Consider the following 113,285-nt stretch of genomic DNA (forward strand, 5'->3'; position numbering starts at 1 on the left):
TGGGGATCAGCGCGGCCGCGATGGAAAAGGCGGCGAGGGCGGTCAGGACGCGACGCATCAGGAGCTTTCCGGCAGTCGATGAAGGCGGGCCGATCAGACGCCCGATCGGGCCACGCTGGGTGGTGATAGCGGCTAAAGCGAGGCGCGGCAAACGGCGCGCGGACTTCCGGTGGCGATCCGGCGCGCAAAGCCCTAAGTTCAGCGCCATGAACGCGCCTGTCCCGCCCTCACAGTTTCAACGCCGCCCCCTGTCCGTCCGCATGGCGACGCCGCGCGGCTTCTGCGCCGGGGTGGACCGCGCCATCCAGATCGTCGAGCGCGCGATCGAGAAATACGGCGCCCCCGTCTATGTGCGCCATGAGATCGTCCACAACCGCCACGTCGTCGATCGGCTGAAGGGGCTGGGCGCCGTCTTCGTTAAGGAGCTGGACGAGTGCCCGGACGACCGGCCGGTGGTCTTCTCGGCGCACGGGGTGCCCAAGTCGGTGCCCGCCACGGCCCGCTCGCGCGAGATGCTGTTCCTGGACGCGACCTGTCCGCTGGTGTCCAAGGTCCACGTCGAGGCCGAGCGCAACTTCGCCGCGGGCCGCCACGTCATCCTGATCGGCCATGCGGGCCACCCCGAGGTCGTCGGCACCATGGGCCAACTGCCGCCCGACGCCATCAGCCTGGTCGAGACGGTCGAGGACGCGGAAAACTTCCAGCGTCCGGGCGATCAGCCGCTGGCCTACGCCACCCAGACGACGCTGTCGGTGGACGATACGGCCGAGATTCTCGCGGCGCTGAAGCGGCGCTTCCCCGAACTGCCCGACCCGCACAAGGAAGACATCTGCTACGCCACCACCAACCGTCAGGAGGCGGTCAAGCGGCTGGGCGAGGGCTGCGGCCTGGTGCTGGTGGTGGGGTCGAAGAACTCATCCAACTCGGCGCGGCTGGTCGATGTGGCGCTGAAGGCGGGGGCAGGCGACGCGCGTCTGGTCGATGACGCAGGCGATCTGAACTGGAGCTGGTTCGACGGGGTCGAGACGGTCGGCCTGACCGCGGGGGCCTCGGCGCCTGAGCCGCTGGTGCAGGGGGTGATCGAGGCGCTGCGCACCCGCTTCGACGTCACCGTGACCGAGGACGACGGCGCCCGCGAGACGGTGACCTTCAAACTGCCCCGCGCCCTGACGGCCTGAAACGTCGGCCGGGGAGGGCCGCGACATGAGCGCACTGGACGCCATCGACCGCCGCCTTCTGGCCATACTGCAGGAAGACGCCACCGTGCCCATCGCCGAACTGGCCGAGAGGGTGGGTCTGACCCAGACGCCGTGCTGGAAACGGGTGAAGCGGCTTCAGGACAGCGGCGTCATCGCCGCGCGCGTGGCCCTGCTGGACCGCGAGGCGCTGGACCTGCCGCTGGTGGTCTTCGTTTCGGTGAAGACGCGACGCCATGACGCCGAATGGCTGGAGGCCTTTCGTGAGGCGGCCGCCCTGCCTGAGGTGGTCGAGTTCTACCGGATGAGCGGCGAGGTCGACTATCTGCTCAAGGTGCTGGTCAAGGACATCGCCGCCTATGACCGTTTTTACCGCCGCCTGATCGCCATCACGCCTCTGGACGACGTGTCCTCCAGCTTTGCGATGGAGCAGATCAAATGCACCACGGCCTTGCCGCTGTAAGACGTGGATTGGGAGAAAAATATTCTCCTTCAAGCCGTGTTTTTAAGTCTGAACAGCAATGATTCTTTCCGACGATCAGAATATCATCCGCCTTCTGTAGCGGAGGGTTCATGTTCAAGCGTCTGTTCGTCGATCACCCGGCCTCGGTCGGAGAAACCTATACCGAGCACATGGGGGCCGCGGCCTCGTTCGGTGCGGCCATGTTCGTCGGCTCGTTGGCGTGTTTCGTTCATGCGGTGTTTCCGGGCCTGTGCGTCAAGACGGGCAGCGGGATCATCAATACCCTGCACCGCCGAATGGTGACGCACCGCGTCGATCCGGCCCGGATGCCGCAGGTCGGGCAGTAGAAGGGGCTGTCCTGATCCAGGGCGGACAAAGGTCGCATTGACGTGGTCTTTCCACAGGCGTCAGATCGAACGGTCCGAAGCCGTGGAGATCCGCCATGGGCGATCGCACCAGGAACGACCAAACGAGAAGCGACCATGCCAGCCTGATCCGTCAGGCGCTGAATGATGAAGGCGCTGGCGCCCGCTCCGCGCTGGCGGCCTCGTGGCGTCGGTCGATGACGCTTTACGGTCTGGACCCGGTGGAGCACGGGCGGGTCGAGACCATCACCGAGCAGCAGCTGCGCGAGGCGCGGCAGGCGATGGAGCCGATGACGCGCGCGGCCGAAGGCGTGCTGGACCGGCTGTTCCTGGCCGTCGGCGGGGTGGGGTGCTGCGTCCTGCTGACCAATGCCGAGGGCGTGCCGATGGAGCGGCGCGGAGCGGTGGCCGACGACGACACCTTTCACCGCTGGGGCCTGTGGCCCGGCGCTGTCTGGTCCGAGGCTGTCGAGGGCACCAATGGCATCGGCACGGCTTTGGCCGAGCATCGCGCCGTGACCATTCATCGCGAACAGCATTTCCACGCCCGCAATACGGGGCTGAGCTGCATCACCCACCCCATCCATGACCATATGGGGCGGCTGGCCGGGGCGCTGGACGTCTCGTCGTGCCGCGCTGATGCGACCGAAGCGATCTTGGGCTTGATCTCGGCGGCCGTGGCCGATGCCGCGCGGGCGATCGAGGCTCAGACCTTCCGCCAGGCTTTCGCCGATGCTCGCATCGTGCTGGCGGGCGGGGCCAGCGAGCGCAATGCGGCGGCGCTGCTGGCCGTCGATCGCGACGACCTGGTCATCGGCGCCACGCGGGCGGCGCGGCTGTCCCTGTCGATCACCGACGAGCGGATCGCGGCCCAGTTGCCGGCCTCGGACCTGCTGACACCGGGCGGGGCCGAGATCGATCTGCTGGAGGCCGAGCGGGGGGCGGTGCGCCGCGCCCTGGCCCGCACCGGAGGCAATGTCTCGGCGGCGGCGCGGGCGCTGGGCGTCAGCCGCGCCACCCTGCACCGCAAGCTGCACCGTCTGGGCCTGATCGACCTGAACTGACCGATCTCGACGCAAACTGTCGCAAGTCTGCGACAGGTGTGCGCCGCACCATCCGGGCGGCGTCTGGAACAGGCCGCCGGGCCGACCGACCTTGCTTCAAACGACGCCGACAATCGGCGCCCAAGGAAACCGCAAGGAGGCCGTTCCCATGACCAAACCCGAATTCGTCCGCGCCGCGACCCCGAAATACAAGGCGCGCTATGACAACTTCATCGGCGGCCAGTGGGTCGCGCCGGTCAACGGTCGCTATTTCGAGAACATCTCCCCGGTGAACGGCCGCGTCCTGTGCGAGGTGGCTCGCTCGGACGCGGCAGACGTCGAGCTGGCGCTGGACGCCGCCCATGCGGCCAGGGACGGCTGGGGCAAGACCAGCGTCGCCCAGCGCGCCCTGATCCTGAACCGCGTCGCCGACCGCATGGAGCAGAACCTTCAGGCCATCGCCGAGGCCGAGACCTGGGACAACGGCAAGCCGGTGCGCGAGACGATGGCCGCCGACATCCCGCTGGCCATCGACCATTTCCGCTATTTCGCCGGCTGCATCCGGGCGCAGGAAGGCGGCATTTCGGAACTGGACAACGACACGGTCGCCTATCACTTCCACGAGCCGCTGGGCGTGGTCGGCCAGATCATTCCGTGGAACTTCCCCATCCTGATGGCGGCGTGGAAGATCGCGCCGGCTCTGGCGGCGGGCAACTGCATCGTGCTGAAGCCGGCCGAGCAGACCCCGGCCTCCATCCTGCTGCTTATTGAGCTGATTCAGGACATCCTGCCGCCGGGCGTGCTGAATATCGTTTCGGGCACGGGGATCGAGGTCGGCGAGCCGCTGGCCACCAATCCGCGCATCGCCAAGATCGCCTTCACCGGTTCGACCGCCGTTGGTCAGAAGATCATGGAGTACGCCACCCAGAACATCATCCCGGTGACGCTGGAACTGGGCGGCAAGTCGCCGAACATCTTCTTCAAGGACGTGATGGACGCCGACGACGCCTTCCTCGACAAGGCGCTGGAAGGCTTCGCCATGTTCGCGCTGAACCAGGGCGAGGTCTGCACCTGCCCCAGCCGCGCCCTGATCCATGAAGACATCTATGAGGCCTTCATCGAGAAGGCGATCGCCCGCGTCGAGGCCATCAAACAGGGCGACCCGCTGGACCTGAATACTCAGGTCGGCGCTCAGGCCTCGGAACAGCAGCTGAAGAAGATCCTGTCCTATTTGAAGATCGGCAAGGACGAGGGCGCAGAGGTGCTGACCGGCGGCGATTAGGCGGTGCTGAAGGACGATCTGGCGGGCGGCTATTACGTCAAGCCGACGGTGTTCAAGGGCACCAATGACATGCGCATCTTCCAGGAGGAGATATTCGGCCCCGTCCTGGCCGTGACCACCTTCAAGACGCTGGAAGAAGCCATCGCCATCGCCAACGACACTGACTACGGCCTGGGCGCCGGGGTGTGGTCGCGCGACATGAACACCGCCTATCGCGCGGGCCGGGCCGTTCAGGCGGGCCGCGTCTGGACCAACTGCTACCACCAGTATCCGGCGCATGCGGCGTTCGGCGGCTACAAGAAGTCAGGCATCGGGCGTGAGAACCACCGGATGATGCTGGACCACTATCAGCAGACCAAGAATCTGCTGGTCAGCTACAGCCCCGACAAGCTGGGCTTCTTCTGATTTCCATCAAGGCGCGGGCTTGGGTCCGCGCCTTTTCTGTTCGCGAACCAAACGAGGAGTAGTGACCATGGCTAAAACCATGAAGGCCGCCGTCGTGCGAGAGTTCGGCAAGCCGCTGGTGATTGAGGACGCGCCGATCCCGACGCCCGGCCCCGGCATGATTCAGGTGAAGATCGAGGCCACCGGCGTCTGCCACACCGACCTGCACGCGGCCGAGGGCGACTGGCCGGTCAAGCCGAACCCGCCCTTCATTCCGGGCCACGAAGGCGTCGGCTACGTCTCGGGCGTCGGCGCCGGGGTCAAACACGTCAAGGAAGGCGACCGCGTCGGCGTGCCGTGGCTCTACACCGCCTGCGGCCACTGCAAACACTGTCTGGGCGGCTGGGAGACCCTGTGCCACGACCAGCAGAACACCGGCTATTCGGTCAACGGCAGCTTCGCCGAATATGTGGTGGCCGATCCGAACTTCGTCGGCCATCTGCCGGACAACATCGCCTTTGAAGAGATCGCGCCGGTCCTGTGCGCCGGGGTCACAGTCTATAAGGGGCTGAAGATGACCGAAACCAAGCCGGGCGACTGGATGGTGATCTCGGGCGTCGGCGGTCTGGGCCATCTGGCGGTGCAGTACGCCAAGGCCATGGGGCTGAACGTGGCGGCGGTCGATATCGACGACGCCAAGCTGGATCTGGCCCGGCGGCTGGGCGCGACGGTGACGGTCAACGCCAAGACCTCCAACGACCCGGCCGCCGAGATCAAGCGTCAGACCAACGGCGGCGCCCAGGGCGTGCTGGTCACCGCCGTCTCGCCCAAGGCGTTCGAGCAGGCGCTGGGCATGACGGCGCGCGGGGCGACTGTTGCTCTGAACGGTCTGCCGGCGGGGGATTTTCCGCTGTCGATCTTCGACATGGTGCTGAACGGGACGACCGTGCGCGGCTCGATCGTCGGCACGCGGCTCGACCTCCAGGAGGCGCTGGACTTCGCCGCCGACGGCAAGGTGAAGTCGATCAATACGGTCGAGCCGCTGGACAACATCAACGACATCTTCGCCCGAATGCACAAGGGGCAGATCGAGGGCCGCGTGGTCATGTCCATCGGCGGATGAGAAGGTCGAGAGGCCGCCGTTCGCGCGGCGGTCTCTTCGCCTATCCGATCAGGTTCAGCGCCACTGCGCTCTGATACAGCATATAGATCGCTACGACGAAGATCAGGCCCGCGAAGACGGTGTTCAGCAGGCCCTTGCGGCTGGACAGGGTCTTGGCCAGCCGGGCGCCCGCCAACCCGCCCAGAACGCCGCCGCCGATGAAGACCGCGGCCAGCGGCCAGTCGACCCATCCCGCCAGCGCATAGTTGAAGGCGGTGGTCAGGCCGAAGGCGGTGACGCCGACCAGCGACGAGCCGACGGCGTAATAGATGGGCATGCCGGTCGCGCCCATCAGGCTGGGCACGATCAGGAAGCCGCCGCCGATGCCAAAGAAGCCCGACAGCATCCCCGTCGCCGTTCCTGTGCCGACCAGCTTGGGCGCATTGCGCGCGGTCAGGGTCACGTCCGGGTCGCCCGCCGCCGAGCGGCCGCGCAGCATCAGGGCGCCGACGATCAGCATCAGCACGGCGAACAGGGCCAGCAACTTCTGCCCGTCCACCGCCTTGCCCAGGCTGGAGCCCAGCGCCGCCCCGACCACGCCCGCCGCCGCGAACAGCACGGCGATCTTCCACTTCACCGCCCCGTGCCGGGCGTGGTTCAGCAGGTTGGCGAAGGCGTTGGCGGCCACGGCGAAGGCGCTGGTGCCGATGGCCAGGTGGGGGTCCTTCACCCCCACCAGATAGACGATCAGCGGCACGGCCAGGATCGAGCCGCCCCCGCCCACCAGGCCCAGGGTGAAGCCGACCAGCGACCCCGCCCCGGCGCCCAGTCCGTATTGCAGCAGGCTGAGCGGCTCGCCCATCAGGCGGCGCTCTTGGCGCGGGGGGCGACGCCCGGCTCGACGCAGTCGGGGGCGCACAGCCATTCGCGGCCCTTCAGCATCCCGACCCAGTAGATTTCCGGCAGGGCCTGCGCCTTCAGGTGCCAGGCGCGGCGGGTCGGCTGGCGACCGTCCAGCATCCACGCCGGGAAGCTGGGCAGCAGCTTGCCGCCATAGCCGAACTCGGCCAGCACGATCTTGCCGCGCTCGACCGTCAGGGGGCAGGAGCCATAGCCGTCGTAAACGGCCTTCAGCGCCTTGCCGTCCAGCATGGAGATGACGTTTTCGGCCACGACCGGGGCCTGTTTGCGGGCGGCGGCGGCGGTCTTGGCGTTGGGCGCCGAGCAGGCGTCGCCCAGGCCGAAGACGTTGTCGAGACGGTTGTGATGCAGGGTGGCCTGATCGACGTCGATCCAGCCGCTGTCGGCCGCCAGCGGGCTGTTACGGATGAAGTCGGGCGCGGTCTGTGGCGGGCAGACGTGGATCATGTCGAAGTCGCGGACGACTTCGCTGACGGCCCCATCGGCGTCGGTGACGGCGAAGGTCGCCTTGCGCGCCTCTCCGTCGATGGCGGTCAGGCGCGAGTTGAAGCGCAGGTCGACACCGTAACGCTCGATGTATTTCATCAGGGCGGGGACGTAGTCCTTGACCCCGAACAGCACGGCCCCGGCGTTGTGGAATTCGATGTCCACGTTCTTGAGGGCGCCGGTGCGCTGCCAGTGGTCGGCCGACAGATAGAGGGCCTTCTGCGGGGCGCCCGCGCATTTGATCGGCATGGGCGGCTGGGTGAACAGGGCGCGGCCGCCCTTAAGCTCCTGCACCAGCTTCCACGTATAGGGCGCCAGATCGAAGCGGTAGTTGGAGGTCACGCCGTTGCGGCCCAGCGTCTCGTTCAGGCCGGGGATGGCGTCCCAGTCCAGCTTGATGCCCGGCGCGGCGACCAGGGCGCGATAGCCGATGCGGCGGCCGTCCGACAGGCGCACCTGATCGGCCTCGGGGGCGAAGTCGACGACGCTGTCCTTGATCCAGCGAGCGCCGGTGGGGATCAGGCGGCAGGTCTCGCGCATGGTGCGCTCGGGCGTGAAGACGCCTGCGCCGACCAGCGTCCAGCCGGGCTGGTAATAATGGCGCTCGGACGGCTCGACGATCACCACGTCAAGCCCGGGGCGGCGGCGCAGCAGGCTGGCCGCCGTGGCGATGCCAGCGGCGCCCCCGCCGACGATCAGGACGTCACAGGTGTCGGAAGCTTGCGCATGGGCCATGCCTCAGCCCTCCAGACGCGGGCCGAGCGGCGAGACGTCGTAACCGGCGGCGGCGGCCAGGGCGACGATCTCTTCGGCCGGGCGCTCGCCCGCCTGCGACAGGGCCCACAGGAAGGTGGTGCGGGTGCCCGAGCGGCAATAGCCGAGGATGGGCTGGGGCAGTTCGGCCAGCGCCGCCTTGAAGCGGGCGATGTCGTCGGGCGTCATGGCCCCGCCGCGCACCGGGATGTGGACGAAGGGCAGGCCGGCGGCTTCGGCGGCGGCGCGGATGTCCTCGGTCATCGGCTGGCCCGGCTCTTCGGCGTCGGGGCGGTTGGAGATGATGGCGCGATAGCCCTGGGCGGCCGCCGTCGGGACCTCCTCGGGCAGGATCTGCGGCGAGACGTGCAGGCGGTCTTCCAGCGGGCGGATATCCATGAGGCGGTTCTCTGGCTTGAGGAAAAGGGATGCGCGTCAGAGCGCGTTGATGGGCACTTTCAGGTAGCGGACGCCGTTGTCTTCCGGTTCGGGCATGCGGCCCCCGTTCATGTTGACCTGAACCGAAGGCAGGATCAGGCGCGGCATGGACAGGGTGGCGTCGCGGGCGGTGCGCATGGCGACGAACTCGTCCTCGGTCACGCCGTCGCGGACGTGGATGTTGCCCTCGCGCTGGGCGCCGATCGACGTTTCCCACGCGAACTCGATGCGGGCGGGCGGCGCCTTGTAGTCGTGGCACAGGAAGACGCGCGCCGCCGGGGGCAGGGACAGCAGCCGCTGGATCGAGCGATACAGCGTCCGCGCATCGCCGCCGGGGAAGTCGCAGCGCGCCGTGCCGTAGTCGGGCATGAACAGGGTGTCGCCGGGGAAGACGGCGTCGCCGATCACATAGGCCAGACAGGCCGGGGTGTGGCCGGGCACGTGCAGGGCCGTGGCCTGAAGCCCGCCGATGGCGAAGCGGTCGCCGTCGTCGAACAACTGGTCGAACTGGCTGCCGTCGCGGCGGAACTCGGTGCCTTCGTTGAAGACTTTGCCGAAGACGTCCTGCACCTTGATGATGTCGCGGCCGATGGCCAGACGGCCGCCGAGGCGTTCCTGAAGCAAGGGGGCGGCCGACAGGTGGTCGGCGTGGGCGTGCGTCTCCAGCAGCCACTGGACCTCAAGGTCTTCGGCCTCGACATGGGCGATCAGGGCCTCGGCCGAGGCGGTCGAGGTGCGGCCCGCCGCCTGATCGTAATCCAGCACGCTGTCGATGATGGCGCAGGCGTTCGAGCCGGGATCGCGCACCACATGGCTGACGGTGAAGGTGGCGGGGTCGAAGAAGGATCTGACCACGGGGCGCTGGCCCGCGTTGGTCAGGGCGGCCTCGATCAATTCCCTGGCGTGATCACGGGGATGATCGCGGGCGGGGTCGATGGGGGCGTCGGTCACGGCGTCTCTCCGCATTGATCTGCATCAAGCAATTAGATATTTACATATTATATGCAAGTAATTGTTTTCGAGGTGCGCTGCGCCTCGGCTACGCGTAGCCCTATGGCATGGAAACCGACTCGATGACGGACACGCCTTTGCTGCGGCCTCTGCGGATCAATGAGGCGGCGCCGGATTTCGCCGCCCGCACGACGCGCGGCCAGCGTCGGCTGAGCGACTATCGCGGGCGCTGGCTGGCCTTCTTCTCTCATCCGGCGGACTTCACCCCGGTCTGCACCAGCGAGTTCATCGCCATGGCCCGGCGTCAGGCGGACTTCACCGCCATCGGCTGCGAGCTGCTGGGCCTGTCGGTCGACAGCCTCTATTCCCATCTGGCCTGGCTGAAGGACATCCGCGACCGTTTCGGCGTGACGGTGGAGTTTCCGATCATCGAAGACCCCTCCATGGCCATCGCCCAGGCCTATGGAATGATCGATCCGGCGGCGCCAGACAGCGCCTCGGTGCGCGCCACCTTCGTCATCGACCCGAACGGCGTGGTGCGGGCGATCAGCTGGTATCCGATGAACGTCGGCCGCTCGGTCGAGGAGTTGCTGCGGCTGATCACGGCCCTGCAGGCGGCGGACCGGGAAGGGGCCTCGGCGCCCGAAGGCTGGACGCCGGGCGCGCCCATGCTTTCGGCGGCGCCGACCGACTTCGCCGATGTGCTGGCGGGCGATGACGCCTGGTATTATCAGCCGGGGCCGCGATGAAACCCGCCGACGCCGATCTGGAGCAGTTGAAGGCCGCCGCGCCCGAGGCGGCTGAACTGCTGCGCCAGCTGGCCAACGCCAACCGCCTGCTGATCCTGTGCCACATCGCCGGACAGGAGCGCTCGGTCGGCCAGCTGGAACAGGATCTGGGCCTGCGCCAGCCGGGTCTGTCGCAACAGCTGGCTGAACTGCGCCAGTCGGGGCTGGTGAAGACCCGGCGCGAGTCGCGCTCCATCTATTATTCGCTGGCCGACGAGCGGGCCGAGGCCGTCATGGCCATGCTGCACCGCATCTTCTGCGACGACCCCAGGGCCCTGACCGAGGCCGTGCGTCAGGAACAGACGACGCCGGCCCTGAGCCGCCCCGCCGGCGATGCGGCCCGCTTCGCCCGGATTCTGCCTGCCCGCTGAAGCGGCGGATGCGGACGTTGTTGCGCGGCGCCGCAAAACATCGATTGAAGATGACACTGATTATCATTAAACGACAGCGGGCATCCTCTTTCCTGCACGAAAGACATTCCTGTGACGCGCGCTGTTTCCTTCGCGGCCCTGCTGGCCGCCGCCGGCGGATGGTTGTCCGCTTCGCCCGTTTCCGCTCAGAACGTACCGTCGCAGCGTCCGCAGGTCACCGCGGTCGATGAGGTCGTGGTCACGGCCTCGACCCGCGCCCAGCGCATCGAACAGGCGCCCGCCACCATCACCGTCGTCTCGGCCGAACAACTGGAAAGCCGCGCCTATGTCGACCTGTTCGACGCGGTGCGCGATGTCGAGGGCGTGTCGGTCAGCGGCGGTTCGAATTTTCAGGACATCTTCATCCGGGGCCTGCCGGGCGCCTATACGCTGACGCTGGTGGACGGACGGCGCCAGTCGACCCGCGACGCCCGCGTCAACGGCAACGGCGGTCTGGAGCAGAGCTTCACTCCGCCCGTCTCGGCCATCGAGCGGATCGAGGTGGTGCGCGGCCCGATGTCGTCCCTCTATGGCTCGGACGCCATCGGCGGCGTCATCAACATCATCACCCGCAAGGTGCCGGACCGCTGGGGCGGCACGATCTCGGCCGACCATGTGTTCCAGGAAAGCGGAAAAAGCGGCGACTGGAGCCAGGGGCAATTCTATCTGGCCGGGCCGATCGTCGGCGGCAAGCTGGGCGCCCAGATCTGGGGCCGGGCCTATGACCGCGCCGAGGACAGCATCTTCAACGCCCCCAGCAGCACTGGCGTCATGGGGTCTGAGGAATACAGCCTGACCGGCCGTCTGGCCTGGACGCCCATGCCCGATCACGAAGTCCTGCTTCAGGCCGACACGACGCGGATCGAACGGTCCAGCACGGCGGGCAAGACCCTGGCCGCCAACGACCGCAGCACCCGCAACGACCACAATCGCGACAGCGCCTCACTGTCGTGGAACGGCAACTGGAGCTGGGGGACCAGCGCCCTGTCGTTGATGCGCGAAGAGGCCTCGCGCGAGATTTTCACCGCCGACGCCGCGGGGGCGATGGTGCGCAATCCGCGTGCGCCGGAACTGACCAATACGGTGCTGGACGCCCTGTTCAACCTGCCGCTGCAGGGTTCGCGTCTGGGGGATCACAACCTGGTCTTCGGCGGCCAGTGGATCGAGAACAGCCTGAAGGACATCAATCCCGGCGCCCGCGACGATGTGGCCAAGACCTTCGACGTCTGGCAGCGCGCCCTGTTCGTCGAGGACGAGTGGACGCTGACGCCGGAACTGGCGCTGACGCTGGGCCTGCGGGTCGATGACCACAAACGCTATGGCGATCACTGGAGCCCGCGCGCCTATGCCGTCTGGACGCCCAGCGAGACGCTGACGATCAAGGGCGGCGTCTCGACCGGTTTCCGCGCCCCGGAAATCCGCGCCGTGGCCGACGGCTACGCCTATGAGACGGGCGGCGCCAACTGCAACTACGGGGCGGGTCTGTGCGGCGTCATCATCGGCGACCCGAACCTGAAGCCGGAAAGCAGCGTCAACTATGAGGTCAGCGCCCTGTGGCGGCCGACCCCGACGCTGGAGCTGAACGCCACCGTCTTCCGCACCGACTTCAAGGACAAGATCGCCGACGACCGCGTCTGCGGCCCGGACGTCAACAACAACGGCGTCTGCGACGTGCCCGCTGAAGTCATGCGCTGGGATCAGGATCCGCTGTATCAGCTATATTACTGGTACAACATCAACGACGCCCGCATTCAGGGCGTCGAACTGGGCGGGCGCTGGCAGGCGACGGATCAGCTGATGCTGAAGGCGGGCTATACCTATACGGACTCGGCCCAGAAGGGCGGGCTGTATGACGGCCTGCCGCTGTCGCGCACGCCCGAGCACATGGCCAATCTGCGCGCCGACTACGCCGCGACCGACCGGCTGAACCTGTGGGCGGCGGCCGCCTATCACGGCGAAGAGGTCAATGCGGGCCTGCGCGTCGGCGTGAACGGCAAGCCGGTCATGGACGGACCGCGTCAGGTCGGGCGTCGCTATCCAGACTATACGCTGGCCGACATCGGGGCGAACTGGCGGGTGCGCGACGACGTGACGCTGAAGTTCGGCATCTACAACCTGACGGACAAGGTGCTGGATGTCGCGACCTATGACTTCCAGGGCGACGGGCGTCGCTACTGGGTCGGGGCGAGCTGGGATTTCTGAGGATGGGGCAGATGGTCGATGTGAAGCTGGGGCGTCGGGCCCTTCTGATGGGCGCTGCGGCGCTGATGGCGGCCGGGGCCGCCGGCTGTTCGCGGCGTGAGGAGGCGGGCGCCGCCTCGGGCCTTGTCGACCTGCGCGACCGGCCGCTGGCGATCACCCCGCCGGTGACGAAGCTGTCGATCGACGACAGCCGCTTCCTGATCGCCCTGTCGCTGATCCACCCCGATCCGGTCAGTCTGCTGGCCGCATGGGCGGGCGATGTGAACCGCCTCAGCCCGGAAATCTACGCCGCCTATCTGGAGAAGTCCCCGGCGCTGGCGACCCTGCCCAAGACGCCCAGTTCGGCCGCCGCCTTCAACGTCGAGGCGGTGCTGGGCGCCCAGCCCAACGTGGCGCTGGTGTCGCTGGATTCCGGCCCCACCGACGCCCAGACGGCCCAGCTGGAGCAGGCGGGCGTGCGCGTCGCCTATATCGACTTCTTCCAGCACCCGTTTGAAAATCAGGCGCGCAGCCTGACCCTGCTGGGCGCCATGACCGGGCGGGGCGAACAGGCGGAACGCTACAACGCCTTCCGCGCCGCAAGGCTGAAGACCATCTCGGACCGCGTCGCCGGGTTGAAGGACGAGCAGAAGCCGACCGTCTTCCTTGAGGCCCATGCGGGCAATGGACCCGACTGCTGCAACTCGGTCGGCGCGGGGAACATCGGCGACTATCTGACCTTCGTCGGCGCCCGCAACATCGGCGCCGAGGTGCTGAAACAGCCGTCCGGCAAGCTGAACCTGGAGTTCGTGGTCGAGCGCGATCCCGACATCTACATCGCCACCGGCGGCCCGCACCTTGAGAAGACCGGCGGCTTCGTCGTCGGCCCGAAATACGACGCTGAGACCTCGCGCGCCTCGCTGCGCCGCGTGGCCGGGCGGCGCGGCCTGTCGACCCTGAAGGCGGTGCGCGAGGGCAAGGTGCACGGCCTGTCGCACCAGCTGATCAACTCGCCCATCGACATCGTCGCCACCGAGGTGCTGGCCAAGTGGATCCAGCCCGAACTGTTCGCCGATCTGGACCCGCGCGCCACGCTGGACACGATCAACAGGGACTTCCTGGCCGTGCCCTATCGCGGGGATTATTGGACCGATCTGGTCCCGGCCGCCTGATGTCCCGCCCCCTGATTCATCCCCGGAGAACCGCCATGACCATCCTGCGTAACGGCATGCTGACCGCCGCCGCCTTCGCCGCCCTGGCGATGGCCTCGACCGCCTCGGCCCAGACGATCGAAAAGACCGTCAAGGTCGCTCCCGGCGGCCTGTATGAGATCGTCTTCAACCCGGCTGACAACGACCTCTATGTCGCCGCCGTCGGCCCGCGCGGCGCCAATAACGCTCAGGTCGTGCGCCTGAACGGCCGGACGCTGGCGCCGGAATCCTCGGTCGATGTGTCGGCCAATCCGCTGTTCGGCCTGAACCTGAACACCCGCACCCAGGTCCTGTACGGCACGGACACGCGCGCGGGCGCGGTCACGGCCATCGACGCCCGCACCGGCCGTCTGATCGCCACCATCCGCAACGAGGGGCAGGACGGCGCCCACGTCCGTCAGGTCGTGGTCGATGAGGCCCGCAACAAGGCCTATGTCACCCTGGTCGGCGGCGATGCGGGCGACGCGGCCCAGCCGAACATGGTCTGGGTCATCGACGGCGCCACGAACAAGGTGGAGCGCACCATCATGACGCCGGTGGGCAGCCTGACCGGCGCCGCGCTGGATGGCCCGAACAACCGCCTCTACGTCGTCGGCATGGGCAGCGACGACGTGGCCGCCATCGACCTGGCGACTGGCGAGGCCGTGGGCCAGTGGCCGACGCAGGGCGACACCCCGATCAACGTCACGGTCGATTCCGAAGGCCGCCGCCTGTTCATCGCCAACCAGAAGTCCGGCGAGCTGACGGTGCTGAACGCGGACACCGGCACCCTGCTGGGCCGTGCGGCGACGGGCGCGGGCGCGCTCAGCGTCGCCTATAACGGCGCGGTCAAACAGGTCTATGTCGCCAACCGCGACGCGGGCACGGTGACGGTGGTGGATTCCGACACCTATGCGGTGAAGGCCAACCTGCAGACGGGCACCTTCCCCCAGACTATCGCCATCGATCGCGCGACCAACGCCGTCTACGTCTCGAACAAGGCGCGCGGCCTGCCCCGCAACGCCCCGGCCGGCACGCCGGTCCCGGTCGACCCCACCGGCGACGTGGTGACGCTGATCCGTCCGTAGGAGCGCCAGCAGCCCTCTCCCGGTGGGAGAGGGCTTGAGCGCGCGGCGGCGTAGCCGTCGCCCTTGCGCGAAAGGGTGAGGGTTCTGTCCTTACCTTCGGCGCAAGCCGCCGCGTAAGCGTCAGCACAACGGCCATTTGGCCGACTTCTCCCGCGAACCCTCACCCTTTGGCTGCTACGCGCCGCCCTTCGGGTCGCCTTAGCCAATCGCCTCCGGCTCTTGGAGGCTCAAGCCCTCTCCCGATGGGAGAGGGAAACCCTAGCCCAGCACGTCGTCGATCATGACCTGCAGCGCGCCGCGGCCGCAGCGCTGGACGCGGGCGGAGACGCGATAGACCTCGGCCAGAATATCCGGCGTGATCGCCTCGTCCGGGGCGCCGAAGGCGACCAGTTTTCCCTTGGCCATGACGGCGATCCGGTCGGACACCCGCGCCGCCGCCTGCAGGTCGTGCAGGACGATCATCACTGTCATGCCCCGTTCGGCCGCCGCTTCGCGCGCCAGATCCAGCACGCGCAGCTGATAGTGCAGGTCCAGGGCGCTGGTCGGCTCGTCCAGCAGCAGCAGGCGCGGCTCGCGCGCCAGAGCCTGCGCCAGTCCCGCCAGCTGTTTCTGGCCGCCCGACAGCCTGTCCAGACGCTGACCGGCCAGAGCCTCGGCATTGATGCGTTGCAGCACCTCATAGGCGCGCTCGGCCGCCTGGGCGTCGGTGTAGACGGCGCCGCGCAGGGGCGTGGCGCGGATCGAGGCGACCACCGTCTCCAGCACCGTCAGGGCCACGCCCTGCGGCAGGGTCTGCGGCATGTAGGTGACGCGCTTGGCCCGGTCGGCCAGCGACAGCCGGGTCAGTTCGGCCTCGTCCAGCCGGATCGAACCGTGCGCCGGGATCAGGCCAGCCAGACTGCGCAGCAGGGTGCTCTTGCCCGCGCCGTTGGGGCCGACGACGGAAACGACTTCGCCCGCGGTCAGGGGCGGCAGGCTGAAGCCGCTGATGATGGGCTGGCCGCCGTAACCGGCGTCGAGACCGTTGATCGACAGTTCGCTCATGCCCGGCCTCCATTGCGGAAGATCAGCAGCAGGAAGACCGGCACCCCGATCACGGCGGTGACGATGCCGACGGGCATCAGCACGCCCGGCACGATGATCTTGGACGCCGCCGAGGCCAGCGACATGATGACCGCCCCGGCCAGCACGCTGGCGGGCAGGAAGTAGCGGTGATCCTCTCCCACCAGCAGGCGGGCGATGTGCGGCCCGACCAGTCCGATGAAGCCGATGGCGCCGACGAAGGCCACAGCCGTCGCCGACAGAAGGCTGACCCGCAGCAGCGACAGGAAGCGCAGCCGCTTCACATCGACGCCGAAGCTCATGGCCCGGTCCTCGCCCAGCCGCAGCGCCGTCAGGGCGCGCGACGACAGCAGCGAGAAGGGCGTCACCACGACCAGCACCACCGCCAGCGCGGCGACATTGCTCCAGGTCGCGCGCGACAGCGACCCCATGGTCCAGAACACCAGTTGCTGCAGCGCCTCGGCCGAGGACAGGAACTGCACCAGCGCCGTCAGGGCGTTGAAGGCGAAGACAAGCGCGATGCCGAACAGGACGATGCTCTCGATGCCCGACCCCTTCATCCGCGCCAGCGTCTGCAAGGCCAGCACCGACCCGAAGGCGAAGATGAAGGCGTTCAGCGGCACCAGCCAGTCCGCTCCGATGAAGGACGATCCCAGACCCAGCACAATGGCCAGCGACGCCCCGAACGACGCCGCCGAGGAGACGCCCAGCGTAAAGGGGCTGGCCAGCGGATTGTTCAGCACGGTCTGCATCTCGGCGCCCGCCAGGGCCAGCGCAGCCCCGACCATCATCGCCATCAGGGCGTAGGGCAGGCGCACCTGCCAGACGATGGCCTGCTGGGCTGTGGTCAGGCTGGACGGGTCGAACACCCCCTGCAGCACCGTCATGGGCGACAGGGACGAGGGGCCGGTGGCGATGTCCAGCAGCAGGGCCGCCACAGCCATGACGGCCAGAACAGCGATGGCGAACAGCTTGGTCCGCACGCTTTTCGAATAGGCGACGACCGCCTCGGGCAGGGCGTTTTCAGCGTTCGCCAAAGCACGAACTCCACTCAGAGAATGCGTCGCAATACATGTCCGCGACGAGATGGGCTAGGGTGGGCGTATGACGTTGACCACGCACCCTCTCTCCGACACGCCGAAAACAGGCCAGAATATCGACCCGGCCGCCGATACGGCCAAGCCTTATGCCATCCGCCTGCCTGCTGTCGATGGCGCGCCCGCCATCGACGTGCGGGTGGCGACGCCCCGCAGCGAGCCGCCGGAAGGCGGCTGGCCTGTGCTGGTCCTGCTGGAGGGGGAGGCCTTCTTCGACGCCGCCGCACAGGTCGCGGGGCGATTGTTGCGGCGCTCGGCCAAGACGCGGGTGGATGCGATGATGGTGGCGGGCGTCACCCTGTCGGGCGTGACCGACCGCGTCGCCGCCTATGCCTTCACGCCGGGACCGCAGGGCCAGACGCCCCAGCCGCGCGGCGCGGCCCTGCTGGCGCAACTGACGGGGCAGGTGCTGCCCCGGCTGGCCGGGATGGGCGCCGATCCGGCGCAGGCGGTGCTGATGGGTCATTCCATGTCGGGCCTGTTTGTTCTGGAGGCGCGGGCGGCGCGGGCGGGTTTCGCGCGCCATGTCGCCGTCAGCCCCTCGATCTGGTGGAACCCGGCGGTGATCGCCGCCCAGCCAGAGCCGGGCGCGCAGGACGATGTGCTGATCGCCGTCGGCGCGCGCGAGGAGATGGAGGGCCTGCCGCCCGCCCATCTGGGCCGCCGCATGATCTCCAACGCCCGCGATCTGGCGGCGCGCGGCGGGGTCAGCCTGCGGGTGTTCGAGGATGAGGACCACGGCTCGACCCCCTACGCCGCCCTGCCGTCCATCCTGCGCTTCGCCGCGCCTTACAGAGGCTGAGGCCCTGCTTCCTTGCGGTGGCCGCCTGCGCCCGCCCATGCCATCCTCCCGGCTTCGCTTCAGTCAGGAGGCCCGCCCATGTCCGCCTTTCGTCCGGTCGAGCGTCTCGACACCCATGAAGTGGCCAATCAGGTTCCGCCGCTGGAGGACGTCGACCTGTTCACCGGCGACAGGGCCTTGCACGACGCCGTGCAGCGCTGGGGCGGGGCGGATCATGTCGGGCGGCTGACCGATCTGGGGCGCCGCTGCGGCTCGGCCGAGGTGATCGACTGGGGCGTGCAGGCCAATCGGGTGACGCCGGTGCTGGATACGCACGACCGTTACGGCCGCCGCATCGACGAGGTGACGTTTCATCCGGCCTATCATCAGCTGATGGATCTGGGGCTGGGCGCGGGTCTGGCGTCGAGCGCCTGGGACGGGACGCCGAACGGGCATCTGCTGCACGCGGCCAGCCTGTTTCTGACCGGGCAGGCGGATTCGGGGACCAGCTGTCCCATGACGATGACCTACGCCTCGGTCGCGGCGTTTCAGGCCGATCCGGCGACGGGCGATCCGTGGATCAGGGGCGTGGTGTCTGGCCGCTATGACCCGGCTGTGCGTCCGGCGATCGAGAAGGCGGGCGTGACGATCGGCATGGCCATGACCGAGAAGCAGGGCGGATCGGACGTGCGCGCCAACACCACCCGCGCCGAGCCGGTCGGAGAGGCCGGCTGGTATAGTCTGACCGGGCACAAATGGTTCTGTTCGGCGCCGATGTGCGACGCGTTTCTGACGCTGGCTTATGCGCCGGGCGGGCTGACCTGTTTCATCCTGCCGCGCTGGCTGCCGGACGGGACGCGCAATGCGGGCTTCCGCGTCATGCGGCTGAAGGACAAGATGGGCGACCGCTCCAACGCCTCGTCCGAGGTCGAGTATCACGGCGCCCTGGCGCAAAGGCTGGGCGAGGAGGGACGGGGGGTCGCCACCATCATCCGCATGGTCCAGCACACGCGGCTGGACTGCGTGGTCGGCTCGGCCCTGCAGATGCGCGGGGCCCTGGCGCAGGCGGTGTGGCACGCGGCGCACCGCACCGCCTTCCAGAAGCGGCTGATCGACCAGCCGATGATGGCCGCCGTCCTGACGGATCTGGCGGTCGAGAGCGAAGCGGCGACGGCGCTGTCGATGCGGCTGGCGGCGACCTTTGACGCGGATGACGCCGTGGGGCGTCTGCTGACGCCGGTGGCCAAATACTGGGTCTGCAAGCGCGCGCCGAACATGGTCTATGAGGCGATGGAGGCGCTGGGCGGCGCGGGCTATGTCGAGACGGGGCCGATGCCGCGCCTGTTCCGCCAGTCGCCGCTGAACGCCATCTGGGAAGGCTCGGGCAATGTCATCGCCCTGGACGTGCTGCGCGCGGCGGGGCGAGAGCCGGATGCCGTCGAGGCCCTGCGCGGGTGGCTGGCGTCGCAGGTTGGGAAGTCGTCCGACTATGACCGTTTCATCGCCGGGCTGGATCTGACGGCGAACGAGGCCGGGGCGCGGCTGGCGGTCGAGCGGCTGGCGCTGGCCGCGCAGGCGGCGGCCCTGCTGGAGATGGAGAGTTCCTCGGCTGAGGCCTTCATCGCGCTGCGACTGCGGCCGCGGGGCATCGCCTATGGGGCGTATGAGGTCGAGGTGGATCAGCGTGCGGTGCTGGACCGGGCGATGCCGGTTTGAAGTCCCTCTCCCGGTGGGAGAGGGCTTGAGCCTCCAAGAGCCGAAGGCGATTGGCTAAGGCGACCCGCAGGGCGGCGCGTAGCAGCCAAAGGGTGAGGGGTTTGTCCTGTCAGTCGGCGTGAGCCGTCGCACTACGGCCTTCGGCCGACTTCATCCGCGAACCCTCACCCTTTCGCGCAAGAACGATCGCTGCGCTCTCGTGCGCTCAAGCCCTCTCCCAACAGGAGAGGGATGTCATGTCCAGAAAGGACGAAGGCCTCGCGGGGGGCTCCGCGAGGCCTTCGGTGGTGGAGCTTAGCGGAGTCGAACCGCTGACCTCTTGCATGCCATGCAAGCGCTCTACCAACTGAGCTAAAGCCCCAGGCCGTATCGGCTGGGTCATGTCGTCGACCGGATCAGACGGAAGCGTCTGGAAAGGACGAAGGCCCCGCGGGCGTTCCGCGAGGCCTTCGATGGTGGAGCTTAGCGGAGTCGAACCGCTGACCTCTTGCATGCCATGCAAGCGCTCTACCAACTGAGCTAAAGCCCCGAACCTTTCGGTCGGTCCCGCCGGGGAGAGAATGTCGCCCCCCGGCGAGGCGCGGAAACTAGGTCAGGCCGTTTTGAAGATCAAGCGGGTCTGACACATTTTTTTCCGCTTATTTTTCCGAACCTTGCTGCTTAGTCGTCGTCACGCGACGGCTTGGCCAGCTCTTCTTCGAGGTCGTCGTCGTCTTCGTCTTCGATGAAGGGCACGGAATCATCGTCGTCGTCGAGGACGTCGTCGTCATCGTCGCCGTCGGAGGAACCCATGCCGGCGTCGTCGCCGCCCGGCTCGCCGTCGTCGTCGTCCGGCGTCAGGATCGGCTCATGGCCTTCCTGATCGATTTCGGGGGTGGAGCCTTCGGCGTCCTCTTCTTCTTCGTCGCCGTCGGAGGACTTGTCGGCGACCTGATCTTCGGCCTCCTCGTCGTCAGCGGCGAAGCCGGCGCCGCGACGCGCGCGACGGCTGCGGACGGCTTCTTCCATCGGGTCGAACTCGGTGTCGCACTTGGGGCAGTGGGCCGGGCGACGGTTCAGATCGTAGAATTTGGCCTGGCAGTTCGGGCAGACCTGCTTTTGGCCCAGTTCGGGATTGGCCACGTGATTAGACCTTCGGCGGGTTTAAGGGAGAAATCGGAAATAGGGCGGCTCCCTTGCCACCGGCGGGAGCCGCTGTCAAAAGCCTTCTTTTCCGCGCCTGCGCGGCCTTCCTGACATCCGGAGCCTGCACCAGGGTGAGCACTCCCCAGACCTTCACCGCGTCCCGCGCTTCCGAACTGAAAGGCGTGGTCCGCGCGCCGGGCGACAAGTCGATGTCGCACCGCGCCCTGATCTTCGGCGGAATGGCCGAAGGAACCACGGAAATCGAAGGCCTGCTGGAGGGCGACGACATCCTGGCCACCGGCCGCGCCATGCAGGCGCTGGGCGCCCATGTCGAGCGGATCGGCGAGGGGCGCTGGCGGGTCGAGGGACGCGGGCCGCTGCGCTCGCCTGACAGCGTCATCGACTGCGGCAACGCCGGGACGGGCGTGCGCCTGCTGATGGGGGCGGTCGCGGGCTATGCGTTGACGGCGACCTTCGACGGCGATTCTTCGCTGCGTAAACGGCCAATGAAGCGCGTCACCGGGCCGCTGGCCGACATGGGCGCGCGCTTCGACTGGAACGCGGCCGAGGACCGGGTGCCGCTGACCCTGCGCGGGGGCGGGCTGAAGGGCGTTACCTTCGTCCAGAGCGTCGCCTCGGCCCAGATCAAGTCGGCCATACTGCTGGCCGGTCTGAATGCGGACGGCGAGACTGTCGTGGTCGAGCCCGAGAAGAGCCGCGACCACACCGAGCGGATGCTGCGCGCCTTCGGGGCCGAGGTCGAGGTGATCGAAGAGGGCGCCGGCTGGCGTATCCGCCTGCCGGGCGGCCAGAAGCTCAAGGGAACCCACGTCGCCGTGCCGGGCGATCCGTCCTCGGCGGCTTTTCCGCTGGCGGCGGGGCTGGTGGTTCCGGGGGCGCAGGTGACGGTCGAGGGGGTGATGCTGAATCCCTTACGCACCGGCCTGTTCCAGACCTGGATCGACATGGGCGCAGACCTGACCATCGCCAACCGCCGCATGGCCGGGGGCGAAGAGGTCGGCGACATCACCGCCCGTCATTCGGCGCTGAAGGGGATCGTGGTCCCGGAAGACCGCGCGGCCTCCATGATCGACGAATACCCGATCCTGGCGGTGACGGCGGCCTTTGCGGACGGCGCGACCGTCATGCGCGGCATCGGCGAGATGCGCGTCAAGGAAAGCGACCGCATCGCCCTGATGGCGGCGGGCCTGTCGGCCTGCGGCGTTCAGGTCGAGGAGGAGCCGGAGGGCTTCATCGTCACCGGCGCGCCCGGTCCGGTGAAGGGCGGCGCGACCGTTGAAACCGGCCACGACCACCGCATCGCCATGAGCCATCTGGTGCTGGGTCTGGCGGCGGAACAGCCCGTCTCGGTCCGCGACCCCGAGATGATCGCCACCAGCTTCCCCGGCTTTGTCGAGATGATGAACGGGCTGGGCGGCGCGGTTTCGGACGATCGTGCCTGAAACCGCCGAACCCGAGTCCGCCGGGCGGTCGGGTTTCTGGACCGGCGTGCAGATGCTGGCGATCGCCATCGCGCTCGGCTGGGGCTGTTACATGGGCGGGTCCGAGGTGTGGCGGGCGCTTCACACCGGCCTGCTGCGTCACGGCAAGGGGCCGGATGTCGCCCTGAGCGAGAGGCCGCTTGTGTTCTGGGCGCTGAACGGCTTCTACGGGGTCGTCGTCCTTGTGACGACGGGGGTGGCGATCCTCTGTCTGCTGATCGCCATTCGTGAACTGACGCAGGAGAGAAAAGCCTGACCCAAGCGCTCGTCATCGCCGTCGACGGCCCCGCCGCATCCGGCAAGGGCACCATCGCCGCGCGTCTGGCCGCCCATTACGGCCTGCCGTATCTGGACACGGGCCTGCTGTATCGCGCCGTGGGGCTGGCGGTGCTGGATGCGGGCGGCGATCTGGGCGACGCAGAGGCTGCGACGCAGGCGGCGCAGGCGCTCGATCTGACCCGCTTGAGCGACAACGCGCGCCTGACTGATCGCGGCGCGGGCGAGGCGGCCAGCCGCGTGGCCAGCTATCCCGGCGTGCGCGCGGCCCTGTTGAAGCTGCAGCAGGACTTCGCCGCCCAGGCGGGCGGGGCGGTGCTGGACGGTCGCGACATCGGCACGGTGATCGCGCCGGACGCCCCGGCCAAACTCTATATCGCCGCCAGCCCTGAAGTGCGGGCCGAGCGTCGCTGGAAGCAGCTGACCGCGCGCGGCGAGGTCATCGCCTTCGACGACATGCTGGAGGATATCCGCCGCCGGGACGCCCGCGACGCCGGTCGCGACGACGCCCCGATGGTCCAGGCGGACGACGCCGTCTTGCTGGATACGACCGATATGGGTATAGAGGCCGCCTTCGATGCGGCCCGCCGTATCGTCGAGGCGGCGCGAGCCACGGCCGGGATCTGATCCCGCCGGGCGAATCCAACGCTCCGGTTTCCTCGACGGCCGCGGGCGTTCTGGCTTTTGTTTCGCGCTTTTCGAGCGCGTGCCGCCTCGTCTCGTGACGACCTGACTTCCTCTTTTTACACCCCATTCGCGCAGGTCCCCCCGGTCGTGCGCGTTTCGCCTTTCATCAACCTCAAGAGTTTCCATGACTGAAACCCTCAACCCCACCCGCGACGATTTCGCCGCGCTCCTCGACGAACAACTGCAGGGCCGCGACCTTGGCGAAGGCCAGGTCGTTCACGGCCGCGTCGTCGGCATTGAAAAAGACATCGTCATCATCGACGTCGGTCTGAAGACCGAAGGCCGCATCGCCATGCGCGAGTTCGGCCAGGGCGAAGGCGCCGTCCTGCCCAAGGTCGGCGACAACGTCGAAGTCTACCTGGAGCGCGTCGAGAACGCGATGGGCGAGGCCGTCATCAGCCGCGACAAGGCTCGCCGCGAAGAAGCCTGGACCCGTCTGGAAGCCGTGTTCGCCGAAGGCCACCCGGTCAACGGCGCCATCGTCGGCCGCGTCAAGGGCGGCTTCACCGTCGATCTGGGCGGCGCCTCGGCCTTCCTGCCGGGCTCGCAGGTCGACATCCGTCCGGTCCGCGACGTCGGCCCGCTGATGGGCAAGGAACAGCCTTTCGCCATCCTGAAGATGGACCGTCCGCGCGGCAACATCGTCGTCTCGCGTCGCGCCATCCTGGAAGAAGCCCGCGCTGAACAGCGCACGGAGCTGGTCGGCCAGCTGCAGGAAGGCGAAATCCGCGAAGGCGTCGTCAAGAACATCACCGACTACGGCGCGTTCGTCGACCTGGGCGGCATCGACGGCCTGCTGCACGTCACGGACATGTCGTGGAAGCGCGTGTCGCACCCGTCGCAGGTCCTGGCCGTCGGCGACACCGTCAAGGTCCAGATCGTCAAGATCAACCCGGACACCCAGCGCATCAGCCTCGGCATGAAGCAGCTGCAGTCGGATCCGTGGGACGGCGTCGAAGCCAAATACCCGGTCAACGCCAAGTACACCGGCCGCGTCACCAACATCACCGACTACGGCGCCTTTGTTGAGCTGGAAGCCGGCGTTGAAGGCCTGGTCCACGTCTCGGAAATGTCCTGGACCAAGAAGAACGTCCACCCGGGCAAGATCGTCTCCACCTCGCAGGAAGTGGACGTCATCGTCCTGGACGTCGACAGCGCCAAGCGTCGTATCTCGCTGGGCCTGAAGCAGGCTCAGAACAACCCGTGGGAGGCCTTCCTGGAGGCTCACCCGGTCGGTTCGACCGTCGAGGGCGAAGTCAAGAACGCCACCGAGTTCGGCCTGTTCGTCGGCCTGGACAACGACATCGACGGCATGGTCCACCTGTCGGACCTGGACTGGAACGTGTCGGGCGAAGAAGCCATCCAGCGCTACCGCAAGGGCGAGATGATCAAGGCCAAGGTCCTGGACGTCGACGTCGAGAAGGAGCGCGTCTCCCTGGGCGTCAAGCAACTGGGCGGCGATCCGATGGAAGGCGACACCTACAAGCGCGGCCAGCAGATCACCGTCACCGTGACGGCGATCGAAACCGGCGGCATCGAGGTGAAGTTCGGTGAAGACGACGCGCCGGTCACGGCCTTCGTCCGCAAGTCGGACCTGTCGCGCGACCGCAACGAGCAGCGCACCGAGCGCTTCGCCGTGGGCGATCGCGTCGACGCCATGATCACCGCCGTCGACAAGGCCACGCGCCGCGTCTCGGTCTCGATCAAGGCTCTGGAGATGAAGGACGAACAGGAAGCCATCGAACAGTTCGGGTCGTCTGACTCGGGCGCCTCGCTGGGCGACATCCTGGGCGCCGCGCTCAAGAACGCGTCGAAGGAATAGGTTTTCCTATCCCAAGGGAACGGGGGCGGCCGGAGCGATCCGGCCGCCCTTTTTCTTTGCCGCCTTATCCGAGACAGGGGCTCTGCGATGACCCATTTCGGGAATTGCTCTCAATGCGGATCGTGTTTTTCTCCCGCATGGAGGGGCCTGGGCGACGAAACCTGTCCGCATCGAAAGCAAGAAACCTTCACGACGATACGTTTTGCCTCTTTCTTCCTGTGGCGACAGACGGTTAGGGTGTGGTCCCGGACGGTGAAACCATGGCGGGGGGCCTGAATGATCAAGTCTGAACTGATCGAGAAGCTGGCGGCTGAGAACCTGCACCTCACCCATGCGGAGGTGGAGCGGGTCGTGAATGTGATCCTGGACCGCATGACAGAGGCGCTTTCCGACGGCGGTCGGGTCGAGCTTCGCGGATTCGGCGCCTTTTCGGTGCGCAGCCGCCCGGCCAGGACGGGGCGCAATCCCCGGACCGGCGAAACGGTGGAGGTGCCGGCCAAGGCCGTGCCCTTCTTCAAGAGCGGCAAGGAATTACGCGAACGTCTGAACGCTTCCGACGACGCCTGATCCTCGCGACAACCTGACCTCAGCAATCAAAAGAAAGAACAGTCATGAGCCTGTTGACCGAGTTTCGGGAATTCGCCGCGCGCGGCAACGTCGTCGACCTGGCGGTCGGCGTCATCATCGGCGCTTCGTTCGGCAAGATCGTCACCAGCCTGGTCGATCAGGTGGTGATGCCGCCGATCGGACTGCTGCTGGGCCAGGTGGACTTTTCCCAGCTGGAATGGGTGCTGAAGCCCGAGAACGCGGCCGAGGGCATCGAGAAGGTCGCGATCCAGTACGGCGCCTTCATCAACACCGTGATCCAGTTCGTCATCGTGGCCTTCGTGGTCTTCATGATGGTCAAGATGATCAACAAGATGCGCCGCGAGCAGGCGGCCGAGCCGGAGGCGCCCGCCGCCCCGACCGCGACCGAGGCCCTGCTGGCCGAAATCCGCGACGAACTGAAGGCGCGGGGCTGATTTGACGACGGGGCGAGGGCCTGATCAGGCCTTCGCCTCGATCTTCTGACCGCGCGCTGGCGCAGGGGCCAGCCGCAGGGCGGCGCTGGCGCGATGCGGCAAAGGCCGCAGGCAGAAGGAATAGTCGCCGTCATAAGGGGTGGGGCGCCAGCCTGCGTCCTGCATCCCGTCATCGAAGGCGACATGACAGTGGCCCCAGCCGCCTTCGCGCCGCGACCGTTCGGCCAGGGGACCAAGGGCGTGCTGTAACTCCGGCGAGGCCACCTGCAGCCGCATCTTGGCGGCGCCCAGGGCGGGCGCCAGACGGCGCAGGCTTTCGCAAAGGGCGCGGATCGCGCTGGAATCATTCTTCAGGGCGATCAGGTCGATGATCTCCAGAATCGGCGGCTCCAGAGGCGTCTGCTTGTTCAGCATGGCGACGGCGAAGCCGGTGATGCTTCCCCCCTGCCGATAGGCCAGCGTCAGGGGCGGCACCGTCAGGTCGGGGTCGCTGAGACGCCAGCGCATGACGGCGGGGCTGCGATCCGCCGTCAGCCGTCCTTCCTCACGCAGCGACGTCCAGAAACGGGCGTAGTCCGAGCGATCTGACAGGTCGGGCGACAGGCTGACGCCGGGCGGCAGATGCGCCTGTGCCCGGCGCAGCCCGCGTCCGTTCAGCAGGCGGGGCAGGGGCGACAGCTGTTCGCCCAGCAGACGCGCCAGTCTCGGCGCGCGGTCCACCACTTCGCGCAGGCCCCGACCGTACAGACAGGCGACCGGATCGATCATCCATGACAGCTTCAGCGCATGGGCCTGCGGCGGCCAGGGGAGCATGCCGTGGCGTTTGTAGAGCGGGCTGGAGCGGGCGTTCGCGTTCAGCGTGTATCGGGCGAAACAGGCGGGCTGGTCGACGAAGGCGTTGATCAGGGCGCGGCTGCGGCCCCTCTGCGCCGGGGGCACCACGATGGAATAGCCCGTCGCGCCATACAGCGGCCGGCCGTCCAGCCAGAAGCGCTGCACGAAGTTGCCCAGACAGGCCTGAGGCCCCTCGCCGTGGTCGATGACCCAGCCGTGGGGCGCGTCGATTTCGGCGGCTGCGGGGTTGTTCATCAGCCAGCGCCAGCCCGCCGCCGAGCGCTCGGGCCACCAGACGCTGCGGTGCAGCCGGTTGACGGCGTCCAGATCGGATGCGTGCAGCGGGCGAAGCGACATCAAGGCTCTCCATCGGCCGAAAATCAGCCTGAAGAGCATTCTCGTAAAAAGTGTATAATGGTATAATCGCTATCTACGCGCGCAAAATAGCGGCCTGCGTGCGACGAACTGACGGCCGGATTTCGTCGTTAACGCTTGTTTGCAGTTCGTGACCGTGCTGTTCCTGAACGCTTCCGCGCCCGTCGGGGGCGCAAGAGATGGAGCTTGCCGTTGAGCACGACGGACGCAGGGGGCGCGCTCGAGGCGCCACGCAAGACCTTCCTGGGTCACCCGCGGGGGCTGGTGGTCCTGTTCTTTACCGAGATGTGGGAGCGCTTCTCCTACTATGGAATGCGGGCGCTGCTGGTCATGTACCTGACCCAGCACTTCCTGTTCGGACCCGCCGAGGCGCAGGGCATCTACGCCGCCTATGCCGCGCTGGTCTATCTGATGCCGGTGCTGGGCGGCATGATCGCCGACCGCTATCTGGGCGCGCGCAAGGCGGTGATCATCGGCGCGGTCCTGCTGGTGGCCGGTCACTTCACCATGGCGTTCGAGGGATCGGGCGGCAAGGAAAGCCTGACCATCGGCGAGCGCACCTATCAGATCGAGGTCGACGGCCGCGACCAGAACCGCACCATGTTCGCCGTCAGCGGCGACGAGCGGGTCCAGATCACCATCAACCCGAAGGGCGTGTCGCGCGTCGGCGCTGAACCGGCGGCCGCGATGGCGGCGGACGCTGCGGCCGTCGCCGCCGTCAGCGAAGGCTTCCCCGCCTTCACCCCCGCAGGCGGCTATAAGGTCGAGACGAAGCGCGACACCGCCTTTGGCGAGCCGGTCCTGTTCCTGGCCCTGTCGCTGATCATCATGGGCGTGGGCTTTCTGAAGGCCAATATCTCGACCGTCGTGGGCGCTCTGTATGAGCAGAACGACCCGCGTCGCGACGGCGGTTTCACCATCTTCTACGTCGGCATCAACCTGGGCTCTCTGCTGGCGACGGCGGCGTGTTCCTATCTGGGCTTCACCTATGGCTGGGCCTACGGCTTTGGTCTGGCGGGTTTCGGCATGCTGTTGGGGCTGCTGACCTTCCTGGTCGGAACGCCGTGGCTGGAAGGTCGAGGCGGACCGCCGGTTCCGCTGAAGGGCCGCTCGATCGTCGGCGTGCCGGTCGAGGCCTTCTTCTGGATCGCGGGCATCGTCGCGGTCTTCCCCATCTGGATGCTGATGCAGCGCCACGAGATCGTGCAGACCATCCTGATCCCGGTCGCCATGATCACCTTCGTCTCGGTGGTCGGCTACACCGTCTTCCGGCTGAACGGCGCCGAGCGGTCGCGGATGCTGGTGGCTCAGGTGCTGATCTTCTTCTCGGTGCTGTTCTGGGCCCTGTTCGAACAGGCGGGTTCGTCCCTGACCCTGTTCGCGGACCAGTCGACGCAGATGCCGGGCTGGTTCAACGCCGGCTATACGCAGATGTTCAACCCTGGCGTCATCGTGATCGGCGGGCCGATCATGGCGGCCCTGTGGGTGTGGCTGGGCAAGCGCAACCGCGAACCGTCGACCCCGGTGAAGTTCTCGGTGGCCCTGATGCTGGTCGGCGCGGGCTTCCTGCTGCTGTCGTGGGCGGCGGCGAACAACTTCAACGAACAGTTCCGCGTACCGTTGATGATCCTGTTCCTGACCTACGCCTTCCACACCATCGGCGAGCTGTGCCTGTCGCCGGTCGGCCTGTCGATGATCACCAAACTGTCGGTGGCGCGCGTGGTCGGCCTGATGATGGGGGTGTGGTTCCTGTCGTCGTCGGTGGCCCACATCGTCGCCGGCTGGATCGCCGCCGCGACGGCCACGGATACGGTGGCGGGCGTCGTCACCAATCCGGAACTGGCGCTGCAGACCTATGGCTCCATCTTCGGGACCATCGGCATGACGGGCGTCGGCGTGGGCGTGGTCCTGCTGCTGCTGTCGCCGCTGCTGAAGAAGGGCATGGCGGGCGTTCACTGATCGCTTGGTCGGCTGAGGCCATAAGGAAAGGGCGGCGTCTCGCAGGAGGTGCCGCCCTTTTCAGTCTGTCTGTCGCGCCCGTCTGTCCCGACCTCGATGTTGGGGGGCCGAAGCCGGGATGCAGGGTTCTGTTCTGTCCGATCAGAAGGTCTTGCGCAGACGGATCTGATAGAAGGTGCGCGGGTCCACGAAGCGGTTCTCGACAAAGGCGACCGGCCGGGTCTGGCGATCGGCGAAGACGGTGCGTTCGACGTTGAAGTCGTCCCACAGGTTGACCTGGGCGCGGATGGCCAGGGTCGGCGTGGGTTTGTACTCGCCCCACAGCTCGTAATAGTCGTGGCCGCGCCAGCCCGAGATCTCGTCCGGACGATAGTTCTTCTGGCCCAGCAGCGGGATCCAGTTCGCGCCCCATTGCAGTTTCCAACGCGTGATGTCCTGCTGGAAGGCGATGTTGGCCTGACTGGCGCGAATGCCGGAGATGGGGCGGATTTCGCCGGTGGTCGGATCGGTGACCTCGGTGTGGTTCCAGGTGTTCTTGAAGCTGAACTTGCCGCCAGAAACGCCCAGTCTGTCGGTCGGCACGGTGACGTTCAGCACCAGTTGATCCAGCGTCCCGTCGCCGATGTTGCCGATGGCGGCGTAACCGCCTTCCAGCGGGATGACGTCGATGGCGTCGCTGATCTCGTCATGGCGCAGGCCGATGCTGACGATGCCCTCGCCCCAGAAGCGCTTCTCATAGGTCGCTTCGACGACCCAGCGCGTTTCGGGATGCAGGTTCACATTGCCGCCCAGGACGTTTTCGTTCGCGAGTTCGGTCGAGGCGGCGAAGTCGCTGAAGTCCAGCTGGCCCACGGTGCGCTCCAGCCGCAGCCGCAGCTGGTTGTTCGGCGCCGGCGTCCAGGTGGCCAGGATGCGCGGCTTGGCGAAGAAGAAGCTCTTTTCCTGATTGGCGTCGCCCGACTGGCTGATGGTCGAGGATTCCAGCCGCAGGCCGCTTTCCAGCGTCCATTTGGGATTGATGCGCCAGGTGGCCTTGCCGAACAGTTCGCCGCGCGTCTCCTCGACCTTGACCGAGGCCGAGGGGAGGAGTTCTTCCACGCCGTCGATGAAATAGGCCTGATCGCGCTGCATCATGTTGTAGGCGATCTCGCCGCCCGCCTCGACGTCGATCGACGCCGAGCGCTCATGGCGCACCAGACCGCGCAGGATGGTTTCCGATGACTTGCCGTCGGAATTGAACAGCTGTTCCGGGCCTTTGACCCCGGCGACCTGACCACGCGAGGTCGAGACGGAGTCATAGTCGCTGAACTCATGGATGAAGCGCGTCTCCAGCTTCATCTTTTCGGACAGGGGGCGGGTGTAGACGACGCCGAACTCGCCGCTGTGGCTGTCTTCGTCATACAGGCTCTCGCGCAGGACGTCGGGCGCGGTCTGGCGGTTGATGTTGTGCCAGTCGTTGATGCCCAGACGGGCGGTCAGATCGACCTTGCCGCCCATGAAGGGGCTGGAGAAGTTGCCCCGGATCGAGTTTCCGCCGCCGTAACCGTCGTTGTAATAGTCCTCGTTGCGCAGCAGCTCGCCGTTCGGGCCGACGCGGACGACGGGCCCGGCGCCGTTGGAATCGCTGTTGGAGATGCCGTCACTCAGCGTCACGCCCCAGGTGCGGTCGCCCCGGCGCTCGGTGAACTGATAGGAGCCGCCGAACAGGTCCTGTCCGCCCTCGAACAGGAAGGCGTTGCCGGTCAGGATGTGTTCGCGGCTGACCGTATTCTTCAGGATGACGTTGGCGACGACGGAATAGCCCTGCATCTCGATGCCGGGCGCCCCGCCGCGGATCAGTTCGATGCGCTCGACCTGGGCGGCCACGGTGCGGCCCAGCACATTGGAGCCGGTGTCGTTCTTGGACGCCGGGCGGGCGCCGTTGATCAGGACGTTGCCGACCGCGCCCTCAAAACCGCGCGCGTCGCTGCCGTCGTTGACCGAGAAGCCGGGCACGCGGTTGACCATGTCCAGCGCCGTGTTCGGGCGCGCATGGGCGAAGAAGTCGGGAGGGAAGACCAGCACGGCCTGATCGCCCGGAACGGCGCTCTGACGGGCGGGCGCGGGCGGCGTCTCGGCCGCGACGGCGACGGCCGGCGCCGTGATCAGCAACAGGGCGGTGGTCGCCAGCAGGGCGCTCTTGGGTGTCATCTGGTCCTCTCCCTCGGTGTCGGCAGAGGTGTGACGGCCGGAGCGCCTGATCTCCAGTTACAAGCGGGACAGGTGGATTAAATCGCTGACAGCATTACGGAATGTTCATATCGGACGTCCGTTCGGCGCCTTAGAATAGGGGGCATGAAAACCCGTCTTCTTCCGGCCGCCCTGTCGGCCCTGCTGCTTGCATCGGCCGCGGCGTCGGCCGTCGGGGCCTTCGCCTTCCAGGACCAGAGCGACGCGGCCGTCCGCGTGGACGAAGTTGTCGTCACCGCCCGCCGGGCAGGCGCCCCCATGTGGACGGTGCGGCGCGACGGCGAAGGGGTGATGATTCTGGTGGGCTCCATCGAAGAGGCGCCGCGGGGCTTTGAATGGCGGGCGCAGGCGCTGGAAGACGCCGCCGGACGCGCCGACCGCATTCTGTTCCCGCAACGTGGACGCGCCTCGCCCGCCGATGTGCTGCGGCTGATGTGGCGTATCCGCACCATCGGATGGCTGCCCGAAGGCACGACGACCGCCGACTATCTGAGCGTTGAGGATCAGGCGCGGCTGGACGCCCTGATGGCCGATGCGAAGAACGACCGCTGGCGGCGTGAGAGCCTGCTGCTGCTGGCCATCGACCTGATTCAGGATCAGGCGGGCGAGAAGGGATCGCGCCCTGTCGGCACCACGGACGCTGTGCGCCGCGCGGCCCGCAAGGCGCGCGTGCCGATCAGTCCGGTCGGCGTGGTGCGCGGCGCCGATCTGGTGGACAGCCTGATCGCCGCCCCGCCGCAGAGCCATCGCGAATGCCTGCGCGCGGCCCTGTCGGCGGCCGAGCTGGGGCCTGAGGCCGTGCGTCTGCGCGCCGAGGCGTGGAGCGGGCTGAGGGTGGCCGAGGTGCTGGCCTCGCCGGTCGATCAGGCGGTGGACCGCTGCTGGCCGTGGGGCGATCCGCAGGTCGGGCCGCAACTGCGCGCGGACTGGACCGACGCCATCGCGGGCGCCCTGACCCAGCCGGGCGTGACGCTGGCGGTGGCGCCCCTGCGCACCCTGGCCGAACCGGGCGGGGTTCTGGAGGGGCTGGAGGCGCAGGGCTATGAGGTCGACGGGCCGGAGTGGCGGCCCGCCGCGCGCTAGAGGGCGCCTAGACCGCCGTGCCGCCGACGGTCAGGCCGCCGATCTTGAGGCTGGGCTGGCCGATGCCGACGGGGACGCCTTGCCCGGCCTTGCCGCAGGTGCCGACGCCGGGGTCGAAGGCGAAGTCGTCGCCGATCATCTGGATCTGCGTCAGGGCCGTGGCCCCGTCGCCGATCAGGGTGGCGCCGCGCACTGGCGCGGTGATCTTCCCGTCCTCGATCAGATAGGCCTCGGTGCACTGGAAGACGAACTTGCCGTTGGTGATGTCCACCTGACCGCCGCCGAAGTTGGCGGCGTAGAGGCCGCGTTTGGTCGAGGCGATCATGTCTCCTTGCGAATCCTTGCCGCCTTCCATGAAGGTGTTGGTCATGCGCGGCATGGGCGTGTGGGCGAAGGACTGGCGCCGTCCGTTGCCGGTGGCGTTCGCCCCCAGCTGACGCGCCGACAGCCGGTCGTGCATCAGGCCGACCATGATGCCGTCCTCGATCAGCACGGTGCGCGAGGTCGGGGTGCCTTCGTCATCGAACGACAGGGAGCCGCGTCGCCCGGCGATGGAGCCGTCGTCCACGACCGTCACGCCCGGCGCGGCCACCCGCTTGCCCATCATGCCGGTGAAGACCGACGAGCCCTTGCGGTGGAAGTCGCCCTCGAAGCCGTGGCCGACCGCTTCGTGCAGCAGGACGCCGGGCCAGCCCGCGCCCAGCACCACGTCCATCTCGCCCGCCGGGCAGTCGACGGCCTCCAGATTGACCAGGGCCTGACGCAGGGCCTCGTCCACCTGGGCCTGCCAGCGTTCGGGGGCGACCCATTGCTCAAAGCCCGCGCGGCCGCCCGCGCCGGACGAGGCGCTCTCGCGCTTGCCGTCCTTCTCGACGGTGACGGAGACGTTCAGCCGGACCAGCGGGCGCAGGTCGCTGAGCAGCCGCCCGTCGCCGCGCAGGATGTCGATGGCGCGGCGCTCGCCGACCAGAGAGGCCGAGACCTGCACCACGCGCGGATCGCGGGCGCGCGCCCAGGCGTCGATCTCGGCCAGCAGGGCGATCTTGTCCGAGAAGGCCGGGGCCAGCAGCGGATCGACCGGATCATAGAGACGCTGGTTGGTGTCGCGCGGCGCCTCGGCGGCGGTTCCGTCATAGCCGCGCTTGGCCAGAGCCGCGCTGTCGGCGGCGCGGCGGATGGCGGCGGCGGAGATTTCATTGGCGTGGGCGTAACCGGCCATTTCGCCCGCCACGACGCGCAGGCCGAAGCCTTCCACGGCGTCATAGGAGGCGCCCTTCAGCCGCCCGTCGTCGAAGACCAGGGATTCGCTCTCGGTCTTTTCGAGAAACAGCTCCCCGTCGTCGGCGCCCGACAGCGCGGTCTGCAGGATCGACAGGGCCTCGTCCGGGGCTACGCCCGCGGCGTCGAGGATAGGGGAGGGGGAGGCGACAGTGCTCATGCACGCTAGATAGGGGCTGAGGGCCGCCGCGTCACGGGGGAAGCCAAAACCCTCTCCTGTTGGGAGAGGGCTTGAGCCTCCAAGAGCGTAGCGATTGGCTAAGGCGAAAGGGTGAGGGTTCGCGGTTGATGAGGTCGCGTGACGGCTTACGCCGACGGACGGGACAAGCCCCTCACCCTTTCGGCTGGCGGATCGCCTTCGGCTCTCCGAGCCTCAAGCCCTCTCCCGCCGGGAGAGGGCGGGGATCAGTCCTGCCTCACCTCTCCCGTGCCGCTGACGGACTGGCGCAGTTCGGCGGGGCGGCGGGTCAGGCGGACTTCGCCGCTGCCGGAGACATCGACGTCGGCCTTGCCTTTGGGGCCGACGCGGACATCGCCCGAGCCGCTGACGCGCACCTTGGCGTCCTCGACGATCAGTTCATCGAGGCGGGCGTCGCTGGAGCCGGAGGCGTCGACGTTGACGGCGTCGGTGCGCCCCTGAACCCGCACGTCCGACGAGCCGGTCAGGGTCAGATCCAGCGACGGCTGGTCATAGCCGCGGATCTTCAGTTCGGTCGGGCCGGACAGGTCGAAGGTCTTCACCGAGGGGGCCTTGATGATGATCTTCAGGGCGTCGGTCTCGCTCCAGCCGCGAATGCCGGTGCGGGTCCAGCGGACATAGCTGCGGTCGCCGCGCGGGGCTTCGTCCAGCGTCAGTCGGCCGTTGGAGAAGCGGACGCGGTTCACGACAGTCTCGGCGCCGGTGACGGTGATGCCCGGCGCATCGGCCTGCTGGTCATAGACGACGTCGGCGGGGACGTTGATGGCCAGACGGTCGTCGCCGGTCCATTCGATGGTGCGCGTGGCGTCGGGCGACACCTGGCCGCGCTCGACGGTGAAGCCGCTGTCGGGACCGTCGTCGTCGGTGATGACCCAGGTCCAGTCGTGGCGGGCCAGGTCGCGGCCGCCCACGGCGAAGGCGCCGCCGATGCCGACGATGGCCAGGATCAGACCTGCGCCGGAGATGATGAGCAGATTGCGGATCATGACTTTATACTCCTCTCTGACGCTCAGGCCTGGGGGTCCAGGGCGGGTTTGATGACGCGGTAGTGCAGGCGGGCGTACCAGACGGTGGCGTCGATCAGCCACTTGGTCAGCAGGGCCATGGTCCCGATCATGAAGATGCCCAGACCCATCAGGCCGACGCCCAGCAGCGCGGCGGCCAGCGCCCCGCCCGGCAGGCCGGTGAAGGCGCCCGCCACCATGACGAAGCCGCCGGCGATGAAGACGCCGACCCCGCCCAGCAGCAGGGACAGCACCGTGCCGAACACCGGCAGGGCGATGGGCAGCAGGATCAGGATGTCGATCGCCCCCAGACCCAGGATGCCGAACACGGCTCCGGCGCCGGATGCGGCCGACGGTTCCTGACGCCAGCGTTGGGCGCTGGCCTCGGCCTTCAGTTCACGGGCCAGACGATCCGGGTCGCCGAGCGCTTCGGCCACCTCGGCCTCGCTGCGTCCAGCGGCGGCGCCGTCGGCGAAGTGGGCTTCATAGTCGGCCACGATCTCATTGGCGGCGGCGGCGGGCAGGCCCACCAGGCCGCGTCGCATGCGCGCCAGGAATTCCGCGCGGTTCATTTCTCTTCTCCGCTGTCTTGAGCAGTCGATTCGGGTTGCGCGCTCTGGTCGGGCAGGGCGGGCGTTGCAGCAGGCGCGCCCGCCGCGACGACAGCGTCGTCGTTTCCGGCGATCAGGGCCTCGACGGCGCGGGCGAAGGCGCGCCATTCGCGGGTCTGGCCGTCTAGGGCGCGGCGGCCCGCATCGGTCAGGCGATAGTATTTGCGCGACGGGCCGCTGGATGATTCGACCAGATAGGTCTCGACCAGGCCGTCGGTCTGCATCCGCCGCATCAGCGGATAGATGGTGCCTTCGCCCATGCCGATGGCGCCGGACAGGCGACTGGCGATCTCATAGGCGTAGCTGTCGCGTCGCGCGAGCAGCGCCAGGACGCATAGTCCCAGCACGCCTTTCTTCAGTTGGATGTCGATGGTGTCGGACATGGCGTCCCCTTGCTTCGATGCTCAAGGGGTATCGCAAGGTATCTTGCGATACAAGGTAGCTGTCGAAACATGACACCGATTTAATTGAGGGCTTTTTCGCGTCCAGCGCCGCTTGAGGCGCTTGATCGCTTGGCAAGCACGGTTCGAGCCGATAAGGACCGGCACAGAACACGCCGGGGTCCGACTGGGCCCGGCGACGCTTGCGAATTGCTCGCAAACGTCTGCTGTAGAACGGTTTATAAGGACTTCTCGAATGGGGATGGGCATGCGAGCTTTGGGAAGGTTGGGGGGCGGTGTCGCCGCGACCGCCCTTGCCGCCTTTGTCGCCGCGCCGGCGATGGCGCAGGACGTCTTGGGTCAGCCGACGCCGGCGGGTATCGGTTTCCAGCAGGCCGGCGCGCCCCTGGCGCATGAGGCTCACTTCTTCCACAACATCGTGCTGATGCCGGTCATCACCCTGATCTGCGTCCTGGTCGCCGTGCTGCTGGTGTGGATCACGGTCCGCTACAACAAGCGCGCCAACCCGGTCGCGGCGCGTTGGAGCCACAACACGGTCATCGAGGTGATCTGGACCGTGGTGCCGGTGCTGATCCTGGTCGGCATCTCCCTGTTCTCGTTCCGCCTGCTGTTCGCCTATCACGATTATCCGGATGCGGACGTCACGGTGAAGATCACCGGCAACCAGTGGAACTGGGGCTATGAATATCCGGATCAGGGCGTGGCCGAGTACATCTCGAGCATCCTGCCGGAAGACAAGGCGCCCAAGCATCTGTACCGCCTGGCCGCGGATGAGCCGATGGTGGTGCCGGTCGGCGAGAACGTCCGTCTGCTGATCACCGCTTCGGACGTGATCCACGCCGTCGCCGTCCCGGCCTTCGCCATCAAGGTCGACGCCGTCCCGGGCCGCATGAACGAGACCTGGTTCCGCGCCGAGAAGGAAGGCGACTACTACGGTCAGTGCTCCGAGCTGTGCGGCGTCGATCACGCCTTCATGCCGATCCACGTCAAGGTGGTGAGCAAGCAGGCCTTCGCCGAGTGGGTCGCCTCCAAGGGCGGCTCCATGACCAAGGCCGCCGATGAGGCCGCCGCCGCTGCGGTTCCCGCCGCCGCCGAAGCGCCCGCCGCTCCGGCTGCTGAAGCCGCCGCCCCGACCGACGCCGCGCCTGCGGCCCCCGCAACCGCCGCCGCGCCCGCCGCGCCGGCCGCTCAGTAAGAGAGACGCGAGAGCCCAGACCCATGGCCACCGCTGCTGTTCACGATCCGCACGACCACAAGCCGGGTTTCTTCACCCGCTGGTTCCTGTCGACCAACCATAAGGACATCGGGATTCTGTACCTGGTGTTCGCCATCTTCACCGGCCTTATCGGCGGCGCCCTGTCGGGCCTGATCCGCTGGGAACTGGCCGAGCCGGGCATCCAGATCTTCAAGGAAGGCTCGGTCATCCAGTACCTGGGCCTCGTTGAGGCGTCCAAGCACGGCTATAACGCCACAGTGACGGCGCACGCCCTCATCATGGTGTTCTTCGTCGTCATGCCCGCGACCATGGGCGGGTTCGGCAACTACTTCATTCCGATCATGATCGGCGCGCCGGACATGGCGTTCCCGCGCCTGAACAACATCTCGTTCTGGCTGATCTTCTTCGCCTTCGTGCTGCTGATCCTGTCGATGTTCGTCGACGGCGGTCCGGGGCGCGGCTTCGGCGGGGGGTGGACCTCCTATCCGCCGCTCTCAACCATGGGGCACGCGGGGCCGTCGTTCGATCTGGCGATCTTCTCGCTGCACGTCGCGGGCGCCTCGTCGATCCTGGGCGCGATCAACTTCATCACCACCATCTTCAACATGCGCGCGCCGGGCATGACCCTGCACCGTATGCCGCTGTTCGCCTGGGGCGTGCTGCTGACCGCCTTCCTGCTGCTGCTGTCGCTGCCGGTTCTGGCGGGCGCCATCACCATGCTGCTGACGGACCGTAACTTCGGCACGTCGTTCTTCGATCCGGCCGGCGGCGGCGACCCGGTGATGTACCAGCACCTGTTCTGGTTCTTCGGCCACCCCGAAGTGTACATCATGATCCTGCCGGGCTTCGGCATGATCTCGCACATCGTTTCGACCTTCTCGAAGAAGCCGATCTTCGGCTACCTCGCGATGGCCTACGCCATGGTCGCCATCGGCTTCATCGGTTTCATCGTGTGGGCGCACCACATGTATACGGTCGGCATGAGCGTGAACCTGCGCGCCTACTTCGTGGCCGCGACCATGATCATCGCCGTGCCTACGGGCGTGAAGATCTTCAGCTGGATCGCCACCATGTGGGGCGGCTCGATCACCTTCAAGACGCCGATGCTGTGGGCGATGGGCTTCATCTTCCTGTTCACCGTCGGCGGCGTGACCGGCGTGGTCCTGTCGAACGCCGGCATCGACTACAGCCTGCACGACACCTACTACGTCGTGGCGCACTTCCACTATGTGCTGTCGCTGGGCGCCATCTTCTCGATCTTCGCCGCCTTCTACTACTGGTACGAGAAGATGTTCGGAGTGAAATACAACGAGTTCCTGGGCCAGCTGCACTTCTGGATCATGTTCGTCGGTGTGAACCTGGTCTTCTTCCCGCAGCACTTCCTGGGCCTGCAGGGCATGCCGCGTCGTTACGTCGACTATCCGGAAGCCTTCACCTACTGGAACCACGTTTCGTCGGTGGGCTATGTCATCACCATCGTCGGCGTCGGCGTCTTCATGGTGATGCTGCTGGAGTCGGCCATCCGTCGCCGCAAGGCCGAGGCCAACCCGTGGGGCGAAGGCGCCACGACCCTGGAGTGGACCCTGTCCTCGCCCCCGCCGCACCACCAGTTCAACGAACTGCCCGTGGTCAAGGCGGACAACCACTGATCCGTATCGGATAGACCGGAGAGGCCGCCCTTCTGCAACCGGAAGGGCGGCCTTTGCTCTTTATGACCATGACCCACCGCGAAGCTCCTCTGATCACCACGGCCCAGCCGGAAGATTTCTTCCAGTTGCTGAAGCCGCGCGTTATGTCCCTGGTGGTGTTCACCGCCGTCACGGGACTGGTGGTGGCGCCGGGACGTCTGGACTGGATCAACGCCATCGTGGCCGTGCTGTGCATCGCCATGGGCGCGGGCGCCGCCGGGGCGCTGAACATGGCGGTCGAGGGCGAGACGGACGCCCTGATGCGCCGCACGCGCGGACGGCCGGTGGCCGCCGGGCGAGTGCGCAAGAACGACGCCATGGCCTTCGGCATGGTGCTGTCGATCTTTTCGGTCATGCTGCTGGGCATGACGACCAACTGGCTGGCGGGCGGTCTGCTGGCGCTGACCATCGTCTATTACGCCTGGCTCTACACCCTGGTGCTGAAGCGCCGGACGCCCCAGAACATCGTCATCGGCGGCGCCGCGGGCGCCCTGCCGCCGGTCATCGGCTGGGCGGCGGTGACGGGGGATGCGCCGCTTCAGGCCTGGCTGCTGTTCCTGATCATCTTCATGTGGACGCCGCCGCATACCTGGGCGCTGACGCTCTATTCGGCCGGCGACTACGCCAAGGCGGGCATTCCGATGATGCCGGTGGCGCGCGGCGCCAAATCGACGCGCCTGCAGATCCTGCTCTACAGCCTGGTGTTCGTGCCGGTGGCGATCGCGCCGTCCTTCACGGGCCTGGGCGGGCCGGTCTATCTGGTGGTGTCCACGGTGGGCGGGCTGGCCTTCCTGGCGCTGGCCGTGCGGCTGTGGCGCTCGCGCGCGGGCGATCAGCCTGACAAGGCCGAGGCCGTGGGGCGAGAGGCCGCATTGTATGATGTGCGCGCCGAGGCCAAACCGGCCCGTAACCTGTTCGCCTTCTCAATTCTGTACCTGATGGCGTTGTTCTCGGCCCTGTTGGTCGAGCATCTGCCGGGCGTGGGAGTCTGATCCGTGTCCCAACTTCAATATATCAAGCTGAGCGATGAACAGGTTCGTGCGCGTAAACGCCGGAACATCGCGATCGCCCTGGGCCTGCTGGCCTTCATCGCCTTGGTCTATATGGTGACCGTGTCGCGCATGCACGCCAACAACCAGGCGCGTCAGGCTGCGGAAGAGGCGGCCTTGCTGACGCTGGAAAGGGCCGATCCGGCCCTGCCGGCGCCGGTCCAACCGGATGCGGGCGCGCCGCAGACGGAGACAGTCCAGCCGTGATGAGTAAGAATAAGGTCGCCCTGTTGTGCGCGGCCCTGGTCGTGGGCATGACGGGCGCGGGCTTCGCCGCCGTGCCGCTGTACCGCATCTTCTGCCAGGTGACGGGCTTTGACGGCACGGTGAAGAAGGCCGAGGCCGCGCCCAATCAGGTGCTGGAGCAGGAGGTCCTGATCCGCTTCGACACCAACGTCCGCGACCTGCCCATGACGTTCAAGGCCGAGCAGTTGAGCCAGAAGGTTCATATCGGCGAGACGGGCATGGCCTATTTCACCGTCACCAACACCTCGGACAAGCCGATCCACGCCACGGCCGCCTATAATGTCGTGCCCGAGCGGGCGGGGCCGTATTTCCAGAAGCTGCAGTGCTTCTGCTTCGAGGGGCAGGAGATCGCGCCGGGCGCGACCGAATCCTTCCCGGTGCAGTATTTCGTGGCGCCTGAACTGGCGACCGATCAGGAGGTGAAGGGCGTGCGCCAGATCACCCTCAGCTACACCTTCTTCCCGACCAAAGGCTTCCAGCAGGCCGCAGCGAACGACTCCGCTGTTGGCAAAGCTGGATAGCCGGGGCTATAGCCCTCAACAACGACTCTCGCCTTAATTTCAGAGACCCTGGGAATGGCCGACGCACACGCGAAACCGCAACACGACTATCACCTCGTCGATCCGAGCCCCTGGCCGCTGTCCGGCGCCTTTTCCGCCGCCGTCATGTTCGTCGGCGCCGTGGTCTGGATGAAGGGCCTGTTCGGCATGGAAGCCGGCACCAAATGGCTGTTCTTCGCAGGCCTGGCGGGTGTTCTGTTCACCATGTACTCGTGGTGGTCGGACGTCGTGAAGGAAAGCCGCAAGGGCGATCACACCCCGGTCGTGGGCATCGGCCTGCGCTACGGCATGGTGCTGTTCATCGCGTCGGAGGTGATGTTCTTCGTCTCCTTCTTCTGGATGTTCTTCGACATGGCGATCTTCAACGAAGCGCGCACGATCATCCCGGAAGTCGGCAACTGGACGGACACCGCCGCCGCCTGGAAGACCTGGCCGCCCACGGGCGTCGAGCTGCTGGACCCGTGGAGCCTGCCGCTGCTGAACACGGTCATCCTGCTGCTGTCGGGCACGACGCTGACCTGGGCGCACCACGCCCTGATCTCGGGCGACCGCAAGGGCGCCAAGCTGGGCCTGCTGATCACCGTCCTGCTGGGCGTGCTGTTCACCGGCGTTCAGGCCTATGAGTATCACCACATCCTGCACGGCCACCTGTTCTTCAGCGAGCAGGCCGCCCAGGCCAAGCTGTATGGTTCGATCTTCTTCATGACGACGGGCTTCCACGGCTTCCACGTCCTGATCGGCACCATCTTCCTGGCCGTCTGCCTGCTGCGCCTGCAAGCCGGTCAGATGAGCCCGCAGAAGCACTACGGCCTCGAGTTCGCCGCCTGGTACTGGCACTTCGTGGACGTGGTCTGGCTGTTCCTGTTCGTCTTCATGTACGTCGTCTTCGGTTGATCGAACGCGACGGACAAGTTGAGCTGTCGTCGGCGCGGGGCCCAAGGCCCCGCGCCGATTTGCTTGTCTGGCCCACGATCCGCGCGGGTCTGATCGGGCGCTGTCCAGCCTGCGGGCGCGGGGCGCTGTTCGACGGCTTCCTGAAGCGACGGACGCGGTGCGAGGCCTGTGGCTTTGATCTGGGCGCGGTGGAGACGGGTGACGGGGCCGCCACCTTCATCATGCAGATCGCGGGCTTTCTGGTCGGCTTTTCCGCGCTTGCGGTTGAAATCGCCTGGAGCCCGCCCATCTGGCTGCACCTGATCATCTGGCTGCCATTGGTGGCCGTCCTGGCCGTGGCCTTGATGCGGCCGGGAAAGGGGTTGATGACCGCGCTTCAGATTCTGCGTCAGCGCGACGCCATTCCATCCGAGACTGCCGATGACTGACGCCGCCCGGCCGCGTTTCCCGATCGTCCTGACCCTCGCTGTCGTCGTCCTGCTGGGCGTTCTGCTGACGCTGGGCGTGTGGCAGTCGCAGCGGCTGCAGTGGAAGCTGGACCTGATCGACCGGTCCGAAGCGGCGGCCCGTCAGGCGCCTGCGCCGCTGGCCGAGGTGATGGCGCTGGAGGACCCGGAGTTCCGTCAGGCGATCCTGACCTGCCGGGGGCTGAACACGGCGCCCTTCGTCGAGCTTCAGACCATTGAGGACGGCGCTGCGGGCGTGCGCCTGATCTCGGCCTGCGCGGCCGAGGGGCAGGGGACGCTGCTGGTCGACCGCGGCTTCATCCCCGCCGAAAGCGACGCGCGCCCGGCCGTGAACGCCGAGGCCGACATGCCCGTCGTGGTGGCCGCCGTGGTGCGCCGCGCCCCGCCGCCCAACGCCATGACGCCCGCCCCTGCGGGCCGCGTCTTCTATGGCCGCGACGGGGAAGCCATGGCCCGCGCCCTGGGCGTCGTCGGGCCGGTGTCGCCCTATACCTTCTACGCGGTCACGGCGGCCAATCCCGAGATCAAGGCCCTGCGCGCCGTGGCGCCGCCCGCCGCCTTCAGCAACAATCACCTGGGCTACGCCCTGACCTGGTTCGGACTGGCGGCGGCGCTGGTCGGCTTCTATGCGGCCATTCTGGTCCGCCGTTACCGCTCTTCCTGAGGACATCGATCTGACTGCTCGCCTTCACACCCTGTCCAACGGCGTGCGCGTCGTGTGCGACCCCATGCCGGGCCTGCGCACCATCGCGGTGACCGTGGCCGTCAACGGCGGCGCCCGCATGGAGGACGAGGCCCGTTCGGGCTGGTCGCACCTGCTGGAGCATCTGGTCTTCAAGGGGGCGGGCGACATGGGCGCGCGCGACATCGTCGAGCGCATCGAGGCCGAGGGCGGTTCGATCAACGCCGCCACCGGCTATGAACGCACCAGCTTCGACATCCGCGCCCTGAAGGGCAGCCTGCCGCTGGCCATGCAGGTGCTGTCCGATCTGGTGTTCCGCCCGACGCTGTCGCCCGAAGAGATCGAGCGCGAGAAGGACGTGGTGGCGCAGGAGATTGCCGAGGCCTTCGACACCCCCGACGACCACGTCTTCGAAATGGCCCAGAGCCAGGCCTATGCCGGGCAGTCGCTGGGGCGGCACATCCTGGGCTCGGTCGCCAGTCTGGCGCCAGCGGACAAGGCGGCGGTGGGCGACTGGCGCTCTCAGCTCTATTCGCCGGACCGGATGGTGGTGGCGGTGTCCGGCGCGGTCGAGGAGGCCGAACTGCTGGCTCTGGCCGAGACGTGGTTCGGCCATGCTGCGGCCGCCCCCGCCGCGCCTGCGGCGCCGGCGGTCTTCTCGGGCGGAGAGGCGCGGCTGGCGCGCAAGATCGAACAGGCCAATCTGGTGTTCCAGCTGCCCAGTCTGGGGGCGCGCGATCCGCGTCTTCCGGCCCTGCGCCTGTTTACGGAAATCCTCGGCGGGGGCATGGCGTCGCGCCTGTTCCAGAGCGCGCGCGAGGATCGCGGGCTGGCCTATGCGGTCGACGCCTATCACGAGACCTATGACGATCAGGGCCTGCTGGGCGTCTATGCCGGGGCGGCGGCCGAGCGGTCGACCGAACTGGCCGAGCTGTGCGCCGTCGAGATTCTGGATCTGGCCGAGAAAGGCCCGACCGAACAGGAACTGGCCCGCGCCAAGGCCGTGCTGAACGCCAGTCTGTGGATGGCCGATGAGAGCCCGGCCAGCCGCTCGGGCCGCCTGGCCGGGCAGACGCTGGTGTTCGGCGCCCCCGTCTCGTCCGAGAGCAGCGCGGCGCGCATCGACGCCCAGACGGCGCAGGACCTGCGCGCGGTCGGTCAGGCCATGGCCGCGCCGGGCCTGTCGGCGACGGCGGTGCTGGGTCCGCGCGCGGCGGGCGGCGCCGGGCGCGCCTTCCGGCAGAGGATGGCGGCGGGTTGAGCGGCGTCTGCTGACGCGGCGCCCGCATCGCGCTATTCTTGAATCATGGCTCTGTTCGACTGGATGGCGGAGACGACGGGACCGGTCCTGTGCGGACACGGCGTCCTGCTGCGCGCGCCGCGACCGTCGGACTATGTGGCGTGGGCGTCGCTGCGCGATGTGTCGCGCGACTATCTTCAGCCGTGGGAGCCTGCGTGGGGCGACGACGACCTGACGCGCGCCGCCTATCGCCGTCGTCTGGGCGTCTATGCGCGCGAGATGGAGCTGGGCACGGCCTGGCCACTGTTCGTGTTCGATCCGTCTGACGAGGCTTTGATGGGCGCGATCACCCTGTCCAACATCCGGCGCGGCGTCGCGGAAACAGGCACCCTGGGCTATTGGGTCGGGCGGCCCTATGCCGGGCGGGGCGTCGGCACGGCGGCGGTGCAGGCCATGCTGGCCCACGCCTTCGGGCCGCTGAAACTGCACCGGGTCGAGGCGGCCTGCGTGCCGACCAATCAGCCCTCGCGCCGCGTGCTGGAAAAGGCCGGTTTCCGTCAGGAAGGGCTGGCGCGGGCTTATTTGAAAATTAACGGTCGCTGGGCAGATCATCTGCTGTTCGGCGTGCTCGGGGAGGAGTTCGCTACGACTCCATCCCATTCTGTCAGAATATCGGACCCGCTTTGAGCACACGATCCAGAGCGCTGACGTGGGATCCCACAACGGCTATCGAGGCCCTTGCGGCGGCGGACGCCGCCCTGTGGATCTGGACCCCGGCCGAGGACCAGATCCGCTTCACCGGCGCGACCCGGCCGCTGGGTCTGGGACCGCTGGCGCCGCAGTGTTCGGGCGCAGCTTTCACCGCCCTGACCATGCCGCAGGACCGCGCCCTGGCCGACCGCCTGCTGAAGCCACAGGCCGAGGGGACGGAGATCGCCGTGCGCCTGCGGATGCGCGGCTGCGAGACCTGCCTGTGGCGCGGGGTCTGGCTGGAGGACGGCCTGCGCGCGGCGGGCATCGTCGCGCTGGAAACCAAGTTCGCGGGGGCGGATCGCGACACGCTGACGGGTCTGCTGGACCGGCGCACCTTTCTGGTCCGCGTGGCCGAGACGCTGGGCGCGGCGGGCGATTATGAGATGGTGGTGGCCGATCTGGACCGTCTGCGCCGTCTGAACGAGGCGCTGGGCCATGAGCGCGCCGATCTGGTGCTGTCGGCGCTGGGCTCGCGCCTGTCGGCGGCCTTTGCCGAGGACTGCGCCCCGGCCCGCATCGGCGAGGATGAGTTCGCCGTTCTGGTGCGGCGCGGCGGCAGCGGCGCCAGCGGCAGCGAGCGCCTGCGCGAGGCGCTGGAGCAGCCCTTGCGGCTGGCGGGCTTCGACATCTATCCGACCCTGTCGATCGGCGCGGTGACGGCCGAGGGCGGGCCGGACGCGCCGGACGCCGCCGAACTGCTGCGCCGGGTCGAACTGGCGGTGGAACAGGCCAAACAGGCCGGGCGCGGCGGGGCCGCTGCATACGGCCGGGCTCTGGAAAGCGACAGCCTGTCGCGACTGGCGCTGGAGGCGGACCTGCGCAACGCCTTCGTGCGCGGCGAGATCGAGCCCTTCTTCCAGCCGATCGTCAATCTGAACAGCGGCGCCGTGGCGGGCTTTGAAGCCCTGGCGCGCTGGCGCCACCCCCGTCGCGGTCTGGTGCCGCCGGACGAGTTCCTGACTCTGGCCGAAGAAATGGGTCTGATGAACGAACTGGGCCTGTTGATGATGACCGAGGCGGCGCGTCAACTGGCCGAGTGGCTGCACCGCCACCCCGACGCCGGGCGGCTGTTCTGCAGCGTCAACCTGTCGGTGGGCGAGATCGAGCGCGCCCATCTGGTCGAGGACGTGGCCCGCATCATCAAGGAGGCGGGCCTGCCGCGCGGCGCCCTGAAGCTGGAAGTCACCGAGGGCGACATCATGCGCGACACCGCGCGCGCCGCCGAGGTGCTGAAGGCCCTGCGCGAGGCGGGGGCCAGTCTGGCGCTGGACGACTTCGGCACGGGCTTCTCGTCCCTGTCCTATCTGGCCAAGCTGCCGTTCGATACGCTGAAGATCGATCGCTATTTCGTGCTGACGATGGACAAGGACGAGGGCTCGGCCAAGATCGTCAAATCCGTGGTCAATCTGGGCCGGGATCTGGCGCTGGAGGTAGTCGCTGAAGGGGTCGAGAACGCCTCTCTGGCGCAGCTGCTGCTGGACGATGGTTGCCATTATGGCCAAGGCTTCGGCTATGCGCCCGCCCTGCCGGCGCAGGAGGCCGAGGTCTATCTGAACGAATCCCTCGCTGACGGCGCGGCGCCGATCAAGGCGCGTTCGGTCTAGGGCGTCCCTCTCCCGGCGGGAGAGGGCTTGAGCGCACGAGAGCGTAGCGATCGTTCTTTGCGCGAAAGGGTGAGGGGCTTGTCCTGTCAGTCGGCGAGAGCCGTCGCGCCTCTTCGGTCGCCGCGAACCCTCACCCTTTCGGCTGGCGGATCGCCTGCGGCTCTTCGAGCCTCAAGCCCTCTCCCATCGGGAGAGGGTTGTTTAAGCCCGGCCGCTCTGGCTGGACAGGCGGGCGGCGTCGACGCCCAGAGCGGCCAGGGCGCGGCTCCATTTGGTGTCGTAGTCGTCGTCGAAGATCAGGGCCGCATCGGCGTCCGTCGTCAGCCAGACGTTTTCGTTCAGTTCGTCCTCCAGCTGACCCTCGCCCCATCCGGCATAGCCCAGCAGCAGGATGGCGCGGCTGGGGCCGTCCTCGATGTCGGCCATGGCGGCCAGGGCGTCGCGGGTGCCGGTCAGGGCCAGGCCGTCGCCGAAGGTCAGGCTGGCTTCGTCGCTGGTCCAGTCGGCGGTGTGCAGGACGAAGCCGCGCTCGCGCTCGACTGGGCCGCCGATCAGCACCGAACGGTCGCGCCCGGCGTCGCCGATGGGCGTGTCCAGCTTTTCAAGAACATCGGCCAGGCAGACGCCCGGCGCGGGCTGGTCCAGGCGCAGGCCCAGGGCGTGTTCGTCGTCGTGGGCGCAGATCAGGATCACGGCGTGGCGGAACCGATCATCGTCGATACCCGGCATCGCCACCAGAAGACGCCCGGTCAGGGAGGAGAAGGCGGTCATACCCCTATCATCGGGGCGGACGCTGGCGGGCGCAAGCCATTCTCAAGGTCACTCTCGGGCCAGGGCGCGCTTGGCCTTTGGGGCGCGCATCTCTATCTGACAGCCATTGCCCCGGATCGTCCGGCGCGAACACCCGGAGACCTCCCGACATGACCATCAAGATCGGCGACCGCATTCCCGACGCGACCCTGACGACCATGACGCCCGACGGCCCCAAGCCGGTCACGACGGCCGAGCTGTTCGGCGGCAAGACGGTTGCCCTGTTCGCCGTGCCGGGCGCCTTCACCCCGACCTGTTCGGCGCGCCACCTGCCGGGCTATGTCGATCACCGCGCCGATCTGGCGGGCAAGGGCGTGGACACGGTCGCCTGCGTCTCGGTCAACGACGCCTTCGTCATGGGCGCCTGGGCCAAGGCCAATGATCTGAACGGCGCCGACGACGTGGTCATGCTGGCCGACGGCAACGGCGACTTCACCCGCGCGGTGGGTCTGGCGCTGGACGCCAAGGGTTTCGGCATGGGCGAGCGTTCGCAGCGTTACTCCATGCTGGTCAAGGACGGCGTGATCGACCAGCTCAACATCGAGCAGGGCGGCGAGTTCAAGGTGTCTTCGGCCGAACACCTGCTGGCCCAATTGTGACGACCGGCGTCGCTTATTGAGCATGGGCGACGTCTTCACCCCGGAAAAACGCAGCGCCGTCATGCGCCGGGTGAAGGGGCGCGACACCGCGCCCGAGATGAAGGTCCGGCGCCTGCTGCGGGGCGCCGGGATCGGCTATCGGCTGGGCGGCTGCGGCCTGCCCGGCCGACCCGATGTGGTGATGAAGGGGCGGCGCATCGCCCTGTTCGTCCACGGCTGTTTCTGGCACGGCCATGACTGCTCGCGCGGGGCGCGCCAGCCCCGCTCCAACGCCGAATACTGGATCGCCAAGATCGACCGCAACCGCGCCCGCGACGCCCGCGTCACGGCTGAACTGGAGGCGGCGGGCTGGCGCGTGCTGACCGTGTGGGAATGCGAGATGAAGACGCCGGACTGGGAAGCGGACCTGCTGGCCCGCGTGCGTCAGGCGCCGCTCTAGGCGACGGATCGGGCGCTGGGCGCTGACGTTTCGGCCGGAGCTTGATCCAGCGCCTGCCCCAGGGTGTTCAGCAGCACGGTCGGCGTCAGGGGCTTGGCGACGAAATGGTTCATGCCCGCGTCCAGACAGGCCTGAATGTCCTCGGGCGAGGTGTCGGCGGTGACGGCGATGACCGGGGTGGCGGCGTTCGGACCGCCGCCCGCGCGCAGGCGCCGCGTCGTCTCGCGCCCGTCCAGTTCGGGCATCCGCACATCCATGAAGATGACGTCGAACACATCGCCTTCGCACGCCTTCAGGGCGGCCAGGCCGTCTTCGGCCATGGTCAGGCGACAGTCGACGGCCTGCAGGATGACCTGAATGGCGCGGCGGTTGATGTCGTGGTCGTCGACCACCAGCACGCGCAGGGCCTCGACCTCTTCGGCGTCATGAGGCGCAGGCGCCGGGGCCGCAGGCGTGGCGGCGGGAACCTGCAGCAGCGCCGGGCGCGGGTCGGGCAGGGGCGAAGGCGCCTGTTCCGGCAAGGGCGTAGGCTTAGGCGTCTGGGCAGCGGACGGCGGGGCGCGCTCTGCATCGCTTTGGGCCAGCACCAGCGCCAGGGTGAAGGTCGAGCCGCGGCCGGGATCGCTGCGCACCGTCAGCCTCCCGCCCATCAGTTCGACCAGATCGCGGCTGATCGCCAGACCCAGCCCGGATCCGCCATAACGGGCGGCGATGCCGTCGGCCGTCTGGTCGAAGGGGGTGAACAGACGCTCCATCTGCACTGTCGTCATGCCCGGCCCGGTGTCGGCGACATCGACCAGCAGCACATGATCCGACGCCTCGTCCCGCCACGAGCACAGCCGCACGGTGATGCTGCCTTCGTCGGTGAATTTGACGGCGTTGGAGATCAGATTGTTCAGCACCTGACGCAGGCGCATGGCGTCGCCGCGCACCATCGCGGGCATATAGCGCGAGCCGTCGATGCGCAGGCGCAGTCCCTTGGCCCCGACCGGGCCCTGCCACAGGCGCAGGGTGTGGTTCAGAAGGTCGCGCAGGTCGAAGTCCTGGACCTCGACCGTCATCCGCCCGGCGTCGAGGCGGGCGTGGTCCAGCAGGTCGTCCAGCAGGTCCTTCATCATCACCCCGGCGTCCTCGATCATGGCGACCTGCTGGCGGGCGGTGGAGGATCGGGCGACGGTGTGAAGGGTGTGGACGCCGGTCAATATGGCGCTGATGGGCGTGCGAAGGTCATGGGCTACGGCGGCCAGAAGGGCGCTGCGCCCTTCCATGACGGCCTCGGCCTGACGGCGCTTGTCTTCGGCTTCTTTCAGCGCCCGGGCCTCGGCGACGCCGGCGGCGTGAAGGCGGCTGCGGGTGGTCAGGCAGAAGAAGATGAAGGCCACCACGCCGATGGCGACAGGCAGAAGAAAGCGTCCCTCGACGCCCCAGCGCGCCAGGAACAGCGGCGTCAGGGCCAGCACGCTGACCTGCGGCACCACGGTCCAGATGAAGACGCGCAGATTGCCCGACGAGGCGATCACGGAATTGATGGCGCCGGTCGCCAGCAGCATGGTGGCGACCACGCCGCCCGGCACCCCGCCGATCAGCCACAGGGGCACGGCGATGAAGGCATAGGCGCTGGTGTTGGCGAAAAGCGCCAGATCGCCCAGACCGCGCCGCCACCCTTGAGGCGCAAAACCCTTGTTGCGGATGACGGGCCGGAAGGCGAGGAACTCAGCCCCCTGCAGCAGGATGTAGACCGTCAGCCATGTCAGGCAGATCGGCAGGCCGAGTATGGTGCTGAACAGCAGGGCGCAGGCCGGGCCCACGACCAGACGCTGGGGCAGCATCCTGTGCCGCTGGCGGATGGCGGAAGCCCACCCGGTCCGGGATGATTCGGTCTGCGGCATCAGGCGATCCGAACGGGCGACGACCGCCCCTTGTTCCGCATCATGGCCGCCGAGACCTAATGCTCCGTCAATTTCGCGCGGAGGACGCCTCGGCCATGCTGGAAAAGCCCTCGGCGCGCAGGCGGGCGGCCAGATCGCGCTTGATCCGGCCGATCATGCCGGGGCCTTCATAGATCAGGGCCGAATAGACCTGCACCGCCGAGGCGCCCGCACGGATGCGCGCCCAGGCGTCGGCGCCGTCGGCGATGCCCCCTACCGCGATCAGCGGCAGGCGACCGGCCGCCGCTTCGGCTGCGGCCTCCAGCGCCTTCTGGGCGAAGGGTTTCAGCGGGGCGCCGGACAGGCCGCCCGCCTCGCCCTTCCAGCCGGAGCGCAGCGCGGCGGGCCGCTCCAGCGTCGTGTTGGACACGATCAGGGCGTCGATGCGGTGGGCGATGGAGGCCTCGACGATCATGCCGATCTCTTCGCCGATCAGGTCGGGCGCGATCTTCAGGAAGACGGGGGCGCCGTCGCCGGGGCGGGCCTCATGGATACGGCCCAGCAGGTCGTCCAGCGCTTCGCGTCCCTGAAGCGCGCGCAGGCCCGGCGTGTTGGGCGAGGAGATGTTGACGGTGAAATAGTCGGCCAGTCTCGCCAGCCGCTTCAGCCCGGCGACATAGTCGGCGGCCTTGTCGTCCGTGTCCTTGTTGGCGCCCAGATTGGCGCCGATGGCGGTGCGGTTCGGACGCCGGGCCAGACGGGCGGCGAAGGGCTCCAGCCCCTCATTGTTGAAGCCCATGCGGTTGATGATGGCCCGATCTTCCGACAGGCGGAACAGGCGCGGTTTCGGGTTGCCGGGTTGGGCGCGCGGCGTGACCGAGCCGCACTCCACCGCGCCGAAGCCGAGGCGCGACAGGCCCTCCAGCGCCTCGCCGTTCTTGTCCAGACCGGCGGCCAGACCGACGGGGTTGGACATCTCCAGCCCGGCGATCACGGTCTTCAGGATCGGGTCGTCGGCGCCGGGCGCAGGCAGGGGCGTCATCTGCAGGGCGCGGATGGCGAGACGGTGGGCGGCTTCGGGGTCCATCTGGCGCAGCAGGACGGCGCCCAGGTCGGTCAGGCTCATGTTCAGGCGGTCTCTTCGACGATCATGCGGCCGTCGGTCGTCACCGACAGGGCGCGGGCGGCGCGCGTCGCCGCGACGGGCAGCGGGCCGTAGATGTGGGGGAACAGAGCGCCGCCGCGCGACGGCTCCCAGATCAGGGCGTCGCCCAGAGCGGTCAGATCGACCTCGACCAGCATCAGTTGATCCTGACCCGCGTAGTATTTGGCGGCGGTGACTTCCAGCTGATCGGCGGCGGACAGGTGGATGTAGCCGTCGGCCCTGTCGACCGCCGAGCCGTCATAGCGGCCCTCGGCCACGGCGGCGCGCCAGTCGGCGCGGCTCAGGATCTTGAAGGCGATGTCGGGCAAGTCGCTCACGCCACGGTTTCCGGCGTCAGCCAGCCTTCATAGGACGGGCGCCCGGCGACATCGACGGTGAAGACCGCCGCGGCCCCGGTCGGGAAGCCGCCGCTCATCCGGTCCAGCACGGAGGGGGAGGCGGCGCTCTCGATCAGATATTCGACCGCCAGCTGATGCACGCCGGGGTTATGGGCGATCAGCAGCAGGCAGCCCGCGTCGTCCTCGGCCGCCTCGACCGCGCGGCGCAGCACATCGGCCGGGGCGTTGTACAGGGCGTCGGAGACGTGCAGCTCGACATCGCCGAAATGTTCGCTGACGCCATCCCAGGTGTCGCGCGTGCGCTGGGCGCCGGAGACCAGCGCCATGTCCGGCTTCAGACCCCGCGCCGCCAGGGCGCGGCCCATGGCGGCGGCGTCGCGGCGGCCGCGCTCGCTTAAGGGACGGGCCACGTCGCCGCCCGGCGCCGAGGCTTCGGCCTTGGCGTGACGCATCAGGATCAGTCTCTGCATGGCGAGGGCTTTACGGCTGTTTGCGCGCGGCGCCCATAGGCGGCCGGTTGGAAAGGCGGTCGCGCGCGGCGGGCGAGGGGGTCAGGGCCGGGCGTCCGGCCAGAACGGCCTGCGCCTTGCCGGTCGGCCGCACGCGGGCGTAGGCGCGGCGCGAGGCCTCCAGCATGATCAGGCCCGCCGCGCCGGGAAACAGCTTGGGCCCCAGCTGCTCCAGCCCGTCGGCCAGCGGCAGCATCGGCCGCCACGGCGGGACATAGAGGGCCTGGGACCAGGCGGTCGGCTCCAGCCCGACTTCGCGCACCAGCCGCTCCAGCTGGCCGCGGGTGAAGGGACGGCCGTGGCCGAAGGGGGTCGCCTCGGCCCGCGCCCACATGCCGCCGCGCGCCGCCGCCGCCAGAATGATGCGCCCGGCCGGGGCCATGACGCGCACCGCCTCGGCCAGCAGCCTTTGAGGATCGTCGGCTTCTTCGAGGGCGTGGACCAGCAGGATGCGGTCGAACGTCCCCGCTCCGAAGGGCAGGCGCCGGTCGTCGACCAGAACGGTGCGGTTGCGCCCCGCCGCCGTCCACTGTTCGGCGCCCTGACCGCCCGGCATGGCGGCGATCGCGCGCCGCGCCCCGACGAAGCCGTCCAGCCACGGCGTCGCATAGCCCAGACCCAGCACGTCATTGCCGTTGGCCGCGCCCCAGGCGTCTTCCAGCCTTCGCGCCAGCATGCGCCGCGCCAGCGCGCCGGTCGGCTCGCCGTAGAAGGTGCGGAGATCGTCGATGCTGCGGCGCATGGGGCCAGTATGGCGGATTTCGCGGCGGATGTCGGCTTTTCCATCTCGCTCGGAAACGTCATCCCCGGGCGTGGGCGCCGCGCTGTTAGCCCTGCTAGGATAGGTCCTGATAGGAGGCCGCCTCATGACCCTGACCGTTCGCCAGTTCCCCTGCCTGTCCGACAACTACGGCTTTCTGATCCGCGACGAGGCGACCGGGCTGGTCGCCGCCGTGGACACGCCAGATGCGGAGGCGATCCTTGATGATCTGGAGGCGTCGGGCTGGGGGCGGCTGGATCTGATCCTGAACACCCACTGGCACCCGGACCACACCGGCGGCAACGAACGGCTGAAGGCCGAGACAGGCTGCGAGATCGCCGGGCCGGAGGAGGTGCGTCGCGCCGCGCCGCTGGATCATGTTCTGGTCGACGGCGAGGCGGTGCGGCTGGGTGAGACGGCCTTCGACGTGGTGCTGTCGCCGGGGCATACGCTGGGCCATGTGGTCTATCATGCGGCGGACGACGGGTTGGCCTTCGTCGGCGACGTCATCTTCGCCCTTGGGTGCGGGCGGTTGTTCGAGGGGACGCCGCAACAGATGTGGGACAGTCTGAACCGCATCGCCGTCTGGCCCGAGGCCACGACCCTTTACTGCGCCCACGAATACACGGCCTCGAACGCGCGTTTCGCCCTGTCGCTGCCGGACGCCGACGACGCGCTTAAAGCCCACGCCGAGGCCATCTTCGCGGCCCGTGAGCGTGGCGAGGCCACCGTCCCGACCACGGTGGGGATCGAGCGGCGTTTCAATCCCTTCCTGCGCGCGGCGGATGTCGAAGACTTCGCCCGGCGTCGCGCCCTGAAGGACGCTTTCTAGCTGGGCCAAGGGCTGGCTAGGCCTGAACGGGGCGCTGTTCGTCGCCGCGCCACAGCCACAGGGCGCCGAAGATTACGGCGAGGGCTACCAGGATCAGAGCCTTGGGCGCGACCTCGCCCAGACTGGCGCCCATGGCGTTCATCGGCACGAAGGTCTGCACGGCGGCGGTCGAGGGCGCCAGGTGCGCCAGCCAGACCAGCAGCTTCGGCATCATGAAGTGCGGCCATGCCGCGCCCGCCAGAAAGAACAGCGGCGCTGAGGTGCCGACCAGCACCTGCAGCACCCGCTCATGCCGGTCGAACAGCCCGCCCAGCAGCAGGCCCAGCGCCGAAACCCCGGCGGCGAAGACGGGCGACAGCAGGACGATCCCCGCCATGTCGCCCGCGCGCGGATAGTCCTGAAACCAGAAGACGAAACCGAACCAGAACAGGCAGGACGCCGTGCCGATGGTTGTCAGGGCCAGCCACAGGCCCAGACGGGCGCTGCGGCGCATGGGGCGCGCGCCCGTCTCGCGACGCAGGGCGGCGATGACGCCCGCGCCCAGCAGCAGGGTCTGTTGCAGGATGACCAGACTGACCGCCGGCACGGCGTAGTCGCCATAACCCTCGGTCGGATTGAACAGGGAATCCTGCTTCAGCGTCGGCGACAGCTTGGCCGCGCGGGCGGCGTGGGGCAGGCCGTCCAACCGGTTCGAGGCCACATGGACGGCGGCGGAGGCGACCGCCTTGCCGACCGAGGTGACGCGGACCAGATAGCCGCCGTTCAGCCAGACCGCGATGCCGTCCGACGCTCCGCGCAATATGTCGGACTGGAAATGGTCGGGCAGGATGATGACCCCGTCCACGACCCCGCGCCGCATCAGTTCGTCCGCCTCGGCGGTGGAGGGCAGAACGGCGGCGACCTCGACCGTATGAGAGGCGTTCAGGTCTTCGATCAGGGCGCGGGTCAGGGCGCTCTGCGTCGGCGTGACCACGGCGACCGGCAGGCCAGTGGCCGTCTGCCCTGAATAGGCGGCCGGATAGTAGAAGGCGTAGAGAACCGCCGCCAGCACCAGCAGGCTGCTGACCGGCCGGGCGCGCGGCAGGTTGCGGAAGGTGGCGATGAAGGCGGCGCCTACGCCCTGTTCGGGCAGGGGGAAGGCCAGGTCGGCGACCTTGGGCGCGCGGCGGGCGCGCAGGCGGATCAGCACGGCGGCCAGGATCAGCGCGGCCAGCGTCGCGAGACTCAGGATCGTCAGGTCGCGCCAGGCGCCGTCGGGCGCCGCGCCGGTCACCATCTGGCCGGTCTGAAGGCGCAGATAGTGGGTGTAGGGCAGGATGTCGCTCCACACGCGGGCGAAGCGCGGCCCGTGGTCCAGCGGCAGGGTGCCGTTGGAAAAGGCGATGGCGGCGCCCGAATAGATGGCGGTGGCCGAGAACGCCATGCCGACATCGCCCAGCAGCGCCACCAGCAGGGCCGAGAGGGCGACGCTGACCGCCATCAGGGCGACGACGCCCAGCATCAGCAGAGGCAGCGACCCGGCCACGCCCCAGCCCCTGATCCCGCACAGCCAGCCGATCCACGCCAGTCCCCACAGGGTGAAGATAAGGAAATGCGGGATCAGCGTCCCGATCATGGCGGCGGTGGTGCGCCCGCCGGTCGCGGTCTTGAAGGCCTGAAACGACCGGCCCTGCATCAGCCGCCCGATGGCCAGCACCGCCGAACAGGCCGCCAGCAGATGCAGAACGCCGGGCGCCAGCAGGCCGCCGAGGAACAGCTCGAAACTCAGCTGCGGATTGCCGATGATCGACACCTGGACGGCGGGCGGCTCCAGCGCCGTGGCGGGCAGGCCCATGCGGCGGGCCTTGTCCTCCAGCCGGGGCGCGGCGGCCGAGGCGATGGCCGCCGACTGGCCCAGCGCCGACAGGGCGCCGACCGACTGGAAGGCGCCGTTGAACGAGACGGTCACCTGCGCCGGGCGGCGAAAGGCGCTTTCGGTGAAGCCCGAGGGGAAGTGGGCGATGCTGTAGACCTCGCCGCGCCGCATCAGGGCCACGGCCTCGTCCATCGTGGCGGGGGCGGCGACGATGCGCACGCCGGGGCTGGCCTCCATGTTGCGGATGGCGGCGCGGCTGAAGGTCGAGTTGTCCTGATCCACCACGGCGACGGGCGCCTGGCGGATCACGCCGGGCGCCAGCATGGCCGCGATCACCGCCAGCAGGATCAGCGGCAGGCCGAAGGCGACGAAGGCGTCCCACGGCCGGGTCGCCAGCCGCCGCGCCTCGTCCTGAACGGCCGTGAGGAAGGCGGCCGCATGGGAGACGGCCGCGCCGCGCGTCATCGCGACGACCAGTCGAACAGGACGCTCATGCCAGGCCGCAGGCCCTCGATCGGCCGGGCGGGCTTGGCCTTCACCTGAAAGCTGCGCACGTCATAGCCGCTGGACTGACGGGTCGAGCGCCAGGTGGCGAACTCGCCCTGCGGGCTGATGGCGGTGACGCGGAAGGCGGCGCCCCTGACCCCCAGCGCCGGTACGTCGCCGCGCACGGTCGAGCCGATCTTCAGGTCGCGATACTGGTCCTCGCGCACGCTGAAGGCGACCCAGGGATCGGCGATGTCGACGATGGTGAAGACCGGCACCCCCGTCAGCACCAGTTCGCCGACGTTGGAGAATCGCTCGGACACCTCGCCGCCGTGGGGGGCGGTCAGGCGCGTCTCGCCCTGCAGGCTCTCGACCTCGGCGACGGCGGCGCGGGCGCCGCTGACGTTGGCGTCGGCGACGGACTTTTCCTGCGGACGGGCGCCGGCCAGCGCCTTCAGATACTGCTGGCGAGCGGCTTCGGTCTGGGAGGCGGTGGCGGCGCGGGCGGCGACGGCCTCGTCGCGGCGCTGGGCCGAGATGACGCCCTCGGCGAACAGGTTTTCGGCCCGGCGCGCGGTCTGTTCGGCCAGACGGGCCGTGGCCTGAGAGGCGCGCCAGATCGATTCGACCGACTGCACGTCCTCGGTGCGGGCGCCCTCGCGGCTCAGGGACTGGATGGCCTCCGTCGACTGCAGCAGGGCGCGGGCCTGGGCGTCCTTGGCCTCGACCTCGGGGCTGCTCATCAGGGCCAGCTCCTGACCGGCCTTCACCTGATCGCCCTCGGCGGCCAGAAAGCGTTCGACGCGGCTGGGCACCTTGGTCGTGACGGTGAAGGTCTCGGCCTCGACCATGCCTTGCACCTGATCCGGCGCCGGGCGGGCGGCCAGGAACAGGCCCACGATGATGAAGGCGATCAACAGCGCCACCACCACCGCCACGATCAGGGTCAGCGGCGAACGGCGCGCAGGCCGGGGCGGCGGCGCCACGGCGGGCTTGGGCGGCGTATAGGCCGAGGAAGGCGTCTCGCTCATGGGGCGCTGATCCGGTCTTCGCGTTGCAGATAGTCGTTCAGGGTCTGGCCGTTGCCTGACGCCGCCAAGAGGGCGGCCAGGCTCAGGTCGTATTCATAGGCGGCGGCGGCGCGTTGCAGCCGGGCGCCGCCCAGCATGTTGCGCGCGTCGATGACCGAGGCGGCGGTCGCCTCGCCCTCGCGGAAGCCGACCTCCTGCACGCGCAGGTTCTCGCGCGCGGCCTCCAGGCTGCTGTCCATGCTCAGGAACTGGCGCCGCGCCAGCTCGACCTGATTATAGGCGCGCGTGACCATCAGGCGGGCGTCGTCGCGGGCCTTGCGCTCCAGCTCCGACGCGGCCGAGGCCTGAGAGCGTGCGGCGCCCAGCAGGCGGCGCCGGTCCACCGAAGACATCAGGGTGTAGCGGGCGCCCAGACCGAAGGCCCAGTCCGGGTCCGTCGGCAGTGCATTGTCCGGGTTCAGGTTGTAGGTGCCGAAGGCGAAGACCGAGGGTTTCAGCCGCGAGGCCGCCAGATCGGCGCCCGCCTCGGCCAGATCGCGTCCGGCCTGCGCCTGAACGAGGCGGGCGTTCGACTGGCCCGCGCTGTCCAGAAACAGGTCGGCTGGTCCGACCGAGCCGCGATTGACGAAAAGGGGGGTGGTCGGCGTCACCCCGCCCTCCAGATCGGCGACGCGCGCCAGCGAGGCGATGGCGTTGTCATGCTCCAGCTCGGCGCGGTTGACCTGGCGCTGGGCGGTGTCGCGCGCCACCTCGACCTGAAGGGTCTGGGCGCGGCTGAGCATCCCTTCGGCCTCCATGCGGCGCGCATTGTTCAGGTGCAGGTCGAAGCCGTCGCGGGTCTCGGTCGCGATCTTCAGCGCCTCGGCCGCCAGCACCTGACCGAAATAGGCCTGGGCCAGGCCGACGCCTTCCATGTCTACGGCTTCCTTGCGGCGGGCCTCGGCCAGATCGAGATTGGCCGCCGCCGCCCGGCGCAGGGCCGGAATGGCGCCGCCGGTGTAGATGGGCTGAAGCGCCGTCACCGTCGGGCGGAAGGTGGTGTCGTCCACCTGCAGCCGGATGTCGTGCGGCAGGGCGGCGAAGATTTCCGGCAGGGCCGCCTGAAGTCTCTGCTCCACGGCGCCCAGCACATTGCCCGGCACGCCCGGCAGGCCGGAGATCAGGCCCGGAATGGCGGCGCTGATGTCGGATTGGGCATGGTCCAGCGTATCGCCCAGCGAGATGTCGAAGGTCTTGCGATAGCGGATCAGCTGGGCGTCCAGCGACACCGTGGGCCGGTTCAGGCCGTCGGCGGCGCGGGCCTGGGCCTCGGCCGCCTCGACGCCATGCCCCGCCGCGCGGCCGAGGCTGGAGGTCGCGCGCAGCCGCGCTTCGGCGTCGCTGAAGGACAGGGGGGTGCGGGGGGCCTCGATGGCGCGCGCGGCCTCAACCGGCGCGGGGCCTGATGCGGCCTCGGGCGAAAGGGCGCCGGAAACAAGGACGGCCGACAGTCCGATCATGCTGATTGTCATGGCTTCATCCCCGGATCACCGCTGGTGCTAACGATCCTGAAGCACGGCCGTTGCGTCAAGCAAGGGGGCCGTGGGCAGGCGCAAAAGCAAAGGGCGCGCCCGCAGCAACGGACACGCCCCTATAAAGGCCTGAGAAGGCTTAAGACTTACAGACCGGGCAGCTTGAAGCGGCCATCCTTGCGCGGGGCGATGGTGATGCCCTCGCGGCCGCCGGTCAGGGCTTCCAGACGGGCGTGCTCGCTGTTGGCGTCGATGACCTTGCCGCCTTCGGACGTCTGGCTGTTGGTCGCGGCCTGGCTGGCCGGATCGTCCTTGCGCCAGAACATGATGCGGTTGGCCCAGCTTTCTTCCTTGTGCGCCAGGCTGCCGAACTCGTCGTCGACGACATAGCGGGCCAGCGGATCGGCGCGGTCGGCGCCGGCCTCGGCGGCCAGAACCTGTTCGCCGGGGGTGCGGGTCACGGCCTGACGCTGGCCCAGCAGAATCTGGCGGGCGGCGCTTTCGGGGGCCAGTTCCTGCGGGCGCGGCGCGCCGGGGGTCGGCGGGGTCAGGCCGTATTCCGGCGGGACCACCAGCGGCGCGCTGGCCACGGTGACGAATTCATCGGGGACGACCTTGGACAGGCCGATGCTCTGCTTCATCGATCCGCAGGCGCTCAGGCTCAGAGCGGCGCCGGCGGCCAGGGTCACGGTCAGGGCGGTGCGAATACGCATGTGTCGTTCGGCTCCGGGAGGCACGCCGCGGCGCGGCGCTGGCTCGGGTCGATATGTTAAGAGGACGTGATTACGACTTTTCGTGGGCCGCGCCAACTGTCGAACGGCGCTCGGACAGGAAGCTGTCCAGTATCAACAGCACGACGCCGACAGTGATTCCGCTGTCGGCGATGTTGAATATCCACGGAAACAAGCCCGTGCCGGAAAAGTCGAGGAAGTCGACCACGCCGCCGAAACGGATGCGGTCGATGACGTTGCCGATGGCGCCGCCCATGACCAGACCGATGGCGGCCACCAGCAGGCGCCGGTTCGCCCGCGTCGCCCACCAGGCCAGCAGCCCGGCGACCAGAACGGAGAAGGCGCTCAGGATCCAGCGCCCGGCGCCGCCGCCGAACAGGCCGAAGCTGACGCCCGTGTTCAGCACATAGGTCAGGTTGAATACCGGGGGCGCGACCTCGGCGATGCGATAGCCGTCGGGGATGTTCGAGATATGGGCGGCGTCGATGGCCCCCAGCACCCAGGCCTTGGTCAGCTGGTCCAGGATGATGACGGCCAGGGCGATGCCGTAGGCGCCGAGCGCGAGACGGGAAATCTTCATGTCCAGCCGGTTAGCAGGAAGATGTTCGGCGGCGAAGAGGGAAAGCGCAGGCGCGCCGATCGCCGCACGGCCTTCCCCCGCAGTTTTCCCCCGCTATAAGCGGCGGCATGACCCTGCCTCATCCGCTGCCCCGCCTGTCTTTGGTCGCTGACGACTATGACATCCTGCTCTGCGACGTGTGGGGCGTGATCCACAACGGCCGCGAAAGCTGGCCTGCGGCCTGCGACGCCCTGACGAAGTTCAATGAGAAGGGCGGCCATGTCGTCCTGATCTCCAACTCGCCGCGCCCGTCGCCGGACGTGGTGGGACAGCTGGATTCGCTGGGCGTGCCGCGCAGCGCCTGGAAGGCCTTCGTCACTTCGGGCGACGCCACGCGCATGGAGCTGGCGCGCCGGGCGCCGGGACCGGCCTGGATCATCGGGCCGGATCGCGACTTCGTCCTCTATGAAGGTCTGGGCCTGACCAGCGCCCATAACGCCGAGAACGCCGCCTTCATCTCCGTCACCGGCCCCTATGACGATACGAACGAGACGCCCGAGGATTACCGCGAGCGCCTGACGCCCGCCGTCGAACGCGGGCTGGAGCTGATCTGCGCCAACCCCGACCGTGTGGTCCAGCGCGGCGATACGATCATCTACTGCGGCGGCGCCATCGCTGATCTGTATGAGCAGATGGGCGGCCGCGTGGTCATGGCGGGCAAGCCGTTCGCCCCCATCTACGCCCTGGCGCTGAAAGAGGCTGAGGCCCTGCTGGGCCGGCCGGTCGACCGCTCGCGCGTGCTGTGCATCGGCGACGGCGTGATCACCGATGTTCTGGGCGCCGCCGAACAGGCGCTGGACTGCCTGTTCATCGCCCAGGGCATCCACGGCGACGCCGCCAAGGCCGCCGACGGCGCGCTGGATCCGGCCCGTGCAGGCGAATTGTTGAGAACGGAAACAACCTTTGCGCGGTACGCCGCGCTGGAACTGGCGTGGTGAGGCTCGCCATTTCGTCGCACCTGCCTTAAAGGCGGCTCATGGTTGATCTGGTCCAAGCGCACCCGTCCGGCGGTTATATCCTCGACGAACTCCACGTCGGCATGGCCGCCGAGAAGACGGTTCACGTCACCGAAGAGCGGATTCGCCTGTTCGCCGAGGCGTCCGACGACTTCAATCCGGTGCATCTGGATGAAGCCTTCGCGGCCAAGACGGCCTATCGCGGCCGGATCGCCCACGGCCTGCTGTCGGCGGCCTTCGGTTCGGCGGTGGTGGGGACCATCCTGCCGGGCGCAGGATCGATCTATATTTCACAGACCCTGTCGTTCCACTTTCCCGTGCGGATCGGCGACACGGTGCGGATCGTCATCACCGTCATCGCCCTGGACCACGACAGCGCGCGCGGCGAGCTGCGCTGCGAAGGCTTTGTCGAGGACAAGCTGATCATGGACGGCGTGGCCGTGGTGCGCGTGCCGCGCCGCCGCAAGCCCTCGGCGCGCTGAGAGAGCCGCCCGAAGTGGTCGAAGTCATTCGCGACTGGCGCGGTCTGACCGACGCGCAGCAGGGGGCGGCCGTGGCCGTCGGCGCCTTCGACGGCGTGCATCGCGGCCATCAGGCGGTCATCGCCTCGGCGCGGGATGCGGCTCAGCGTCTGGGCGTGCCGCTGGGCGTCGTCAGCTTCGATCCCCATCCGCGCCGCCTGTTCCAGCCTGAGGCTGCGCCCTTCCGCCTGATGACGCCGGAGCAGATCGCCGCCGCCCTGGCGCCGCTGGGCGTGGACCGCCTGTACCTGCTGCCGTTCGATCGCGAGATGGCGGGCATGATGGACGAGGAATTCGCTCGCCGGGTCCTGTCCGAAGGTCTGGGAATCAAGCACGCTGCCGTCGGCTTCGACTTCACCTTCGGCAAGGGCCGCTCCGGCTCGCCCGCCCTGTTGCAGACCTATGGCGAGACGTTGGGCTTCACCGTCTCCGTCACCGACCGGATCGACGACGCCTCGGGGCTCAAGCTGTCCTCCAGCGCCGTGCGCGAGGCGCTGAAGGCAGGGGATATGGACCGCGCCGCCGCCATTCTGGGCCGTCCCTTCGCCATTCGCGGCGAGGTGATCCACGGCGACAAGCGCGGCCGCACCATCGGCGCCCCGACCGCCAACATCGCCATGGGCGAATATATGCGCCCGGCCTATGGGGTCTACGCCACCCGCACTCGCCTGCCGGACGGCCGGGTCATCAAGGGCGTCGCCAATCTGGGCGTGCGCCCGATGTTCGAGATCGAAAAGCCTCTGCTGGAAGTCTGGCTGCTGGACTTCGACGAGAGCCTTTACGGTCAGGTGCTGGAGACGGAACTGGTCGCCTTCCTGCGCGGCGAGATGAAGTTCGACGGCCTTGATGCGCTCAAGGTCCAGATCGAGGCGGATGCAGAGGCGGCAAGGGCGGCGCTCTCCTGACCCTCTCCCGGCGGGAGAGGGCTTGAGCCTCCAAGAGCGAAGCGATTGGAACAGGCGAAAGGGTGAGGGGCTTGTCCCATCAGTCGGCGTAAGCCGTTGCGCCACGGCCTTCCGGCCGACTTCACCCGCGAACCCTCACCCTTTCGCGCCAGGACGATCGCTGCGCTCTCGTGCGCTCAAGCCCTCTCCCATCGGGAGAGGGACTACTGACTCAGCCCGGCGCCTTTTCGGCGATGGCCATCAGGTCGTCGTGCAGCGACTTGCCCTTGTCGTCGATGATGTCGGCGATGCGCCACATCGGGCCTTCCTTCAGCAGTTTCAGCGTCCGGCGCTGATCCTCGCCGTGATTGGTGAAGACGACGTCGGCCGTGGCGGCGTGCGGACCGTCGGGCGTCATCGCCACCGTTTTCAGCGCAAAGCCGTCGATGTCCTGACAGGCGCAGATCGGGTCGTGGTCGAGGTAGGGGGCGCTGTTGGTGCGTTCGGCCTCGCGGTCGTCGACGCCGATCAGGGCGTTCATTGTGCGGGAATACAGCGGATCGCGCCCGGGGGTGATGGTCGCCTCGGCCGGGTCGGGCGTATCGCGCGGCTCGCTGACACGGGCGTAGAGGGCGCGCACGAAGGCCTCGGCGTCCTTTTCGCCCGCTGCATAGACGGCGGCGCGGCCGGTCAGGGCGGGAGCGGCCGTCTCGGCCGTCGCGGGGGCGCTGTTCTGTTCAGAGCAGGCGGCCGCCGTCAGGGCCAGCACCGCCGCCGTCGCCAAGGCCTGAAGTCGCATCTGGTTCATCTCCCCCGTCTGTTCATCTGGACTATGGCGTATAGGGCGCCGGGTCTGCTAGGGATTTCCCATCATGACCGTTCGCGTGATCCGCCCGATTTCGATTAGCCGCCCGGCGTAGCGCTGCAGGGCTTGCCCCGCGCACGTCGGGATTTCTCGAAACATTCCGCCGGGAAGACGCCGCCTTGAGCCATCAAGGCATGGGCCGTCCGGCGCCTTCACGCTAGACTGACGCCCGACGCCGTTTTCATGACGGCCGTGCGCGCAAAGACGAAAAGACATTTCATGGCCGACGCCGACACCCAGACCCCTTCCGGCCGCGACTATCGCGACACCGTCTTCCTGCCCGAGACGTCGTTCCCGATGCGCGGCGGCCTGCCCAAGAAGGAGCCGGAAATCCTGGAGCAGTGGGGCGACCTCTATGGCCGCCTGCGCGCTGTCCGTCAGGAGCAGAAGGCGCCGCTGTATGTGCTGCATGACGGCCCGCCCTACGCCAACGGCGACATCCACATCGGCCACGCCCTGAACAAGACGCTGAAGGACTTCGTGGTCCGCTCGCGCTTCCTGCTGGGCTATGACGTCGACTACGTCCCCGGCTGGGACTGCCACGGCCTGCCGATCGAATGGAAGATCGAGGAGCAGTTCCGCGCCAAGGGCCGCCGCAAGGACGAGGTGTCAAAGGAAGAGTTCCGCACCGCCTGCCGCGAATACGCCGGCAAATACATCGAGACGCAGCGCGACCAGTTCCTGCGTCTGGGCATCACGGGCGACTTCGCCAACCGCTACGCCACCATGGACTTCACGTCTGAGGCGACCATTGTGGCGGAGTTCCACAAGTTCAAGAACTCGGGCCAGCTGTATCGCGGCTCCAAGCCGGTGATGTGGTCGCCGGTCGAGCGCACGGCGCTGGCCGACGCCGAGGTCGAGTATCACGACCACGTCTCGCCGACGATCTGGGTCAAGTTCCCGGTGGTCGGCGCGACCGACAGCCACCCGGACGACCTGCTGGCCTTCCGCACGGCGACGCCCTCGATCGTGATCTGGACCACGACGCCGTGGACCATCCCGGCCAACCGGGCGATCAGCTACGGCCCCGAAATCAACTACGGCCTGTATGAGGTCACGGCCCTTGAGGAAGGGCTGGACTATGAGCCCTGGGCCAAGCCGGGCGACCGCTTCATCCTCGCCGACAAACTGGCCGAAGAGGTGTTCAAGGCCGCCAAGATCGCCGCCTGGACGCGCGTCTATGACATCGACCCGTCGGGGCTGGAATGCGCCCACCCGCTGGCGGCGCTGGACAGCGGTTACGGCTTCTCGGTGCCGCTGCTGGCGGGGGATCACGTCACCGACGACGCCGGGACCGGCTTCGTCCACACGGCGCCGGGCCACGGCGCGGACGACTTTGCGGTCTGGCTGGCCCACGGTCATCGCGAGGTGCCGGACACGGTCGATCCCGACGGCGCCTATTATGAGCACGTCCCCCTGTTCGCGGGCCTGAAGGTGCTGGAGACCGAGGGCAAGAAGACCGGCAAGTTCGGTCCCGCCAACGGCGCTGTGATGGAAAAGCTGATCGAGGCGGGCAACCTGCTGGCGCGCGGCCGGCTGGAGCACTCCTATCCGCACAGCTGGCGCTCCAAGGCGCCGATCATCTTCCGCAACACGCCCCAGTGGTTCATCCGTATGGACGAAGAACTGGAAGACGGCGCGACCCTGCGCGATCGCGCGCTGAACGCCATCGACGCCACCGCCTTCCACCCGGCGGCGGGCAAGAACCGCATCCGCTCGATGGTCGAGGGCCGCCCCGACTGGCTGATCAGCCGTCAGCGCGCCTGGGGCACGCCGCTGGCCATGTTCGTCGACAAACAGACCGGCCAGCCCTTGCACGACCCCGAGGTCGACGCCCGCATCGTCAAGGCCGTGGCCGAGGGCGGCGCCGATGTCTGGTTCTCGGCGCCCGACGCAGACTTCCTGGGCGCGCATGACCCCGAGCGGTTCGAGAAGGTCACCGACATCCTCGACGTCTGGTTCGACTCAGGCTCGACGCACGCCTTCACCATCGACCCGCGCACGGCGGCGAGCGGCTATACGGGCGACCGCCCGTCGCACTGGCCCGCCGACCTCTATCTGGAAGGCTCGGACCAGCATCGCGGCTGGTTCCAGTCATCGCTGCTGGAAGGTTGCGGCACGCGCGGCCGGGCGCCGTTCAAGGCCGTCCTGACCCACGGCTTCACCCTCGACGAGAAGGGGGAGAAGCAGTCCAAGTCGCGCGGCAATACGGTCGATCCGCTGACCGTCATCAAGGAGTCGGGCGCCGACATCCTGCGTCTGTGGGTGGCTCTGGTCGACTATTCGGACGACCAGCGCATCGGCAAGCAGATCCTGCAGACCACGGTCGACGCCTATCGCAAGCTGAGGAACACCGTCCGTTATCTGCTGGGCGCGCTGAACGGCTTCGACGAGGCCGAGCGCCTGACGGACTATGACCAGTTCCCGCCGCTGGAGAAGTTCATCCTGCACCGCCTGTGGGAGCTGGATGCTCAGGTGCGTCAGGCCTACGCCGAATACCGCTTCCAGGACGTGGTGCGGCCGGTGCTGGAGTTCTGCTCGGGCGATCTGTCGGCCCTGTATTTCGACGTGCGCAAGGACAGCCTCTATTGCGACCGTCCCGACAGCATCAAGCGCCGCGCCGTCCGCACGGTGATGGATGAGGTCTTCAGCCGCCTGACCGCCTGGCTGGCCCCGCTGACGCCCTTCACCATGGACGAGGCCTGGACCACGCGCTTCCCCGAAGCCGGCACCAACTGCGCGCGGGTGATCCCGGACACGCCCGCCCAGTGGGAAAACGCGGCCGAAGCTGCGCGCTGGGCCAAGGTCGAGACGGTGCTGGAAGAGGTCAATGAAGCGCTGGAAGCCGCGCGCCGCGACAAGGTCATCGGCGGGGCGCTGGACGCCTGGCCGGTGGTGACGGCCCCGGCTGAACTGCTGGCCCCGTTCGAGGGGCTGGACGCCGCCGAGGTATTCCGCACCTCGGGCGCCGAACTGGTCGCGGGCGGCGAGGCGGTGACGGTCGAGGTGAAGACGGCCGACTATCCCAAGTGCGCTCGCTCCTGGCGCCGGGTGCCGGATGTGGGCTCTGACGCCGACTACCCCGATCTGTCAGCCCGCGACGCCGATGCCGTGCGCTGGCTGGACGCGCAGAAGGCTTAGACGGGATAGGCCCCTCAGCTGCTGCAGAGGGGCCTTTTATCTTGGCTGAATTCACATTAAGTGTTGGTGTCCCCGTTCTGCCCAAGCAGTTCGGGGATTTTTTCGGGCTCAAGCCCCACGGCCTCGATCCATTGGACCAGTTCCAGCACGGATAGATTGCGTTCGATGGATTCGATTTTTCCGACGAACGAGCGCGGTCGATTTAGTTTTTCGGCCAAATCTCGCTGAGACATCCCGGCATCATGTCGCGCCGCAATCAGGGCGTTGATGATTGCTCGATGGACAGGCGATGACACCCATTCGGGCATGAAAATGGGAGCTTCCAGCTAGAGGAAGCGCATCTATGCCTTGAATCTGTTTTGCTCCCACGATAGGAGCAAAACAGGATTTAGGGGACTATCATGCACGTCAGTTTTAAGAACAAACACACTGGAGAGATCAAACAGGTCAAAGTGGGGTGGAGTTGGACGCTCTTCCTGTTTGGTCAATTGCTCGGCATTCCGTTTTTCATGCGGAAATATTCCACCATGGGCTTCGTGATGCTGGGGGTATTCGCGCTGAACTTCGCGATCAGCTATCTCGCGATGAATTATGATGGCGAAGGCATTCTCCTTCTGAGCAAAGCGTTCAATTTTGTCATTCTGGCGATTGCAATTTGGCTCGGCGTTGCGGGCAACAAAATGACTGCCCGGTATTATCGCGCCAATGGATGGGAGATTCAGAATCCCGAGACTGCTGCTGTTGAACACGCGAAGCAAAAGTGGGGGATGCGTTGAAACGCCTGATATTGCTATCGTTGGCTGCACTGCTCGTGGGGTGCGCAGACCTCTATCCGACGAATGTTTCTGGGTTCTCATGCGCGGATGTGGAGAAAGAGGTCATCCGTATATCCGAAGGTGAAATCATCAAGATCATGGGCGGAAAGGAAACCCGCCGATCTGAACGTGAACTCGTCTGTCACGGAACCGGAATCTATAGCAGCAATGATGACGTTCGCACCCGATACAAGGTCTATCTGGATGCGGATAACGACCTCATGTTCTCATATGATGTAGATGAAGAGATTGAGCGTCGAACCAAAGCGGCGGAAGCTGAATGGGACCGCGAGATGGAGGCTGCGCAACGTGAAATCGATAGAGAGGCGGCGCAGGCTGAACGCGAACTTAGAGCCATGCTACAAGGGTACTAAGCATGATGCTCGCAATGGCGTTGAGCCTATTCACTCAACATATCGCGGTTCATCCGGTCTCTTGCTCGTCACCCTCGTATATTTCGTGCCGAGTGCAATCGACATACGTCCCTGAAATCAGACGTACCCACGTTGTGATTTATCAGATGACGCCCGATGGCCGGGAAACCCAAACGGCCTTCTCGGGAACCCCTCGGGGAAATATAGTCACGGTGGATCGTGTTGGATCACCCGGCCATCAATACGATACCCAAGGGACATGTACCCTTTCGGGGCGTGAACTATCCTGTCAGACTCCTCAACGGTCTTTCCGAGGGACAATCCGATAGATCAGGCGAGCATCTCACCCAGCCAGTCATTACCGAACGGCTTGTGCTGGGTGATCCGTCTGGCCCATCCGAAATAGTTCATCAGATACCGGGTCGAAACGCCCATGCAGCGACGATTCACGAGGTTCTCAACGTCCCGGTGATAGGCGTCGATACGACCGATGCTCAGATGGGTCTGAGTGCGGTTCTTCGTCTTAGCAATGACGTGATCGCACTGAGCGAGCTTCGCCGCTTCCCGATAGGCGAAGTTGCCATCCGTGCAGAGAACGGAGGCCCGTTCAACCCATTGGGCGATCCGACCAGCGATATTCTTATGCTTGAGGTCAGGGATACCCGCCTGATAGATCGCCCCTGAGCGGTCCATAGCGGTCAACGTAGGGACTTGCTCCGCGCCCAAGCCCTGACGCTGCGCAACGCCCCCACGGCGAGCCCGACGCAGTTGCGGGGCGTTCCCACGTTTGAACCCACGGGAGCCTTCGTAGGCCGTGCGGAAGAACTTCTCGTCCGCCTCTACCACACCCGCCAGCGGCACGGTTGGATTCGCCACGAGACTGGCGAGGAAGCGGTGACGCCAGCGGTGCAGCGTCGGAATGCTTAGAGGGATTTTATGATCCTGACGGAGCCGCTTGAGCGAGACATGCTGCGTCATCAGTCCGAGATACCGCGACCACAGGTGACGGTTGCGAAGCCGGAAGAAGGGCGTGGTGCGCGTCACAGTGAACGTCATGCGGCAATCGCGACAACGGAACCGTTGAGAGCCAGAACTGGCCTTCCCCCAACGGCAAATCTGATCGCTATGGCAGTGAACGCATTGCGCGGTAGCGCCGGAACGCCTCTCTAGAGCAATGCTCACGGCCTGCTGTTGAACAAGCCGTGAGACAAACGCCTCCAAATCGATGACTTCTTTCGCATTCAGCTTCTGAAGACGCGATTTAATCCGTTCGACTGACATATCTTTCCCTTTCGGAAAGATAAATACATCGACACTACGTCAGAAACGGACAGAAAGAATTAAGGCATGAAAAATTTAGATAATGGAATGATCACCTTCATTAGAATTGATGAAAATGGAGACGCTGTTGACGCTAATGGATGGGGCGTTTCCTTCTCTATAAACGAAGAAGGAAATACCGTAGAAAGTAGGTGGGTCAAACTTACGGATATGAATCAATCTGATCAGCAATAACATTGCAATCCCAATGACTTGCTTGTCCAGATTGCTCGCCTCTTGCTATGACAGCTGGACATTTTTTTTGCCATTTCATCAGCAAAGTCTTTATAGACTATACGAGTTCCAATTTTATCGTATTCGATCTTTGCGCTACATTTCGCACACACGATCTTCATACCGTTCTCCTCCCTGAGTGAAGCTTTACCATAGGAGGGGCGGCAGGAAATCCAAGCCCTCCCCGGCCATCTCACTTTGAGGACTGAACCCGAGCGTGCCATGACCAGACTGGCGTTCGATCAGAAGGTGAAAGCCCCCAATGGCGGGATGGAATCAAGTTATTGTATTTAATAAACTATTTCACGACCGCCGATCATCGTATTTCTACCGACCAACACTTAATGTGAATTCAGCCTTTATCTTTGCTGCCCAGGCAGTGAAGGGGGAGAGAGTCTGTTTTCGGCTGCCTGAGCGCCTTCTCGCGGAAGGAGGGAGGGATTAAAGACCGCCCATGATTGAACTCACCCCTCCCGTCGTCGTCCTCGACAAGTCGCAGATGGCCGACAACATCGGCGCGGTCGCCCGCGTCATGGCCAATTTCGGCCTGTCCGAGCTGCGGCTGGTCAGCCCGCGCGACGGCTGGCCGCAGGAGCGCGCCTGGGCCACGGCGTCCGGCGCCGACTGGGTGCTGGACGGGGTCAAGGTGTTCGACAGCGTGGCCGAGGCCATCGCCGACCTGCATACCGTCTTCGCCACCACGGCTCGCCCGCGCGAGACGCGCCAGCCGGTCCGCACGCCGCGTGAGAGCGCGCGCATCCTGTATGACGACACGGCCTCGGGGCTGAAGACCGGCCTGCTGTTCGGCGGCGAGCGGGCGGGGCTGGAGACCGGCGACATCGCCCTGTGCGCCGGGATCACCACCATTCCGATCGACCCCAGGCACCACTCGCTGAACCTGGCGCAGGCGGTGGCGATCAACGCCTATGAGTGGCGCACCCTGATCCTGGACGCCCCGCCGCCGCGCTTCCGTGAAGGTGAGCCGCCTGCGTCGAACGAGCTGCTGCTGGGCATGTACGAGCATCTGGAGGCGGAGCTGGACAACGGCGGCTTCTTCTATCCGCCCGAGAAGAAGCGTTCGATGAGCCAGAACCTGCGCGTCATGCTGGGCCGCGCTGGCTTCACCGAACAGGAGGTCGCCACCATGCGCGGCGCCATTCACGCCCTGGCCAAGGGCCGCGGCCGGGTGCTGGCCAAGCTGGCGGCGGAACGGGCCGAGGCGGCGAAGAAGGGGGAGTAGGGGGCGATCCTGTGCTCGTTTGCGCCGCCGTTTGCCGTCATCCTCGGGCTTGACCCGAGGATCGGGTCGTCCGTTTGTGTGAGGTCGGCGAGGATGAGCGCGCCGTGCGCTCGATCCTCGGGTCAAGCCCGAGGATGACGGCGAGTGAGAGGCTTACAACGTCCCGAAAAACCCCGGCACCGCCTCCGTCGCCGGGCCATAGACCGCTTCGTCGAACAGGCCTGCGCCCTGCGTCGGTTCCAGATTGATCTCGACCGTCCGCGCGCCGGCCATGCGCGCCAGTTGGACGAAGCCCGCCGCCGGATAGACCGCGCCCGAGGTGCCGATGGAGACGAACAGGTCGCAGCGCGCCAGCGCCCGCTCGATCCGCTCCATCTCCAGCGGGATTTCGCCGAACCAGACGATGTGCGGGCGCAGATGTCCGCGCGGGTGGTGGGGCGAGGCGTGGCTCGCCTCCAGATCATCATGCCAGTCGCAGACGGCGCCCGAGGCGGTGCAGCGCGCCTTCTTCAGTTCGCCGTGCATGTGGATCAGTTCGAAGCCTGCGGCGGGTGGCGTCTCCGCATGGGCCCGGTCGTGCAGGTCGTCGACGTTCTGGGTCACCAGCAGGAAGTCGCCCGCCCACCGCGCCGCCAGATCGGCCAGCGCCCGGTGCGCGGCGTTGGGGTGGACGGCGGCCAGCTGGCGCCGTCGCTGGTTGTAGAAGTCCTGCACCAGAGCCGGGTCGGCGGCGAAGCCTTCGGGCGTGGCGACGGCCTCGACGCGATGCCCCTCCCACAGGCCGTCCGAGGCGCGGAAGGTGGGCACGCCGCTCTCGGCCGAGACGCCGGCGCCGGTCAGAATGACGAGGTTCATGCGGGGCTCCTTGGTGCGGACAGGCGGTCGTGCAGCCAGTCGATCATGGCGCGGACCTTGGGCGGGACGTGGCGGGGGTGGGGGTGGACGGCCCAGACGCCTTCGTCGGGCGGGCGGGCTTCGTCCAGCAGGGAGACGAGGGCGCCCGCTGACAGGGCCTCGGCGACGTAGAAGTCGGGCAGTTGGCACAGGCCCAGCCCCTGCAGCGCCGCATCCAGCACCGCCGCGCCGGAGTTGCAGCGCCAGCGGCCGGAGGGGCGAAGCGTCACTTCGCGCCCCGCCTCGGTGAAACGCCAGTGCTCGGCCGAGCCGATCAGGCCGTTGTGGCTGGCGATCTCGGACAGGTCGCGCGGGGCGCCGCGGCGGGCCAGATAGTCGGGGCTGGCGCACAGGATCAGTCGCCGCGAGGCCAGGCGCCGCGCCATCAGCCGGGAGTCGGTCAGATGGCCGAACCGCACTGCCAGATCATAGCCGTCGCCGACCAGATCGCGCAGGCGGTTGTCGAGGTCCAGTTCGATCTGCAGCTCGGGATTCTGGCGCGCGAAGGCGTTGACGGCGGGGGCGATGAACCGCTCGCCATAGGAGACGGAACAGGTCATGCGCAGCAGACCGCGCGGGGCCTGGTCGTCTGGCTGGACGGCGGCCAGGGCCTCGTCGCGCTCGTCGATCAGGCGGCGGCAGCGGGCGAGGAAGTCGCGGCCCGCATCGGTCAGCTCGACCCGGCGGGTGGTGCGGTGGAGCAGGCGCGTTTGAAGGCGGTCCTCCAGCCGGGCGATCTCGCGGCTGACGGCAGAGGTCGACAGGCCGAGACGTCGGGCGGCGGCAGAGAAGCTGGCCTGTTCGGCGACAGCGGTGAATTCGTCGATCCCGTCCCAGCGGCTCATGGGGACGTTGGATCAGGATTGTTGCTCAACAGCAATAATGTTTTGCGGTTGTCGCCGTTTCGACCCGGCCGCAACGGGCGTAGTAAGGTCGTCAAATCACCCGCCCACTTATGTCCCTGAAGCAGCGAGCGACCGCGTCGCGAGCGTTAGGGACGTCCGAAGGACCACTCATCATGAAAACCCGCGCCGCCGTCGCGTTCGAAGCCAAACGCCCGCTCGAGATCGTCGAGGTCGATCTGGAAGGACCGCGCGCGGGCGAGGTGCTGATCGAGATCAAGGCGACGGGCGTGTGCCACACCGACGCCTATACGCTGGACGGTCTGGACAGCGAGGGCATCTTCCCCAGCATTCTGGGCCACGAGGGCGCGGGCGTGGTGGTCGAGGTGGGGCCGGGTGTGACCTCGTTGGCCGTCGGCGACCACGTCATCCCGCTGTACACGCCGGAATGCCGCCAGTGTAAGTCGTGCCTGAGCCGCAAGACCAATCTGTGCACCTCGATCCGGGGCACGCAGGGCAAGGGGCTGATGCCCGACGGCACCAGCCGCTTTTCCTACAAGGGGCAGGCGATCGCGCACTATATGGGCTGCTCGACCTTCTCGAACTACACGGTGCTGCCCGAGATCGCGGTGGCGAAAATCCGCAAGGACGCGCCCTTCGACAAGGCCTGCTACGTCGGCTGCGGCGTGACGACGGGTGTCGGCGCGGTGGTCAACACGGCCAAGGTCGAGCCGGGCGCCAACGCCGTGGTCTTCGGCCTGGGCGGCATCGGCCTGAACGTCATTCAGGGGCTGAAGATGGTCGGGGCCGACATGATCATCGGCGTCGACATCAACGGCGACAAGGAAGAGTGGGGCCGTCGCTTCGGCATGACCCACTTCGTCAATCCGAAGGACGTGTCGGACGTTGTGGCCCATCTGGTCGAACTGACCGGGGGCGGCGCCGACTACACCTTCGACTGCACCGGCAACACCGTGGTCATGCGTCAGGCGCTGGAAGCCTGCCATCGCGGCTGGGGCGAGAGCGTCATCATCGGCGTGGCCGAGGCGGGCAAGGAGATCGCCACCCGTCCGTTCCAGCTGGTCACCGGCCGCGTCTGGAAGGGTTCGGCCTTCGGCGGCGCGCGCGGCCGCACCGACACGCCCAAGATCGTCGACTGGTACATGGACGGCAAGATCGAGATCGACCCGATGATCACCCATACGCTGCCGCTGGAACGCATCAACGAAGCCTTCGATTTGATGCATGAAGGCAAGAGCATCCGTTCGGTCATCGTCTTCTAGGGAAAAGGGTTCGGCCATGGGCGACTGGAAACTGCCGTGGACCGGCGCCTGCCGGGCGTGCAGTCGGGGGCCAAGGTCGGCTATACTGAGTTTCCGCCGCCTGAGGATTACGCCGGGCTGATGGACGCCTACGCCCGCGAAGGCGCGCGTCCCGACTGAAGACGGACTGAGCAGGTGCAGCAAAGTTCGTTGCCAAATGAAACCTGCTCGGCTTAGCTGGCCGCGCCCGGCGAACCGTCCGGGCGGATCTGGGAGGATCACCATGTTCACGCACGTCACTGTCGGGGCCAACGACCTCGACGCCTCGCACAAATTCTATGACGCTGTTCTGGGCGCGCTGGGCCATCAGCCGGGCACGGAAGGCAATGTGCCCATGCCGGGCGTCTGGTATATGACGCCGCGCGGCATGCTGGGCGTAGTCAAGCCGCGCGACGGTCAGGCGGCCTGTCACGCCAACGGCGGCACCATCGGCTTCTTCGCCAGCAGCCCCGAGGCGGTTCTGGCCTTCGCCGAGGCCGGGGTTGCAGCGGGCGGCACGGCCATCGAGGATCCGGCCGGGCCGCGCACCACGCCTTTCGGTCAGCTGCATCTGGCCTATCTGCGCGATCCGTCGGGCAACAAGATCTGCGCCGTTCACCGGCCGGGCTGAGGGTTGAGACTATGAAGACGAAGGCGGCGATTGCGTCGATCATGGCCGTTGCGGCGGTCGGGGCGCTCGCCGCCTGCACGCCGGGCGGGGCGGACGCGCCCGCGCCCGCCGAGGCGCCTGCGGACGCCTGGGTGCGCAAGAAGGTGGTGCTGTATCTGCCGGATCGGGTGATGAAGGAGCGGGTCGAGATCGCCGACCTGTCGCCCTATCTGGCGGCCGTCGATGAGGCGGTCGCCGCGGCCGCGGCGGCCCAGCCGACGCAGGCGGGCGCGTCGGGCATGCTGTTGCTGATGGTCAAGCCGGGTGAGCGGTCGCGCGCCTTCGTCGTGACCGGCGAGCCGTCGATGAAGCCCGAGGCGGTCGAGGCGATCACCAGCGCCGCCGCAGCGGTTCCGGCGCCGCCCGTGCGGCAGGGGCCGATTCTGGTCGGTCTGCAGTTCGAGGCCTGGGGCGGAGGGGCGCAGCCCGAGGGCGCCGTCGCCCCCATTCCGCGCGACTGGTATGCGCATTTTTCCGAGAACGGAGGCGTCCTCGATGACGCCTTCATGGCCAGGGTCTGGCCGGACTGATCTGGAGTTTTTTAGTCTGATGGAAACGGTCAAGAGCCACGTCGTTCACGGCGGGACGCTGCGCTATCTGAAGCATGACAGCGCGACGACAGGCACGCCCATGACGCTGTCGGTCTTTGTTCCGGCGGGGGAAGGGCCGTTTCCGGTCCTGATCTGGCTGTCGGGGCTGACCTGCACCGAGGATAACTTCACGACCAAGGCCGGGGCCTATAAGGCCGCCGCCGAACACGGCGTCATCATCGTCGCGCCGGACACCAGTCCGCGCGGGGAGGGTGTCGCCAATGACGAGGCCTATGATCTGGGGCAGGGCGCGGGCTTCTATGTCGATGCGACGCAAGCGCCGTGGGCGCCGCATTTCCGCATGGAGACCTATGTCACCGGCGAGCTGATCGACCTGATTGACGATGCGTTCCCGACGACGAAGACGCGCTCCGTCTTCGGCCATTCGATGGGCGGGCATGGGGCGCTGACGCTGGCGCTGCGTCATCCTGAGCTGTTCCAGTCGGTGTCGGCCTTTGCGCCGATTTCCTCGCCGACGCGCTGCGCGTGGGGGGAGAAGGCCTTCACCGCCTATCTGGGCGAGAACCGGGCGGAATGGGCCAGGCATGACGCGGCCCTGCTGATCGAGGGCGGGGCGGCGAAGGGTGTCTTCGACGACATTCTGGTGGATCAGGGCGACGCCGATTCCTTCCTGAGCGATCAGCTGAAGCCGGAACTGCTGAAGGCGGCGGCGCAAAAGGCCGGACAGGGGCTGACCCTGCGCATGCAGCCGGGCTATGACCATTCCTACTTCTTCATGGCCAGCTTCGTGGACGACCATGTGGCCTTCCACGCCAAGCGGCTGAAAGCCTGAGTGTGATGACCGACGCCGCCCCTGATTTCGATTCCATGTTCGCGGACCTGTGCAACCAGGTCGGCTTCTGCCTGCATGAAAAGGGGCAGAAGAAGGTGATCGCCGCCCTGCCCAAGGGGCTGGACGCCGCCATGCGCGCCGTCTTCGCCGCCGAGGGCGTGGACGAGCCGAATGCGCCGGGCGACCTGAAGCGCGCCGTGCGTGACTGCATCAAGGCGCACGTTAAGCGCTGATTCTACGGAAAAGCCCTCTGGGGGCGATCAAGCCTTGCAGGCGGCGGCCACGTCGTTAGCATCCCCGACCAATGCTTTTTGGGAGGAGGGCTCATGATGGATCGCCGTCGTCTGCTGATGTCGGTCGCCGCCGGAGGAGCGCTGGCCGCCGTCGGCCCGTTTCGCGCCCTGGCTCAGGCCGGGACCCAGAGCGGAGCGCAGGGAACCGCTCCGAACGCGGCCACGACGCAGTTCCACGCCCTGCTGGACCGCATCGCCGACGACATGCTGCTGTCCGATCCGGAAACCCTGACCATGCTGGGCATGGACCGGGGGGCGAAGGCGGACGCGCGCTTCAAGCTCAGCGACCGGTCGCAGGCCAAGATCGACGCCGACAAGGCGCGGTTCAGCGAGGGCATGAAGGCGCTGAAGGCCGTCGACCGCGCGCAACTGGGCGCCGATGATCAGGTCCATCACGACACCCTGACCTTCTTCGGCGACACGGTGCAGGAGGGGTATCGCTTCCCCTATGGCGGCGGCTTCTTCCCGTCGCCCTATACCGTCAGCCAGCTGGGCGGCGCCTATCAGCAGGTGCCGGACTTCCTCGACAGCCAGCACCGGATCGAGACGGCCGAGGACGCCGAGGCCTATCTGTCGCGTCTGACGGACTTCGCCAAGGGGCTGGACGACGAGCGGGCGCGGATGCAGGCCGAGTTCGCCGCCGGGGCCGTGCCGCCGGACTTCGTCATCGACCGCACCCTGACGCAGATGGACGCCCTGACCGGAACGCCGGTCGCGGATTCGGTGATGACCCGTTCGATCGCGCGGCGCGCGGCGGAAAAGGGCATTGCGGGCGACTGGGCCGATCGCGCGGCGGCCATCCTGACCCGCGACGTCTATCCGGCCATTCAGCGCCAGGCCGAAGCCTTCAAGACCGTGCGGCCCGGCGCGACCCACGACGGCGGCGCCTGGCGCCTGCCGGACGGCGAGGCCTATTACCGCTTCGGCCTGAAGTTCTACACCACCTCGGGCATGACGCCGGACGAGGTGCATGAGATGGGGCTGGAGCAGGTGGCCGAAATCTCGGCCCGCGCCGACGCCCTGTTGAAGGCGCAGGGCATGACCCAGGGCACGGTGGGAGAGCGCATCGCCGCCATCGGCCACGACCAGCGCTTCGTCTATCCGAATACGGACGAGGCCAAGGAAGAACTGCTGCAGGAGCTGAACGTGCAGATGGTCGCCATGCAGGCGCGTCTGCCGGACTATTTTGGCCGCCTGCCCAAGTCGCCGGTTGAAATACGCCGCGTGCCCAAAGCCATCGAGGCGGGGGCGCCGGGCGGCTATTACCAGTCGCCGGCGCTGGATGGATCGCGGCCGGGCGCCTATTACATCAATCTGCGCGACACGGCCGAGTGGCCGAAATGGATGCTGCCGACGCTGACCTATCATGAGGCGACGCCGGGCCATCACCACCAGATCGCCCTGCAGCAGGAAAAGCCGGACACGCCGCTGTTGATGAAGGTCATGGGCTTCTCGGCCTATTCGGAGGGCTGGGGCCTGTATGCCGAGCAACTGGCCGACGAGATGGGGGTCTATGAGAACGACCCCTTCGGTCAGGTGGGCTATCTGCAGTCGCTGATGTTCCGCGCCGCGCGGCTGGTGGCGGACTCCGGCCTGCACCACAAGCGCTGGAGCCGCGAGCAGGGCATTCGCTATATGGTCGATGTGCTGGGCGACAAGGAAAGCACCATCGCCACCGAGATCGAACGCTACTGCGTCTGGCCGGGGCAGGCGTCCAGCTACAAGGTCGGCCACACCACCTGGGTGCGGCTGCGTGAAGACGCCAAACGGCGTCTGGGGGCGCGCTTCGACATCAAGGGCTTCCATGACACCGGCCTGAACCTGGGCGGCGTGCCGCTGACGGTGCTGGAGCGGACCATGAACGCCTGGACGCCGGCATAGGCTCTGGCGGCCTGAGTTTCCCGGACGCGCCGGTCCTTCTTTGAGTGTGATGAGAGCAACGCCCGGCGCGGCGCGGCTCTAGTTGGGGGAATATCCAATGATCAATCGCCGCAATCTTCTGCTGAGCGCCGCGGCCACCGCCGCGGTCGCGCCTGCGCTGGCCCAGTGCGCCGCCCCGGGGGGCGACGCCGATGCGCGTCTGAACGCCCTGCTGGACGGCTGGTTCGAGGCCGACATCGATGAGTCGCCCGAGCGCGCCACCAATCTGGGCCTGGACAAGGACGCCCGCGCGGGCCTGTCGGCCAAGCTGAGCGAAGCCGGGCCGGACGCCATCCGCAAGGATCGCGAAAAGGCGGTCAAGCGCTGGGACGAACTGAAGGCCTTCGATCAGAAGGGCCTGTCCGAGGCCGGGGCACTGAACTACGCCATCGCCGCTTTCGGGCGCGAGACCTCGGCGGAAACGGCGCGCTTCGACTACGGCTCGGGTCCGGGCCGTCCGTCGCCCTATATCGTGACCCAACTGTCGGGGTCCTATTTCTCCATGCCCGACTTCATGGACAACCAGCACCGCATCGAGGATGCGGCGGGCGCCGACGCCTTCGTGTCGCGTCTGGAGGCCTTTGCGGGCGTGCTGGACGGCGAGACGGCCAAGGTCCGCGAAGATGCTGGTCAGGGCGTGATCGCGCCGGACTTCATCATTGACCGCATGCTGCCGCAGATCCGCACCCTGCGCGACACCCCGGCCGCCGACATGGCCATGATCAAGTCGCTGGTCCGCAAGGCCGGGGCGCTGAACCTGTCGGGTTATGACGCGCGCGCCGCCGCCGTGGTGGACGAGAAGATCAAACCGGCCCTGGCCCGTCAGATCGAGGCGCTGGAAGCCATCCGTCCGAAGGCCGTTCACGATGCGGGCGTGTGGCGCTTGCCGGAAGGCGAAGCCTTCTACGCCGCCGGGCTGAAGTCGAACACGACGACCACCCTGTCGGCCAAGGAAATCCACGCCATGGGCGTCGAGCAGGTGGCCGAGATCACCGCCGAGATCGACGGCATCCTGAAGTCGCAGGGCATGACCCAGGGCACGGTCGGCGAGCGGGTTCAGGCCCTGAACAAGGACCCGGCCCAGCTGTTCCCCAACACCGACGCGGGCAAGGAAGAGCTGCTGAAGTGGCTGAACCAGCAGGTCGCCGCGCTGGAGCCGAAGCTGCCGACCGTCTTCGGCCGCCTGCCCAAGACCCACGTTGAAATCCGCCGCGTGCCGGTGTCGATCCAGTCGGGCGCGCCGGGCGGCTACTATCAGGGGCCGCCGCTGGATGGTTCGCGTCCGGGCGCCTACTACATCAACCTGCGCGACAGCGGAAACTGGCCGAAGTTCGCCCTGCCGACCCTGACCTATCACGAGGCCTCGCCGGGCCACCACCTGCAGGTGGCGTTGCAGCGCGAGTCGGGCGAGCTGCCGCAATGGCGCCGCGCGGGCGGTTTCTCGGCCTATAACGAAGGCTGGGCGCTGTACGCCGAGGCGGTCGCGGCTGATGATCTGGACGCCTATGCGACCGATCCGCTGGGCCGGGTGGGCTTCCTGATGTCCTATCTGTTCCGCGCGGTGCGTCTGGTGGTCGACACCGGCCTGCACTCCGAGCGCTGGAGCCGTGAACGGGCGGTGGAATATATGGCGGCTTCGGGCGCCAAGCCGCTGGACGCCTCGAACAGCGAGATCAACCGCTATTGCGTCTGGCCGGGTCAGGCCTGCTCCTACAAGGTCGGCCACACGGTCATCGCCCGCCTGCGCAAGGAGGCCGAGGCCAAGCAGGGCTTCGACCTGCGCGCCTTCCACGACAAGGTGCTGGGCAGCGGCTCCCTGCCGCTGGCGGTGCTGGAAGGCCGTATGCGCGCCTGACGCGCGGCGGCAGCCTGAAACGAAAGACGGCCCGGACGTTCGCACGTCCGGGCCGTTTTCATGTGCGGGGGCCTGTTGAGCATGACGGCGGCTCGCAATCTTTCCCCCGCTCATCCCGGCGGACGCCGGGATCCAGTGAGAGCGCCATACTTAGGCTGGACCGTTTATCCGACCGCTCTTGAAGCCAAAGGACTGGGTCCCGGCGGACGCCGGGATGAGCGGGTCTTAAAGCGGCGGGTCCAGGTTTTTACGAAGCCGGTTGTGCTCGCTGCGCCCTCAGCTGGCCGCGCGCCAGGTCGTCGGCCACAGGTCCTGCGGAACGGCGGTGCAACTGGGCATGGATTTTTCATTCAGCAGGGCGAAGCGCTCGCCGGTCCAGGCCCAGGTTCCCATGCGGCCGCAGTCGCCGATGCCGCGCCCGCGCCCGAAGGCGAACAGGGTGCGGGTCTTGGGGTCATAGCGGCTGTTGACCAGTTCGTCGTTGCTGCCCGTGGCCATGGGGAAGCTGACCGGCTGGGGCGCGGTCCCGTCCGCCGGAGTGATGAAATAGACCTGGGTGAAGTTATAGGCGCCCTCGCCGCACGGCACGCTCCACAACAGTTTGTCGGAGGCCAGGCGGGACACCACTACGTCCGGCTCGAACCGTTCGCCCTTGCGGGATGTGGCCAGGCATTCCATCACCTTGGGGTGGGCCAGCATGGACGGCGACAGGTCGTCCTGCCTCAGACCGTCCTGAGACACGGCGGCGGCGACGGTCACGCGCGGGGCGGCGGGCGCCGCAGGCACGCTGGAGGCCGGACGGTCGCCGCGACGGATCAGGGCGGTGGTCGTGTCCAGCCGCCCCTGACGTTCATCGATCCACAGGAAGGCGGCGGCGGCCCCGCCCAGACTGACCTTCATCTGCTTGTCGCCGCGCCGGATCGACATGGCGGCGCCATTGCCCAGATCATGGATCAATTGGGCCGAGGGACGGGCGAAGGCGATGACGTCGCCCTCTTCGTCCATCTTGGTGTTTTCGCCCGCATGGCGATGCCCGTCGATCTCGGCGTAGACGGAGCCTTCGCCGTCTTCCAGACCCCAGCCGCCCATGTGGACGACCGGGCGCGCGTCCGGGCCGGGCGCCAGGGACACCATGACGAAGCCCATCTGGTTCGCCCCCGGCCCGAAGGCGGCGCAGTGGTTGGTGTTGTCGCAGGTAGCGGTCCAGTCGCGGAACTCGCGCGTCACGCTGGCCGGATTGGCGGCGACCTTGACGACAGGCGCGACGGCGGCGTCCGCGGGCGCCGCAGCGGCCGGGGCCTCTTTCGCCGTGGCGTCATCGCCGCCCTTGCAGGCGATCAGGGCGAGCGGAAGAAGGGCGACGGAGGCGGCGAACCGCAGGCGGCGAGGCGTCATCAGGCGTTCCATGCATTGTACAATCGGCGACGCCAAGCGTAGCCGTGAAAGCCAAGCGGGCGAACGGCTGTTTCGTTCCGATTCTTCTGTTCCGGCCGTGCGGCTTTCGTCCCCTTTGCGCCCGCGCGCGGGGGTCGCTATATCCCCTGCACTGAATTCCTTCCCTGATTGAGAGACAGAGGCGTAAGCATGGCCAAGATCAAGGTCGCCAATCCCATCGTGGACATCGACGGCGACGAAATGACCCGGATCATCTGGCAGTGGATCAAGGACAAGCTGGTCTTCCCTTACCTTGATCTGGAGCTGGACTACTACGATCTGGGCATGGAAAGCCGTGACGCCACGGACGACCAGATCACCATCGACGCGGCCCACGCCATCCAGAAGCACGGCGTCGGCGTGAAGTGCGCCACCATCACTCCGGACGAGGCGCGCGTCGCCGAATTCGGCCTGAAGAAGATGTGGAAGTCGCCGAACGGCACCATCCGCAACATCCTGGGCGGCGTGGTCTTCCGCGAGCCGATCATCTGCTCGAACGTGCCGCGTCTGGTGCCGGGCTGGACCCAGCCGATCGTCGTCGGCCGCCACGCCTTCGGCGACCAGTACAAGGCCACGGACTTCCTGTTCCCGGGCAAGGGCACGCTGTCGATCAAGTTCGTCGGTGAAGACGGCGAAGTGATCGAGCACGAAGTCTACAAGGCGCCTTCGGCTGGCGTGGCCATGGGCATGTACAACCTCGACTCGTCGATCCGTGACTTCGCCCACGCCTCGTTCAGCTACGGCCTGGCCCGTAACTACCCGGTCTATCTGTCGACCAAGAACACCATCCTGAAAGCCTATGACGGTCGCTTCAAGGACATCTTCCAGGAAGTGTTCGACGCCGACTATGCCGAAGAGTTCAAGGCTCGCGGCCTGACCTACGAACACCGTCTGATCGACGACATGGTGGCCGCCGCCATCAAGTGGTCGGGCGGTTTCGTCTGGGCGTGCAAGAACTACGACGGCGACGTTCAGTCGGACATCGTGGCGCAGGGCTTCGGCTCGCTGGGCCTGATGACCTCGGTCCTGATGACCCCGGACGGCAAGATCATGGAAACCGAAGCCGCCCACGGCACGGTGACCCGTCACTACCGTCAGCACCAGAAGGGTGAAGCGACCTCGACCAACTCGATCGCTTCGATCTTCGCATGGTCGGCCGGGTTCAAGCACCGCGCCAAGCTGGACGACAACGGTGCGCTGCTCGAGTTCGCCGAGACGCTGGAACGCGTCGTCGTCGAAACCGTCGAGTCGGGCTTCATGACCAAGGATCTGGCCCTGCTGGTCGGCGATCAGCAGTCCTGGCTGACGACCGAAGGCTTCCTGGACAAGGTGTCCGAGAACCTGAAGAAGGCCCTGCCGGGCATCGGCTGAGTTTAGCTCGGTACGACATGAAGGTCCGCCGGAGCGATCCGGCGGGCCTTTTTGTTGGCGGGGTCATCCAATTCTCGGCCGTCATCTAGTTCTCCGCCGTCATCCTCGGGCTTGACCCGAGGATCGAGTGCGGCGGCGCGCTCGACCTTGCCCATGTCCTGCACGCGGATGGCTGGATCCTCGGGGCAAGCCCGAGGATGACGGCGCCGGGTGGCGGTACGGCGGTGCGGCAGGTGCAGCGTCGGCGGCGAAGGCGGCGGTCGCGTGTGGAGATGACGCCGGTGAAAACACGCATTGAACCCGCCTGCGATCCATGTCCCTAATCCGTTTAGGGATTTTGACGCTGTTCCGTCGCGGTCCCGTCGCGTTCGCAAGGCAGGGGAGGGCTGATGAACCGCAAGCTGATCATTCGTTTGAGCGTGGCGGCCGTCGCCGTCTTCGTGATCGCCTATGCGGCCTCGCCGCTGCTGGCGGCGCGCGCGCTGGTGCAGGCGGCCCAGGTCGGGGACCGCAAGGGGCTGGAGCGTCAGGTCGACTTCCCGGCCTTCCGCGCCAGTCTGAAGGACGAGCTGAACGCTCGCATGATGGTCGAGATGCGCAAGGACAAGCGCATGTCCGACAACGCCCTGTCGGGGCTGGGCATGCTGCTGGCGCCCGCCATCGTCGGCGGGGCGGTGGACGCCTTCGTTACGCCGCAGGCCATCGCCGTCATGGTTCAGGAAGGCCGCGCGCCCAAGCCTCTGCCCGGCCGCGATGCGACGCCTCCGACCGTCGAGGGCGAGAGCAAGCGCGTGAGACAGTCCTGGAGCTATCGCGATCTGGACACCTTCGCCGTGACGCTGACGCGCGACGACCGACCCGATGAGGCGGTGTCCCTGTTGATGAAGCGCCGCCATCTGTTCGGCTGGAAGCTGGCGGGGATCGATCTGGGGGCGCCGGAGTAGGCCACACTCCGCTCATCCCAGCGGAGGCCGGGATCCAGTGCTTTGGCATCAAGCGCTTTGCTGAAATGGAAAGGACGCCGCGTGGCGCTCTTCCTGGATCCCGGCCTCCGCCGGGATGAGCGGAGTTAGAGCCGCGCTCAAACCCCAATACGCGCGCGGCTCAAAGAATAGGGCGGCGCATCCGATGCGCCGCCCTTTCCTGTTTCAGCCTGTCGGGCGATCAGCCCTTCAGCGCGGTGCGGATGGCGTTCAGGCCGTCTTCGGCCTTGGAGCCGTCCGGCGCTCCGCCCTGGGCGAAGTCGGGCTTGCCGCCTGCGCCCTTGCCGCCCATGGCGATGACGGCGTCGCGGGCCAGATCGGCCGCATTGACCTTGCCGGCCATGTCGGGCGTCGCGGCGACGGTGATGGCCGCCTTGCCGTCGGTGACGCCGACCAGGGCGACGACGCCCGAGCCGATCTGCTTCTTGAAGTCCTCGGCCACGCCGCGCAGGCCCTTGCCGTCGACGCCGTCCAGAACGCGGGCGATCAGTTTGATGCCGCCGATCTCTTCGGGAGCCGCATTGGCGCCTGCGCCGCCGCCCAGCGCCAGCTGCTTCTTCAGGTCGGCGACCTGCTTCTCCAGCGTCTTGACCGAGGCCTGCAAGCCCTCGACGCGGGCTGGAACCTCGGCGGGCTGAATCTTGAAGCCTTGCGCCAGATGGCGCGCGACATTGGCCTGATCCAGCAGGAAGCGGCGGGCCGCCTCGCCGGTCAGGGCCTCGACGCGGCGCACGCCGGCGGCCACGCCGCCTTCGGACACGATCTTGAACAGGGCGATGTCGCCGGTGCGGAAGACGTGGGTGCCGCCGCACAGTTCGACCGAATAGGCGCCCGGACCCGACAGGGCGCGGCCGATGGTCAGGACGCGGACCTCGTCGCCGTATTTCTCGCCGAACAGGGCCACGGCGCCCGCCGCAATGGCGGCGTCGGGCGTCATCAGTTCGGTCGTGACCGGGACGTTCTGGCGGATGACGGCGTTCACCTCGTCCTCGACGCGGGCGATCTCCTCGTCCGTCATCGGGGCGTTGTGGCTGAAGTCGAAGCGCATGCGCTCGGCGTCGACCATCTGGCCCTTTTGAGCGACGTGCGCGCCCAGCACGTTCTTGACGGCGGCGTGGAACAGGTGGGCGGCCGAGTGGTTGGCGCGGGTGGTCGGGCGCGAGCCTTCCTCGACCGTGGCGGTGACGACCGCGCCGGTGGCCAGCGAACCCTTGGTCACTGCCAACGTATGAACGTGCAGGTCGCCGCCGTGCTTCTTGGTGTCGAGAACGCAGCCTTCGCCGCCGCTCCAGACGAAGGCGCCCTTGTCGCCCGCCTGACCGCCGCCTTCGCCGTAGAAGGGAGTTTTGTCCAGCAGGACCTCGACCGTGTCGCCGGTCGCGGCGGACGCAGCTTCTGCACCGTCCTTGACGATGGCGAGGACCTTGCCTTCGCCGGTCTCGGACTCATAGCCGGTGAATTCCGTGCCGCCGTGCTGGTCGCGCAGGGACAGCCACGCCCCGGCCGAGGCCGTCTGGCCCGAGCCCTTCCAGTGCTCGCGCGAGCGGTCGCGCTGTTCGGCCATGGCGGATTCGAAGCCGTCGACGTTGACGCTGAAGCCGCGACGGCGGGCCTCGTCCTGCGTCAGGTCAAGCGGGAAGCCGTAGGTGTCGTACAGGGTGAAGGCCGTCTGGCCGTCCAGCATGTCGCCCGCCTTGAACTCGGCCGTCGCCTGATCGAACAGGTTCATGCCGCGGCCCAGCGTGGTGCGGAAGCGGATCTCTTCCTGCTTCAGCGTGTCTTCGATGAAGGCCTGTGCGCGGCCCAGTTCCGGATAGGCCTCGCCCATTTCCTGAACCAGCGTCGGCACAAGACGGTGCATCAGCGGGTCCGACGCGCCCAGCAGGTGAGCGTGGCGCATGGCGCGGCGCATGATGCGGCGCAGGACATAGCCGCGGCCCTCGTTCGAGGGGGTCACGCCGTCGGCGATCAGGAAGGCGGTCGAGCGCAGGTGGTCGGCGATGACCCGGTGCGACGGCGCGCGCTCGCCCTCGGCCTTGGTCGAGGTCAGTTCTTCGGAGGCCGCGATCAGGGTCTTGAACAGGTCGACGTCATAGTTGGAGTGGACGCCCTGCAGCACGGCGGCGATGCGCTCCAGACCCATGCCGGTGTCGACGCTGGGCTTGGGAAGGTCGCGAACGATCTGATCGTTCTCCTTCTCATACTGCATGAAGACGTTGTTCCAGATCTCCACGAAGCGGTCGCCGTCCTCGTCCGGCGAACCGGGAGGACCGCCCGGGATGTGGTCGCCGTGGTCCCAGAAGATTTCAGTGCAGGGGCCGCACGGGCCGCTGTCGCCCATGGCCCAGAAGTTGTCGGCGCCCGCGATGCGGATGATCTTCGAGTCCGGCAGGCCCGCGATCTTCTTCCACAGGTCGAAGGCTTCGTCGTCGTCGATGTAGACGGTGGCCAGCAGGCGGTTCTTGTCGAGGCCGAAGTCCTTGGTGATCAGGTTCCAGGCGCGCTCGATCGCGTGTTCCTTGAAATAGTCGCCGAAGGAGAAATTCCCCAGCATTTCAAAGAAGGTATGGTGACGCGCGGTATAGCCGACGTTGTCCAGATCGTTGTGCTTGCCGCCTGCGCGGACGCATTTCTGCGAGCTGGTGGCGCGCTTGTAGGGCGGGGTGGCGGCGCCAGTGAAATAGTCTTTGAACGGCACCATGCCCGCGTTGACGAAGAGCAGGGTCGGGTCGTTCTGCGGCACGAGCGGAGCCGACTGCACCTTCTCGTGGCCGTCGGCGGCGAAGTAGTCGAGGAAGGTGGAACGGATCTGCTTCAGGCTGGTCATGGGCGTATCGCTCTGGAACTCGGGCGCGCGGAGGAAATATCGGAACCGGCGTCATATAGGGATTTTGCGCCGAACGCATCACTGGCGCGTGATGTAACGGGCGGGCCGGCGTTTTCCTTGGTCGCGCCGGGACGCCGACACCTGCCGTTGTCTGTGCCGGGACGCTGACTCCTGCCGTCATCCTCGGGCTTGACCCGAGGATCGGACTATCCGCCTGCGCGACATTGGCGATGAGAGGCGCGCCGCCTCTAGATCCTCGGGTCAAGCCCGAGGATGACGGAGGGAGGAAGGCGATCTTTAGTCGTGCAGCCGCTGTGCGGAAACGATGACGCCGTCCGCATCGGCGTAGAGCCAGTCGCCGGGGGTGAAGATGACGCCGCCGAAGGCGGTGGGGATGTCGATCTCGCCGATGGCCTCGCGGTCGGCGCGCAGGGGGATGGTCCCGAGGGCTTTGACGCCGACATCCATCACGTCGATGACGGCGCTGTCGCGGATGGCGGCGTGGACGACGATGCCGGCCCAGCCGTTGTCGATGGCTAGTCTGGCCAGATTGTCCCCGACCAGCGCCCGCTTCAGCGAACCGCCGCCGTTGACGACCAGCACGGCGCCCTGACCGGGGCGCTCCAGCGTCTGACGGACCAGGGCGTTGTCGTCCAGCACGCTGAGGGTTCGGATGGGGCCGTGAAAGGCGGGGACCTTGCCGAAGCTGCGGAAGGAAACCTGACAGACCTTCACCGCATCAGGATGGGCGTCGCAGAGGTCGGCGGTGGCGAAGGTCATGGGGGGGCTCCGTGGGTTCGGAAACACTCTGCCTGCGGGCAAGGGAGGGAAACAAGTCGGTTGCGTCGGGAAACCGGGTTTGACGGGAGGGGCTCAACCGCGGCTATCCGTTGACTGTCGCGGCTTGGGGCCAAAGCACTGGATCCCGGCGTCCGCCGGGATGAGCGGGAGGCTGGCAGGCGCTGAACAAAAAAGAGGCCCGCCCGAAGCAGGTCGGGCGGGCCGATCTCCGTCCGACCGGCCGCGCGGGGTCGGTAGGCGGGTCGCGCGGCGGCGAACGGAGAAGCTCTGGCCGTCAGGACGGGCCCCTTGCCTCCCGCCGTCATCTCCGGGCCTGGCCCAAGGATCGGATTGTCTGTGCGATCCCGGCGAAAAAGGATTGGGCGTGCTGCCCGGCTGGATCCTCGGGTCAGGCCCGAGGATGACGGCGGTTGGGTGGTGGGTGGATTAGCCCTCGAGGTCCTGGCCCTCGTCGGGTTCGGGGGCGCCCAGCATGTCGTCGGCGATCTTGGCCGTGGACTGGCGGACGGCCTTTTCGATGGCGAGGGCCATGTCGGGGTTGTTCTTCAGGAACTCCTTGGCGTTCTCGCGGCCCTGACCGATGCGGGTGGAGTCGTAGGAGAACCAGGAGCCGGACTTCTCGATGATGTTGGCCTTGACCCCCAGATCGATGATCTCGCCGATCTTGGAGATGCCTTCGCCGTACATGATGTCGAAGATGACCTCGCGGAACGGCGGGGCGACTTTGTTCTTGACCACCTTGACGCGGGTGGTGTTGCCGACCACCTCGTCGCGGTTCTTGATCGCGCCGGTGCGACGGATGTCGAGGCGGACCGAGGCGTAGAACTTCAGCGCATTGCCGCCCGTCGTCGTTTCCGGCGAGCCGTACATGACGCCGATCTTGTGACGGATCTGGTTGATGAACAGGACGATGCACTTGGACTTGGAGATGGAGGCCGTCAGCTTGCGCAGGGCCTGCGACATCAGACGGGCCTGAAGGCCGGGCAGGCTGTCGCCCATCTCGCCCTCGATTTCTGCGCGCGGCGTCAGGGCTGCGACCGAGTCGACCACCACGATGTCCACGGCGCCCGAGCGCACCAGGGTGTCGACGATCTCCAGCGCCTGCTCGCCCGCGTCGGGCTGCGACACCAGCAGGTCGTCGAGGTTGACGCCCAGTTTTTGCGCATAAACGGGATCGAGCGCGTGTTCGGCGTCGACGAAGGCGGCCACGCCGCCCTTCTTCTGGACCTCGGCCACGGTGTGCAGGGCCAGGGTCGTCTTGCCCGAGGATTCGGGGCCGAACACCTCGATCACCCGGCCGACCGGCAGGCCGCCGATGCCGAGCGCCAGATCGAGGCCCAGAGAGCCGGTCGAGACGCTTTCGATCTCGGCCACCTGTCCGGCCTTGCCCAGTTTCATGACCGAGCCCTTGCCGAAAGCGCGATCGATCTGCGCGATCGCCGCCTCAAGAGCGCGTTGTTTGTCGCCGTCTTCTTTACCCACGAGCTTCAGTGCCGCCTGTGACATTGGTTTTCTCTCCCTTGCCATGATTCCCATCTGACTTCGGGAGAGACCCGCCACGGACCCGCTCCCTCGTTGAGCCGGACTATGGACACGGTTTGTTCATGTTCGCAAGATGTTCTCGTGAACTGAACGAGAACATTTATCGATATGCGACCGGATTTGACGTATGAGTGCGGCGGGTTCAGCCGTCGGCGGCGCAGCCGGTGGCGGTGCGGAACATCAGGATGATGGCTTCGTCGACCGGCAGGGCGTCGCTGACCGTGGCCTGGACGATGGAGCCGGACCACAGGGCGTGCATGGCGATGGACATCTGCAGCGGCGATATGATCGGCTTCAGCCCGTGGTGATCGATCAGCTTGGCGATCACCTGGGCGAACTGCTTGTGATACTGGGCCTTCACCCGGTCGAAATGTCCGGCGAAGCCGGGGTCGCGCCGGGCGTGCAGGTGAAGTTCGATGGCCAGCAGCGACAGGACCGGCCGCTGCGCCAGTTCGGCCAGTCGACCGGCGATGGCGCGCAGGCTGTCCTCCAGCGAGCGGTCGCTGTGCTGATCGACGACGCCGTCCAGCACGGCGATGATCTCGGCCATATAGCCCTCCATCAGGGCCAGCAGCAGCTCGTCCTTGGAGGCGAAGTTGGAATAGAAGGCGCCTTGCGAAAACCCGGCGCGTTCGCAGACGCCGCGGATCGAGGCCGCCGCCACCCCGCCTTCGGCGACGATATGGAAGGCGGCCTCCAGCAGCCGGGCGCGGGTGTCCTGTTGCATCTCGCGGCGTGAACGCCGTTTCTGCTCTCCCGGCCCGGTCGTCATGGCTGTCCTTTGCTATTTCCTGGCGCGTTTGGCGCGCAGGCTGGTCTTCAAGTCGTCATACCAGTCCTGAGCGGTTTTCAGGGCCTGGCCGCCCTTGCCGAACAGACTGCCCAGTTCGTCGTCGAACCGCGCCTTGAGCGTGGTCTCCTGCTCGGGAATCGGCGGCAGGATATGGGCGAAATAGGTCTTGTCCAACAGGCGGTGCAGCAGGCGCTCGCCAGGGAAGGGCTCGTTGTTGCTGAGGGCGCGGGCGGCCTTCAGCATGGTGCGCAGGTCGTATTGCGTCGGCGCGATGTCGGGAACCTGCTTGGGCAGGCCCAGCAGGCTGTAGACGGCGACCCGCGCGGTGCGGACCGAGCTTTCCATAGTGAAGACCACATCATTGTGGGTTTCGACGAACTGGCCGACCAGCGCCAGATTGGTGCAGCCTTCGGGCACGACGGCGGGGCGGTCTCCGGCGGCGCGCGGCATGAACTGGGCGGTGATATAGGGCATCAGCGCCGTGCGCACCTTGGTGTTGGCGACGACCGCGTCCAGCTGGTCGACGATGCCCAGATGGTGGCACAGTTCGGCCAGGATCTCGCGGCCGGTGCAGGCGGGCATCGGCTTCTTCACATGGTCGCCGTCCTTGTCCATCAGCAGGGCGTAGACCCACAGCACCAGCACGTCGTCAGGCTGGTCGGGGAAGTGCGGCTGACGGTTGGCGGTGAAGCTCAACACCCAGCTGGAGTCGGTGAAGGTGATCACCCCGCCGGTGACGGTGCGGCCGCTGTAGGGGTCGTTGACGGACAGCTCCTTCAGCTTTTCGACCAGCGGCGAGGCCCGGCACGTCAGGGTCGCGGATTCCCACATCGACCGGTCGACATCGCCGTAGAACTTCTCGGGCCTGCCGAAGATCGGCGACGCCTTGGCCAGGTTGCGCCACAGGGCCCAGTCGCTGTCCTCGCCCGGCGTCAGCGCGCTGCGGTCCAGTTCGGGGACGGTGTCCATGTCGCCATAGACGGTGCCTTCGGTCATCGATCCCGTCAGGGCGAAGACGAGATCGCGCGGGCCGACGGCGATGACGTCTTCGCGGCCGTCCGTGCGGCAGCGGATGGCGGTGACGGTGCGCTTGCCGTCCGCGTGGGTCATATCGAGGTCGTGGACGCGGGTGTTGAACCGCACCTGCACCCCCTGTTCGCGCAACATGCGGATCAGCGGCTTAACGAAGCTGTCGAACTGGTTGTATTTGGGGAAGACGAGGGCGGACATGTCGTTCAGACCGTCCAGCGCATCGAGGAAGCGGTGCATGTACAGCTTCATCTCCAACGCGCTGTGCCAGTTCTCGAAGGCGAACATCGAGCGCCAGAAGAACCAGAAATTGCTCTGCAGGAAGCCTTCGCTGAAATAGTCCTCGATGGTGACGTCATCGAGGTCTTCCTTGCGCATCATCAGCAGCTTGAAGGTCTCCCACTGTTCGGACCGCGTCAGGCCCAGGGTGGAAAAGTCCTTGATCCGGCCCTGTTTGTGCATCAGCCGGGCCTTGGAATAGTTGGGGTCGGCGTCGTTCACCAGACGGTATTCGTCCAGCACGCTGTAGCCTTCGGGCAGTTCCAGCGCGGGCACGTCCTGGAACAGGTCCCAGAAGTTGTCGTAGTTCCAGTTCATCTCGCGGCCGCCGCGGACGATGTAGCCCTCTTCGGCGTTGCCGGCGCCGTCCAGCGAGCCGCCCTCGATGTCCAGACTCTCGATGATGGTGATGTTCCCGGCGGGCATCCGACCGTCACGGATCAGGTAGAAGGCCGTCGCCAGACCGGCGATGCCGCTGCCGATCACATAGGCCTTGCGGTCTTCGATCCCGTCCGTCGGCAGGGGTTTGTTGCGCACATAGGCGCCGACCATGTCGGGCGGGGGCACGGTGTTGTCGGTCGTATTGCTCCAGTATTCGCGGCCCGCATCCGGTTGCGGGTCCAGCGTCACGCGGGTGTCGGCGAAGGGGGCTTTGGTCACGACGATTCCTTGTCTTGCCGGGATGACAGCCGGGATGGCGTCAGGGGAACGGCGTTCAGCCTATGCCTCTGCATTCAGGTGTCAAATGATATTCTAATATCATTTGATATGTCATTATGTCGCAGCTGCAGCGGGAGAACAGAGCGCGGCGGACTGGCGCAAAACGGATTTGCGGGCGGTGCAGTGATCCAATGGTCAAGCTGTGCGTTAATTACGCATGACTGACATGATTGAAGCCGCGCCCGCGCCCCCGGCCAAGCCCGCCGTCCTGACCATCCGCAACGCCCGTCTGGGCGATGTGGCGGGGATCAACGCCCTTGTGGAGCGGGTCTATAAGGACATGCCGCCCTATACGCCGGGGATGCTGCGCGGGCAGATCGCCGCCTATCCCGACGGGCAGTTCGTGGTCGAGTTCGAGGGCGAGATCGTCGGCTACGCCGCCAGCTTCCGCATCGACGAAAAATCGGCCATGGGGCCGCATAGCTGGGATCAGATCACCGGCGGCGGCTATGCGGCGCGGCACGATCCGGCGGGCGAATGGCTGTATGGGATGGAGGTCTGCGTCGACCCGACGCGGCGTCGTCTGCGCATCGGCCAGCGGCTGTATGACGCCCGGCGCGACCTGTGCGAGGCGCAGAACCTGAAGGGCGTCGTCTTTGGCGGGCGGATGCCGGGGCTGGCGCGCAGGCGCTCGGCCTATCCGGACCCGAACGCCTATGTCGAGGCGGTGCGCGACTGCAAGGTCAAGGACCCGATCATGGCCTTTCACCAGCGGTCTGGGTTCGAACCGGCGGGGGTGCTGCTGAACTATCTGCCGTCGGACAAGGCGTCGCTGGGCCATGCGGCGCGCTGGGTCTGGCGCAACCCATATCACGTCGAGGCGACCGGCAAGGGCGCGGCCTTTGCGGTCAAGGAGACGGTGCGCGTCGCCACCGTCCAGCTGCAGATGCGCAAGGTCGAGAGCTTCCGCGAGTTCATGGACAACGTCGAATATTTCGTCGACGTGGTGTCGGATTACCGCGCCGACTTCGTGGTCTTCCCCGAGCTGTTCACGCTTCAGCTGCTGTCGCTGGAGACGAAGAAGCTGACGCCTGCGGAATCGATCGAGGCCCTGACCCGCTATACGCCGCGCTTCGTCGAGGCGATGCGCGAGCTGGCGGTCGGCTACAACGTCAACATCATCGGCGGCTCGCACCCGACGCGGACCGAGGACGGCGAGATCCAGAATGTCGCCTATGTCTTCCTGCGCGACGGTTCGGTGCATGAGCAGGAGAAGATCCATCCGACCCCGAACGAGCGGCACTGGTGGAACATCAAGGGCGGCGACCGCGTCCACGCCATCCCCACCGACTGCGGGCCGATCGGGGTGATGATCTGCTACGATTCCGAGTTCCCGGAACTGGCGCGGCGTCTGGCGGACGAGGGGGCGCGCATCCTGTTCACCCCCTTCTGCACCGACAACCGGCAGGGGTATCTGCGGGTGCGCTACTGCTCTCAGGCGCGGGCGATCGAGAACCAGTGCTACGTCGTCCTGTCGGGCAATGTCGGCAACCTGCCCAATGTCGAGAACATGGACATCCAGTATGCGCAGTCGTGCATCCTGACGCCTTGCGACTTCCCCTTCGCGCGCGATGGCGTGGCGGCCGAGGCCAGCGAGAACGTCGAGACGGTCACGGTGGCGGATCTGGACCTGTCCGATCTGGCCTGGGCCAAGGCGCAGGGCACGGTGCGGAACCTGCGGGATCGCCGGTTTGATCTGTACAAGACGGTGTGGACGGACGGGGGGTGATCTTACCCCCGCTCATCCCGGCGGACGCCGGGACCCAGTGAGAGCCGCGCGCACAGGGCTTGCATATTCAGGACGCGCGGTTGGGGCCAAAGCACTGGGCCCCGGCGTCCGCCGGGGTGAGCGGGCATTTCGTGACCTGCCTTCTATTCCGGCCGTCTTGCCGGGCTGTCCCGGAAGCGAGGCGCGGGGGCGGGCTGCATCACGCCCTGGGCGGCGACGAAGGCGTCGCGGGCGCGGTTGTGGGGGTGGTCGGGCGCCTCGGTCATGGACAGGACGGGGGCGACGCAGGCTCCTTGCGCGTCGGGATCATTGCACCAGTCGTCGCGGGTGCGGGTGCGGAAGACGGCGGCCAGCCTGTCTTTCAGCATGGGCCACTGGGCCGGATCGAAGGGCATGGCGAAGTCGGGATCGCCGCCCAGTCCCGTCAGCCGCATCAGGGCGATGTAGAAGGCAGGTTCGATGGCGCCGACGGCGACGTATTTGCCGTCCTTCGTCTCATAGACCTCATAGAATGGCGCGCCGGTGTCGAGCAGGTTGACGCCGCGCTCGTCGCGCCAGGTCAAGCTGGGCGGCAGGGGCGCGGGCAGGGTCTGGCGGAAGCCCCAGATCATGCTCATCAGCAGGGAAGAGCCGTCGGTCATGGCGCAGTCGATCACGTCGCCGCGTCCGGTGCGCTGGGCCTTCAGCAGACCGGCGACCATGCCGAAGGCCAGCAACATGCCTCCGCCGCCGAAGTCGCCGACCATGTTGATCGGCGGGGTCGGCTTCTCGCCCGCCCGGCCGAAGGCGTGCAGGGCGCCGGAGACGGCGATGTAGTCGATGTCGTGGCCCGGCGCCGGGGCCAGCGGCCCGTCCTGACCCCAGCCGGTCATGCGGCCGTAGACGAGGCGCGGATTGTCGGCCAGCAGCGTGTCGGGGCCGAGGCCGAGGCGCTCCATCACGCCGGGACGAAAGCCCTCGATCAGGCCGTCGGCGGTGCGGGCCAGATCGCGGATCAGGGCGGCGCCCTCGGGCGTTTTCAGGTCGGCCTCAACCAGTCGGGCGCGGCTGCGGTTCAGGGGATCGCGCGGATCGGGCGCGGCGCCGGGGCGGTGGACCAGTACGACCTCCGCCCCGTGATCGGCCAGCATCATGCCGCAGAAGGGGGCGGGGCCGATGCCGCCGATTTCGATGATGGTCAGGCCGTCGAGGGTTCCGCTCATGACCGCCACTGAAGCCGAGGCGGGTGGCCCCGTCCAGCCTTGGCGAATAAGCCTTGAACTGAACGAAGCCGCCTCTCCGGGGGGGAGCTTGTCGAAAGCCCTCCCCCTCGATGGGGGAGGGGTGGGGGGGGTGTCGGCAGACGGTCGCCGATGAGGCGGTGGAGACGCCGCGTCTCATGCGGGCGGACAGCGCCGTCGCGTCCTCACCCCCATCCCCGGCCCTTCCCCCATCGAGGGGGAAGGGGATTTACGCCGCCCGGTTCTTCACCAGATCATCCACGACCGATGGATCGGCCAGCGTCGAGGTGTCGCCCAGTGCGCCGAGTTCATTCTCGGCGATCTTTCTCAAAATCCGCCGCATGATCTTGCCCGAGCGGGTCTTGGGCAGGCCCGGCGCCCACTGGATCACGTCGGGGGCGGCGATGGGGCCGATCTCTTCGCGGACCTGGGCGATCAGGGCCTTGCGCAGGGCGTCGCTGGGCTCGATCCCCTTGTTCAGGGTGACATAGGCGTAGATGCCCTGACCCTTGATATCGTGGGGGAAGCCGACGACGGCGGCCTCGGCCACATCGTCGTGCAGGACCAGCGCGCTCTCGACCTCGGCCGTGCCCATGCGGTGACCCGAGACGTTGATGACGTCATCGACCCGGCCGGTGATCCAGTAGTCGCCGTCCGCATCGCGGCGGCAGCCGTCGCCGGTGAAATACTTGCCCGGATAGGTCGAGAAATAGGTGTCGAAGAAGCGCTGGTCGTCGCCATAGACGGTGCGCATCTGGCCCGGCCAGCTGTCGGTGATGCACAGATTGCCCTCGGTCGCGCCGTCCAGCACGCCGCCCTCGGCGTCGACGATCTGGAGCTCGACGCCGGGCAGGGGCTTGGTCGCCGAGCCGGGCTTCAGATCCGTGGCGCCGGGCAGGGGCGAGATCAGGGCGCCGCCCGTCTCGGTCTGCCACCAGGTGTCGACAATGGGCAGGCGACCTTCGCCGACGACCTCATGATACCAGCGCCAGGCCTCGGGGTTGATCGGCTCGCCGACGGTGCCCAGCAGGCGCAGGGACTTGCGGCTGGACGCCTTCACCGGGGCGTCGCCCTCGCGCATCAGGGCGCGCAGGGCCGTGGGCGCGGTGTAGAAGATGTTGACCTGATGCTTGTCCACCACCTCCCAGAAACGGCTGACGGTAGGATAGTTGGGCACGCCTTCGAACATCAGGCTGGTCGCCGCATTGGCCAGGGCGCCGTAGACGACATAGGTGTGGCCCGTGACCCAGCCCACGTCGGCGGTGCACCAGAAGACCTCGCCGGGGCGATAGTCGAACACCAGTTCATGCGTATAGCTGGCCCAGAACAGATAGCCGCCGGTGGTGTGCAGCACGCCCTTGGGTTTGCCGGTCGAGCCGGAGGTGTAGAGGATGAACAGCGGGTCCTCGGCGTTCATCGGCTCGGGCGCGCAGTCGGGCGAGGCCTTGGCCGTCTCGACTTCCCAGTCCAGATCGCGGCCCTCGACGAAGGGCACGTCCGCGCCGGTGTGGCGCAGGACCACGACGGTCTTCACGCCCGCGACCTTTTCCAGCGCCTTGTCGACATTGGCCTTCAGCGGCACGCGCTTGCCCGCGCGGCAGCCTTCGTCGGCGGTGATGACGAACGCAGATTCGCAGTCTTCGATCCGCCCGGCGATGCTGTCGGGCGAGAAGCCGCCGAAGATGACCGAATGCACCGCGCCGATGCGGGCGCAGGCCAGCATGGCGTAGGCGGCTTCCGGGATCATCGGCAGATAGATGGTGACGCGGTCGCCCTTCTTGACGCCGTTGGCTTTGAGCACATTGGCCAGACGGCAGACGCGGTCGTGAAGCTGGCCGAAGGTGACGGCTTCGCTGTCGGTCGGTTCGTCGCCTTCCCAGAGGATGGCGATCTCGTCCCTGCGGGCGGGCAGGTGGCGGTCGATGCAGTTGACCGAGACGTTCAGCACTCCGTCCTCGAACCAGCGGATGCGGAAGTCTTCCTTCTTGAAGGAGACGTCCTTGATCCTGGTCGGGAAGGTCATCCAGTCCAGCCGCTCGGCCTGCGTGGCCCAGAAGGCGTCGGGGGTCTCACGCGCCTGCATCCGGGCCGCTTCATAGCCGGCGCGGTCCATGTGGGCGCGGGCGGCCAGTTCGGCGGGGACGGGATAGATTTCCGGATCAGACACGCGTTTTTCCTCCAGGGTCTTTTATTTGTTCGGCCTTAAAAGCCGTATTTCACGAACAGGATCAGACGGGTCATGTCGCCGTCCAGTCCTGACTCGAGTTTGCGATCAGCGAACATCACCTCGGCGCCGACATCAAACGCCGCAACCGGCGACCAGATCAGATTGGCGTGAAGGCTCTGGGCCGAGCGGTTGACGCCGAGGCCGGTCAGGGCCGTGTCGTTGTCCACCTTCTGCGCCGACCAGATCAGACTGGAGCGCCAGCCCGGCGCCCAGACGTGGCGATAGGCGGCGAAGCCTGCGATCACGCCGATGGCCTCCAACTCGCCCGAGGCGTCCAGCACGGCGTCGTTGGAGAAGTTCAGCCCGACATAGCGGCCGATGCCTTCGCCGCCCGACAGCATCAGGCGGACATCGTCCTGCGCCCCGACCTTGAACAGGGCCGAGGCCGACAGGCCCCAGCCGGTTGCGGTGGAATCGATGCTGGTCGCCGGGTCCTGATACTTCAGCTGGCGCAGCAGGCCGGACAGCTGCACCGCGCCCCAGGGACGGCTCAGGCCATAGCGGGCGGTCAGGTCAGGCAGGCTGTTGTCGTCGGCGATGATGCGGGCGCCGCCGCCGAAGGGGGTGACGGTGGTCTCGGGGTTCTCCAGCGCGATGGAGAAGGGGCCGCGCGTATAACGGACCTGGGCCTGACGGGCGAAGACCGTGCCCTCGGCCGCGCCGACGAAGTCCGCCGATTCCGGCAGGACGGCGGTGTTCTGGAAGTTGGTCCACTCCTGACCGATCAGCCAGTTGTCGATGGTGACGAAGGCGCGGCGCAGGGCGGGGTTCGAGCCGCTGGTCGTGCGCTGGTCGCCTGAGCCGGGCAGGGTCTGGAAGTCCATCTCCAGCCGCGTGCCGATCTTGTGGCCGCCGACCACGCCGTCGGTGGTCAGCCAGAACCGGGTCTGGCGGGCGTTGAAGTCGGTCGCGACATCCTCGCTGTCGCCGCCGACCGGAATGGAGCCGGGCAGGTGATAGTCGCGCAACAGGTCGCCGTTGGCGGGGTCGCCGCCGGAATATTTCGACGCCATGAAGTCGGTCTTGATGAAGCCGCCGAACTTCACCGTGTGGTCGCCGATGCGGAAGCCTTCCTCGCGCGGGGCGTCGGAAACGGGCGTCGGCGCCAGAGGCGGGGCGAGCGCAGGCACGGGCGCCGGACGCGCCTCGAGGCGGACGATGTCCTGCGCCATGACCTGATTTTGCGAGGCCTGCTGCGTTCGGGCGGCGGCGACTTCGGATTTCAGGCTGTTCAGCTCGGCTTCGAGCTGGGCGATACGGGCTTCCAGTGCGGCGCTGGCGTCTTGAGCCAGTGCGGCGCCGGGGACAAGCAGCAACGCGGCCGCAGCCACGCCGCCGAACAAACGGCAGCTTCCCATGCGTGGTCCTCCCAGACCGTTGTTCCGAGCCTGTCTGTCGCAGGCCTCAGGACGCCAGCATTCCGCGCGGTCAGGGTTTGCGGCCATTAGCCATTCGTCTAGTTTCGACCAAAGTCGAGGCGCGGCATGGTGTCGTCGCGACGCGGCCGACGAAACAAGGACCGCGCGTGGGAAGGACCCTCATGGATCGCATCGTCGTCGCCGACGACCACCCCCTGTTTCGCGCGGCCCTGACCTCGGCCGTCGAAAAGGCGTCCGCGGGCGCTGAGATCGTCGAATGCGCCAGCCTGTCCGAGGCGCAGGCGGCCCTGGGCGCGGGGCCGGTGGACCTGCTGTTGTTGGATCTGAAGCTGTCGGATGTGGACGGCATGACGGGCCTGACCCTGATCCGCGCCGATCATCCGGCCGTGCCGGTCGCCGTCGTCTCGGCCAGCGAGGAGGCGCCGACCATCCGCCGCGTGCTGTCGCTGGGGGCGGCGGGCTTCATCCCCAAATCGGCCGCCCTGCCGACCATGGTCGAAGCCATCAACGCCATCCTCGACGGCGAGACATGGGCGCCCGAGGTCGAGGCGGCGGGCGAGGAAGAGGCCGACCTTCAGGCGCGTATCGCCAGCCTGACGCCGTCGCAGCTGCGGATTCTGGAGGGGCTGAAGGTCGGGCGGCTGAACAAGCAGATCGCCTTTGACCTCGGCGTCACCGAGGCGACGATCAAGGCGCACCTGACCAGCGTCTTCCGCAAGCTGGGCGTGCAGAACCGGACGCAGGCGGTGATCCTGGCGCAGTCGGTGGATATTTGAGCCATTTCTCCCTCCCCTTCATGGGGAGGGTGGCTGAGGCCGTGAGGCCGAAGTCGGGTGGGGCGGCTTGGTGGTCAGATGCCGAAGCCAGGATCGCTTGGCCCTCCCCACCCGGTCTCCGCTTCGCTTCGACCACCCTCCCCATGAAGGGGAGGGAGAAGGGTCAGCTGCGTAGAAACGCCTTCAGCGCCGCTGGTTTGACCGGTTTCGCCAGCAGGATCGCGCCAGCCGCGCCCGCCTTCTCCTTCAGCCCGTCGCGGGTGTCGGCCGTCACCAGCGCAATCCGCCGGACCCCTTGCGCGCGCAGCCAGTCGATGGCGGCCAGTCCGTCCGGCTCGTCATCGCCCAGATGCAGATCGACCAGCGCCGCGTCGAACGGACCGGCGGCCGCGCGCGCCTCGGCCACCGAGCGGGCCGTTACGGCCTGCGCGCCCCAGCGGTCCAGCAGGGCCGTCAGGGCGTCGAGGATGGCGGGCTCGTTGTCCACGCACAGCACCCGCAGGCCCGACAGCGGCAGGCGGCGCTCGTCGGTCACGGCTTCCGGCTCGAGGCGGGCCTCCGCGCGGGGGACGGCGACGCGGAAAGTCGTGCCGCGCCCGACCCGCGAGGCCAGCGACAGCGGGTGGCCCAGCAGGTCCGACAGCTTGTGCACAATGGCCAGCCCCAGCCCTGCGCCCGGCTCGTCCACCGGGGCGCCGGGCAGGCGGACGAACTCGCCGAAGACGGCCTGCCGGTCGGCCTCGGCGATGCCGCGCCCGGTGTCGCAGACCAGAATCCGCACCTGCGCGCCGTCGCGCCGGGCGCCGATCAGAACCCGGCCTTGATCGGTGTAGCGGATGGCGTTGCCGACCAGATTCTGCAGCATGGAGCGCAGCAGGTCGCGGTCCGAGGCGATCCACAGGCCGGACGGCGCCACCGTCAGCGTCAGCCCCTTGGCGCGGGCGACGGGGGCGAACTCGCGCGCCAGTTCGTCGAACAGCCCGCCCAGCGACAGCGGCGCCACGGCGGGCTGGACCCCGCCCGCCTCCAGCTTGGACAGGTTCAGCAGGGCGGTCAGCAGACGGTGGGCGCTGTCGATGGCGCGGTCGGCGTTGACGGCCAGACCGCGCGCGGCCGATCCGGCCAGATCGGCGTCTTCCCGCAGGGCGGCGATGAACAGACGCGCGGCGTGCAGCGGTTGCAGCAGGTCATGGCTGGCGGCGGCCAGGAAGCGGGTCTTGGAGGCGGTGGCGTCCTCGGCCAGACGGCGGGCCTCTTCCAGCCGTTCGGTGCGGTCGGCGACGCGGGCCTCCAGCCGCTCATTGGCCTCTTCCAGATCGCGCGCGGCGCGGCGCAGGGCGGTGATGTCGGTGTAGCTGGTGGCGTAGCCGCCGCCGGGGATGGGCGCGCCGGACGACCGTAGAATTCGGCCGTCGGGCTGTTCACGCTCATGGTCGTGGGGGATGCGGCGGGCCAGCGCCTCCAGCCGCCGCTCGACCCAGCTGTCGATCTCATGATCGGGCACGCCTGCCTCGCCGCGCTCGGCGTTCAGGCGGTAGACGGCGGCGATGGGCAGGCCGACGTGGACGAAGCCTGCGGGCACGTCGAACATCTCGACATAGCGGCGGTTCCAGGCGGTCAGGCGCAGGTCTTCGTCGACGACGCTGACGCCCTGGTCGATGTTGTCCAGCGTGGTCTGCAGCAGGTCGCGGTTGAACTGGACGGCTTGGGACGCCTCGTCGAGCATACGCACCACGTCTTCGGGCGCGCGTCCGCCTGCGGCCAGGGCGGCGGACAGGACGCGGCGGGCGGCGGCGGCGCCGACGGCTCCTGCCAGCATCCGCTCGGCCGCGCGGGCCAGGGTTGCGTCCGCGGGGTCGGCGTCTCTGAGCCTGATGTCGGTTTCGCGCGCCCAGGCGGCGAAGGCGCGCTCGGCCCGCTCGTCGCCGATGAAGCGGGCGACCAGGGCGCGCAGGTCGCCGACCGAGGCCCCGGCCGAGCCGCCGCGCCCTTCCATCCAGTCGGGGCCGAGCCGGTCGACGAAGGCGCGGGCCTGCACCCGGTCGATCAGGCGCGGCGGCCGCGCGCGCGAGACCACGACAAAGACGCCGAGGTTCAACGACAGGCTGAGGAAGACGCCCGCCGCAAACGGGTCTTCCAGCCCCAGCATGGCGGGAACGTTCAGGCCGAAGTCCGGCGCGAACTGCGGCCCCGCCAGCATGACGGCCCAGACCGCCATCCCCGCTGCCAGCCCGGCCAGCGCCCCGCTGGCCCTCCCCCCGCGCCACAGTACCGCCCCGAACAGCGACGGCGCCAGCTGGGCCATGGCGGCGAAGGACACCAGGCCGATGGCCGCCAGACCGCTGGTCCGGTCCATCGCCAGATAATAGAGCCACGCCAGCAGCAAAAGGCCGACAATGGCCAGACGGCGGATGTTCAGCAGGGTCCGCGCCATGTCCGGCGGGACGGCGCCGCCGCGTCGTCCGGCGCCCATCAGCGGCAGCACCAGATTGTTGGACACCATGGCCGACAGGGCCACGGCCTCGACGATGACCATGGCGGTGGCGGCCGAGAAGCCGCCGACGAAGACGACGGAGGTCAGCAGGCTGTGGCCCGCGCCGAACGGCAGGGCCAGCACCAGCAGGTCGGGGTTGGTCTGGGGCGTGAACAGTCCGCCCGCCGCCACCAGCGGCAGCACCGCCAGGGTGGTCAGGATCAGATACAGCGGGAAAATCCAGCGCGCGCGCCGCACCTGCGCCGGATCGCCGCCCTCGACGAAGGCGACGTGGAACTGACGCGGCAGGCAGAAGATGGCCAGCGTCGCCACCAGGGTGATGGCCATGAAGCGGGCGTCGATCTCGGGCCATCTTCCCAGCTGGCCCAGACTGTCGGTCACGGCCTGACGCGACGGGGAGGCGGACAGCAGCAGGACGGCGAAGACGGTGACAGCCAGCAGGGCGGCCAGCTTGACGATCGACTCGATGCCGATGGCCTGGATCAGGCCGCGGTTGTGTTCGGTCAGGTCGGGCCTGCGCGCGCCGAACAGGATGGCGAACCCGGCCAGCACCGCCGCCATGACCAGCACGGTCAGGCTGCCGGACCCGGCGACGGGGGTGCCCGCCGCAATCAGCTCGCCCGCCATCGACAGGGACTTGAGCTGAAGCGCGATGTAGGGGACCGAGCCGAGGATGGCGACGCCCGCCACCGCCGCACCCAGCGCCGGGCTCTTGCCGTAGCGCGACGAGATGAAGTCGGCCATCGAGCCGACGTTCTCGCGCCGGGCGGCCGAGGCGATGCGCCGCCACAGCGGCAGCAGCAGGGTCAGCCCCAGGATCGGCCCGGCGTAGATGGGCAGATACTCCCACCCGTCGCGCGCCGCCGTGCCCACGGCGCCGTAATAGGTCCAGGAGGTGCAGTAGATGGCCAGCGACAGCGCATAGAGCGACGGCCCCGGCATCCCGCGCCGCGCCTTGATCTGCGGCCGCTCGTACCACCAGGCGACGCCGAACAGGGCGGCCATGTAGATGGCTGTCAGGGCCAGGGTGGCGAGGCTGAACATGGACGTCATCTGGGCCGGGCGCGATCGCGCGGGCAAGTGAAAAAGAGGGCGGCCAGGCCGAAGCCGGACCGCCCGCAGGTTGGCGAAAAGTTCGCAACCTTCTCCCTCCCCTTCATGGGGAGGGTGGTCGCAGCGAAGCGGAGACCGGGTGGGGAGGGCCGGGTGATGAGGGGCTCGGCGTCTCTGGCTGGTGTCGGCGCTTGAACAGCCAGGCCGCCCCCACCCGGCCTCGCCCTGTCGGGCTCAGCCACCCTCCCCCGGGACGGGGAGGGAGAGGCGCGCGTCTTAGTCGTGGATGTTCACGTCCTTGCCCTCCTTCACGAAGAGGACGCCGACGATCAGGGTCAGCACGGCGATGGCGATCGGATACCACAGGCCGTAGTAGATATTGCCCGTGGCCGCGACCATGGCGAAGGCCGTGGTCGGCAGGAAGCCGCCGAACCAGCCGTTGCCGATGTGATAGGGCAGGGACATGGAGGTGTAGCGCACCTTGGTCGGGAACATCTCGACCAGGGCGGCGGCGATCGGGCCGTAGACCATGGTCACATACAGCACCAGCAGGAACAGGATGCCGATCACCAGCGGTTTGTTGACCAGGGCGCTGTCGGCCTTGGCCGGGTATCCGGCCTCGGTCAGGGCGGCGGTCAGGCCGGCGTCCCAGGTCTTCTTCTGCGCATCGAAGTCGGCCTTGGGCATGACCTTGCCGTTGAAGCTGTCGACCACCCGGTCGCCGATGCGCACCTGGGCCACGGTTCCGGCGGGAGCGGCTTCGTTGACATAGGTGACGCCCGCCTTGGCCAGATGGGTCTTGGCGATGTCGCATGAGCTGTTGAAGACGGTCTTGCCGACGGGATCGAACTGGAAGTGGCAGTCGGCCGGATCGGCGATCACCGTCACCGGCGACTCGGCCACGGCGGCGGCCAGACGCGGGTTGGCCGCGCCGGTCAGGGCGTTGAACAGCGGGAAGTAGGTCAAGGCGGCCAGCAGACAGCCCAGCAGGATGATCGGCTTGCGCCCCACCTTGTCGGACAGCCAGCCGAAGAAGACGAAGAAGGGCGTCGCCAGCGCCAGAGCCGCCGCGATCAGGATGTTGGCCAGAGAGGGATCGACCTTCAGCGTCTTCTCGAGGAAGAACAGGGCGTAGAACTGGCCCGTGTACCAGACCACGGCCTGACCGGCCGCCAGACCGAACAGGGCGATCAGCACCAGCTTCAGGTTCTGCCACTTCAGGAAGCTGTCCTTCAGCGGGGTGGTCGAGCCCTTGCCCTCGGCCTTCATGCGCTTGAACGCCGGGCTTTCCGACAGTTTCAGGCGGATCCACAGGGACACGCCCAGCAGCAGGATCGAGACGAGGAAGGGAATGCGCCAGCCCCATTCGACGAAGGCTTCCTCGCCGACGAAGAAGCGCACGCCTAGGATCACCATCAGGCTGAGCAGCAGGCCCACGGTGGCGGTGATCTGGATGAAGGAGGTGTAGAAGCCGCGCTTGCCGTGCGGGGCGTGCTCGGCGACGTAGGTGGCGGCGCCGCCGTATTCGCCGCCCAGCGCCAGACCCTGAATCAAACGCATCAGCACCAGGATGATCGGGGCGGCGATGCCGATGGCGGCGTAGGGCGGCAACAGGCCGACCACAAAGGTCGAAATGCCCATCAGCAGCATGGTCACCAGGAAGGTGTTCTTGCGTCCCCACAGGTCGCCCATGCGGCCGAAGACGATGGCCCCGAACGGGCGCACCGCGAAACCGGCGGCGAAGGCCATCAGGGCGAAGATGAAACCGGTTGTCTCGTTCACGCCCGAGAAGAACTGGGCGGAGATGATCGCGGCCAGAGAGCCGTAAAGATAGAAGTCGTACCATTCGATGACGGTGCCGACGGAGGAGGCGAGAATCACCAGCCGGTCGTTCTTGTCGACCGTGTGCTCGCCGCCGTCCGCCGCACCCATGGTGCGGTCGGTCATGGGCAGTCCCTTCCTGTGCGGCCGCAATGCGCGGCGCGTTTCCCTCGCGCCCGGCGTGCTTTGCGCCGAGCGTCGGAAGGGAGAGTGACAGCAGGAAACGCCGTTTGCGGAGAGCGACCTTGGTCGAATAATCGCGGGGGGCGGATGAGGGCGAGGGGACAGGAATGCGGACCCTCTCCCGGCGGGAGAGGGCTTGAGCGCACGGCGGCGCAGCCGTCGTTCTGGCGCGAAAGGGTGAGGGGCTTGTCCTGTCCGTCGGCGTGAGCCGTCGCAAAACGTCGAGGCGTCTGTCGGTGGGTTAGGTGGATGGTGTAAGCGACGGGCCAAAGCCGTTCACCGCGAACCCTCACCCTTTCGCCTATTCCAATCGCTTCGCTCTTGGAGGCTTAAGCCCTCTCCCATCGGGAGAGGGTCAGAGACCCATGCATAGGTATTTGATCTCCAGATAGTCCTCGATGCCGTGGCTGGAGCCTTCGCGGCCGAGGCCGGACTGCTTGATGCCGCCGAAAGGAGCGACCTCGGTGGAGATCAGGCCGGTGTTGATGCCGATCATCCCCGTCTCCATCGCTTCGGCCACCCGCCAGACGCGGCTCAGGTCGCGGGCGTAGAAATAGCCCGCCAGGCCGAAGATGGTGTCGTTGGCCAGCGCAACGCCTTCCTCTTCCGTCTCGAAGCGGACGACGCCGGAGACGGGGCCGAAGGTTTCTTCGCGGCACATCTGCATGTCCTGGGTCACGCCCGACAGCACCGTCGGCTGGAAGAAGGTGCGGCCGCGCTCGTGGCGTTCGCCGCCGGTCAAAAGGGTCGCGCCCTTGGCCACAGCGTCGGCGACGTGCGCCTCGACCTTCTCCACCGCCTTCTCGTCGATCAGAGGGCCGATCTGGACGCCGTCGTCCAGACCATCGCCGACCTTCAGCGCCTCAGTCGCCTTCGTCAGCTTGGCGACGAATTCGTCATGGACGGCGGCCTGCACATAGAAGCGGTTGGTGCAGACGCAGGTCTGGCCCGCGTTGCGGTATTTGGAGGCGACGGCGCCCGCCACGGCGGCGTCCACATCGGCGTCGTCGAAGACCAGGAAGGGGGCGTTGCCGCCCAGTTCGAGGCTCATCTTCTTGATGGTCTGCGATGACTGCTCCATCAGCAGGCGGCCGATCTCGGTCGAGCCGGTGAAGCTGATCTTGCGCACAGTCTCATTGGAGGTCAGCTCGCCGCCGATGGCCGAGGCCGAGCCGGTGACGACGTTGAACAGGCCGGGCGGCAGGCCCGCCTCTTCGGCCAGAGCGGCCAGCGCCAGCGCCGACAGCGGCGTCTGGCTGGCAGGCTTCAGCACCACCGCGCATCCGGCGGCCAGAGCGGGGCCGACCTTGCGGGTGATCATGGCGGCGGGGAAGTTCCACGGCGTGATGGCCCCCACTACCCCGACCGGCTGGCGCAGCGTCACCAGCCGTTTGGAGGCGTCATGCGTCGGGATGACCTCGCCATAGGTGCGTTTGCCCTCTTCGGCGAACCATTCGATGAAGCTGGCGGCATAGGCGATTTCGCCCCTGGCCTCGGTCAGGCTCTTGCCCTGTTCGCGGGTCAGCAGGCGACCCAGCGCGTCCTGCTCGCTCATCATCAGGTCGAACCAGCGGCGTAAGGTTCGGGCGCGTTCGCCCGCCGTCTTTGCGGCCCACGGCTTCATGGCGGCCTCGGCGGCGGCGATGGCGCGACGGGTCTCAGGGGTGCCCATGTCGGGAACCGTGGCCAGCACCTCGCCGGTCGCGGGGTTGGTTACTTCGATCGTCCCGCCGCCGTCCGCGTCGATCCAGCGGCCGTCGACATAGGCCTGATGGCGCAACAGGCGGACGGGATCGGACATGGGGCGGCTCCTTGAGGGGCAGAAGGGGGCGGGACGCCGGTATAACGCGCCGCGCGGCCGGGGGCTGCACGACCAGACGCCTAGTCGAGCATCAGCCCCATGCGGACCAGGGCCGACAGGCTGTCGGCCTCCATCTTGGACATGACGTTGGCGCGGAAGACCTCGACCGTGCGCGGGCTGATCTTGAGGCGCAGGCCGATCTCCTTGTTGGAGAAGCCGCCGATCAGGGCGTCGAGAACCTGGCGTTCACGCGGGGTCAGGCGGGCGGCGCGTTGTAACGCCTGCTGGCGAACCTGTCGGCGAGCGTCCTGATCATCCAGCCAGGCCAGGCGTTCTTTTACGACAGCGATCAACTGTGCAGGATCAAAGGGCTTTTCAATGAAGTCGATCGCACCGGATTTCATCAACTGTACGGCCATGGAGACGTCGGCATGGCCAGTGATGACGATGACCGGCCAGGATTCCCCCCGGAGTTGGGCCAGTTTCTGAATCACTTCACCGCCGCCGACGCCGGGCATTCGCACATCGGTGATGACGCAGGCTGATGGGTCTTCGGGCAGGGCGGACAGGAAGGTCGTCCCGCTGGAGAAGCCGCAGGCGCGCAGGTTTGCGCTGTCCAGAACCCTGAGCAGGGAGTCGCGAACGGCGGAATCGTCGTCGATGACGAAGACGGGATGGTCGTTCATACGGAAGAGGTCTCCGGGATTCGGGGCAGGGTGAAGAAGAAGGCGGCGCCTCCGAGAGAATCGCTGCGGCCTACGCTCAGGGCGCCGCCGTGCCGCTCGATGATGGAGCGTGTGACGGACAGACCCAGGCCCATGCCGCCGGGTTTGGTGCTGATCATGGGCTCAAACAGACGTTGCTCATGTTCGCCGCGCAGGCCGGGTCCATTGTCCTCGATACTGATCCGATAGCCGTCGGCGACCGCGCGTCCTTTGATCTGCACCAGGGCGTCTTCGCGTCCTGAGGCCGCTTCGACGCCGTTACGGACCAGGTTGACCACGGCTTGTTGGAACTGGATGCGGTCCGCCAGCACCTGATCGCTGTCGGAGATCATGTCGATGTAGATGGCGACGCGTCTGTCCTGCCCGATCCGGGTCAGGATCGGCTTCATGTTGTCGACCATGCTGGCGGCGCGTTCATCGCTCATGGCGCCGGTTTCCAGCGTCAGGAAATCGCGGATGCGGCGGATGATATGGCCGGCGCGGAATAATTGGGCCTGGGCCAGGTCCAGGGTCTTGCGGGCATCGGCGCCGACCGGCCCCACCCTTTCCATTTCCGCACGGCTGGCGTGCAGATAGCTGGTCGCCGCACTAAGCGGTTGGTTGAGTTCATGGGCGAGAGTGGCCGCCATTTCGCCCAGAGAATTAAGACGCCATACCGTGTTCAGCTGGGTGTGCAACTCACGGGCTTGGGCTTCGGCTGCGTGTCGCAAAGTCAGGTCGACGATCCCCAGGGCGACATGGTCCCGTTTGGAGCCCCTTGGAGTCAGGTCGAAATAGATGCCCAGAGGGAAGCTGGAACCGTCAGAGCGTTGAGCTGTCCAGTATCCGGTTTCGTTGTCCAGTACGCCGGAAGCAAGACCGAGCGCGTGGATCGCCGTCATGTCGAAGCCCGAGACGAGTTCGGAGAAATGCCTGCCGCGCGCGTCGTCTTTACTGATCCGGAACATGGTCAGGGCGGTCGCATTCAACCGGGAGATCAAGCCCTCGCGCGTCAGCGTGAAGGCCGGAGTGGCCAGGAAGGCAGCGTTCAACATGGCGTCGCGTGCAGCCAGGTCGCCGGTCAGGTTTGATGTCTGCCGCCAGGCGACGAGCAGGGCCAACGCAGTCGTCAGCGTCATCGACGCCCCAAGGACGGTCAGGATGCGCGCTAAGGAAGGGAACGCCAAGGCTGAGATCAAAGACAACATGGCGCACGTCACGCAGACCAGCGCGATCGCCATTGTAAGCGGGCGACGGCGCGGCGGGGCGCTTATCTTGTTGCCATCTAGCGCTGAGTAAATCGGCCTGTCCTTATTTCCTGTTAGAAGAGTGGAAATTCTGGCTGGTTAATTTCGTTGGGATTCAACGTGAGACTGTAGGTGGTCTTGGCTTTCCCGTGCAAATTTCGATTTTGACAGCTCTTAAGTAAAACATTGTTCTGTTTGCTGATTTTGTGAAAGTAGAACGCTGTTTCGTGGCTGTAACTCATTCAATTGCTGCTCATAATTGTTTCAATCTTACTTTGCCCCGGCGCGCCGTTCATCCTGCTGGAATGAGGAATTTTACGTAGGCGGCAATTTACAATTGTTAATGATGCAGGGTGCAGAGAGAGAGCCTCAGAAGAGAGGTTTGAATGCCTTGGTATCCCGTCGCCCGGCGCCAGAACGGCGCTGTCGCGTTCCCCCGGTCGTTTCAGGAATATCCTGACGCTGTCCTGTCCCTGACGCGGTCGGGCGGCGGCGACTTGGCGCCCCGATCGCCTTTGGGGCGGAGAAGAGCATTGACGCGTCAGGACGCGGTAGACGCCGACGCGCTGCGTCCGCGCTTGAGCCGAACCCTGACTGAAGCCTGTGCGGTCCTGCATCGGCGGTTTGCGACAACGGACGACTGAGCACGGACACAAGACGCATCGGGAGAGATCCCTATCGCGTGTTGGATCGCGCCTGCGGATGACGCACGGCGGGAATGCTCCGGGTCCTTGGATTGAGACCCACGTCGATTCTCAAGAAAATCTTCACAGTGCGGAGTTATGTGAAAGTTATGCTGAGCGATCTCAAGATTGAGCAGAAGCTTATGGCGGCCTTCGCGGTCGTGATCTTGGCTATCGTCGCCATGGGGGTGACGGTCTTCATGCAGGTCAACGCTCTGGATGCGGCGCGTGTCGACCGGGCGCGCGCGGGCGAGGTCCAGCGTGAGGCCGAAAAGGCGCAATTTTACCTGACCCGGCAGGAGGCCAGCTATCGCGGCTTTCTGGTGTCGCGCGACCCCTATTATCTCCAGCGGCTGGAAGAGCACCGCCAGATTTTCAGCAAGAGCCTGGATCGCGTGGCCCAGCTGGATCGCGCCAGCGCCGGGACGGTGCGCAAGGTAAGGGCCGCCGCGGATGAGTGGAACACTCAGGTGGTTCGCCAGGGAGAGGTCCTGGTCGCGGATCAGGCAGGCTGGATGAAGGCCATCGCCATGGTTGGGCGGGATGGGGATGCGGATCGCTTCATCGATCCGGCTGAGCAGGCTCTGGCTGGACTGGTCGAGAAGAAGGTTCACGAAAGCCGCGTCTATACCGATATCCAGATGGCGGCCGCCCGTACGGCGCGCATGGTTCTGGTCGGTGGAATGGCGCTGGCGCTGGCGCTGGCCATCGCCATGGCGATGATGTTGAGCCGCACCCTGGCGCGGCCGCTGACGGCGATGACGGGGGCGATGAAGCGGCTGGCGTCGGGCGACACCTCGGTCGCCGTGCCCGCGATCGGCCGCAAGGACGAGGTCGGCCAGATGGCCGGCGCCGTTCAGACCTTCAAGGAAGCCGCCATCGCCAAGGATGCGCTGGAGGCCGAGGCCGCCGCCCAGCGCCGCGCCGTCGAGGACGAACGCGCCCGCGTCGAGGCTGAAAAGCTCAGGGCGGCCGAAGAGGACCGCGTGGCCATCACGGCGCTGGCGCAGGGGCTGGACGCCATGGCGCGGGGCGATCTGACCCACCGCATCGACGTCGCCTTCGCGCCCAAGGCGGCGCAGCTGAAGGCCGACTTCAACGAAGCCATCGCCCGGCTGGAACAGGCGGTCGCCTCCGTGACGGCCAATGTGGCGGCGATCCGCTCGGGCTCGGGCGAGATCAGCCAGGCGTCTGACGACCTGTCGCGCCGCACCGAACAGCAGGCGGCCAGTCTGGAAGAGACGGCGGCGGCGCTGGACCAGATCACCACGACGGTGAACCGCACCGCCGACGGCGCGCGTCAGGCCGCTGATGTCGTCCAGCAGGCGCGCGGCGAGGCTGAGGCCTCGGGCGCGGTCGTGGGCGAGGCGGTCGCCGCCATGACGGCCATCGAACAGTCCTCGAACCAGATCGGCGCCATCATCGGCGTGATCGACGAGATCGCCTTCCAGACCAACCTTCTGGCGCTGAACGCGGGCGTCGAGGCGGCGCGGGCGGGCGACGCCGGGCGCGGCTTTGCGGTCGTGGCGTCCGAGGTGCGGGCGCTGGCCCAGCGCTCGGCCGGGGCGGCCAAGGAGATCAAGGCCCTGATCACCGCCTCCAGCCGTCAGGTCGAACAGGGCGTCAGCCTGGTCGGCCGCGCGGGCGAGGCCCTGGGCCGCATCGTCGCCGAGGTGGCGCAGATCAATGATCTGGTGTCCGAAATCTCGGCCTCGGCCCAGGAGCAGGCGACCGGCCTGCAACAGGTCAACACCGCCGTGAACCAGATGGATCAGGTCACGCAGCAAAATGCGGCCATGGTCGAGCAATCGACGGCGGCCAGCCACTCCCTGACGCAGGAAGCCGATGTGCTGGCGGCCTCGGTGGCCCACTTCCGCACGACGCGCGCGGCGGCGCCCGCCCGCGCGGCGGCGAAGACAGCGGCTGCGCCAAAGGCTGCGGCGCCGGTCGCAACGGCCACGCCCAAGGCGGCTGAACCGGAGGCGGAGCCGACGGCCCGCACGCCGCGTCCGGTCGCCGAGACGGTGGCGGCCCTGCGCACCATGGGACGCGGCGGCGCGGCCCTGAAACCCGAGATCATTGAAGACGGCTGGGAGGAGTTCTGATGACGCAGACGGTCGTTCTGGAACCTGTTCTGGACCTGCGCGCGGCCGAGCCGCTGAAGGCGGCGCTGCTGGCGGCGCGGGGAGGGGATGCCGCGCTGGACGGTTCGGCCGTCGAGCGGCTGGGCGGCCTGTGCCTTCAGGTGCTGCTGTCGGCGCTGCGAACCTGGCGCGCTGACGGTCATGTTTTGACGTTCGTCAATGTTTCCGAAGCTTTGACCAGCCAATGGAGCGCATTCGGCGCTTCGCCTTCCGACCTTTCCGCACAGGACGCTGCACAATGATCAAGACCGTTCTGACCGTCGATGATTCACGCACCATGCGCGACATGCTGATGCTGGCGTTGAAGGACGCGGGCTATCGCGTGGTTCAGGCCGAGGACGGCGTGCACGGGCTGGAGGTGCTTCAGGCCGAAAATCCCGACATCGTCATCACCGACATCAACATGCCGCGCATGGACGGTTTCGGCTTCATCGAAGGGATGCGGGCGGACCCGGCGTTCAGCGCCGTGCCCGTGCTGGTCCTGACGACCGAGAGCGACGCGGCCAAGAAGCAGCGCGCGCGTGAGGCCGGGGCCACCGGCTGGATAGTCAAGCCGTTTGATCCGGTGCGTCTGGTCGACGCCGTGCGCCGCGTGGCGGCTTAAGGGAAAAGGGGGCGCGTCCGGCGATGAGCGACGATCCGTTCGAGGCGATCAAGGCGACGTTCTTTCAGGAATGTGAAGAACTGCTCGCCGATCTGGAAAGCAATCTGCTGACGCTGGAGTCCGGCTCGACGGACATCGAGGTCATCAACGCCGTGTTCCGCGCCGTCCATTCGGTCAAGGGCGGGGCGGGCGCCTTCGGACTGGAGGAACTGGTCCGCTTCGCCCACGTCTTCGAGACGCTGATGGATGAGCTGCGCTCGGGCCGCAAGCCGTGCGACGAGCCGACGGTGAAGACGCTGCTGCGCGCCGCCGACGTGCTGGCCGACCACGTCGCCGCCGCGCGCGGCGCAGGCCCGGCCGTCGATCCGGCCCGCTCGGCCGGGCTGGTCGCCGAACTGGAGATGCTGACCCACGGCGGCGCCGCCCCGGTCGCGGCGGCCGAGCCGGAAGAGGACGATTTCGGCTTTACCCCCGTCGCTATGGATCTGGGGGCGTTCGAGGCCCCGGCGGGGCTGCCGGACCTGCCCGATCTGCCGCCCCTGCCTGATCTGGCCGCGCTGGCGCCGTCGGTTGAGCCGGCGCCGCTGACGGACCTGACGGAGCCGGTCGGCGCGAACGGCTGGAAGGTCGTCTTCCGCCCGCACCCGCGCCTCTACGCCAGCGCCAATGAGACGGGGCTGCTGCTGCGCGAACTGGGCCGTCTTGGGCCGATGCGCGTGCAGATGGACGACAGCGGCCTGCCCATGCTGGACGCGCTGGAGCCGACCGACAGCCATCTGATCTGGACCATCGAACTGGACGGCGACGCCAGCGAGGCCGAGGTGCGCGAGGTCTTCGACTTCGTGGAGATGGATTGCGATCTCAGCGTCACGCGGCTGTCCGGCGACGATGGGATCGATGCTGCGCCTGCGGCTGTTGAGGCGGAAAGCGACGTCTCGGCGCTGGCCCGCGCGGCGTCGTCGGAACTGGATATCGCCGCCCTGCTGGCCTCGGTCGGCGCGGCGACGACGCAAGCCGCTGCGCCGGTCGTTGCGGCGCCTGTTGCGGCTCCTGAGCCTGCAGCCCCTGCGCCGGTCGCGGTCAAACCGGCGGCGCCGGTCGTCGCGGCGGCTCCGACAGCGCCTGCAGCTGCGGCGCCCGTGACCATCCGCGTCGATCTGGAGCGGGTGGACCGTCTGATCAATGCGGTCGGCGAACTGGTCATCCAGCAGGCCATGCTGGCGCAGCGCGTGACCGAGAGCGGCCTGAACCGGTCCTCGGACATCGGCCTGGGTCTGGAAGACCTGGAACTGCTGACGCGCGAGATTCAGGACAGCGTCATGGCCATCCGCGCCCAGCCGGTAAAGTCGGTGTTCCAGCGGATGCCGCGTCTGGTGCGCGAGGCGGCCGAGGCGACCGGCAAGAAGGTCAAACTGGTCACGTCCGGCGAGGACACCGAGGTCGACAAGACCGTCATCGAACGCCTGTCCGACCCGATCACCCACATGCTGCGCAACGCCATCGATCACGGGCTGGAAGGCCCGGCGGACCGTCTGGCGGCGGGCAAGCCGGAAGAGGGGACGGTGCGTCTGGCCGCCCTGCACCGCTCGGGCCGGATCGTCATCGAGATCTCCGACGACGGCAAGGGCATCAACCGTCCGCGCGTGAAGGGCATCGCCGTCGAGCGCGGCCTGATCGCAGAGGATGCAGTGCTGTCGGACGACGAGATCGACAACCTGATCTTCCTGCCCGGTTTTTCCACGGCGACCGAGGTGTCGGACCTGTCGGGCCGGGGCGTCGGCATGGACGTGGTGCGTCGCTCGATCCAGTCGCTGGGCGGGCGCATCTCCATCGCCTCCAATCCGGGCAAGGGCTCGACCTTCACCCTCAGCCTGCCG

Annotated in this window: 101 protein-coding genes, 2 tRNA genes and 2 pseudogenes (2 of these 105 cut by a window edge); 59 read left to right on the forward strand and 46 right to left on the reverse strand. The window is 67.4% G+C overall.

The features are described from left to right. Nucleotides 1–58, reverse strand: the 5' end (the start) of a protein-coding gene (locus ABE454_RS02240; RefSeq protein WP_346528622.1) for a Tat pathway signal sequence domain protein. The gene continues 584 nt to the left of window position 1, outside the view; the window shows 58 of its 642 coding nt (coding positions 1–58); its start codon is at nt 56–58; the stop codon falls past the left edge of the window. Nucleotides 59–206: 148 nt separating this feature from the next. On the opposite strand from ABE454_RS02240, the gene ispH reads away from it, so the two are divergent. From ispH to adhP, 6 genes and pseudogenes are all read left to right on the forward strand, one after another. Then, complete coding sequence (gene ispH / locus ABE454_RS02245; RefSeq protein WP_346528625.1) at nt 207–1,178, forward strand: 4-hydroxy-3-methylbut-2-enyl diphosphate reductase; 972 nt, start codon at nt 207–209, stop codon at nt 1,176–1,178. 25 nt (nt 1,179–1,203) lie between these two features. Beyond that, complete coding sequence (locus tag ABE454_RS02250) at nt 1,204–1,659, forward strand: Lrp/AsnC family transcriptional regulator (RefSeq protein WP_346528627.1); 456 nt, start codon at nt 1,204–1,206, stop codon at nt 1,657–1,659. Between the two features lie 110 nt (nt 1,660–1,769). Further along, complete coding sequence (locus ABE454_RS02255; protein ID WP_346528629.1) at nt 1,770–2,006, forward strand: DUF6356 family protein; 237 nt, start codon at nt 1,770–1,772, stop codon at nt 2,004–2,006. Nucleotides 2,007–2,101: 95 nt separating this feature from the next. Then, nucleotides 2,102–3,088 (forward strand): GAF domain-containing protein, encoded by a 987-nt coding sequence (locus ABE454_RS02260; protein WP_346528631.1) that lies wholly within the window; start codon nt 2,102–2,104, stop codon nt 3,086–3,088. Nucleotides 3,089–3,236: 148 nt separating this feature from the next. After that, nucleotides 3,237–4,754, forward strand: a pseudogene (gene exaC / locus ABE454_RS02265) (acetaldehyde dehydrogenase ExaC). A 67-nt stretch (nt 4,755–4,821) separates the two neighbouring features. After that, the gene (gene adhP / locus ABE454_RS02270; protein WP_346528633.1) at nt 4,822–5,856 is read left to right on the forward strand and encodes an alcohol dehydrogenase AdhP; all 1,035 of its coding nucleotides are present in this window, start codon (nt 4,822–4,824) and stop codon (nt 5,854–5,856) included. A gap of 40 nt (nt 5,857–5,896) precedes the next feature. Here adhP and ABE454_RS02275 read toward each other — a convergent pair whose 3' ends face one another. Genes ABE454_RS02275 through ABE454_RS02290 form a run of 4 tightly spaced genes read right to left on the reverse strand, consistent with a single transcriptional unit; the run spans nt 5,897 to nt 9,399 of the window. Then, entirely contained in the window at nt 5,897–6,697 is an 801-nt protein-coding gene (locus ABE454_RS02275) for a sulfite exporter TauE/SafE family protein (protein WP_346528635.1), read from the reverse strand. Further along, nucleotides 6,697–7,977 (reverse strand): NAD(P)/FAD-dependent oxidoreductase, encoded by a 1,281-nt coding sequence (locus ABE454_RS02280; protein ID WP_346528637.1) that lies wholly within the window; start codon nt 7,975–7,977, stop codon nt 6,697–6,699. The genes ABE454_RS02275 and ABE454_RS02280 overlap by 1 nt, the downstream gene beginning before the upstream one ends. 3 nt (nt 7,978–7,980) lie before the next feature. Continuing rightward, nucleotides 7,981–8,394: a TIGR01244 family sulfur transferase gene (locus ABE454_RS02285; protein ID WP_303697779.1), complete on the reverse strand. Its 414-nt coding sequence runs from the start codon at nt 8,392–8,394 to the stop codon at nt 7,981–7,983. 36 nt (nt 8,395–8,430) lie between these two features. Next, nucleotides 8,431–9,399, reverse strand: a complete 969-nt coding sequence (locus ABE454_RS02290) for an MBL fold metallo-hydrolase (RefSeq protein WP_346528641.1) — start codon at nt 9,397–9,399, stop codon at nt 8,431–8,433. A gap of 92 nt (nt 9,400–9,491) precedes the next feature. Here ABE454_RS02290 and ABE454_RS02295 point away from each other — a divergent pair, with 92 nt between their 5' ends. From ABE454_RS02295 to ABE454_RS02315, 5 genes are all read left to right on the forward strand, one after another. Further along, on the forward strand, nt 9,492–10,133 hold the full coding sequence (locus ABE454_RS02295) for a peroxiredoxin (protein ID WP_346528642.1): 642 nt from the start codon (nt 9,492–9,494) through the stop codon (nt 10,131–10,133). Continuing rightward, a complete protein-coding gene (locus ABE454_RS02300; RefSeq protein WP_346528644.1) occupies nt 10,130–10,543 on the forward strand; it encodes an ArsR/SmtB family transcription factor in 414 nt (137 codons plus the stop codon). Before ABE454_RS02295 ends, ABE454_RS02300 begins: the two co-directional genes overlap by 4 nt. Before the next feature lie 111 nt (nt 10,544–10,654). After that, nucleotides 10,655–12,784 carry a TonB-dependent receptor domain-containing protein gene (locus ABE454_RS02305; protein ID WP_346528646.1) on the forward strand — a complete coding sequence of 710 codons (2,130 nt, stop codon included), beginning with the start codon at nt 10,655–10,657 and terminating at the stop codon, nt 12,782–12,784. A gap of 11 nt (nt 12,785–12,795) precedes the next feature. Next, entirely contained in the window at nt 12,796–13,935 is a 1,140-nt protein-coding gene (locus ABE454_RS02310; RefSeq protein ID WP_346528647.1) for an ABC transporter substrate-binding protein, read from the forward strand. A gap of 35 nt (nt 13,936–13,970) precedes the next feature. Beyond that, a complete protein-coding gene (locus ABE454_RS02315) occupies nt 13,971–15,041 on the forward strand; it encodes a YncE family protein (protein ID WP_346528650.1) in 1,071 nt (356 codons plus the stop codon). A gap of 258 nt (nt 15,042–15,299) precedes the next feature. Here the strand turns inward: ABE454_RS02315 and ABE454_RS02320 are convergent, their stop codons facing one another. Next, nucleotides 15,300–16,085: an ABC transporter ATP-binding protein gene (locus ABE454_RS02320; protein WP_346528651.1), complete on the reverse strand. Its 786-nt coding sequence runs from the start codon at nt 16,083–16,085 to the stop codon at nt 15,300–15,302. After that, the gene (locus ABE454_RS02325) at nt 16,082–17,140 is read right to left on the reverse strand and encodes a FecCD family ABC transporter permease (RefSeq protein WP_346528653.1); all 1,059 of its coding nucleotides are present in this window, start codon (nt 17,138–17,140) and stop codon (nt 16,082–16,084) included. The genes ABE454_RS02320 and ABE454_RS02325 overlap by 4 nt, the downstream gene beginning before the upstream one ends. Nucleotides 17,141–17,207: 67 nt before the next feature. Between ABE454_RS02325 and ABE454_RS02330 the strand changes: the two genes are divergently transcribed. Next, nucleotides 17,208–18,002: an alpha/beta hydrolase gene (locus tag ABE454_RS02330; RefSeq protein ID WP_430825459.1), complete on the forward strand. Its 795-nt coding sequence runs from the start codon at nt 17,208–17,210 to the stop codon at nt 18,000–18,002. Between the two features lie 78 nt (nt 18,003–18,080). Further along, on the forward strand, nt 18,081–19,697 hold the full coding sequence (locus ABE454_RS02335) for an acyl-CoA dehydrogenase family protein (RefSeq protein ID WP_346528657.1): 1,617 nt from the start codon (nt 18,081–18,083) through the stop codon (nt 19,695–19,697). A gap of 285 nt (nt 19,698–19,982) precedes the next feature. Here ABE454_RS02335 and ABE454_RS02340 read toward each other — a convergent pair. The 3 genes from ABE454_RS02340 to ABE454_RS02350 all read right to left on the reverse strand — a co-directional run bounded on the left by ABE454_RS02340 (nt 19,983) and on the right by ABE454_RS02350 (nt 20,819). Further along, nucleotides 19,983–20,058 (reverse strand) — tRNA-Ala (locus ABE454_RS02340). Between the two features lie 92 nt (nt 20,059–20,150). Continuing rightward, nucleotides 20,151–20,226: transfer RNA gene (locus tag ABE454_RS02345), tRNA-Ala, on the reverse strand. A 131-nt stretch (nt 20,227–20,357) separates the two neighbouring features. Beyond that, the gene (locus tag ABE454_RS02350) at nt 20,358–20,819 is read right to left on the reverse strand and encodes a TIGR02300 family protein (RefSeq protein WP_346528659.1); all 462 of its coding nucleotides are present in this window, start codon (nt 20,817–20,819) and stop codon (nt 20,358–20,360) included. 134 nt (nt 20,820–20,953) lie between these two features. Here ABE454_RS02350 and aroA point away from each other — a divergent pair, with 134 nt between their 5' ends. From aroA to mscL, 6 genes are all read left to right on the forward strand, one after another. Beyond that, nucleotides 20,954–22,285: a 3-phosphoshikimate 1-carboxyvinyltransferase gene (aroA, locus tag ABE454_RS02355; RefSeq protein WP_346528660.1), complete on the forward strand. Its 1,332-nt coding sequence runs from the start codon at nt 20,954–20,956 to the stop codon at nt 22,283–22,285. Next, a complete protein-coding gene (locus ABE454_RS02360; RefSeq protein WP_346528662.1) occupies nt 22,278–22,580 on the forward strand; it encodes a hypothetical protein in 303 nt (100 codons plus the stop codon). The genes aroA and ABE454_RS02360 overlap by 8 nt, the downstream gene beginning before the upstream one ends. After that, nucleotides 22,577–23,227, forward strand: a complete 651-nt coding sequence (cmk, locus tag ABE454_RS02365) for a (d)CMP kinase (RefSeq protein ID WP_346529084.1) — start codon at nt 22,577–22,579, stop codon at nt 23,225–23,227. The genes ABE454_RS02360 and cmk overlap by 4 nt, the downstream gene beginning before the upstream one ends. A 184-nt stretch (nt 23,228–23,411) precedes the next feature. After that, nucleotides 23,412–25,109, forward strand: a complete 1,698-nt coding sequence (gene rpsA, locus ABE454_RS02370) for a 30S ribosomal protein S1 (RefSeq protein WP_346528664.1) — start codon at nt 23,412–23,414, stop codon at nt 25,107–25,109. A gap of 276 nt (nt 25,110–25,385) precedes the next feature. Further along, complete coding sequence (locus tag ABE454_RS02375; protein WP_346528665.1) at nt 25,386–25,676, forward strand: integration host factor subunit beta; 291 nt, start codon at nt 25,386–25,388, stop codon at nt 25,674–25,676. Between the two features lie 44 nt (nt 25,677–25,720). Continuing rightward, entirely contained in the window at nt 25,721–26,131 is a 411-nt protein-coding gene (gene mscL, locus ABE454_RS02380) for a large-conductance mechanosensitive channel protein MscL (protein WP_346528667.1), read from the forward strand. Nucleotides 26,132–26,155: 24 nt separating this feature from the next. Here mscL and ABE454_RS02385 read toward each other — a convergent pair whose 3' ends face one another. Continuing rightward, a complete protein-coding gene (locus ABE454_RS02385) occupies nt 26,156–27,322 on the reverse strand; it encodes an N-acetyltransferase (protein ID WP_346528669.1) in 1,167 nt (388 codons plus the stop codon). Nucleotides 27,323–27,532: 210 nt separating this feature from the next. On the opposite strand from ABE454_RS02385, the gene ABE454_RS02390 reads away from it, so the two are divergent. After that, nucleotides 27,533–29,299: a peptide MFS transporter gene (locus ABE454_RS02390; protein ID WP_346528670.1), complete on the forward strand. Its 1,767-nt coding sequence runs from the start codon at nt 27,533–27,535 to the stop codon at nt 29,297–29,299. Between the two features lie 141 nt (nt 29,300–29,440). Here ABE454_RS02390 and ABE454_RS02395 read toward each other — a convergent pair whose 3' ends face one another. Next, nucleotides 29,441–31,489: a TonB-dependent receptor plug domain-containing protein gene (locus tag ABE454_RS02395; protein WP_346528672.1), complete on the reverse strand. Its 2,049-nt coding sequence runs from the start codon at nt 31,487–31,489 to the stop codon at nt 29,441–29,443. A 144-nt stretch (nt 31,490–31,633) separates the two neighbouring features. Between ABE454_RS02395 and ABE454_RS02400 the strand changes: the two genes are divergently transcribed. Further along, nucleotides 31,634–32,611 (forward strand): TraB/GumN family protein, encoded by a 978-nt coding sequence (locus ABE454_RS02400; RefSeq protein WP_346528674.1) that lies wholly within the window; start codon nt 31,634–31,636, stop codon nt 32,609–32,611. A gap of 7 nt (nt 32,612–32,618) precedes the next feature. Here ABE454_RS02400 and tldD read toward each other — a convergent pair whose 3' ends face one another. The 4 genes and pseudogenes from tldD to ABE454_RS02420 form a co-directional block, all read right to left on the reverse strand. Further along, complete coding sequence (gene tldD / locus ABE454_RS02405; protein ID WP_346528676.1) at nt 32,619–34,049, reverse strand: metalloprotease TldD; 1,431 nt, start codon at nt 34,047–34,049, stop codon at nt 32,619–32,621. Between the two features lie 245 nt (nt 34,050–34,294). Continuing rightward, nucleotides 34,295–35,074 carry a GIN domain-containing protein gene (locus tag ABE454_RS02410; protein ID WP_346528677.1) on the reverse strand — a complete coding sequence of 260 codons (780 nt, stop codon included), beginning with the start codon at nt 35,072–35,074 and terminating at the stop codon, nt 34,295–34,297. Between the two features lie 23 nt (nt 35,075–35,097). Beyond that, nucleotides 35,098–35,664 (reverse strand): DUF1700 domain-containing protein, encoded by a 567-nt coding sequence (locus ABE454_RS02415; RefSeq protein WP_346528678.1) that lies wholly within the window; start codon nt 35,662–35,664, stop codon nt 35,098–35,100. A gap of 110 nt (nt 35,665–35,774) precedes the next feature. Further along, nucleotides 35,775–36,086, reverse strand: a pseudogene (locus tag ABE454_RS02420) (PadR family transcriptional regulator); the annotation flags it as partial. Between the two features lie 253 nt (nt 36,087–36,339). On the opposite strand from ABE454_RS02420, the gene coxB reads away from it, so the two are divergent. The 11 genes from coxB to ABE454_RS02475 all read left to right on the forward strand — a co-directional run bounded on the left by coxB (nt 36,340) and on the right by ABE454_RS02475 (nt 46,503). Continuing rightward, nucleotides 36,340–37,299 carry a cytochrome c oxidase subunit II gene (gene coxB, locus ABE454_RS02425; protein WP_346528679.1) on the forward strand — a complete coding sequence of 320 codons (960 nt, stop codon included), beginning with the start codon at nt 36,340–36,342 and terminating at the stop codon, nt 37,297–37,299. 23 nt (nt 37,300–37,322) lie between these two features. Next, nucleotides 37,323–38,969, forward strand: a complete 1,647-nt coding sequence (gene ctaD / locus ABE454_RS02430) for a cytochrome c oxidase subunit I (protein WP_346528681.1) — start codon at nt 37,323–37,325, stop codon at nt 38,967–38,969. Between the two features lie 62 nt (nt 38,970–39,031). Next, entirely contained in the window at nt 39,032–40,000 is a 969-nt protein-coding gene (gene cyoE / locus ABE454_RS02435; protein ID WP_346528683.1) for a heme o synthase, read from the forward strand. 3 nt (nt 40,001–40,003) lie between these two features. Continuing rightward, the gene (locus ABE454_RS02440; RefSeq protein WP_346528685.1) at nt 40,004–40,264 is read left to right on the forward strand and encodes a hypothetical protein; all 261 of its coding nucleotides are present in this window, start codon (nt 40,004–40,006) and stop codon (nt 40,262–40,264) included. Beyond that, nucleotides 40,264–40,824, forward strand: a complete 561-nt coding sequence (locus ABE454_RS02445) for a cytochrome c oxidase assembly protein (protein ID WP_346528687.1) — start codon at nt 40,264–40,266, stop codon at nt 40,822–40,824. Before ABE454_RS02440 ends, ABE454_RS02445 begins: the two co-directional genes overlap by 1 nt. A gap of 54 nt (nt 40,825–40,878) precedes the next feature. Next, complete coding sequence (locus ABE454_RS02450; RefSeq protein ID WP_346528689.1) at nt 40,879–41,757, forward strand: cytochrome c oxidase subunit 3; 879 nt, start codon at nt 40,879–40,881, stop codon at nt 41,755–41,757. Then, entirely contained in the window at nt 41,754–42,185 is a 432-nt protein-coding gene (locus ABE454_RS02455; RefSeq protein WP_430825469.1) for a DUF983 domain-containing protein, read from the forward strand. The genes ABE454_RS02450 and ABE454_RS02455 overlap by 4 nt, the downstream gene beginning before the upstream one ends. Next, nucleotides 42,178–42,888, forward strand: coding sequence for an SURF1 family protein (locus ABE454_RS02460; protein ID WP_346528691.1), 711 nt, complete (start codon nt 42,178–42,180; stop codon nt 42,886–42,888). The genes ABE454_RS02455 and ABE454_RS02460 overlap by 8 nt, the downstream gene beginning before the upstream one ends. A 64-nt stretch (nt 42,889–42,952) precedes the next feature. After that, nucleotides 42,953–44,167, forward strand: coding sequence for a M16 family metallopeptidase (locus tag ABE454_RS02465; RefSeq protein ID WP_346529088.1), 1,215 nt, complete (start codon nt 42,953–42,955; stop codon nt 44,165–44,167). A gap of 45 nt (nt 44,168–44,212) precedes the next feature. Continuing rightward, nucleotides 44,213–44,833 (forward strand): GNAT family N-acetyltransferase, encoded by a 621-nt coding sequence (locus tag ABE454_RS02470; protein ID WP_346528693.1) that lies wholly within the window; start codon nt 44,213–44,215, stop codon nt 44,831–44,833. Further along, nucleotides 44,830–46,503 (forward strand): putative bifunctional diguanylate cyclase/phosphodiesterase, encoded by a 1,674-nt coding sequence (locus ABE454_RS02475; protein ID WP_346528695.1) that lies wholly within the window; start codon nt 44,830–44,832, stop codon nt 46,501–46,503. Before ABE454_RS02470 ends, ABE454_RS02475 begins: the two co-directional genes overlap by 4 nt. A 201-nt stretch (nt 46,504–46,704) precedes the next feature. On the opposite strand, the gene ABE454_RS02480 is transcribed toward ABE454_RS02475, so the two are convergent. Then, the gene (locus ABE454_RS02480; RefSeq protein ID WP_346528697.1) at nt 46,705–47,274 is read right to left on the reverse strand and encodes a YqgE/AlgH family protein; all 570 of its coding nucleotides are present in this window, start codon (nt 47,272–47,274) and stop codon (nt 46,705–46,707) included. 149 nt (nt 47,275–47,423) lie between these two features. On the opposite strand from ABE454_RS02480, the gene ABE454_RS02485 reads away from it, so the two are divergent. Both ABE454_RS02485 and ABE454_RS02490 read left to right on the forward strand, forming a co-directional pair. Continuing rightward, nucleotides 47,424–47,912 carry a peroxiredoxin gene (locus tag ABE454_RS02485; RefSeq protein ID WP_346528700.1) on the forward strand — a complete coding sequence of 163 codons (489 nt, stop codon included), beginning with the start codon at nt 47,424–47,426 and terminating at the stop codon, nt 47,910–47,912. Between the two features lie 22 nt (nt 47,913–47,934). Further along, nucleotides 47,935–48,351, forward strand: a complete 417-nt coding sequence (locus ABE454_RS02490) for a very short patch repair endonuclease (RefSeq protein WP_346528701.1) — start codon at nt 47,935–47,937, stop codon at nt 48,349–48,351. On the opposite strand, the gene ABE454_RS02495 is transcribed toward ABE454_RS02490, so the two are convergent. The 5 genes from ABE454_RS02495 to ABE454_RS02515 all read right to left on the reverse strand — a co-directional run bounded on the left by ABE454_RS02495 (nt 48,348) and on the right by ABE454_RS02515 (nt 52,973). After that, a complete protein-coding gene (locus ABE454_RS02495) occupies nt 48,348–50,240 on the reverse strand; it encodes an ATP-binding protein (protein WP_346528702.1) in 1,893 nt (630 codons plus the stop codon). The genes ABE454_RS02490 and ABE454_RS02495 overlap by 4 nt on opposite strands. A 67-nt stretch (nt 50,241–50,307) precedes the next feature. Beyond that, the gene (locus tag ABE454_RS02500) at nt 50,308–51,345 is read right to left on the reverse strand and encodes a quinone-dependent dihydroorotate dehydrogenase (RefSeq protein ID WP_346528704.1); all 1,038 of its coding nucleotides are present in this window, start codon (nt 51,343–51,345) and stop codon (nt 50,308–50,310) included. Nucleotides 51,346–51,347: 2 nt separating this feature from the next. Beyond that, the gene (locus ABE454_RS02505) at nt 51,348–51,701 is read right to left on the reverse strand and encodes a DUF952 domain-containing protein (protein WP_346528705.1); all 354 of its coding nucleotides are present in this window, start codon (nt 51,699–51,701) and stop codon (nt 51,348–51,350) included. After that, on the reverse strand, nt 51,698–52,192 hold the full coding sequence (locus ABE454_RS02510) for a SixA phosphatase family protein (RefSeq protein ID WP_346528707.1): 495 nt from the start codon (nt 52,190–52,192) through the stop codon (nt 51,698–51,700). The genes ABE454_RS02505 and ABE454_RS02510 overlap by 4 nt, the downstream gene beginning before the upstream one ends. Before the next feature lie 10 nt (nt 52,193–52,202). Beyond that, nucleotides 52,203–52,973 (reverse strand): class I SAM-dependent methyltransferase, encoded by a 771-nt coding sequence (locus tag ABE454_RS02515; RefSeq protein WP_346528709.1) that lies wholly within the window; start codon nt 52,971–52,973, stop codon nt 52,203–52,205. Nucleotides 52,974–53,097: 124 nt separating this feature from the next. On the opposite strand from ABE454_RS02515, the gene gloB reads away from it, so the two are divergent. Next, nucleotides 53,098–53,823, forward strand: coding sequence for a hydroxyacylglutathione hydrolase (gloB, locus tag ABE454_RS02520; RefSeq protein ID WP_346528712.1), 726 nt, complete (start codon nt 53,098–53,100; stop codon nt 53,821–53,823). A 16-nt stretch (nt 53,824–53,839) separates the two neighbouring features. Here the strand turns inward: gloB and ABE454_RS02525 are convergent, their stop codons facing one another. From ABE454_RS02525 to lspA, 5 genes are all read right to left on the reverse strand, one after another. Continuing rightward, entirely contained in the window at nt 53,840–56,143 is a 2,304-nt protein-coding gene (locus tag ABE454_RS02525) for an ABC transporter permease (protein ID WP_346528714.1), read from the reverse strand. Then, entirely contained in the window at nt 56,140–57,195 is a 1,056-nt protein-coding gene (locus ABE454_RS02530) for an HlyD family secretion protein (protein ID WP_346528716.1), read from the reverse strand. The genes ABE454_RS02525 and ABE454_RS02530 overlap by 4 nt, the downstream gene beginning before the upstream one ends. After that, the gene (locus ABE454_RS02535) at nt 57,192–58,694 is read right to left on the reverse strand and encodes a TolC family protein (RefSeq protein ID WP_346528719.1); all 1,503 of its coding nucleotides are present in this window, start codon (nt 58,692–58,694) and stop codon (nt 57,192–57,194) included. The genes ABE454_RS02530 and ABE454_RS02535 overlap by 4 nt, the downstream gene beginning before the upstream one ends. Before the next feature lie 158 nt (nt 58,695–58,852). Continuing rightward, complete coding sequence (locus ABE454_RS02540) at nt 58,853–59,419, reverse strand: DUF3035 domain-containing protein (RefSeq protein WP_346528721.1); 567 nt, start codon at nt 59,417–59,419, stop codon at nt 58,853–58,855. A 70-nt stretch (nt 59,420–59,489) separates the two neighbouring features. Continuing rightward, on the reverse strand, nt 59,490–60,017 hold the full coding sequence (lspA, locus tag ABE454_RS02545) for a signal peptidase II (protein ID WP_346528724.1): 528 nt from the start codon (nt 60,015–60,017) through the stop codon (nt 59,490–59,492). 107 nt (nt 60,018–60,124) lie between these two features. Between lspA and ABE454_RS02550 the strand changes: the two genes are divergently transcribed. The 3 genes from ABE454_RS02550 to ABE454_RS02560 are packed head-to-tail and all read left to right on the forward strand — an operon-like array spanning nt 60,125 to nt 62,438. Continuing rightward, nucleotides 60,125–60,994 (forward strand): TIGR01459 family HAD-type hydrolase, encoded by an 870-nt coding sequence (locus tag ABE454_RS02550; RefSeq protein ID WP_346528726.1) that lies wholly within the window; start codon nt 60,125–60,127, stop codon nt 60,992–60,994. A 38-nt stretch (nt 60,995–61,032) separates the two neighbouring features. Further along, on the forward strand, nt 61,033–61,494 hold the full coding sequence (locus tag ABE454_RS02555) for a MaoC family dehydratase (protein ID WP_087141755.1): 462 nt from the start codon (nt 61,033–61,035) through the stop codon (nt 61,492–61,494). 14 nt (nt 61,495–61,508) lie between these two features. Then, a complete protein-coding gene (locus ABE454_RS02560) occupies nt 61,509–62,438 on the forward strand; it encodes a bifunctional riboflavin kinase/FAD synthetase (protein ID WP_346528729.1) in 930 nt (309 codons plus the stop codon). A gap of 211 nt (nt 62,439–62,649) precedes the next feature. Here the strand turns inward: ABE454_RS02560 and ABE454_RS02565 are convergent, their stop codons facing one another. After that, on the reverse strand, nt 62,650–63,225 hold the full coding sequence (locus ABE454_RS02565) for a DUF3828 domain-containing protein (protein ID WP_346528731.1): 576 nt from the start codon (nt 63,223–63,225) through the stop codon (nt 62,650–62,652). A gap of 276 nt (nt 63,226–63,501) precedes the next feature. On the opposite strand from ABE454_RS02565, the gene ileS reads away from it, so the two are divergent. Next, complete coding sequence (gene ileS, locus ABE454_RS02570; protein WP_346528733.1) at nt 63,502–66,423, forward strand: isoleucine--tRNA ligase; 2,922 nt, start codon at nt 63,502–63,504, stop codon at nt 66,421–66,423. A gap of 56 nt (nt 66,424–66,479) precedes the next feature. Here the strand turns inward: ileS and ABE454_RS02575 are convergent, their stop codons facing one another. Then, on the reverse strand, nt 66,480–66,731 hold the full coding sequence (locus tag ABE454_RS02575; protein WP_346528736.1) for a helix-turn-helix domain-containing protein: 252 nt from the start codon (nt 66,729–66,731) through the stop codon (nt 66,480–66,482). 93 nt (nt 66,732–66,824) lie between these two features. Here ABE454_RS02575 and ABE454_RS02580 point away from each other — a divergent pair, with 93 nt between their 5' ends. Both ABE454_RS02580 and ABE454_RS02585 read left to right on the forward strand, forming a co-directional pair. After that, nucleotides 66,825–67,199 carry a hypothetical protein gene (locus ABE454_RS02580; protein ID WP_346528739.1) on the forward strand — a complete coding sequence of 125 codons (375 nt, stop codon included), beginning with the start codon at nt 66,825–66,827 and terminating at the stop codon, nt 67,197–67,199. Next, on the forward strand, nt 67,196–67,612 hold the full coding sequence (locus ABE454_RS02585) for a hypothetical protein (RefSeq protein ID WP_346528740.1): 417 nt from the start codon (nt 67,196–67,198) through the stop codon (nt 67,610–67,612). Before ABE454_RS02580 ends, ABE454_RS02585 begins: the two co-directional genes overlap by 4 nt. Before the next feature lie 330 nt (nt 67,613–67,942). On the opposite strand, the gene ABE454_RS02590 is transcribed toward ABE454_RS02585, so the two are convergent. Continuing rightward, nucleotides 67,943–68,893, reverse strand: coding sequence for an IS1595 family transposase (locus tag ABE454_RS02590; protein ID WP_346528743.1), 951 nt, complete (start codon nt 68,891–68,893; stop codon nt 67,943–67,945). Nucleotides 68,894–68,959: 66 nt separating this feature from the next. On the opposite strand from ABE454_RS02590, the gene ABE454_RS02595 reads away from it, so the two are divergent. Beyond that, nucleotides 68,960–69,127 (forward strand): hypothetical protein, encoded by a 168-nt coding sequence (locus ABE454_RS02595; RefSeq protein WP_346528746.1) that lies wholly within the window; start codon nt 68,960–68,962, stop codon nt 69,125–69,127. A gap of 493 nt (nt 69,128–69,620) precedes the next feature. Next, nucleotides 69,621–70,406 carry an RNA methyltransferase gene (locus tag ABE454_RS02600; RefSeq protein WP_346528748.1) on the forward strand — a complete coding sequence of 262 codons (786 nt, stop codon included), beginning with the start codon at nt 69,621–69,623 and terminating at the stop codon, nt 70,404–70,406. 153 nt (nt 70,407–70,559) lie between these two features. Here ABE454_RS02600 and ABE454_RS02605 read toward each other — a convergent pair whose 3' ends face one another. After that, nucleotides 70,560–71,261 carry an NAD-dependent deacylase gene (locus tag ABE454_RS02605; protein WP_346528749.1) on the reverse strand — a complete coding sequence of 234 codons (702 nt, stop codon included), beginning with the start codon at nt 71,259–71,261 and terminating at the stop codon, nt 70,560–70,562. Next, nucleotides 71,258–72,145, reverse strand: coding sequence for a LysR family transcriptional regulator (locus ABE454_RS02610; protein WP_346528751.1), 888 nt, complete (start codon nt 72,143–72,145; stop codon nt 71,258–71,260). Before ABE454_RS02610 ends, ABE454_RS02605 begins: the two co-directional genes overlap by 4 nt. Nucleotides 72,146–72,318: 173 nt before the next feature. Between ABE454_RS02610 and ABE454_RS02615 the strand changes: the two genes are divergently transcribed. The 8 genes from ABE454_RS02615 to ABE454_RS02650 all read left to right on the forward strand — a co-directional run bounded on the left by ABE454_RS02615 (nt 72,319) and on the right by ABE454_RS02650 (nt 79,564). Next, nucleotides 72,319–73,425, forward strand: a complete 1,107-nt coding sequence (locus tag ABE454_RS02615; RefSeq protein ID WP_346528753.1) for an S-(hydroxymethyl)glutathione dehydrogenase/class III alcohol dehydrogenase — start codon at nt 72,319–72,321, stop codon at nt 73,423–73,425. A gap of 36 nt (nt 73,426–73,461) precedes the next feature. Beyond that, nucleotides 73,462–73,584, forward strand: a complete 123-nt coding sequence (locus tag ABE454_RS02620; RefSeq protein ID WP_346528755.1) for a hypothetical protein — start codon at nt 73,462–73,464, stop codon at nt 73,582–73,584. A gap of 103 nt (nt 73,585–73,687) precedes the next feature. Beyond that, nucleotides 73,688–74,074, forward strand: coding sequence for a VOC family protein (locus ABE454_RS02625; RefSeq protein ID WP_346528756.1), 387 nt, complete (start codon nt 73,688–73,690; stop codon nt 74,072–74,074). An 11-nt stretch (nt 74,075–74,085) separates the two neighbouring features. Next, nucleotides 74,086–74,643, forward strand: a complete 558-nt coding sequence (locus ABE454_RS02630; protein WP_346528757.1) for a hypothetical protein — start codon at nt 74,086–74,088, stop codon at nt 74,641–74,643. 19 nt (nt 74,644–74,662) lie between these two features. Continuing rightward, complete coding sequence (gene fghA / locus ABE454_RS02635; RefSeq protein ID WP_346528758.1) at nt 74,663–75,496, forward strand: S-formylglutathione hydrolase; 834 nt, start codon at nt 74,663–74,665, stop codon at nt 75,494–75,496. Between the two features lie 5 nt (nt 75,497–75,501). Further along, on the forward strand, nt 75,502–75,729 hold the full coding sequence (locus tag ABE454_RS02640; RefSeq protein WP_024354558.1) for a hypothetical protein: 228 nt from the start codon (nt 75,502–75,504) through the stop codon (nt 75,727–75,729). Between the two features lie 93 nt (nt 75,730–75,822). Beyond that, the gene (locus tag ABE454_RS02645; RefSeq protein ID WP_346528759.1) at nt 75,823–77,670 is read left to right on the forward strand and encodes a DUF885 domain-containing protein; all 1,848 of its coding nucleotides are present in this window, start codon (nt 75,823–75,825) and stop codon (nt 77,668–77,670) included. Between the two features lie 97 nt (nt 77,671–77,767). Continuing rightward, a complete protein-coding gene (locus ABE454_RS02650; protein ID WP_346528761.1) occupies nt 77,768–79,564 on the forward strand; it encodes a DUF885 domain-containing protein in 1,797 nt (598 codons plus the stop codon). Between the two features lie 276 nt (nt 79,565–79,840). On the opposite strand, the gene ABE454_RS02655 is transcribed toward ABE454_RS02650, so the two are convergent. Then, the gene (locus ABE454_RS02655; RefSeq protein ID WP_346528763.1) at nt 79,841–80,959 is read right to left on the reverse strand and encodes a DUF1176 domain-containing protein; all 1,119 of its coding nucleotides are present in this window, start codon (nt 80,957–80,959) and stop codon (nt 79,841–79,843) included. 189 nt (nt 80,960–81,148) lie between these two features. On the opposite strand from ABE454_RS02655, the gene ABE454_RS02660 reads away from it, so the two are divergent. Both ABE454_RS02660 and ABE454_RS02665 read left to right on the forward strand, forming a co-directional pair. Then, on the forward strand, nt 81,149–82,369 hold the full coding sequence (locus tag ABE454_RS02660) for an NADP-dependent isocitrate dehydrogenase (RefSeq protein WP_346528765.1): 1,221 nt from the start codon (nt 81,149–81,151) through the stop codon (nt 82,367–82,369). A gap of 389 nt (nt 82,370–82,758) precedes the next feature. Beyond that, on the forward strand, nt 82,759–83,313 hold the full coding sequence (locus ABE454_RS02665) for a DUF2939 domain-containing protein (RefSeq protein ID WP_346528766.1): 555 nt from the start codon (nt 82,759–82,761) through the stop codon (nt 83,311–83,313). Between the two features lie 220 nt (nt 83,314–83,533). Here ABE454_RS02665 and alaS read toward each other — a convergent pair whose 3' ends face one another. The 5 genes from alaS to ABE454_RS02690 all read right to left on the reverse strand — a co-directional run bounded on the left by alaS (nt 83,534) and on the right by ABE454_RS02690 (nt 91,283). Next, complete coding sequence (alaS, locus tag ABE454_RS02670; RefSeq protein WP_346528768.1) at nt 83,534–86,179, reverse strand: alanine--tRNA ligase; 2,646 nt, start codon at nt 86,177–86,179, stop codon at nt 83,534–83,536. A 297-nt stretch (nt 86,180–86,476) separates the two neighbouring features. Further along, nucleotides 86,477–86,959, reverse strand: a complete 483-nt coding sequence (gene rraA, locus ABE454_RS02675; RefSeq protein WP_346528770.1) for a ribonuclease E activity regulator RraA — start codon at nt 86,957–86,959, stop codon at nt 86,477–86,479. 447 nt (nt 86,960–87,406) lie between these two features. Beyond that, the gene (gene recA / locus ABE454_RS02680) at nt 87,407–88,486 is read right to left on the reverse strand and encodes a recombinase RecA (protein ID WP_291779483.1); all 1,080 of its coding nucleotides are present in this window, start codon (nt 88,484–88,486) and stop codon (nt 87,407–87,409) included. Between the two features lie 178 nt (nt 88,487–88,664). Next, a complete protein-coding gene (locus ABE454_RS02685; RefSeq protein WP_346528772.1) occupies nt 88,665–89,294 on the reverse strand; it encodes a TetR/AcrR family transcriptional regulator in 630 nt (209 codons plus the stop codon). 12 nt (nt 89,295–89,306) lie between these two features. Beyond that, nucleotides 89,307–91,283, reverse strand: coding sequence for an oleate hydratase (locus tag ABE454_RS02690; RefSeq protein WP_346528774.1), 1,977 nt, complete (start codon nt 91,281–91,283; stop codon nt 89,307–89,309). Between the two features lie 217 nt (nt 91,284–91,500). Here ABE454_RS02690 and ABE454_RS02695 point away from each other — a divergent pair, with 217 nt between their 5' ends. Then, complete coding sequence (locus ABE454_RS02695; protein WP_346528776.1) at nt 91,501–93,072, forward strand: bifunctional GNAT family N-acetyltransferase/carbon-nitrogen hydrolase family protein; 1,572 nt, start codon at nt 91,501–91,503, stop codon at nt 93,070–93,072. A gap of 143 nt (nt 93,073–93,215) precedes the next feature. Here ABE454_RS02695 and ABE454_RS02700 read toward each other — a convergent pair whose 3' ends face one another. From ABE454_RS02700 to ABE454_RS02710, 3 genes are all read right to left on the reverse strand, one after another. Further along, nucleotides 93,216–94,274, reverse strand: a complete 1,059-nt coding sequence (locus ABE454_RS02700; protein ID WP_346528778.1) for a CaiB/BaiF CoA transferase family protein — start codon at nt 94,272–94,274, stop codon at nt 93,216–93,218. A gap of 247 nt (nt 94,275–94,521) precedes the next feature. Continuing rightward, complete coding sequence (acs, locus tag ABE454_RS02705) at nt 94,522–96,459, reverse strand: acetate--CoA ligase (protein ID WP_346528780.1); 1,938 nt, start codon at nt 96,457–96,459, stop codon at nt 94,522–94,524. A gap of 35 nt (nt 96,460–96,494) precedes the next feature. Continuing rightward, nucleotides 96,495–97,877 carry a DcaP family trimeric outer membrane transporter gene (locus tag ABE454_RS02710; protein ID WP_346528783.1) on the reverse strand — a complete coding sequence of 461 codons (1,383 nt, stop codon included), beginning with the start codon at nt 97,875–97,877 and terminating at the stop codon, nt 96,495–96,497. A 182-nt stretch (nt 97,878–98,059) separates the two neighbouring features. On the opposite strand from ABE454_RS02710, the gene ABE454_RS02715 reads away from it, so the two are divergent. Continuing rightward, the gene (locus ABE454_RS02715; RefSeq protein WP_346528785.1) at nt 98,060–98,674 is read left to right on the forward strand and encodes a response regulator transcription factor; all 615 of its coding nucleotides are present in this window, start codon (nt 98,060–98,062) and stop codon (nt 98,672–98,674) included. Nucleotides 98,675–98,837: 163 nt separating this feature from the next. Here the strand turns inward: ABE454_RS02715 and ABE454_RS02720 are convergent, their stop codons facing one another. The 5 genes from ABE454_RS02720 to ABE454_RS02740 all read right to left on the reverse strand — a co-directional run bounded on the left by ABE454_RS02720 (nt 98,838) and on the right by ABE454_RS02740 (nt 107,971). Further along, a complete protein-coding gene (locus ABE454_RS02720) occupies nt 98,838–102,212 on the reverse strand; it encodes a hybrid sensor histidine kinase/response regulator (RefSeq protein ID WP_346528786.1) in 3,375 nt (1,124 codons plus the stop codon). 285 nt (nt 102,213–102,497) lie between these two features. Further along, nucleotides 102,498–104,168, reverse strand: coding sequence for an MFS transporter (locus ABE454_RS02725; RefSeq protein WP_346528788.1), 1,671 nt, complete (start codon nt 104,166–104,168; stop codon nt 102,498–102,500). 412 nt (nt 104,169–104,580) lie between these two features. After that, nucleotides 104,581–106,026, reverse strand: coding sequence for an NAD-dependent succinate-semialdehyde dehydrogenase (locus ABE454_RS02730; RefSeq protein ID WP_346528790.1), 1,446 nt, complete (start codon nt 106,024–106,026; stop codon nt 104,581–104,583). Nucleotides 106,027–106,106: 80 nt separating this feature from the next. Beyond that, nucleotides 106,107–106,712: a response regulator transcription factor gene (locus ABE454_RS02735; RefSeq protein WP_346528792.1), complete on the reverse strand. Its 606-nt coding sequence runs from the start codon at nt 106,710–106,712 to the stop codon at nt 106,107–106,109. Continuing rightward, entirely contained in the window at nt 106,709–107,971 is a 1,263-nt protein-coding gene (locus ABE454_RS02740; protein WP_346528794.1) for an ATP-binding protein, read from the reverse strand. Before ABE454_RS02740 ends, ABE454_RS02735 begins: the two co-directional genes overlap by 4 nt. Nucleotides 107,972–108,803: 832 nt before the next feature. On the opposite strand from ABE454_RS02740, the gene ABE454_RS02745 reads away from it, so the two are divergent. The 4 genes in view from ABE454_RS02745 to ABE454_RS02760 are tightly spaced (at most 23 nt apart) and all read left to right on the forward strand, a layout consistent with a single transcriptional unit that may run on beyond the window. Next, complete coding sequence (locus ABE454_RS02745) at nt 108,804–110,765, forward strand: methyl-accepting chemotaxis protein (protein ID WP_346528796.1); 1,962 nt, start codon at nt 108,804–108,806, stop codon at nt 110,763–110,765. Beyond that, nucleotides 110,765–111,046, forward strand: coding sequence for an STAS domain-containing protein (locus ABE454_RS02750; RefSeq protein ID WP_346528798.1), 282 nt, complete (start codon nt 110,765–110,767; stop codon nt 111,044–111,046). The genes ABE454_RS02745 and ABE454_RS02750 overlap by 1 nt, the downstream gene beginning before the upstream one ends. Then, complete coding sequence (locus ABE454_RS02755; protein WP_346528800.1) at nt 111,043–111,408, forward strand: response regulator; 366 nt, start codon at nt 111,043–111,045, stop codon at nt 111,406–111,408. The genes ABE454_RS02750 and ABE454_RS02755 overlap by 4 nt, the downstream gene beginning before the upstream one ends. Nucleotides 111,409–111,431: 23 nt before the next feature. Then, a protein-coding gene (locus ABE454_RS02760; RefSeq protein WP_346528803.1) for a chemotaxis protein CheA crosses the window boundary here: on the forward strand, nt 111,432–113,285 show its 5' portion. 462 nt of this gene lie beyond the right edge of the window; only the first 1,854 of its 2,316 coding nucleotides appear in the window; its start codon is at nt 111,432–111,434; its stop codon lies off the right edge, out of view.

Source organism: Brevundimonas diminuta (assembly GCF_039673845.1).
Lineage (GTDB): Bacteria > Pseudomonadota > Alphaproteobacteria > Caulobacterales > Caulobacteraceae > Brevundimonas > Brevundimonas diminuta_E.

What these genes read in the sequence shown, in the direction of transcription:
- ABE454_RS02580 (WP_346528739.1), top strand. Translation starts at nt 66,825, where the DNA reads ATGCACGTCAGTTTTAAGAACAAACACACTGGAGAGATCAAACAGGTC.
- ABE454_RS02500 (WP_346528704.1), bottom strand. Translation starts at nt 51,345, where the DNA reads ATGAGCCTGACCGACCTGGGCGCCGTCCTGCTGCGCCAGATGGACCCC.
- ABE454_RS02535 (WP_346528719.1), bottom strand. Translation starts at nt 58,694, where the DNA reads ATGATCGGACTGTCGGCCGTCCTTGTTTCCGGCGCCCTTTCGCCCGAG.
- ABE454_RS02310 (WP_346528647.1), top strand. Translation starts at nt 12,796, where the DNA reads ATGGTCGATGTGAAGCTGGGGCGTCGGGCCCTTCTGATGGGCGCTGCG.
- ABE454_RS02450 (WP_346528689.1), top strand. Translation starts at nt 40,879, where the DNA reads ATGGCCGACGCACACGCGAAACCGCAACACGACTATCACCTCGTCGAT.
- fghA (WP_346528758.1), top strand. Translation starts at nt 74,663, where the DNA reads ATGGAAACGGTCAAGAGCCACGTCGTTCACGGCGGGACGCTGCGCTAT.
- ABE454_RS02625 (WP_346528756.1), top strand. Translation starts at nt 73,688, where the DNA reads ATGTTCACGCACGTCACTGTCGGGGCCAACGACCTCGACGCCTCGCAC.
- lspA (WP_346528724.1), bottom strand. Translation starts at nt 60,017, where the DNA reads ATGAAGATTTCCCGTCTCGCGCTCGGCGCCTACGGCATCGCCCTGGCC.
- ABE454_RS02685 (WP_346528772.1), bottom strand. Translation starts at nt 89,294, where the DNA reads ATGACGACCGGGCCGGGAGAGCAGAAACGGCGTTCACGCCGCGAGATG.
- ABE454_RS02495 (WP_346528702.1), bottom strand. Translation starts at nt 50,240, where the DNA reads ATGCCGCAGACCGAATCATCCCGGACCGGGTGGGCTTCCGCCATCCGC.
- ABE454_RS02735 (WP_346528792.1), bottom strand. Translation starts at nt 106,712, where the DNA reads ATGAACGACCATCCCGTCTTCGTCATCGACGACGATTCCGCCGTTCGC.
- ABE454_RS02600 (WP_346528748.1), top strand. Translation starts at nt 69,621, where the DNA reads ATGATTGAACTCACCCCTCCCGTCGTCGTCCTCGACAAGTCGCAGATG.
- ABE454_RS02630 (WP_346528757.1), top strand. Translation starts at nt 74,086, where the DNA reads ATGAAGACGAAGGCGGCGATTGCGTCGATCATGGCCGTTGCGGCGGTC.
- ABE454_RS02490 (WP_346528701.1), top strand. Translation starts at nt 47,935, where the DNA reads ATGGGCGACGTCTTCACCCCGGAAAAACGCAGCGCCGTCATGCGCCGG.
- ABE454_RS02480 (WP_346528697.1), bottom strand. Translation starts at nt 47,274, where the DNA reads ATGACCGCCTTCTCCTCCCTGACCGGGCGTCTTCTGGTGGCGATGCCG.
- ABE454_RS02700 (WP_346528778.1), bottom strand. Translation starts at nt 94,274, where the DNA reads ATGAGCGGAACCCTCGACGGCCTGACCATCATCGAAATCGGCGGCATC.
- ABE454_RS02320 (WP_346528651.1), bottom strand. Translation starts at nt 16,085, where the DNA reads ATGAGCGAACTGTCGATCAACGGTCTCGACGCCGGTTACGGCGGCCAG.
- ABE454_RS02540 (WP_346528721.1), bottom strand. Translation starts at nt 59,419, where the DNA reads ATGCGTATTCGCACCGCCCTGACCGTGACCCTGGCCGCCGGCGCCGCT.
- ABE454_RS02460 (WP_346528691.1), top strand. Translation starts at nt 42,178, where the DNA reads ATGACTGACGCCGCCCGGCCGCGTTTCCCGATCGTCCTGACCCTCGCT.
- recA (WP_291779483.1), bottom strand. Translation starts at nt 88,486, where the DNA reads ATGTCACAGGCGGCACTGAAGCTCGTGGGTAAAGAAGACGGCGACAAA.
- ABE454_RS02595 (WP_346528746.1), top strand. Translation starts at nt 68,960, where the DNA reads ATGAAAAATTTAGATAATGGAATGATCACCTTCATTAGAATTGATGAA.
- ABE454_RS02550 (WP_346528726.1), top strand. Translation starts at nt 60,125, where the DNA reads ATGACCCTGCCTCATCCGCTGCCCCGCCTGTCTTTGGTCGCTGACGAC.
- ABE454_RS02725 (WP_346528788.1), bottom strand. Translation starts at nt 104,168, where the DNA reads ATGACCGACCGCACCATGGGTGCGGCGGACGGCGGCGAGCACACGGTC.
- ABE454_RS02280 (WP_346528637.1), bottom strand. Translation starts at nt 7,977, where the DNA reads ATGGCCCATGCGCAAGCTTCCGACACCTGTGACGTCCTGATCGTCGGC.
- ABE454_RS02715 (WP_346528785.1), top strand. Translation starts at nt 98,060, where the DNA reads ATGGATCGCATCGTCGTCGCCGACGACCACCCCCTGTTTCGCGCGGCC.
- ABE454_RS02745 (WP_346528796.1), top strand. Translation starts at nt 108,804, where the DNA reads ATGGCGGCCTTCGCGGTCGTGATCTTGGCTATCGTCGCCATGGGGGTG.
- tldD (WP_346528676.1), bottom strand. Translation starts at nt 34,049, where the DNA reads ATGAGCACTGTCGCCTCCCCCTCCCCTATCCTCGACGCCGCGGGCGTA.
- ABE454_RS02610 (WP_346528751.1), bottom strand. Translation starts at nt 72,145, where the DNA reads ATGAGCCGCTGGGACGGGATCGACGAATTCACCGCTGTCGCCGAACAG.
- ABE454_RS02575 (WP_346528736.1), bottom strand. Translation starts at nt 66,731, where the DNA reads ATGCCCGAATGGGTGTCATCGCCTGTCCATCGAGCAATCATCAACGCC.
- ABE454_RS02250 (WP_346528627.1), top strand. Translation starts at nt 1,204, where the DNA reads ATGAGCGCACTGGACGCCATCGACCGCCGCCTTCTGGCCATACTGCAG.
- ABE454_RS02415 (WP_346528678.1), bottom strand. Translation starts at nt 35,664, where the DNA reads ATGAACCGCGCGGAATTCCTGGCGCGCATGCGACGCGGCCTGGTGGGC.
- ABE454_RS02300 (WP_346528644.1), top strand. Translation starts at nt 10,130, where the DNA reads ATGAAACCCGCCGACGCCGATCTGGAGCAGTTGAAGGCCGCCGCGCCC.
- ABE454_RS02400 (WP_346528674.1), top strand. Translation starts at nt 31,634, where the DNA reads ATGAAAACCCGTCTTCTTCCGGCCGCCCTGTCGGCCCTGCTGCTTGCA.
- ABE454_RS02290 (WP_346528641.1), bottom strand. Translation starts at nt 9,399, where the DNA reads ATGCGGAGAGACGCCGTGACCGACGCCCCCATCGACCCCGCCCGCGAT.
- ABE454_RS02395 (WP_346528672.1), bottom strand. Translation starts at nt 31,489, where the DNA reads ATGACACCCAAGAGCGCCCTGCTGGCGACCACCGCCCTGTTGCTGATC.
- ctaD (WP_346528681.1), top strand. Translation starts at nt 37,323, where the DNA reads ATGGCCACCGCTGCTGTTCACGATCCGCACGACCACAAGCCGGGTTTC.
- ABE454_RS02590 (WP_346528743.1), bottom strand. Translation starts at nt 68,893, where the DNA reads ATGTCAGTCGAACGGATTAAATCGCGTCTTCAGAAGCTGAATGCGAAA.
- ABE454_RS02295 (WP_346528642.1), top strand. Translation starts at nt 9,492, where the DNA reads ATGGAAACCGACTCGATGACGGACACGCCTTTGCTGCGGCCTCTGCGG.
- ABE454_RS02730 (WP_346528790.1), bottom strand. Translation starts at nt 106,026, where the DNA reads ATGTCCGATCCCGTCCGCCTGTTGCGCCATCAGGCCTATGTCGACGGC.
- ABE454_RS02510 (WP_346528707.1), bottom strand. Translation starts at nt 52,192, where the DNA reads ATGCAGAGACTGATCCTGATGCGTCACGCCAAGGCCGAAGCCTCGGCG.
- ABE454_RS02655 (WP_346528763.1), bottom strand. Translation starts at nt 80,959, where the DNA reads ATGACGCCTCGCCGCCTGCGGTTCGCCGCCTCCGTCGCCCTTCTTCCG.
- ABE454_RS02665 (WP_346528766.1), top strand. Translation starts at nt 82,759, where the DNA reads ATGAACCGCAAGCTGATCATTCGTTTGAGCGTGGCGGCCGTCGCCGTC.
- ABE454_RS02650 (WP_346528761.1), top strand. Translation starts at nt 77,768, where the DNA reads ATGATCAATCGCCGCAATCTTCTGCTGAGCGCCGCGGCCACCGCCGCG.
- alaS (WP_346528768.1), bottom strand. Translation starts at nt 86,179, where the DNA reads ATGACCAGCCTGAAGCAGATCCGTTCCACCTTCCTCGACTACTTCGCC.
- ABE454_RS02515 (WP_346528709.1), bottom strand. Translation starts at nt 52,973, where the DNA reads ATGCGCCGCAGCATCGACGATCTCCGCACCTTCTACGGCGAGCCGACC.
- ispH (WP_346528625.1), top strand. Translation starts at nt 207, where the DNA reads ATGAACGCGCCTGTCCCGCCCTCACAGTTTCAACGCCGCCCCCTGTCC.
- cyoE (WP_346528683.1), top strand. Translation starts at nt 39,032, where the DNA reads ATGACCATGACCCACCGCGAAGCTCCTCTGATCACCACGGCCCAGCCG.
- ABE454_RS02720 (WP_346528786.1), bottom strand. Translation starts at nt 102,212, where the DNA reads ATGTTCAGCCTCGCCACCCTGGCCCTGACAGCCATCTACATGGCCGCC.
- ABE454_RS02445 (WP_346528687.1), top strand. Translation starts at nt 40,264, where the DNA reads ATGAGTAAGAATAAGGTCGCCCTGTTGTGCGCGGCCCTGGTCGTGGGC.
- ABE454_RS02470 (WP_346528693.1), top strand. Translation starts at nt 44,213, where the DNA reads ATGGCTCTGTTCGACTGGATGGCGGAGACGACGGGACCGGTCCTGTGC.
- ABE454_RS02255 (WP_346528629.1), top strand. Translation starts at nt 1,770, where the DNA reads ATGTTCAAGCGTCTGTTCGTCGATCACCCGGCCTCGGTCGGAGAAACC.
- ABE454_RS02710 (WP_346528783.1), bottom strand. Translation starts at nt 97,877, where the DNA reads ATGGGAAGCTGCCGTTTGTTCGGCGGCGTGGCTGCGGCCGCGTTGCTG.
- ABE454_RS02465 (WP_346529088.1), top strand. Translation starts at nt 42,953, where the DNA reads ATGCCGGGCCTGCGCACCATCGCGGTGACCGTGGCCGTCAACGGCGGC.
- ABE454_RS02605 (WP_346528749.1), bottom strand. Translation starts at nt 71,261, where the DNA reads ATGAACCTCGTCATTCTGACCGGCGCCGGCGTCTCGGCCGAGAGCGGC.
- ABE454_RS02555 (WP_087141755.1), top strand. Translation starts at nt 61,033, where the DNA reads ATGGTTGATCTGGTCCAAGCGCACCCGTCCGGCGGTTATATCCTCGAC.
- ABE454_RS02645 (WP_346528759.1), top strand. Translation starts at nt 75,823, where the DNA reads ATGATGGATCGCCGTCGTCTGCTGATGTCGGTCGCCGCCGGAGGAGCG.
- ABE454_RS02410 (WP_346528677.1), bottom strand. Translation starts at nt 35,074, where the DNA reads ATGATCCGCAATCTGCTCATCATCTCCGGCGCAGGTCTGATCCTGGCC.
- ABE454_RS02385 (WP_346528669.1), bottom strand. Translation starts at nt 27,322, where the DNA reads ATGTCGCTTCGCCCGCTGCACGCATCCGATCTGGACGCCGTCAACCGG.
- ABE454_RS02285 (WP_303697779.1), bottom strand. Translation starts at nt 8,394, where the DNA reads ATGGATATCCGCCCGCTGGAAGACCGCCTGCACGTCTCGCCGCAGATC.
- coxB (WP_346528679.1), top strand. Translation starts at nt 36,340, where the DNA reads ATGGGGATGGGCATGCGAGCTTTGGGAAGGTTGGGGGGCGGTGTCGCC.
- adhP (WP_346528633.1), top strand. Translation starts at nt 4,822, where the DNA reads ATGGCTAAAACCATGAAGGCCGCCGTCGTGCGAGAGTTCGGCAAGCCG.
- ABE454_RS02525 (WP_346528714.1), bottom strand. Translation starts at nt 56,143, where the DNA reads ATGACGCGCGGCGCGGCCGTCTCCCATGCGGCCGCCTTCCTCACGGCC.
- ileS (WP_346528733.1), top strand. Translation starts at nt 63,502, where the DNA reads ATGGCCGACGCCGACACCCAGACCCCTTCCGGCCGCGACTATCGCGAC.
- ABE454_RS02750 (WP_346528798.1), top strand. Translation starts at nt 110,765, where the DNA reads ATGACGCAGACGGTCGTTCTGGAACCTGTTCTGGACCTGCGCGCGGCC.
- gloB (WP_346528712.1), top strand. Translation starts at nt 53,098, where the DNA reads ATGACCCTGACCGTTCGCCAGTTCCCCTGCCTGTCCGACAACTACGGC.
- ABE454_RS02615 (WP_346528753.1), top strand. Translation starts at nt 72,319, where the DNA reads ATGAAAACCCGCGCCGCCGTCGCGTTCGAAGCCAAACGCCCGCTCGAG.
- ABE454_RS02640 (WP_024354558.1), top strand. Translation starts at nt 75,502, where the DNA reads ATGACCGACGCCGCCCCTGATTTCGATTCCATGTTCGCGGACCTGTGC.
- ABE454_RS02315 (WP_346528650.1), top strand. Translation starts at nt 13,971, where the DNA reads ATGACCATCCTGCGTAACGGCATGCTGACCGCCGCCGCCTTCGCCGCC.
- ABE454_RS02275 (WP_346528635.1), bottom strand. Translation starts at nt 6,697, where the DNA reads ATGGGCGAGCCGCTCAGCCTGCTGCAATACGGACTGGGCGCCGGGGCG.
- ABE454_RS02530 (WP_346528716.1), bottom strand. Translation starts at nt 57,195, where the DNA reads ATGAGCGAGACGCCTTCCTCGGCCTATACGCCGCCCAAGCCCGCCGTG.
- rraA (WP_346528770.1), bottom strand. Translation starts at nt 86,959, where the DNA reads ATGACCTTCGCCACCGCCGACCTCTGCGACGCCCATCCTGATGCGGTG.
- ABE454_RS02695 (WP_346528776.1), top strand. Translation starts at nt 91,501, where the DNA reads ATGACTGACATGATTGAAGCCGCGCCCGCGCCCCCGGCCAAGCCCGCC.
- ABE454_RS02485 (WP_346528700.1), top strand. Translation starts at nt 47,424, where the DNA reads ATGACCATCAAGATCGGCGACCGCATTCCCGACGCGACCCTGACGACC.
- mscL (WP_346528667.1), top strand. Translation starts at nt 25,721, where the DNA reads ATGAGCCTGTTGACCGAGTTTCGGGAATTCGCCGCGCGCGGCAACGTC.
- ABE454_RS02375 (WP_346528665.1), top strand. Translation starts at nt 25,386, where the DNA reads ATGATCAAGTCTGAACTGATCGAGAAGCTGGCGGCTGAGAACCTGCAC.
- ABE454_RS02330 (WP_430825459.1), top strand. Translation starts at nt 17,208, where the DNA reads ATGACGTTGACCACGCACCCTCTCTCCGACACGCCGAAAACAGGCCAG.
- ABE454_RS02565 (WP_346528731.1), bottom strand. Translation starts at nt 63,225, where the DNA reads ATGAACCAGATGCGACTTCAGGCCTTGGCGACGGCGGCGGTGCTGGCC.
- rpsA (WP_346528664.1), top strand. Translation starts at nt 23,412, where the DNA reads ATGACTGAAACCCTCAACCCCACCCGCGACGATTTCGCCGCGCTCCTC.
- ABE454_RS02740 (WP_346528794.1), bottom strand. Translation starts at nt 107,971, where the DNA reads ATGGCGATCGCGCTGGTCTGCGTGACGTGCGCCATGTTGTCTTTGATC.
- ABE454_RS02755 (WP_346528800.1), top strand. Translation starts at nt 111,043, where the DNA reads ATGATCAAGACCGTTCTGACCGTCGATGATTCACGCACCATGCGCGAC.
- ABE454_RS02335 (WP_346528657.1), top strand. Translation starts at nt 18,081, where the DNA reads ATGTCCGCCTTTCGTCCGGTCGAGCGTCTCGACACCCATGAAGTGGCC.
- ABE454_RS02660 (WP_346528765.1), top strand. Translation starts at nt 81,149, where the DNA reads ATGGCCAAGATCAAGGTCGCCAATCCCATCGTGGACATCGACGGCGAC.
- ABE454_RS02260 (WP_346528631.1), top strand. Translation starts at nt 2,102, where the DNA reads ATGGGCGATCGCACCAGGAACGACCAAACGAGAAGCGACCATGCCAGC.